The 111,558-nt window shown below is 69.1% G+C and carries 114 protein-coding genes, 1 tRNA gene and 1 pseudogene (2 of these 116 cut by a window edge); 70 read left to right on the forward strand and 46 right to left on the reverse strand.

Annotated features, from left to right (window positions below; genetic code table 11):
* Positions 1–386 carry the 3' portion of a LysR substrate-binding domain-containing protein gene (locus ACIBQ6_RS20915; protein WP_397213679.1) on the forward strand. The gene continues 277 nt to the left of window position 1, outside the view, so only the last 386 of its 663 coding nucleotides appear in the window; the start codon falls outside the window, past its left edge; it ends in the stop codon at positions 384–386.
* A 151-nt stretch (positions 387–537) separates the two neighbouring features.
* A complete protein-coding gene (locus ACIBQ6_RS20920) occupies positions 538–1,008 on the forward strand; it encodes a hypothetical protein (protein WP_358290195.1) in 471 nt (156 codons plus the stop codon).
* A 610-nt stretch (positions 1,009–1,618) separates the two neighbouring features.
* Here the strand turns inward: ACIBQ6_RS20920 and ACIBQ6_RS20925 are convergent.
* Together ACIBQ6_RS20925 and ACIBQ6_RS20930 are read right to left on the reverse strand one after the other, a co-directional pair.
* Complete coding sequence (locus tag ACIBQ6_RS20925) at positions 1,619–2,215, reverse strand: hypothetical protein (RefSeq protein WP_397213681.1); 597 nt, start codon at positions 2,213–2,215, stop codon at positions 1,619–1,621.
* Between the two features lie 73 nt (positions 2,216–2,288).
* Positions 2,289–2,831 carry a hypothetical protein gene (locus ACIBQ6_RS20930; protein ID WP_397213683.1) on the reverse strand — a complete coding sequence of 181 codons (543 nt, stop codon included), beginning with the start codon at positions 2,829–2,831 and terminating at the stop codon, positions 2,289–2,291.
* 329 nt (positions 2,832–3,160) lie between these two features.
* On the opposite strand from ACIBQ6_RS20930, the gene ACIBQ6_RS20935 reads away from it, so the two are divergent.
* The 4 genes from ACIBQ6_RS20935 to ACIBQ6_RS20950 all read left to right on the forward strand — a co-directional run bounded on the left by ACIBQ6_RS20935 (position 3,161) and on the right by ACIBQ6_RS20950 (position 5,507).
* Positions 3,161–3,637: a hypothetical protein gene (locus ACIBQ6_RS20935; RefSeq protein ID WP_364415945.1), complete on the forward strand. Its 477-nt coding sequence runs from the start codon at positions 3,161–3,163 to the stop codon at positions 3,635–3,637.
* A 310-nt stretch (positions 3,638–3,947) separates the two neighbouring features.
* Complete coding sequence (locus ACIBQ6_RS20940) at positions 3,948–4,247, forward strand: hypothetical protein (protein ID WP_364415947.1); 300 nt, start codon at positions 3,948–3,950, stop codon at positions 4,245–4,247.
* 326 nt (positions 4,248–4,573) lie between these two features.
* On the forward strand, positions 4,574–5,149 hold the full coding sequence (locus ACIBQ6_RS20945) for a GNAT family N-acetyltransferase (protein ID WP_397213686.1): 576 nt from the start codon (positions 4,574–4,576) through the stop codon (positions 5,147–5,149).
* Positions 5,150–5,186: 37 nt separating this feature from the next.
* On the forward strand, positions 5,187–5,507 hold the full coding sequence (locus ACIBQ6_RS20950) for a hypothetical protein (RefSeq protein ID WP_364415951.1): 321 nt from the start codon (positions 5,187–5,189) through the stop codon (positions 5,505–5,507).
* A gap of 20 nt (positions 5,508–5,527) precedes the next feature.
* On the opposite strand, the gene ACIBQ6_RS20955 is transcribed toward ACIBQ6_RS20950, so the two are convergent.
* Positions 5,528–5,950 (reverse strand): MarR family winged helix-turn-helix transcriptional regulator, encoded by a 423-nt coding sequence (locus ACIBQ6_RS20955; protein WP_387678124.1) that lies wholly within the window; start codon positions 5,948–5,950, stop codon positions 5,528–5,530.
* Between the two features lie 70 nt (positions 5,951–6,020).
* Here ACIBQ6_RS20955 and ACIBQ6_RS20960 point away from each other — a divergent pair, with 70 nt between their 5' ends.
* Positions 6,021–6,410, forward strand: coding sequence for a PPOX class F420-dependent oxidoreductase (locus tag ACIBQ6_RS20960; protein WP_358290172.1), 390 nt, complete (start codon positions 6,021–6,023; stop codon positions 6,408–6,410).
* A 10-nt stretch (positions 6,411–6,420) separates the two neighbouring features.
* Here the strand turns inward: ACIBQ6_RS20960 and ACIBQ6_RS20965 are convergent, their stop codons facing one another.
* Complete coding sequence (locus tag ACIBQ6_RS20965) at positions 6,421–7,014, reverse strand: helix-turn-helix domain-containing protein (protein WP_397213690.1); 594 nt, start codon at positions 7,012–7,014, stop codon at positions 6,421–6,423.
* Between the two features lie 93 nt (positions 7,015–7,107).
* Here ACIBQ6_RS20965 and ACIBQ6_RS20970 point away from each other — a divergent pair, with 93 nt between their 5' ends.
* The 3 genes from ACIBQ6_RS20970 to ACIBQ6_RS20980 are packed head-to-tail and all read left to right on the forward strand — an operon-like array spanning position 7,108 to position 9,638.
* Positions 7,108–8,061, forward strand: a complete 954-nt coding sequence (locus ACIBQ6_RS20970; RefSeq protein WP_397213692.1) for an NAD(P)/FAD-dependent oxidoreductase — start codon at positions 7,108–7,110, stop codon at positions 8,059–8,061.
* Positions 8,062–8,088: 27 nt separating this feature from the next.
* Positions 8,089–8,448, forward strand: a complete 360-nt coding sequence (locus ACIBQ6_RS20975) for a thioredoxin domain-containing protein (RefSeq protein WP_364415959.1) — start codon at positions 8,089–8,091, stop codon at positions 8,446–8,448.
* Complete coding sequence (locus ACIBQ6_RS20980; protein WP_397213694.1) at positions 8,445–9,638, forward strand: MFS transporter; 1,194 nt, start codon at positions 8,445–8,447, stop codon at positions 9,636–9,638. Before ACIBQ6_RS20975 ends, ACIBQ6_RS20980 begins: the two co-directional genes overlap by 4 nt.
* On the opposite strand, the gene ACIBQ6_RS20985 is transcribed toward ACIBQ6_RS20980, so the two are convergent.
* Positions 9,635–10,237: a hypothetical protein gene (locus ACIBQ6_RS20985; protein ID WP_397213696.1), complete on the reverse strand. Its 603-nt coding sequence runs from the start codon at positions 10,235–10,237 to the stop codon at positions 9,635–9,637. The genes ACIBQ6_RS20980 and ACIBQ6_RS20985 overlap by 4 nt on opposite strands.
* Positions 10,238–10,365: 128 nt before the next feature.
* Between ACIBQ6_RS20985 and ACIBQ6_RS20990 the strand changes: the two genes are divergently transcribed.
* From ACIBQ6_RS20990 to ACIBQ6_RS21000, 3 genes are all read left to right on the forward strand, one after another.
* Entirely contained in the window at positions 10,366–11,568 is a 1,203-nt protein-coding gene (locus ACIBQ6_RS20990) for an NAD(P)/FAD-dependent oxidoreductase (RefSeq protein WP_397213698.1), read from the forward strand.
* Positions 11,565–12,482: an RNA polymerase sigma-70 factor gene (locus ACIBQ6_RS20995; protein ID WP_397213700.1), complete on the forward strand. Its 918-nt coding sequence runs from the start codon at positions 11,565–11,567 to the stop codon at positions 12,480–12,482. The genes ACIBQ6_RS20990 and ACIBQ6_RS20995 overlap by 4 nt, the downstream gene beginning before the upstream one ends.
* A 145-nt stretch (positions 12,483–12,627) precedes the next feature.
* On the forward strand, positions 12,628–16,371 hold the full coding sequence (locus ACIBQ6_RS21000) for a S8 family serine peptidase (protein WP_397213702.1): 3,744 nt from the start codon (positions 12,628–12,630) through the stop codon (positions 16,369–16,371).
* 35 nt (positions 16,372–16,406) lie between these two features.
* Here the strand turns inward: ACIBQ6_RS21000 and ACIBQ6_RS21005 are convergent, their stop codons facing one another.
* From ACIBQ6_RS21005 to ACIBQ6_RS21015, 3 genes are read right to left on the reverse strand one after another with little or no spacing between them, the layout of a single operon-like run.
* Entirely contained in the window at positions 16,407–17,360 is a 954-nt protein-coding gene (locus tag ACIBQ6_RS21005; protein WP_358290138.1) for a helix-turn-helix domain-containing protein, read from the reverse strand.
* Positions 17,361–17,390: 30 nt separating this feature from the next.
* Positions 17,391–18,221, reverse strand: coding sequence for a hypothetical protein (locus ACIBQ6_RS21010; protein ID WP_397213704.1), 831 nt, complete (start codon positions 18,219–18,221; stop codon positions 17,391–17,393).
* 32 nt (positions 18,222–18,253) lie between these two features.
* On the reverse strand, positions 18,254–18,676 hold the full coding sequence (locus ACIBQ6_RS21015; protein ID WP_397213706.1) for a hypothetical protein: 423 nt from the start codon (positions 18,674–18,676) through the stop codon (positions 18,254–18,256).
* A 154-nt stretch (positions 18,677–18,830) separates the two neighbouring features.
* Here ACIBQ6_RS21015 and ACIBQ6_RS21020 point away from each other — a divergent pair, with 154 nt between their 5' ends.
* From ACIBQ6_RS21020 to ACIBQ6_RS21090, 15 genes are all read left to right on the forward strand, one after another.
* Positions 18,831–19,250 (forward strand): VOC family protein, encoded by a 420-nt coding sequence (locus ACIBQ6_RS21020; RefSeq protein ID WP_358290129.1) that lies wholly within the window; start codon positions 18,831–18,833, stop codon positions 19,248–19,250.
* A 40-nt stretch (positions 19,251–19,290) separates the two neighbouring features.
* Positions 19,291–19,650 (forward strand): MmcQ/YjbR family DNA-binding protein, encoded by a 360-nt coding sequence (locus ACIBQ6_RS21025; RefSeq protein WP_358290126.1) that lies wholly within the window; start codon positions 19,291–19,293, stop codon positions 19,648–19,650.
* A gap of 22 nt (positions 19,651–19,672) precedes the next feature.
* Positions 19,673–20,167, forward strand: a complete 495-nt coding sequence (locus ACIBQ6_RS21030) for a GNAT family N-acetyltransferase (protein ID WP_358290123.1) — start codon at positions 19,673–19,675, stop codon at positions 20,165–20,167.
* 170 nt (positions 20,168–20,337) lie between these two features.
* On the forward strand, positions 20,338–20,715 hold the full coding sequence (locus ACIBQ6_RS21035; RefSeq protein ID WP_358290119.1) for a hypothetical protein: 378 nt from the start codon (positions 20,338–20,340) through the stop codon (positions 20,713–20,715).
* An 18-nt stretch (positions 20,716–20,733) separates the two neighbouring features.
* Positions 20,734–21,666 carry a DMT family transporter gene (locus ACIBQ6_RS21040; protein ID WP_397213709.1) on the forward strand — a complete coding sequence of 311 codons (933 nt, stop codon included), beginning with the start codon at positions 20,734–20,736 and terminating at the stop codon, positions 21,664–21,666.
* A complete protein-coding gene (locus tag ACIBQ6_RS21045) occupies positions 21,666–22,295 on the forward strand; it encodes a GntR family transcriptional regulator (RefSeq protein ID WP_358290759.1) in 630 nt (209 codons plus the stop codon). Before ACIBQ6_RS21040 ends, ACIBQ6_RS21045 begins: the two co-directional genes overlap by 1 nt.
* A gap of 72 nt (positions 22,296–22,367) precedes the next feature.
* Positions 22,368–22,718 (forward strand): hypothetical protein, encoded by a 351-nt coding sequence (locus ACIBQ6_RS21050; RefSeq protein WP_397154515.1) that lies wholly within the window; start codon positions 22,368–22,370, stop codon positions 22,716–22,718.
* 270 nt (positions 22,719–22,988) lie between these two features.
* Positions 22,989–24,443 carry a sugar transferase gene (locus tag ACIBQ6_RS21055; RefSeq protein ID WP_397213712.1) on the forward strand — a complete coding sequence of 485 codons (1,455 nt, stop codon included), beginning with the start codon at positions 22,989–22,991 and terminating at the stop codon, positions 24,441–24,443.
* A 2-nt stretch (positions 24,444–24,445) separates the two neighbouring features.
* Entirely contained in the window at positions 24,446–25,513 is a 1,068-nt protein-coding gene (locus ACIBQ6_RS21060; RefSeq protein WP_397154511.1) for a glucose-1-phosphate thymidylyltransferase, read from the forward strand.
* Positions 25,510–26,439, forward strand: a complete 930-nt coding sequence (gene rfbB / locus ACIBQ6_RS21065; RefSeq protein ID WP_352364744.1) for a dTDP-glucose 4,6-dehydratase — start codon at positions 25,510–25,512, stop codon at positions 26,437–26,439. The genes ACIBQ6_RS21060 and rfbB overlap by 4 nt, the downstream gene beginning before the upstream one ends.
* A 13-nt stretch (positions 26,440–26,452) precedes the next feature.
* Positions 26,453–27,304 carry a dTDP-4-dehydrorhamnose reductase gene (rfbD, locus tag ACIBQ6_RS21070; protein ID WP_358290105.1) on the forward strand — a complete coding sequence of 284 codons (852 nt, stop codon included), beginning with the start codon at positions 26,453–26,455 and terminating at the stop codon, positions 27,302–27,304.
* Positions 27,289–28,248 (forward strand): endonuclease/exonuclease/phosphatase family protein, encoded by a 960-nt coding sequence (locus ACIBQ6_RS21075; protein WP_397154507.1) that lies wholly within the window; start codon positions 27,289–27,291, stop codon positions 28,246–28,248. Before rfbD ends, ACIBQ6_RS21075 begins: the two co-directional genes overlap by 16 nt.
* Before the next feature lie 52 nt (positions 28,249–28,300).
* Entirely contained in the window at positions 28,301–29,071 is a 771-nt protein-coding gene (locus tag ACIBQ6_RS21080) for a WecB/TagA/CpsF family glycosyltransferase (protein WP_364327159.1), read from the forward strand.
* The gene (locus ACIBQ6_RS21085; RefSeq protein WP_358290096.1) at positions 29,068–30,183 is read left to right on the forward strand and encodes a hypothetical protein; all 1,116 of its coding nucleotides are present in this window, start codon (positions 29,068–29,070) and stop codon (positions 30,181–30,183) included. The genes ACIBQ6_RS21080 and ACIBQ6_RS21085 overlap by 4 nt, the downstream gene beginning before the upstream one ends.
* A gap of 69 nt (positions 30,184–30,252) precedes the next feature.
* Positions 30,253–34,068 carry a LamG-like jellyroll fold domain-containing protein gene (locus ACIBQ6_RS21090; protein WP_358290093.1) on the forward strand — a complete coding sequence of 1,272 codons (3,816 nt, stop codon included), beginning with the start codon at positions 30,253–30,255 and terminating at the stop codon, positions 34,066–34,068.
* Here ACIBQ6_RS21090 and ACIBQ6_RS21095 read toward each other — a convergent pair.
* Positions 34,065–34,895, reverse strand: a complete 831-nt coding sequence (locus ACIBQ6_RS21095; protein ID WP_397213715.1) for a glycosyltransferase — start codon at positions 34,893–34,895, stop codon at positions 34,065–34,067. The two genes, ACIBQ6_RS21090 and ACIBQ6_RS21095, sit on opposite strands and share 4 nt — an antisense overlap.
* Positions 34,889–35,446 carry a dTDP-4-dehydrorhamnose 3,5-epimerase gene (rfbC, locus tag ACIBQ6_RS21100; RefSeq protein WP_358290087.1) on the reverse strand — a complete coding sequence of 186 codons (558 nt, stop codon included), beginning with the start codon at positions 35,444–35,446 and terminating at the stop codon, positions 34,889–34,891. The genes ACIBQ6_RS21095 and rfbC overlap by 7 nt, the downstream gene beginning before the upstream one ends.
* A 96-nt stretch (positions 35,447–35,542) precedes the next feature.
* On the opposite strand from rfbC, the gene ACIBQ6_RS21105 reads away from it, so the two are divergent.
* From ACIBQ6_RS21105 to ACIBQ6_RS21150, 10 genes are all read left to right on the forward strand, one after another.
* Complete coding sequence (locus ACIBQ6_RS21105; protein WP_397155887.1) at positions 35,543–36,748, forward strand: class I SAM-dependent methyltransferase; 1,206 nt, start codon at positions 35,543–35,545, stop codon at positions 36,746–36,748.
* The gene (locus ACIBQ6_RS21110; RefSeq protein ID WP_397213717.1) at positions 36,745–37,524 is read left to right on the forward strand and encodes a sugar phosphate nucleotidyltransferase; all 780 of its coding nucleotides are present in this window, start codon (positions 36,745–36,747) and stop codon (positions 37,522–37,524) included. The genes ACIBQ6_RS21105 and ACIBQ6_RS21110 overlap by 4 nt, the downstream gene beginning before the upstream one ends.
* On the forward strand, positions 37,521–38,168 hold the full coding sequence (locus tag ACIBQ6_RS21115; protein WP_397213719.1) for a PIG-L deacetylase family protein: 648 nt from the start codon (positions 37,521–37,523) through the stop codon (positions 38,166–38,168). The genes ACIBQ6_RS21110 and ACIBQ6_RS21115 overlap by 4 nt, the downstream gene beginning before the upstream one ends.
* Positions 38,168–39,184, forward strand: a complete 1,017-nt coding sequence (locus ACIBQ6_RS21120) for an NAD-dependent epimerase/dehydratase family protein (RefSeq protein WP_397213721.1) — start codon at positions 38,168–38,170, stop codon at positions 39,182–39,184. Before ACIBQ6_RS21115 ends, ACIBQ6_RS21120 begins: the two co-directional genes overlap by 1 nt.
* Positions 39,181–40,446 carry a DUF4910 domain-containing protein gene (locus tag ACIBQ6_RS21125; RefSeq protein ID WP_397213723.1) on the forward strand — a complete coding sequence of 422 codons (1,266 nt, stop codon included), beginning with the start codon at positions 39,181–39,183 and terminating at the stop codon, positions 40,444–40,446. The genes ACIBQ6_RS21120 and ACIBQ6_RS21125 overlap by 4 nt, the downstream gene beginning before the upstream one ends.
* Complete coding sequence (locus ACIBQ6_RS21130; RefSeq protein ID WP_397154490.1) at positions 40,434–41,423, forward strand: hypothetical protein; 990 nt, start codon at positions 40,434–40,436, stop codon at positions 41,421–41,423. Before ACIBQ6_RS21125 ends, ACIBQ6_RS21130 begins: the two co-directional genes overlap by 13 nt.
* A gap of 8 nt (positions 41,424–41,431) precedes the next feature.
* Positions 41,432–42,907: an oligosaccharide flippase family protein gene (locus tag ACIBQ6_RS21135; protein ID WP_397213725.1), complete on the forward strand. Its 1,476-nt coding sequence runs from the start codon at positions 41,432–41,434 to the stop codon at positions 42,905–42,907.
* 15 nt (positions 42,908–42,922) lie between these two features.
* Positions 42,923–43,801, forward strand: a complete 879-nt coding sequence (locus ACIBQ6_RS21140) for a glycosyltransferase family 2 protein (protein ID WP_358290065.1) — start codon at positions 42,923–42,925, stop codon at positions 43,799–43,801.
* Between the two features lie 7 nt (positions 43,802–43,808).
* A complete protein-coding gene (locus ACIBQ6_RS21145; RefSeq protein WP_397213727.1) occupies positions 43,809–44,630 on the forward strand; it encodes a hypothetical protein in 822 nt (273 codons plus the stop codon).
* Positions 44,631–44,751: 121 nt separating this feature from the next.
* Complete coding sequence (locus ACIBQ6_RS21150; RefSeq protein WP_397213729.1) at positions 44,752–45,597, forward strand: hypothetical protein; 846 nt, start codon at positions 44,752–44,754, stop codon at positions 45,595–45,597.
* 6 nt (positions 45,598–45,603) lie between these two features.
* Here the strand turns inward: ACIBQ6_RS21150 and ACIBQ6_RS21155 are convergent, their stop codons facing one another.
* Positions 45,604–46,731 carry an acyltransferase family protein gene (locus ACIBQ6_RS21155; RefSeq protein WP_397213731.1) on the reverse strand — a complete coding sequence of 376 codons (1,128 nt, stop codon included), beginning with the start codon at positions 46,729–46,731 and terminating at the stop codon, positions 45,604–45,606.
* 142 nt (positions 46,732–46,873) lie between these two features.
* Here ACIBQ6_RS21155 and ACIBQ6_RS21160 point away from each other — a divergent pair, with 142 nt between their 5' ends.
* Genes ACIBQ6_RS21160 through ACIBQ6_RS21170 form a run of 3 tightly spaced genes read left to right on the forward strand, consistent with a single transcriptional unit; the run spans position 46,874 to position 49,902 of the window.
* Positions 46,874–47,770, forward strand: coding sequence for a hypothetical protein (locus ACIBQ6_RS21160; RefSeq protein WP_397213733.1), 897 nt, complete (start codon positions 46,874–46,876; stop codon positions 47,768–47,770).
* A gap of 9 nt (positions 47,771–47,779) precedes the next feature.
* On the forward strand, positions 47,780–48,511 hold the full coding sequence (locus tag ACIBQ6_RS21165; RefSeq protein ID WP_397213735.1) for a hypothetical protein: 732 nt from the start codon (positions 47,780–47,782) through the stop codon (positions 48,509–48,511).
* Positions 48,508–49,902, forward strand: a complete 1,395-nt coding sequence (locus ACIBQ6_RS21170) for an O-antigen ligase family protein (protein WP_358290050.1) — start codon at positions 48,508–48,510, stop codon at positions 49,900–49,902. Before ACIBQ6_RS21165 ends, ACIBQ6_RS21170 begins: the two co-directional genes overlap by 4 nt.
* On the opposite strand, the gene ACIBQ6_RS21175 is transcribed toward ACIBQ6_RS21170, so the two are convergent.
* The gene (locus ACIBQ6_RS21175; RefSeq protein ID WP_358290047.1) at positions 49,791–50,339 is read right to left on the reverse strand and encodes a dTDP-4-dehydrorhamnose 3,5-epimerase; all 549 of its coding nucleotides are present in this window, start codon (positions 50,337–50,339) and stop codon (positions 49,791–49,793) included. The two genes, ACIBQ6_RS21170 and ACIBQ6_RS21175, sit on opposite strands and share 112 nt — an antisense overlap.
* A 73-nt stretch (positions 50,340–50,412) precedes the next feature.
* On the reverse strand, positions 50,413–51,336 hold the full coding sequence (locus tag ACIBQ6_RS21180) for a glycosyltransferase family 2 protein (protein ID WP_397213738.1): 924 nt from the start codon (positions 51,334–51,336) through the stop codon (positions 50,413–50,415).
* Positions 51,337–51,442: 106 nt separating this feature from the next.
* On the opposite strand from ACIBQ6_RS21180, the gene ACIBQ6_RS21185 reads away from it, so the two are divergent.
* From ACIBQ6_RS21185 to ACIBQ6_RS21195, 3 genes are all read left to right on the forward strand, one after another.
* A complete protein-coding gene (locus ACIBQ6_RS21185) occupies positions 51,443–52,258 on the forward strand; it encodes a 2OG-Fe(II) oxygenase (protein ID WP_397213740.1) in 816 nt (271 codons plus the stop codon).
* A complete protein-coding gene (locus ACIBQ6_RS21190; protein ID WP_397213742.1) occupies positions 52,255–53,175 on the forward strand; it encodes a hypothetical protein in 921 nt (306 codons plus the stop codon). Before ACIBQ6_RS21185 ends, ACIBQ6_RS21190 begins: the two co-directional genes overlap by 4 nt.
* Positions 53,176–53,338: 163 nt before the next feature.
* Positions 53,339–54,778 (forward strand): hypothetical protein, encoded by a 1,440-nt coding sequence (locus ACIBQ6_RS21195; RefSeq protein ID WP_397213744.1) that lies wholly within the window; start codon positions 53,339–53,341, stop codon positions 54,776–54,778.
* 18 nt (positions 54,779–54,796) lie between these two features.
* On the opposite strand, the gene ACIBQ6_RS21200 is transcribed toward ACIBQ6_RS21195, so the two are convergent.
* The 6 genes from ACIBQ6_RS21200 to ACIBQ6_RS21225 form a co-directional block, all read right to left on the reverse strand.
* Positions 54,797–55,453 (reverse strand): class I SAM-dependent methyltransferase, encoded by a 657-nt coding sequence (locus tag ACIBQ6_RS21200; protein WP_358290033.1) that lies wholly within the window; start codon positions 55,451–55,453, stop codon positions 54,797–54,799.
* Positions 55,454–55,513: 60 nt separating this feature from the next.
* The gene (locus ACIBQ6_RS21205) at positions 55,514–56,437 is read right to left on the reverse strand and encodes an NAD-dependent epimerase/dehydratase family protein (protein ID WP_397213746.1); all 924 of its coding nucleotides are present in this window, start codon (positions 56,435–56,437) and stop codon (positions 55,514–55,516) included.
* A 61-nt stretch (positions 56,438–56,498) separates the two neighbouring features.
* Positions 56,499–57,545: a 2-oxoacid:ferredoxin oxidoreductase subunit beta gene (locus ACIBQ6_RS21210; protein ID WP_358290028.1), complete on the reverse strand. Its 1,047-nt coding sequence runs from the start codon at positions 57,543–57,545 to the stop codon at positions 56,499–56,501.
* Complete coding sequence (locus tag ACIBQ6_RS21215; RefSeq protein ID WP_358290025.1) at positions 57,538–59,382, reverse strand: 2-oxoacid:acceptor oxidoreductase subunit alpha; 1,845 nt, start codon at positions 59,380–59,382, stop codon at positions 57,538–57,540. The genes ACIBQ6_RS21210 and ACIBQ6_RS21215 overlap by 8 nt, the downstream gene beginning before the upstream one ends.
* A gap of 120 nt (positions 59,383–59,502) precedes the next feature.
* Complete coding sequence (locus ACIBQ6_RS21220) at positions 59,503–59,592, reverse strand: putative leader peptide (RefSeq protein WP_352322479.1); 90 nt, start codon at positions 59,590–59,592, stop codon at positions 59,503–59,505.
* Between the two features lie 33 nt (positions 59,593–59,625).
* The gene (locus ACIBQ6_RS21225) at positions 59,626–61,113 is read right to left on the reverse strand and encodes a polysaccharide deacetylase family protein (RefSeq protein ID WP_397213749.1); all 1,488 of its coding nucleotides are present in this window, start codon (positions 61,111–61,113) and stop codon (positions 59,626–59,628) included.
* Positions 61,114–61,198: 85 nt separating this feature from the next.
* On the opposite strand from ACIBQ6_RS21225, the gene ACIBQ6_RS21230 reads away from it, so the two are divergent.
* The 6 genes from ACIBQ6_RS21230 (at position 61,199) to ACIBQ6_RS21255 (ending at position 65,859) form a co-directional block, all read left to right on the forward strand.
* Entirely contained in the window at positions 61,199–61,570 is a 372-nt protein-coding gene (locus ACIBQ6_RS21230; RefSeq protein ID WP_358290019.1) for an NADH-quinone oxidoreductase subunit A, read from the forward strand.
* Positions 61,571–61,614: 44 nt separating this feature from the next.
* Positions 61,615–62,760, forward strand: coding sequence for a M48 family metallopeptidase (locus ACIBQ6_RS21235; protein WP_397213751.1), 1,146 nt, complete (start codon positions 61,615–61,617; stop codon positions 62,758–62,760).
* 86 nt (positions 62,761–62,846) lie between these two features.
* Complete coding sequence (locus ACIBQ6_RS21240; RefSeq protein WP_387652039.1) at positions 62,847–63,362, forward strand: NADH-quinone oxidoreductase subunit B; 516 nt, start codon at positions 62,847–62,849, stop codon at positions 63,360–63,362.
* The gene (locus ACIBQ6_RS21245; RefSeq protein WP_397213753.1) at positions 63,359–63,901 is read left to right on the forward strand and encodes an NADH-quinone oxidoreductase subunit C; all 543 of its coding nucleotides are present in this window, start codon (positions 63,359–63,361) and stop codon (positions 63,899–63,901) included. Before ACIBQ6_RS21240 ends, ACIBQ6_RS21245 begins: the two co-directional genes overlap by 4 nt.
* A complete protein-coding gene (gene nuoH / locus ACIBQ6_RS21250; protein ID WP_358290014.1) occupies positions 63,894–64,835 on the forward strand; it encodes an NADH-quinone oxidoreductase subunit NuoH in 942 nt (313 codons plus the stop codon). Before ACIBQ6_RS21245 ends, nuoH begins: the two co-directional genes overlap by 8 nt.
* A 79-nt stretch (positions 64,836–64,914) precedes the next feature.
* Positions 64,915–65,859 (forward strand): hypothetical protein, encoded by a 945-nt coding sequence (locus tag ACIBQ6_RS21255; RefSeq protein ID WP_397213755.1) that lies wholly within the window; start codon positions 64,915–64,917, stop codon positions 65,857–65,859.
* Positions 65,860–66,211: 352 nt separating this feature from the next.
* Here the strand turns inward: ACIBQ6_RS21255 and ACIBQ6_RS21260 are convergent, their stop codons facing one another.
* Positions 66,212–67,447 (reverse strand): serine/threonine-protein kinase, encoded by a 1,236-nt coding sequence (locus ACIBQ6_RS21260; RefSeq protein WP_358290010.1) that lies wholly within the window; start codon positions 67,445–67,447, stop codon positions 66,212–66,214.
* A gap of 315 nt (positions 67,448–67,762) precedes the next feature.
* Here ACIBQ6_RS21260 and ACIBQ6_RS21265 point away from each other — a divergent pair, with 315 nt between their 5' ends.
* The 7 genes and pseudogenes from ACIBQ6_RS21265 (at position 67,763) to htpX (ending at position 76,373) form a co-directional block, all read left to right on the forward strand.
* Positions 67,763–69,190, forward strand: coding sequence for a 4Fe-4S binding protein (locus ACIBQ6_RS21265; protein ID WP_397214244.1), 1,428 nt, complete (start codon positions 67,763–67,765; stop codon positions 69,188–69,190).
* Positions 69,187–69,747, forward strand: a complete 561-nt coding sequence (locus ACIBQ6_RS21270) for an NADH-quinone oxidoreductase subunit J (RefSeq protein ID WP_352322488.1) — start codon at positions 69,187–69,189, stop codon at positions 69,745–69,747. Before ACIBQ6_RS21265 ends, ACIBQ6_RS21270 begins: the two co-directional genes overlap by 4 nt.
* Positions 69,747–70,049: pseudogene (gene nuoK, locus ACIBQ6_RS21275) on the forward strand (NADH-quinone oxidoreductase subunit NuoK); the annotation flags it as partial. The gene ACIBQ6_RS21270 and the pseudogene nuoK, both read left to right, overlap by 1 nt.
* A gap of 158 nt (positions 70,050–70,207) precedes the next feature.
* Positions 70,208–72,151 (forward strand): NADH-quinone oxidoreductase subunit L, encoded by a 1,944-nt coding sequence (locus ACIBQ6_RS21280; RefSeq protein ID WP_397213757.1) that lies wholly within the window; start codon positions 70,208–70,210, stop codon positions 72,149–72,151.
* Positions 72,148–73,791, forward strand: coding sequence for a NuoM family protein (locus tag ACIBQ6_RS21285; protein ID WP_397213759.1), 1,644 nt, complete (start codon positions 72,148–72,150; stop codon positions 73,789–73,791). The genes ACIBQ6_RS21280 and ACIBQ6_RS21285 overlap by 4 nt, the downstream gene beginning before the upstream one ends.
* On the forward strand, positions 73,788–75,347 hold the full coding sequence (locus ACIBQ6_RS21290; RefSeq protein ID WP_397213761.1) for an NADH-quinone oxidoreductase subunit N: 1,560 nt from the start codon (positions 73,788–73,790) through the stop codon (positions 75,345–75,347). Before ACIBQ6_RS21285 ends, ACIBQ6_RS21290 begins: the two co-directional genes overlap by 4 nt.
* 174 nt (positions 75,348–75,521) lie before the next feature.
* Entirely contained in the window at positions 75,522–76,373 is an 852-nt protein-coding gene (gene htpX / locus ACIBQ6_RS21295) for a zinc metalloprotease HtpX (protein ID WP_358289996.1), read from the forward strand.
* Positions 76,374–76,525: 152 nt separating this feature from the next.
* Here htpX and ACIBQ6_RS21300 read toward each other — a convergent pair whose 3' ends face one another.
* Together ACIBQ6_RS21300 and ACIBQ6_RS21305 are read right to left on the reverse strand one after the other, a co-directional pair.
* Entirely contained in the window at positions 76,526–76,996 is a 471-nt protein-coding gene (locus ACIBQ6_RS21300; RefSeq protein ID WP_397154442.1) for an NUDIX hydrolase, read from the reverse strand.
* Positions 76,997–77,098: 102 nt separating this feature from the next.
* Positions 77,099–77,596: a YajQ family cyclic di-GMP-binding protein gene (locus ACIBQ6_RS21305; protein ID WP_352322494.1), complete on the reverse strand. Its 498-nt coding sequence runs from the start codon at positions 77,594–77,596 to the stop codon at positions 77,099–77,101.
* Positions 77,597–77,815: 219 nt separating this feature from the next.
* On the opposite strand from ACIBQ6_RS21305, the gene ACIBQ6_RS21310 reads away from it, so the two are divergent.
* On the forward strand, positions 77,816–78,496 hold the full coding sequence (locus ACIBQ6_RS21310; protein WP_358289990.1) for a sulfotransferase family protein: 681 nt from the start codon (positions 77,816–77,818) through the stop codon (positions 78,494–78,496).
* An 87-nt stretch (positions 78,497–78,583) separates the two neighbouring features.
* Positions 78,584–78,665, forward strand: a tRNA-Tyr gene (locus tag ACIBQ6_RS21315).
* 211 nt (positions 78,666–78,876) lie between these two features.
* On the opposite strand, the gene ACIBQ6_RS21320 is transcribed toward ACIBQ6_RS21315, so the two are convergent.
* Genes ACIBQ6_RS21320 through ACIBQ6_RS21330 form a run of 3 tightly spaced genes read right to left on the reverse strand, consistent with a single transcriptional unit; the run spans position 78,877 to position 81,393 of the window.
* Positions 78,877–79,302, reverse strand: a complete 426-nt coding sequence (locus tag ACIBQ6_RS21320) for a hypothetical protein (RefSeq protein ID WP_397213763.1) — start codon at positions 79,300–79,302, stop codon at positions 78,877–78,879.
* On the reverse strand, positions 79,280–80,443 hold the full coding sequence (locus ACIBQ6_RS21325) for a cyclic GMP-AMP synthase DncV-like nucleotidyltransferase (RefSeq protein WP_397213765.1): 1,164 nt from the start codon (positions 80,441–80,443) through the stop codon (positions 79,280–79,282). The genes ACIBQ6_RS21320 and ACIBQ6_RS21325 overlap by 23 nt, the downstream gene beginning before the upstream one ends.
* Before the next feature lie 2 nt (positions 80,444–80,445).
* The gene (locus tag ACIBQ6_RS21330; protein WP_397213767.1) at positions 80,446–81,393 is read right to left on the reverse strand and encodes a CBASS cGAMP-activated phospholipase; all 948 of its coding nucleotides are present in this window, start codon (positions 81,391–81,393) and stop codon (positions 80,446–80,448) included.
* 192 nt (positions 81,394–81,585) lie between these two features.
* Between ACIBQ6_RS21330 and ACIBQ6_RS21335 the strand changes: the two genes are divergently transcribed.
* Positions 81,586–82,611, forward strand: a complete 1,026-nt coding sequence (locus ACIBQ6_RS21335; protein WP_397213770.1) for a helix-turn-helix domain-containing protein — start codon at positions 81,586–81,588, stop codon at positions 82,609–82,611.
* Positions 82,612–82,706: 95 nt separating this feature from the next.
* Here the strand turns inward: ACIBQ6_RS21335 and ACIBQ6_RS21340 are convergent, their stop codons facing one another.
* Positions 82,707–83,069 (reverse strand): hypothetical protein, encoded by a 363-nt coding sequence (locus ACIBQ6_RS21340; RefSeq protein WP_397213772.1) that lies wholly within the window; start codon positions 83,067–83,069, stop codon positions 82,707–82,709.
* A gap of 188 nt (positions 83,070–83,257) precedes the next feature.
* On the opposite strand from ACIBQ6_RS21340, the gene ACIBQ6_RS21345 reads away from it, so the two are divergent.
* A complete protein-coding gene (locus ACIBQ6_RS21345; RefSeq protein WP_397213774.1) occupies positions 83,258–83,596 on the forward strand; it encodes a hypothetical protein in 339 nt (112 codons plus the stop codon).
* A 67-nt stretch (positions 83,597–83,663) separates the two neighbouring features.
* Here ACIBQ6_RS21345 and ACIBQ6_RS21350 read toward each other — a convergent pair whose 3' ends face one another.
* The 12 genes from ACIBQ6_RS21350 to ACIBQ6_RS21405 all read right to left on the reverse strand — a co-directional run bounded on the left by ACIBQ6_RS21350 (position 83,664) and on the right by ACIBQ6_RS21405 (position 92,772).
* On the reverse strand, positions 83,664–85,049 hold the full coding sequence (locus tag ACIBQ6_RS21350; protein WP_397213776.1) for a tyrosine-type recombinase/integrase: 1,386 nt from the start codon (positions 85,047–85,049) through the stop codon (positions 83,664–83,666).
* Positions 85,049–85,246 (reverse strand): helix-turn-helix transcriptional regulator, encoded by a 198-nt coding sequence (locus ACIBQ6_RS21355; RefSeq protein ID WP_397213778.1) that lies wholly within the window; start codon positions 85,244–85,246, stop codon positions 85,049–85,051. Before ACIBQ6_RS21355 ends, ACIBQ6_RS21350 begins: the two co-directional genes overlap by 1 nt.
* A 13-nt stretch (positions 85,247–85,259) precedes the next feature.
* Positions 85,260–86,822: a YfjI family protein gene (locus ACIBQ6_RS21360; RefSeq protein ID WP_397213780.1), complete on the reverse strand. Its 1,563-nt coding sequence runs from the start codon at positions 86,820–86,822 to the stop codon at positions 85,260–85,262.
* On the reverse strand, positions 86,819–87,715 hold the full coding sequence (locus ACIBQ6_RS21365; protein WP_397213782.1) for a bifunctional DNA primase/polymerase: 897 nt from the start codon (positions 87,713–87,715) through the stop codon (positions 86,819–86,821). Before ACIBQ6_RS21365 ends, ACIBQ6_RS21360 begins: the two co-directional genes overlap by 4 nt.
* Positions 87,716–87,738: 23 nt before the next feature.
* Entirely contained in the window at positions 87,739–87,957 is a 219-nt protein-coding gene (locus ACIBQ6_RS21370; protein ID WP_397213784.1) for a hypothetical protein, read from the reverse strand.
* 140 nt (positions 87,958–88,097) lie between these two features.
* On the reverse strand, positions 88,098–90,353 hold the full coding sequence (locus ACIBQ6_RS21375) for a cell division protein FtsK (RefSeq protein WP_397213786.1): 2,256 nt from the start codon (positions 90,351–90,353) through the stop codon (positions 88,098–88,100).
* Entirely contained in the window at positions 90,350–90,715 is a 366-nt protein-coding gene (locus tag ACIBQ6_RS21380) for a hypothetical protein (RefSeq protein WP_397213788.1), read from the reverse strand. Before ACIBQ6_RS21380 ends, ACIBQ6_RS21375 begins: the two co-directional genes overlap by 4 nt.
* Positions 90,715–91,695 carry a DUF2637 domain-containing protein gene (locus tag ACIBQ6_RS21385; protein WP_397213790.1) on the reverse strand — a complete coding sequence of 327 codons (981 nt, stop codon included), beginning with the start codon at positions 91,693–91,695 and terminating at the stop codon, positions 90,715–90,717. The genes ACIBQ6_RS21380 and ACIBQ6_RS21385 overlap by 1 nt, the downstream gene beginning before the upstream one ends.
* Entirely contained in the window at positions 91,692–91,886 is a 195-nt protein-coding gene (locus ACIBQ6_RS21390) for a hypothetical protein (protein ID WP_397213792.1), read from the reverse strand. The genes ACIBQ6_RS21385 and ACIBQ6_RS21390 overlap by 4 nt, the downstream gene beginning before the upstream one ends.
* Complete coding sequence (locus tag ACIBQ6_RS21395; protein WP_397213794.1) at positions 91,883–92,257, reverse strand: RRQRL motif-containing zinc-binding protein; 375 nt, start codon at positions 92,255–92,257, stop codon at positions 91,883–91,885. The genes ACIBQ6_RS21390 and ACIBQ6_RS21395 overlap by 4 nt, the downstream gene beginning before the upstream one ends.
* On the reverse strand, positions 92,258–92,587 hold the full coding sequence (locus ACIBQ6_RS21400) for a WhiB family transcriptional regulator (protein ID WP_397213796.1): 330 nt from the start codon (positions 92,585–92,587) through the stop codon (positions 92,258–92,260).
* 17 nt (positions 92,588–92,604) lie between these two features.
* The gene (locus ACIBQ6_RS21405; RefSeq protein WP_357966596.1) at positions 92,605–92,772 is read right to left on the reverse strand and encodes a hypothetical protein; all 168 of its coding nucleotides are present in this window, start codon (positions 92,770–92,772) and stop codon (positions 92,605–92,607) included.
* A 450-nt stretch (positions 92,773–93,222) separates the two neighbouring features.
* On the opposite strand from ACIBQ6_RS21405, the gene ACIBQ6_RS21410 reads away from it, so the two are divergent.
* The gene (locus ACIBQ6_RS21410; protein WP_397213798.1) at positions 93,223–94,470 is read left to right on the forward strand and encodes a hypothetical protein; all 1,248 of its coding nucleotides are present in this window, start codon (positions 93,223–93,225) and stop codon (positions 94,468–94,470) included.
* Positions 94,471–94,515: 45 nt separating this feature from the next.
* On the opposite strand, the gene ACIBQ6_RS21415 is transcribed toward ACIBQ6_RS21410, so the two are convergent.
* From ACIBQ6_RS21415 to ACIBQ6_RS21435, 5 genes are all read right to left on the reverse strand, one after another.
* A complete protein-coding gene (locus ACIBQ6_RS21415) occupies positions 94,516–95,097 on the reverse strand; it encodes a DinB family protein (RefSeq protein ID WP_237104576.1) in 582 nt (193 codons plus the stop codon).
* Positions 95,098–95,139: 42 nt separating this feature from the next.
* A complete protein-coding gene (locus ACIBQ6_RS21420; protein WP_364326991.1) occupies positions 95,140–95,901 on the reverse strand; it encodes a hypothetical protein in 762 nt (253 codons plus the stop codon).
* Between the two features lie 217 nt (positions 95,902–96,118).
* Positions 96,119–97,027, reverse strand: a complete 909-nt coding sequence (locus ACIBQ6_RS21425; RefSeq protein WP_364326988.1) for an aminoglycoside phosphotransferase family protein — start codon at positions 97,025–97,027, stop codon at positions 96,119–96,121.
* Complete coding sequence (locus tag ACIBQ6_RS21430) at positions 97,024–97,713, reverse strand: GntR family transcriptional regulator (protein WP_397213801.1); 690 nt, start codon at positions 97,711–97,713, stop codon at positions 97,024–97,026. Before ACIBQ6_RS21430 ends, ACIBQ6_RS21425 begins: the two co-directional genes overlap by 4 nt.
* Before the next feature lie 881 nt (positions 97,714–98,594).
* On the reverse strand, positions 98,595–98,993 hold the full coding sequence (locus ACIBQ6_RS21435; RefSeq protein WP_397213803.1) for a hypothetical protein: 399 nt from the start codon (positions 98,991–98,993) through the stop codon (positions 98,595–98,597).
* Between the two features lie 101 nt (positions 98,994–99,094).
* On the opposite strand from ACIBQ6_RS21435, the gene ACIBQ6_RS21440 reads away from it, so the two are divergent.
* The 3 genes from ACIBQ6_RS21440 to ACIBQ6_RS21450 all read left to right on the forward strand — a co-directional run bounded on the left by ACIBQ6_RS21440 (position 99,095) and on the right by ACIBQ6_RS21450 (position 102,003).
* A complete protein-coding gene (locus ACIBQ6_RS21440; RefSeq protein ID WP_397213805.1) occupies positions 99,095–100,351 on the forward strand; it encodes a multiprotein-bridging factor 1 family protein in 1,257 nt (418 codons plus the stop codon).
* Positions 100,348–101,001: a 2'-5' RNA ligase family protein gene (locus ACIBQ6_RS21445; protein WP_397213807.1), complete on the forward strand. Its 654-nt coding sequence runs from the start codon at positions 100,348–100,350 to the stop codon at positions 100,999–101,001. Before ACIBQ6_RS21440 ends, ACIBQ6_RS21445 begins: the two co-directional genes overlap by 4 nt.
* 792 nt (positions 101,002–101,793) lie before the next feature.
* Positions 101,794–102,003, forward strand: a complete 210-nt coding sequence (locus ACIBQ6_RS21450; RefSeq protein ID WP_397213809.1) for a hypothetical protein — start codon at positions 101,794–101,796, stop codon at positions 102,001–102,003.
* Here ACIBQ6_RS21450 and ACIBQ6_RS21455 read toward each other — a convergent pair.
* Positions 101,970–102,533 (reverse strand): NUDIX hydrolase, encoded by a 564-nt coding sequence (locus ACIBQ6_RS21455; protein ID WP_397213811.1) that lies wholly within the window; start codon positions 102,531–102,533, stop codon positions 101,970–101,972. The two genes, ACIBQ6_RS21450 and ACIBQ6_RS21455, sit on opposite strands and share 34 nt — an antisense overlap.
* 109 nt (positions 102,534–102,642) lie before the next feature.
* Between ACIBQ6_RS21455 and ACIBQ6_RS21460 the strand changes: the two genes are divergently transcribed.
* Positions 102,643–103,926 carry a restriction endonuclease gene (locus ACIBQ6_RS21460; protein ID WP_397213813.1) on the forward strand — a complete coding sequence of 428 codons (1,284 nt, stop codon included), beginning with the start codon at positions 102,643–102,645 and terminating at the stop codon, positions 103,924–103,926.
* A 184-nt stretch (positions 103,927–104,110) separates the two neighbouring features.
* Here the strand turns inward: ACIBQ6_RS21460 and ACIBQ6_RS21465 are convergent, their stop codons facing one another.
* Entirely contained in the window at positions 104,111–105,007 is an 897-nt protein-coding gene (locus ACIBQ6_RS21465; RefSeq protein ID WP_397213815.1) for a hypothetical protein, read from the reverse strand.
* Between the two features lie 961 nt (positions 105,008–105,968).
* Between ACIBQ6_RS21465 and ACIBQ6_RS21470 the strand changes: the two genes are divergently transcribed.
* From ACIBQ6_RS21470 to ACIBQ6_RS21480, 3 genes are all read left to right on the forward strand, one after another.
* Positions 105,969–106,529, forward strand: a complete 561-nt coding sequence (locus ACIBQ6_RS21470; RefSeq protein ID WP_397213817.1) for a hypothetical protein — start codon at positions 105,969–105,971, stop codon at positions 106,527–106,529.
* Between the two features lie 520 nt (positions 106,530–107,049).
* Positions 107,050–107,298 (forward strand): hypothetical protein, encoded by a 249-nt coding sequence (locus ACIBQ6_RS21475; protein WP_397213819.1) that lies wholly within the window; start codon positions 107,050–107,052, stop codon positions 107,296–107,298.
* A gap of 437 nt (positions 107,299–107,735) precedes the next feature.
* A complete protein-coding gene (locus tag ACIBQ6_RS21480; RefSeq protein ID WP_397213821.1) occupies positions 107,736–108,917 on the forward strand; it encodes an esterase-like activity of phytase family protein in 1,182 nt (393 codons plus the stop codon).
* A gap of 1,480 nt (positions 108,918–110,397) precedes the next feature.
* Here ACIBQ6_RS21480 and ACIBQ6_RS21485 read toward each other — a convergent pair.
* Positions 110,398–110,859 carry an NUDIX hydrolase gene (locus ACIBQ6_RS21485; protein ID WP_397213823.1) on the reverse strand — a complete coding sequence of 154 codons (462 nt, stop codon included), beginning with the start codon at positions 110,857–110,859 and terminating at the stop codon, positions 110,398–110,400.
* A gap of 73 nt (positions 110,860–110,932) precedes the next feature.
* Between ACIBQ6_RS21485 and ACIBQ6_RS21490 the strand changes: the two genes are divergently transcribed.
* Positions 110,933–111,558, forward strand: partial view of a GntR family transcriptional regulator gene (locus ACIBQ6_RS21490; protein WP_397213826.1) — the 5' portion only. 163 nt of this gene lie beyond the right edge of the window; 626 of the gene's 789 nt are visible here — the first part of the coding sequence; the start codon lies at positions 110,933–110,935; the stop codon falls past the right edge of the window.

Here is a 111,558-nt window from a genome sequence, read left to right on the forward strand (position 1 = left end):
CCGATCACGAACTCACCCGGCACGCCACCGGCCTGGTGGAGATGCTCGCCGATTTCCCGCACGTGGACACTCCGTCCAGGCCCGACTACTGGGCGGACGGCTTCCTCCCGACCCGGACTCCTGTGAGCCATCGAATCGAGCGCGGCCCCCTGGCGCTCAACACCGAGGAGATCCTTTCCCTGGTCACCACCGGGGAGACCGTCAGTCTCGTCGCCCACCACATGAGGCGGTACTACCTCCGGCCCGACATCACGTACCTGCCGCTCCGGGACGACGATCCGCTGAAGTTCGCACTGGTGTGGTCGACCGAAGCGGAGAACGCTCTGATTCGCGCCCTCGCTCAGACCGTCCGCGACCTCGGCCCCCTCGACCTGCTCACCCTCTGACCGGTCGGGCGCCGAAACTCATCCGCGGGGCCGCCGCGGACGGCTGGCTGACTCCTCCGCGACGATGTACGCCAGGACTGCTCGGCAGGGGGCGGCGTACATTCGGGACTGACGACGGACATCAGATTGTGTTCTGACATAGACTGCGGGAGTGAGCACTAGTCATGCCGACGCAGTGACCTTCTCTGATCTGTCGAGGAATCCGCGAGCGGTCGCGGAACGGGCCGCACGTCTTGGACGGGTACGTGTCACGCATCGAGACGCTCCGGACTTCTACCTCACCGCAGCTGATCGTGAGGAAGAGCGGGAACGGACGCTGGCCACCGCCTCGCGCTTGTTCCTTGCGTTGATCAAGCACGATCCCACCGCGCGCGCCCTGGTCATCGCCATGCCAGAGGTCTTCCCGTGGGTTCGCCACCTGTCGTCCACCGAACTGCGTGCCTTCACGCTGGAATTGGTCGAGGCGCTCTCCGACGCGGCTGAACTGGATGTCGACGCCACCAGCCAAGAGGTCATAGCGGGCTGGCGAGCCACTGCGAGGATCAAGGCGGATCCTGCCCACTATGCCGAGGCTCGTAAGGCCACGAGCGGCGACTTCGGGCCGGTGCAGGTTTCCGTTTGAGCCCGAAGCGGGGTGACAGGGTTACGGTCCCGCCCCCTGACGATGAATGGGATGTCCGGTTCGGCACCGGCGAGGCGGTCCGCGGCTGGGAGGAACTGTGCCGCCATGCGTTGGCCAATACCCGTCGATGCTTCGAGATCCTGCGCCTTGATCCGCGCACGGGTGCCAGTCGTTATCGACAACATCGTCTACGTGGCGATCTCGCATCCCATCGTCACAACGGCAGGATTTGGAGCAGTGGGAGTTCGAGATCACCAGCGGTGGGCGTGTGCGGTACGTCATCGATGACACCACTCGTACCGTCTGGGTGATCTACGCATCACCTCGACACCCGAAGGACACCGAGTAGGTAGTCATTGCTTCGTGAAGTTGGGCGCCTACCAGTAGGTCAGGGCGAAGGTACGGCGCGCCGCCGCACCCCGTCCTCCGGCCGAACGCTGCGGCTGGGCTGGTCGCCGTGGGGCGACGGTCCGAGGCTTCGTTCCTCAGCCCCGGCTGATCGAAGGCTGTGAGGCCTTCTGGGGCGTGTCAGATCTGTGCCAGGACGGGCGGGGGCGCGGTCACTCCCGGCTGCTGGCGTCGTCACCCGGTTCAGCGCTTGTGGCTGGGGTCAGAACTTGCCTGACTGTACCTCTATGCGGTGTCCCAGTTGCTTGCTCAACTCCGTGTGGAAGCTGACGCTGAGAGGTGGCCATCCCCAGAAGTCGAATGCGAGCGCCCCGAGGTCGAAACCGGACCCGAACTGCCACTCGGTGACCGGAACGGAGGCGCCGCATGAGGAGCAGGTGACATTCCCTTCACCGGTCTCCTTCCAGGTGTCGATGCCGTCGCTGAACGGCTGCCAAGCCGCCTGGTCGGCCTCCCACGCGTTCGGGTAGTCGATGATCACAGTCGTCGCGTCACATCGTGGGCAGGTCGCGGAGTCCGCCTCGCTCATCCCCTGCCCTCCGACGTGGTGATCCCGCCCGACGATGACCGCCACCGGGCCCGGTATCCACGTCGGGTCCGAGGAATCAGCCACTGCTCGTTGCCAGTTGGGGCCGGGCTCGTAGCCGTCGTCCACTTGCAGGCTGTACATGCCGTCGCTGGACCTTTCGCGCGTGATCAGCCCTTCGGCAACCATCCAGTCGACCACCCGCTCTGCGAGCGACTCAGCCTCTTGGCCGGTCACCTCGACATCGACGATCCGCTCGAAGTGGTCACCCATCGTCTTTCAACTCCTTCTCGATAGCTGATGCCCACTGTGCCACTCTCCTGAGAGAGTGGCGCCGTTCTCTCACTCACCCCGCGGCCCTGTCGGCTTTCAGCATGTGCTGGAAGGGGATACTCGTGGTTTTCAGTACGGCCGGATCGTGCTGTGCCGCAGGCCATATCTGAAGGTAGTGGTCATCAACGGAGCAGCGCTCTTCGGCCATTCCTCGGACGTGATATCGCAGACGGTATGTGCCGGGACCGGAAAGCAACGGGGAAAGGTCGTGCGCCTTTTCGTCGTCCCAATCCATGAGCCATCCGGCCAAGAAAACCTGGCCCGACGGGGAGTCGAAACTGATCTCCACGATGTCCTCATAGCCGTCAAGGTCAGCGCCCGGATCCTGGTCGGCGACCGTCACGGTGAAGGGGATCAGCCCCCAAAGTGTGGCGATGTTCAGGCTGGCGAAGCCTCTTCCCTCTGCTGTGACGAGGCCGACCGAGTGGGCCGGCGAGTCCTCTGGCCTGCCGTTGGGCTCGTGGTCTCCCTCGTCCAGGAGATAGACCTGACCGCAGTCTGCGACCTCCACATCAATCCGCTTCGTGTGCGTGACGGGAGACTCTTCTCTGGTCATGGGCGCGAAGCGTAGAGTCCGGCACCGACAATCTCGGTCGGCCGGTGCCGGACCTGTTTCTGCTGAGCCGCGGCGGATCGTCTCGCATAGCATCGTGAACATGGACGAGGCCACCACCGTAAGGCTCCCGCACGGGCAGAACCTCAGGTGCGACACATGCCAGAGCGAGATCTTCGAGTCCCGTCAGTGGAAGCTGCAGACGACCGGAATGAGTTTCATGGGCCTGGACTGGGCCAACCGAGACGCGACCTGCTTCGTCTGTACCACTTGTCGGCGGATTCACTGGTTCCACCTGTAAGGGAACCGGCTGCCGGCGCCCGGAGGTGATCATGGTGCGCGTCGCTGTGTCGGGGCACAGGGGCTTGCCGGGAGAGACCGCTGTACTGGTCGATCGGGCGATACGTGAGGCTCTTGTGGAGTGCCTTCCCGACCTCGGTGGGTTGTCCTGTCTGGCGGACGGGGCCGACCAGATCTTCGCTCGTGCGGTACTCGATCTCGGCGGTGTGCTGGAGGTCGTGATCCCGGCCGAGCGGTATCGGGACGGGCTGCCGGACGAGTGCCGTGCCGCGTACGACGAGTTGCTGGGCCGGGCGGGCCGGGCTCACCGGCTGGAGTTCGCGGAGTCCACCGCGGAGGCCCACATGGCGGCCAGTGAGCGGATGCTGGATGACGCCGATGTGTTGTTCGCCGTCTGGGACGGGCAGCCGGCCCGAGGTCATGGCGGCACGGCTGACGTGGTGGCCGAGGCTCGGCGGCGGGGGATGTCCGTCCGGGTGATCTGGCCCGAAGGGGCTCGGCGAGGTTGAGGGACTCTGGCCGGGGCGGGCCCGAGACGTGAGGGGGGCGTGGCCCGGGCGGGCGGTGGGCGTCGGTGACGGGCGCGAGCCGGCTGTAGATCCGTGTGCCTGTCTGCTTATCCCGCTTTCCGGCTGTTCGGCGGTGTTTGTGGTCGGGGGGCTGGTGAGAAACCGCATCCCCGGGAGGAAAGACGCGTGGTGGTGGGAGAAAGAAGCACACCTCGTGTCGGACCGTGGCTCGGCTTCTTTGCCTTCCATCTGTCACTGTGCTCCCGTCAGAGCACGCGCCGGGCCACCGGTGCGGCATCTTCTTCCCTGCGTGGAACAGGCAGGAGCCGTGAACCTAGAGGCGCAGATCCTTGAGGTGATGCTACGGGTCAAGGCGCTCGAGACGAGCACCCGCACCGCGGACGACCTCACCATGATCAGCATTGTTCTGATGATGACCGAACTCGTCACCTTCCAGGCTGAGCTGAGACAAGACTACGAGGCCCTGGTGGACGAGATCACCGGGCTGCGGCACCACATCAACGCCCATGACGCCGTTCCGCAGTGTGGCCTGCCGCGTTGCGGCCTCCTGCGCCGCCCCGGCCCTCGGCAGCGCCCAGAGAGCAACTAGATGGTTGGTACCAGGCCTTAGCTGTGGCGAAGGTGCGGTTCACGAGGGCGTTCATGCTCGATGGGAGAGCTGGGCGCCTTCGCGACCGCACCTCGGTATCGCGGGTCTCACTCATTGGCATCAACCATCCCGCGAGCCGGAGTCGTCGTAACTCCGTGGACGTCGGCTGCTCGTACAGCCGATCATGGAGTGTGGTGTGGGAATCGGCGGGGCGGTTGTGGGCCGGGTTGGCTGGGGTGCCTGGCGTGTTTCCTGGGCGTGGCGAGGTTGCGGTGGTGGTCTCCGCCAGGTCGGGGTTGTGTCCGCCTGGGTGGACGGGGATCGTCGTGCTGGACGGCGGGGCGCTCGTCACGGTGCCTGATGCCGGGTTGGTCGAGCCGTTGCGTCGGGCCCTGCGCGGCGGTCTCGGTAGGGACGGCGTCGATCTTCCGCGGCTTTCCGAGCGGCTGGAGGTGCGCGAGGTCTTGGGGCCGGCGACGCTCGCGTACGTCGATGCCGACGCGTTCGTTCCCTGCCATGTCGGGGCGGATGTCGAACCGCTGACGCTGGGGGACCCGGAGGTCGGCGGGCTGCTGGCGGCGGTGAGCGAGCAGGATGCCGACGAGAGCGGGCTGGCGGAGGTCGGTTCGGCGGTCTGGGTGGTTCGTGCGGGTGGGGAGGTGGTCGCCGCCGCCGGGTATCGGACGTGGTTGGACACGGCGGCGCATCTGTCCGTACTGACTGCCGAGGGGTTTCGGGGGCGGGGGCTGGCTCGGGCGGTGGCGTCGGCGGCGGTGGCCGACGCGCTCGGTGCGGGGTTGCTGCCGCAGTGGCGGGCGCGTCCGGAGGCGTCGCGGCGGGTGGCCCGAGCTCTCGGGTTCCGCGAGCTCGGGTCACAGGTGAGCCTTCGCGTAGAGCGGTGACCGTGCCTCTGTGGAGCCGTGACCGTATCTTTGGCGGGTGGGCAAAGTGTCGTCGGCGGTGTTCGAAGAGGTGTCCGTGCTTTGGGAAGAGCATCGGCACATTCCGTTTCCCGGGCTGGCTGATCGGGACCTGTTCGCGGACCTGGTCCTGGCGGACGACGGAGTCGCGGGTGTCATGTTCTGGTACGTCCGCAATGAGGGTAAGCCGCTCACCGACCAGCTGCGCGAGCAGCTCGTCAGCAGCGCCCGCGACCTGCGCTGGATCCGGCGGCGAGCGCGTGGCCGGGAGGCGAGGACGTACGTGGACCGGCTGCTGCGGATGGCCGACCTGATCCTCGGTGGCTCCCCGGCCGGATGAGGAGCCTGCCTGGCGGCCGGTCAGATCGCGTCGGTGAAGCGGGTGAGAAGGGTGCGGAGGGTGGCGCGTTCCTCGGGGGTGAAGGCGGCGGAGATGCGGCGTTCGATGATCACGGCTGCCTGGTCCGCCACCCGCAGCGCCTCGCGGCCGGCGTCCGTGAGGTGGGTTTCCAGCATGGTGCGGTGCCACTGATGGGGGGAACGCTCGATCAGGCCGTGTTCGAGCAGGTTCTTCAGTACGACGTTCATGGCCTGCGGCGTGACCAGGCATTCCCTGGCCAGGGCGGCGGCGGAGATGCCCGGGTTGGCGTGGAGGGCGAGCAGGGCGGCGTACTGGGGCACGGTCAGTCCGGCGGTCTTGACCGCGGCGTGCTTGGCCGCCATGAGTCGCTGCTCGGCACGCTTGACGTCGAGGCCGAGCCGCTCCTCCGGGGGCATGTCCATGCCAGGAGCCTACAAGTCGGCAGGGACTCAAAGCTCTTATGGTCATAAAAGCTTTGATAGTGTTCCGGGCATGTCCGTTATTCCGGAGAGCCATCTCGACCTGTTGACCCGTCCCCTGTACGTCCATCTGGCGACGTTGATGCCCGACGGCACCCCGCAGGTGACGCCCGTGTGGACCATCTGGGACGGCGAGTTCCTGCGCTTCACCACCACGAACGACCGGCAGAAGGGACGCAACGCCGGCGCCCGCCCGCACGTGGCGATCTCGGTCAACGATCCGGAGCAGCCGTACCGCTACCTAGAGGTGCGGGGCACGGTGGAGCGGGTCGAACCCGACCCCCAGGGCGACTTCTTCGACGTGCTGGCCAGGCGGTACGGCCTCGACTACGCGCGGCCCGTCGGCGACGCCGAGCGCAGGGTGGTCATCGTGGTGCGGCCCACCCGCTGCACCAGCCAGTGACCGGACACCTCTAGGACGGCTGCCGGGGGCGGGGCTGGGCGCGCATGTGCATGCGTTCGCCCTGCCGTCCGAACAGGTTGAGCACCTCCACCGGATGATCGCCCGCGGGGCCGAACCAGTGGGGCAGGTGGGTGTCGAACTCGGCGGCCTCGCCGGGCCCCATGACCAGGTCGTGGTCGCCCACGATCAGGCGGACGCGTCCCGAGAGCACGTACATCCACTCATAGCCCTCGTGCGTGACGGGCTGCGGCTGGTTCTGGTCGGCGGGGATGACCGACTTCCACGCCTGCAGCGGGCCGGGCTGGGCGGTCAGGGGCAGCACGGTCCGGCCGTTGCGGACCACCGGCTTGAGCCGGACGCGCGGGTCGCCGACCTCCGGCGCGCCGACCAGCTCGTCCAGCGGCACCTGGTGCGCCTCCGCGATCGGCAGCAGCAGCTCCAGGCTGGGCCGGCGCTGCCCCGACTCCAGGCGCGAAAGCGTGCTCTTGGAGATGCCGGTGGCCTCGGCCAGGGCCGACAGGGTCACGCCGCGCTGGGTGCGGAGGTGTCTGAGCCGGGCGCCGACCTGGGCCAGCGTGGCGTCGATCCGCGATTGCCGCTCCATGAGGCCCATTCCACCTCCGATTTCCCAGAAATGGCAACAGAAGTTGTCATCCCCGCGTGCCGGGTCGCACCATCGGGGCCGGAGGTGATCGCCATGACTACGGCGATGAACAGCAAGGACACCGAGTACGACGTAGTGGTGGTCGGCGCGGGGGCGGCCGGACTGAGCGCGGCCCTGCTCCTCGGGCGCGCGCGCCGCAAGGTGGTCGTGGTCGACGCGGGCGCGCCGCGCAACGCCCCGGCCGCGCACATGCACGGCTTCCTGTCCCGCGACGGCCTGCCGCCCGCGACCCTGCTGGAGCTCGGCCGGGCCGAGATCGAGCGGTACGGCGTGCGGTTCGTCCGGGGTCGTGTGGAGGAGGTCGAACCGGGCTTCGCGGTGCGGCTGGAGGGCGGTCCGGTGCTCGGCGCCCGCCGCCTGCTGGTCGCCACCGGCCTGTACGACGAGCTGCCCGCCATCCCCGGCGTGCGGGAGCGGTGGGGCAAGGACGTCCTGCACTGCCCCTACTGCCACGGCCACGAGGTCGGCGACCAGCCGCTGGGGGTGCTCGGCACGCATCCGGGGGCGGTCCACCAGGCCCTGCTGCTGCGCCAGTGGAGCGACGACGTCGTCCTCCTCACCCACACCCTCGACCTGACGCCGGAGGACCGCGATCGGCTGGAGGCCCGCGGCGTGCGCATCGTCGAGGGCCCGATCGACCACCTCGTCGTCGAGGACGGACGGCTGCGCGGCGTCGAGCTCACCGACGGGCGGGTGCTGCCGCGCGCCGCCGTGTTCCTGTTCCCGCGCATGGTGCCGCAGGACCAGGTGCTCACCCGTCTGGGCTGCGACAAGGACGACGCCGGCTGGGTCGTCACCGACCGGACGGGACGGACCAGCGTGCCCGGGGTCTGGGCGGCGGGCAACGTCGTCGACCCGCGCGCGCAGGTCGTCACGGCGGCGGGGACGGGGGCGGCCGCCGCGTCCGCCGTCAACGCCGACCTGGTGGACGAAGAGGTGCGGGACGCCGTCGAGCGGCGCCGCGCGACGTCCGTCCTGGCTCGTTAGCCCCCCCGCACGCAAGGAGACTTCGTCATGCCCGCGCATGTTCCCGGCTCGGTGCGCAGCGTCACCGAGCAGAACTTCACCGAACGCGTCCTCCAGGCGGGACGTCCGGTCCTGATCCAGTTCTGGGCGGCCTGGTGCCGTCCGTGCCAGATGGTCACCCCGATCGTGGAGAGCCTGGCGGCCGACCGCGCGGGCGAGGTGGACGTCGTCCGGGCCGACCTGGACGACCAGCCCGGCCTGGCCGCCCGGCACGGCATCACCGCCGTCCCCGCCTTCGTGGTGTACGCCGGCGGCCGGCCCGCCGGTTCCTGGACGGGAGCCGCTCCCCGGCACGTCCTGGACGAATACCTCACCTCGGCCCTGCGCGCGGCGGGGGCGGACCGATGAGCGCCACGGCCACCGGACGGGCGGCGGTCGCCCGCGGCAGGTTACCGCTGGGGGTCTACCTGCTGTCCTTCAGCCTGTTCTCGATGGGCAGCGCGGAGTTCCTGCTCGCCGGGGTGCTGCCAGCGGTCGCCGCGGACCTGCGGATCACGCTGGCCTCGGCCGGCGGGCTGATCTCGGCGTTCGCGGCGGGGGTCGTGATCGGCGGGCCGCCGCTGGCCATCATGACCCTCCGCTGGCCGCGCCGGACGACGCTGGTGGTCGCCCAGGCGGCCTTCGCCGCCTGCGTGGCGATCGGCATCCTCACCGACAGCCATCCGGTGCTGCTGGTCACGCGCTTTCTCTCCGGTCTGGCGTACGCGGGGTTCTGGGCGGTGGCGGCGGTCACCGCGATCGGGCTGGTCCCGGCGGACCGCACCGCCCGCGCGTCCGGGGTGGTCGTCAGCGGGCTGAGCCTGGCGATGATCGCCGGCGGGCCGGCCGGGGCGATGATCAGCTACTTCACCGGGTGGCGCGGCGGGTTCTGGGCCGTGACCGCGCTCACCGTCGCCGGCGCCGTCCTGACGCTCGTGGCGCTGCCCGCCACCGGCGGGCACGGGCAGGCGAGCGTCCGCGGCGAGCTCCGCACGATGCGCCGGCCGCAGCTGTGGATCGTGTACGCCGTCACCCTGCTGAGCACCGCGGCCTACATGATCTCCTACAACTACCTGGCGGCGTTCCTGACGCAGGTCACGGGCGTGCCCGGGGTCTGGGTGCCGGTGATCCTGACGCTGTTCGGCGTGGGGGCCTTCGCCGGGCTGTCGGTCGGGGGCCGCATCGCCGACCGGCTGCCCACCCACGCGCTCCTGGCGGGGGCGCTCGGGATCGCGGCCTGCTCCGTGCTGCTGGCCCTGCTCGGGCGGCACGTCGCGGCCGTCGTGCCGCTGGTGCTGCTGCTCGGCGTCGCCGGGTTCGTGCTGAACCCGGCCGTCTACGGGCGGGTGTTCGCCATCGCGTCGGGGGCGCCGGCGCTCGCCGGGGCCACCACGGTCTCGGCCTTCCAGCTGGGCATCAGCCTGGTGCCGGTGCCGGCCGCCGTCGTGCTGGACGCGGGGGCGGGGGTCGCCGCCGTCCCGTGGATCGGCGCGGGGCTGGCCGCGCTCACGGTCGTCCCCGTCCTGCTGGACCGGTTGGCCTCGCGCCGGACGGGCTAGCAGACGCCGGGCAGGCCGCAGACCTTGACGGCCATCTTCCTGGCGTTCTTGGTGAGCCGGCCGGGGTCGTAGTCGCCCTCGTCGGTCCGGTAGATGATCAGTGCGCTGCCCCGGCGCGCGACGACCCCCGTGACCGTCTGGTCCACATTGCCGTCCTGCCGGGTCCGGTAGCCCATGCCCACGGCCTCGTCCCCCGCCTTCACCTTGGTCGTCCGCCACTGGATCTTGAGCGTGGGCGCCGACGGGTCGCCCTTGCGCGCGCACCGCGCGGCCTCGGCGCGCAGGCCCGTGAGCGCGGCGTGGGCGGCCCGGGGGCTCCTGTAGAGGACGAGCTGCTCGGCCGACTCGCTGGGCCCGGTGGTCCAGTGGCTGATCGTGCGGGCGGCCGTCCGGCCGCGGTCGACGGCACGCCGGTGCCCGCACGGGTTCAGCTCGAAGGGCGCGGTGAGCCTGTCGCTGATCTTGTATCCCTGCTCGGCGGCGTCGTCCGGGCTCAGCGGCACGCGCGCCTCGCGCTCGGTGAACAGGAAGTTCTTCGGAATCTCGGTCACGGCCGCCGGAGACAGGGCCAGCAGCAGGGAGAGCGTCACGCCGATCATGAACAGTTGGATGCCGCCGGGACCGGCTTGGTTCTTGGTGTGTGGCGCGGATCACAGGGGCGTCGTGTCACGGATGGGGCGGGGTCTTGCATCACGTGGTCAGACGCACCGTAGGAAAGGGCACGGCGATGACCACACAGCGCGAGAACGGCAAGGCTCCGCACCACGTCCTGGTGCTGGGGGCGGGGTACGCGGGGATGGCGGCGGCGATCCAGCTCGCGGCGCGGACCAAGGGCCGGACGGACGTCCGGGTGACCCTGGTCAATCCGCGGGAGCGGTTCACCGAGCGGTTGCGGATGCACGTCGTGGCGAGCGGGCAGCAGGTCGCCGAGATGCGCATCCCTGAGCTGCTGGAGGGCACCGGGGCCCGGTTCGTGCGCGGCTGGGTGACCGCCGTGGACGTGCGGGCCAGGAGCGTGCGGATCGACGACAACCAGGTCCTGCACTACGACACCCTCGTGTACGGGCTGGGCAGCGTGGCCGACACGGTGACGGTGCCGGGGGTGGAGGAGCACGCGTACACGCTGGACAGCGTGCCGGACGCCGAGGCGCTGTCCGCCCGGCTGGGCCGCCTGGGCAGGGGCACGGTGGCCGTCTGCGGCAGTGGGCTGACCGGCGTCGAGTCGGCCGCCGAGATCGCCGAGCGCCACCCCGAGCTGGACGTCGTGCTGCTCGGCAGGCAGGAGCCGGGCGCGGCCATGGCGGCCGGGCCGAGGGAGTACGTCAGGAAGGCGCTGGCCCGGCTGGGCGTCCGGGTGCGCAGCGGCGTCGAGGTCACGAAGGTGCTGCCGGACTCGGTCGAGATGGCGGGCGGGGAGAGCGTCCCGGCCGACGTCGTGCTGTGGACGAGCGGCACGCGGGTCTCGCCGCTGGCGGCGGCCGCCGGGCTCACCGTGGACGACCGCGGCCGGATCGTCACCGACGCCTTCCTGCGCTCGGTCTCGCACCCGGACGTGTACGCCCTCGGCGACGCCGCCGCGATCCGCCAGGGTTACGGCGTCATGCACGGCACCTGCCAGAGCGGCATGCCGACCGGCGTGCACGCCGCGGTGTCGATCCTGCGCGCCCTGGACGGCCGGCGGCTCAAGCCGTTCCGCTTCGGCTACTACCACACCCCGGTGAGCCTCGGCCGCAACGACGGGGTCGTGCAGTTCACCCACCCAGACGACAGCCCGCGCCGGGTGTATCTCACCGGTCGCACGGCCGCACGGTATAAGGAGACGGTGACTGCAGCACCCTGGCCGACGTACGTCCGCATGAAGAAGATGCCGGTCTCCGGCGCGCTCTGGCCGCGTGGCGGCCGGTTCACCCGGATCGGCGCCGGGCGATGAGCCGCGCGTACCCGGAGCAGGACCAGCAGGTCTTCGACGAGCATCGCAAGCTGCTGTTCTCGGTGGCCTACCGCGTGCTCGGCTCGGCGGCCGACGCCGAGGACGCGGTCCAGGACGCCTGGATCAGGTGGTCGGCCGATGACCGTTCGCAGGTGGCGGATCCGAAGGCGTACCTGGCGCGGATCGTGTCGAACGTGGCCCTGCAGCGGCTGCGGTCCACGCAGTACCAGCGCGAGATGTACGTGGGGCCGTGGTTGCCGGAGCCGATCCTGACCAGCGGCGACACCGCCGACGACGTCGCGGGCGCCGATTCGGTCTCGACGGCGATGCTGGTGGTCCTGGAGACCCTGAGCCCGCTCGAACGCGCGGTGTTCGTGCTCAAGGAGGTCTTCGGCTTCAGCCACGCCGAGATCGCCGAGGCGGTGGAGCGTTCCGAGGCGGCGGTGCGCCAGGTCGCGCATCGGGCGCGGGAGCACGTACAGGCCCGGCGGCCGCGCTTCACGGCGGACCGGACGCGGCAGCGGGACGTCACGCGGCGCTTCCTGGCCGCCGCGACCGGCGGCGACATCAACACGCTCATGGAACTGCTGTCCCCTGACGTCACCCTGTGGACCGACGGGGGCGGGAAGGTGCGCCAGGCGCTGCGTCCGGTCGTGGGCGCGAAGACGGTGGCCGCGTGGTTCGCCGCGATCGGCACGGTCTCCTACCAGGGCGTCGAGCCGGGCGACATGCGGGCCGAGCTCGCCGAGATCAACGGCGGCCCCGGCGTGGTGTTCAGCGGTCAGGGCCGGGTCGTCGCCACCGTGACCTTCGACTTCGACGCCGACGGGCACATCACCGCCGTCCACAACGTCGCCAACCCCGACAAGCTGGGGGCGGTCGCGGCCGGGACCGCCCGCGACCTCACGCCTTGACAACCGTCGCTGACCTGGACGGTGGCGACGACCTGACATGTCGGTTGTCCGCCATGCCCTAGTCATGGTGTGTACGTCCCTTTCTGGCAAAACTTTCTTCTGCCGGTTGCGCAACCCCCCAACCGGTAGAAAGAGAGCCACCGCCATGCCATTCAGTCGTAGAGCGGCGCTGCTCAGCGCCGCCCTCGCCGCCACGCTCGTCGCGGCAGGCACCGGAAGCGCCCACGGTGACGCGACGGCCCCCGCCGCCGGAGTCACCGGCGTCCCGGCGTCGTCGGTCACCACCGCGCGGGTCACCCTCATCACCGGGGACGAGGTCACCGTGGCCAGCCAGGCCGGCCGTCCCGTCTCGGTCACCGTCACCCCCGGCGAACGGTCGGCCGGCGCCCTGCGCACCTACACGGTCGGCGGCGACGTGTACGTGCTGCCGAACGAGGCCGCGCCGCTGGTCGCCTCGGGCCAGGTGGACAAGCGGCTGTTCAACGTCACCCAGCTCATCGCCCAGGGGTACGACGACGCCCACAGCGAGTCGATCCCCACCATCGTCCGCTACTCCGGCAAGGGCCTGGCCAAGGCCGCTCCGCCCGACGGCGGCCGGCTCACCCGATCCCTGCCCGGCATCCGGGGAGCGGCCGTCGCCGCGGACAAGAAGCGCGGCGGCGCGTTCTGGGAGGCCGTGGACGACGACACCGCCAAGGCGGGCACGCCCAAGGCCCGGCTCTCCGGCGGCATCGAGAAGCTCTGGCTGGACGGCAAGGTCAAGACGCTGCTCGACAAGAGCGTGCCGCAGATCGGCGCCCCCGAGGCATGGGCCGCCGGTTACGACGGAACCGGCGTCAAGGTCGCCGTCCTGGACACCGGCGTGGACGCCGAGCACCCCGACCTGGCCGACCGGATCGCCGAGAGCCGCAGCTTCGTCCCCGGCGAGACGGCGCAGGACGGCCACGGGCACGGCACGCACGTCGCCTCCACGATCGCGGGCAGCGGCGCGGGCTCGGGCGGCAAGTACAAGGGCGTGGCGCCCGGGGCCCGGCTGCTCGTGGGCAAGGTGCTGGCCGACGAGGGCGCCGGCATGGAGTCGTGGATCCTCGACGGGATGAACTGGGCGGCCCACTCGGGCGCGAAGGTCGTCTCGATGAGCCTGGGCGGCCAGGAGGGCGCCGACGGCACCGATCCGATGGCCGTGGCGGTCAACGAGCTGACCGCCGAGACGGGCGTGCTGTTCACCATCGCCGCGGGCAACAGCGGCCCGGGGGCGACCACGGTGGGCTCGCCCGGCGCGGCCGAGGCGGCGCTCACCGTCGGCGCGGTCGACTCGGCCGACGCGGTCACCGACTTCTCCAGCAGGGGTCCCCGCGGCGGCGACGGGGCGCTCAAGCCGGAGATCACCGCTCCCGGCTTCAAGATCGTGGCCGCCCGCGCCGCGGGCACCTCGATGGGCACGCCCGTGGACGGCACGTACACCACGGCGAGCGGCACGTCGATGGCCACGCCGCACGTGGCGGGCGCCGCCGCCATCCTCGCGCAGCGGCACCCCGACTGGACCGCCGCGAGGCTGAAGAACCAGCTCGTCAGCACGGCGCGGACGACGGCCGGCACCCCCGTGCACAGCCAGGGCGCCGGCCGCGTGGACGTGAGCCGCGCCGTACGCCAGCCCGTCTCTGGCTCCGGCGTGATCGACTTCAGGCTCGCCGACTGGGACGCCGGAGAGCCGGCCACCAAGCAGATCGAGTACGTCAACGACGGCGACCAGCCCGTCACCCTGACGCTGGCCGCCAAGGGCGCGGGCGAGGACCTGCCGGCCGCGGCGCTGACCCTGGGCGCCCAGACGGTGACCGTGCCGGCGCACGGCACCGCGTCGGCGGCCGTCACCGTCGACACCTCGGCCGTGCCGGCGGGGGCGCACGGCGCGCACGTCACCGCGACCACCGCCGACGGCCAGACGGCCGTGACCACGGTCGTCGGCTTCGTCCGGGACGTGGAGCGCTTCGACGTCACCCTCAAGGTGCTCGACCGGGACGGCAGGCCGACCACAGGCGCCGCCGTCGTGCACGACATCAACCTCGACAGGCTGGCCCTTCCGGACAGCTACCTGATCGGCGCGGACGGCACCGCCAAGGTCCGGCTGCCCCGGGGCGAGCACGCCTTCATGGCGGAGATCTTCCACTACGCCGCCGACGGGAACCGGGTCTGGGAGTACACCTACGGCGCCGAACCGGGCGCGGTCATCGACTCCGACCGGACCATCACCTTCGACGGCGCCAAGGCCGGACCGGTCACCATGGACACCCCGAAGCCGAACCAGACGGACAGGGTCCGGCTCGGCCTGTCGGTCCAGAGCGCGGCCGGCACCAGCGCCTACGGCCTCGAACAGTGGATGAACGGCGAGACGAAGGTGTACTCCGTCCCGTCCCAGGGCACGAGCAGCCGCTTCGAGTCCCGGGTCGCCTGGTCGCTCACCGCGCCGGAGCTGAAGGCCCAGGTCCTCGGCGCCGGGGCCGAGCCGATCGAGCCGGCCTACTTCCGGGGCCGGGCCGGCTCCGCGCGCATCGACGGCGCCCAGGTCCTGCGGGCCGCGGACGCCGGGAGCGGGCGTCCCGAGGACTACGCGGGGCAGCCGGTCCGGGGACGGCTCGCGCTGGTCAAGCGCAGCGCCGAGCTCACGCCGCAGCAGCAGGTCGACAACGCGGCCGCCGCGGGTGCGGGCGCGGTCATCATCTACAACGACAAGCCCGACAACTGGGGCGCCGACAACTGGAGCACGTCGCCGTCCAGGATCCCGGCGATGACGCTCGCGGGTGAGCAGGGCGCCCGGCTGGCCGCGGCGGCGGCCAAGGGCAGGCTCCAGGTCCGGCTCTCGGGCACGGCGGTGAGCCCGTACGCCTACGAGCTGGTCAAGTACCGCAACGGCGGCGTCCCGGCGGACCAGCGGTACAAGGTGCGCGACGGCGAGCTGGCCACCGTGCGGTCGTCGTTCCACGCCTCGGCGCCGGCCACGGAGGCCGGGTACGCCCGGTCGCTGGTCTCGCCGATGCAGGGCACGGCCTACGCGGTCTTCACCCGGATGATCACGCCGCGGCCCCTCACCGAGTACGTCACGGCCGACCTGCGGACCTTCGAGTCGATGCAGGTGGGCTCGGTCTGGGAGGGCGGCCAGGCGTGGCAGCAGACCGCGCCGTCCGTGCTCAAGGCCGGTCAGCGGGTGTCGCGCGACTGGAACAAGGCGGTGGTCCGCACGGCGCTGCCGGCCGCGGCGGACAAGTCGGCGGTCCGCGAGGGCGCGATCGGCGTGCTCTTCGCGGGCGGGCTGTTCGACACCGCGCCCGGCCAGACGTACCTGTTCCGCGCCTCCGCCGACAAGGAGCAGTCGACGGTCTACCGCGACGGCGAGCTGCTGGGCTCCGCGCCGTCGGCGGCCGTCGCCTTCCCGGTGGTGCCGGAGCGCGCCCAGTACCGCGTGGTGACCGACGTGCAGCGGAACGCACCTTTCTGGACGACCTCCACCAAGGTGCGCACCGACTGGACGTTCCACTCGCAGCAGGTGGCCGCCCAGGACCTGCTGCCGGTCCTGTCGATCGACTACGACCTCGACGTGGACGAGACCAACAGCGCCCACGCGAACGCCCCCACCCGCGTCGGCCTCGGCCTGCGCTACCCGAAGGGCCTGGCGGGGCCGCGCATCACCCGGGCCGCCCTGTGGACCTCCGCCGACGACGGCGCCACCTGGCAGCCGGTACGGCTCGCCGGGGCCGGTGAGCGGGCCTTCACCGGCACGATCAGGAACCCGGCCAAGCCCGGCGGGTTCGTGTCGCTGCGCGTGCAGGCCACCGACGCCGACGGCGGCACCGTCGAGCAGATCGTGACCCGCGCGTACCAGCTACGCCGATAGTTCCAGGTGAGGGGCGTCCCCGGCGGGGGCGCCCCTCACAGCGGGATCATGCCGGACCGGGCCGCGTACCAGGCCAGCTGCATGCGGCTGTCGGTCCCGGCCAGCTTCATCAGCCGCCGGATCCGGCGCTGGACGGTGCGCTCGCTGGTGCCGAGCCGGCTGGCGACCGTCTTGTCCGGCATCCCGGACAGCAGGTACGTCATCAGCGCGACATCGGTGTCGTCCCAGGCCGCGACCCCTTCGGTCACGCTCGTGGCGGTGAGCCGCAGCGGGGTCGCCGCCTGCCACACCCGCTCGAACAACTCCACCAGAAGATGGACCAGGGACTGCCCCCTGACCAGGAGGAAGCCCGGCTCCACGCTCGTCTGGTCGGGCAGGACGGGCAGGAGCACGACCTCGCGGTCCACGATGATCATCTTGCTGGGCAGCTCGGCGGCGATCCTGATCTCGTAGCCGCCCTTCAGGAACCTGGCGATCTCGGCCGGGGCCCTGGGGTCGTCCAGCGCGGCGCGTTCGTACACGTAGCGGTAGGTGGCCAGGGCGTTGGTGGAGTCGTCGAGGTTGACGTCGAGCACGTACGGAGGCCGGAAGAAGGCCAGCACCTCCCGGCGGGCGCCGCGTTCCAGGTTGCCGAGCCAGGTGGCGAGCTGTTCCGGCGTGGTGAGCGCCTCGATCTCGCCCGCGGGCGAGGCCGCGCCCGTGCGGTAGACCTCCACCAGCTCGGCCAGCCTGCCCTGCACCTGCTGCAACGCGGCCTGGCGCTCGGCGATCAGCGTGCCGAGGCCCACGTCGGGGGGCACGGCCATGTACAACCCGGTGTTGTCGCGGCTGGCCAGGCCAAGCGCGACGAGCCGCGTCACGGCCGCCGTCACGGCCGTCACCGGCAGGTCCAGCGCCTCGCCCACGTCGGGGATCGTCACCCGGCGGCGGCGCAGGAGCTCCAGGTAGACGACCTCCTCCTCATCGCTGAACCCCAGCCTATCCAGCATCTTTCATCACTTTCCGGCTGCCTGGCAGCATCACGGTCGCTCGTACGCGGGCGCGGCCAGCTCCCAGAGGCCGACGGGCCGCAGGGCGCGCGCGGCGGCGAGCAGCTGCTTCTCGGGCACGGTCCCGCTGGAGAGCCGCACCAGGGTGTTCCCGTGGGCGGTGAACACGGCCCTGCCGTAGTCGTCGCTCAGCACCCAGATGTTCTTCGCCGCCTCCGTGCAGGTCATCTGCCGTGGGATGGCGATCGCCTCCTCGCACGCGTGCTCGGGAGGCACGGTCTCCGGCAGCACATCGACCACGACGGTGGCGGCGTCGGCGCGCTCGTACGTGAGGCTGAGGTCCGGGTGGTGGTTCTCCACCTCGGTCAGCCGGAAACCGGGCAGGTCGGGCACGACGTTCGTGGCGTTCCGGGCGGCCATGGCCTGCGCCTGCGCGGCGAGCGTGGTCACGTCGTGGTTCGACCAGGCCGCCAGGAACAGGGACGCGGCCACGCCGACCGCCGAGAGGCGCAAGGGCGTGGCGACGGGCAGGGCGATCCCCGCTCCCAGCGCGTAGCCGCACGCTCCGGCGGCCATGGTGATCAGGCCGACGCGCCAGGCGCCGAAGGCGAGGAGCGCGGAGAAGGGCGCGGTCATGGTCAGGCCGACGTACAGCGCGACCAGGGCGAACTGCCCCAGCAGCGCCACGAGCCACCAGTTCCGCAACATGGCGTACCAGGACAGCAACATCCCGGCCGGAAGGGGCGCGAACAACATCAGCAGCAGGTTGCCCGCGGCGTCCTCAGGGCCGTGGAAGGCGATGACGGCCTGTGCCAGGCCCACGACGGCCCCCACGAGGGCCGCCCGGATCAACGCGTTCATGCCCGATCATGGACGATCTTCGCCCATTCCTGTCAAGAGGGGGCATCCGTCCGCTTCCGCTGCGAGAACCAGCGCCAGGACGGCGGCAGGAGCAGCAGGACGACGACGGGCACCGGCCCGAGGGCGTTCGCGACGAGCAGTCGCACCGGGTCGAGGCCGCCGGAGTCCATCAGTCGCAGCACCACGTAATCGGTGACGACGAGCACCTCCAGGGCGACGACCGCCCAGCGCACCCACATGGCGCGCCTGCCGAACCGGCCCAACAGCCAGCCGGTCAGCCCGAGGATCGCCGCCTCCCACGCGACCAGCAGGAGCGGGCCGGGCGCGAGGACGGACAACGCCGCGGCGCCCAGGGAGACGACTGCCACCAGTCCGAACGCCACCTGGAGCGTCATGAGGAACCTGGCGGCCTGTACGACGAAGGGCATCGGCTCGGTCCGCACGGTCACCGTCATAGGACAGATCATGACGGATCGGCCCCCGCCGGGACAGGGGAACCCCGCGTGAATCCCGTCTTTCGATCAGGGGACGATCGTCCGTCCCGGGAGCCCTCAATTGGACAGCGGCATGCGCGCAACGGATATTGGACGGGAATGGAGGATCTATTACATGGATGCGCGTCTGGATCATCTCGTTCTCTGGGTCTCCGACCAGCTTGCCGCCCTGCGTTTCTACGAGCAGGTGGTGGGCCTGCCCGGGGTCCGGGGGGAGGAGTTCCGCGAGGGCGAAGCGGGGTTCCCGAGCGTACGGATCGCCGAGGGGACGATCATCGACCTGATGGCGCACGACGTGTCGAAGGGCGTGGAGGAGGGCACGGGGGTGACGGGCAGCGCCGGGCACCAGATCAACCACTTCTGCCTGTCGGTGAGCAGGGAGGACTTCGAGGCGCTCAAGGTCCGGCTGAAGGACCACGGGGTCGAGGTCACCGGCACCGGCTCCAACTCCTTCGGCGCCCAGGGCATCGCCCCCGAGACCATCTTCTTCCCCGACCCGGACCGCAACGTCATCGAGGTCCGCTACTACCGCTGAGCCGGCGGAGTTGTCGGTCGGGTTTGGTAGACAGGTCGGCATGGGTGTGAGCGTCGACGAGTTCCTCGATCTGGTGCGCGGGCTGCCGGAGGTGACCGAGCATCCCAGCGCGGAGTGGGTCGGTTTCAAGGTCCACGGCAAGGGCTTCGGCTACCTGTGGGAGAAGACCGAGACCGTCGGGGTCAAGGCCACGATCGAGGAGCAGCTCGCGCTGGTGGCCGAGCGGCCCGAGGTGTTCGAGGTGCAGTTCACCGCCGGGCGCTTCGGGTGGGTCGTGGTCCACCTCGACAAGATCGACATCGACGAGCTGTTCGAGCTGATGGCCGAGGCGTGGTGCCTGACCGCGCCCCGGCCGCTGGTCAGCGCGTTCGAGGCGGAGCACCAGATCGCGCCCTCGTGAGCCGGCGGTAGTCTCGGGCAGCGTGACCCCCGTCGACATCCGGCTTCGCGAGTGGCGCGAGGACGACGCCCCGGCCGTGCTGCGCGCGTTCCGTACGCCCGATCTGCGCCGCCAGTCGTCCTTCCCCGTCGTCACGCTCAAGGACGCGGTGGGCTGGATAACGTCCTGGACGGGCGTCGGGCACGCGTTCGCGGTGACCGTCGAGGGCGGCGCGGTGGTCGGCAACGTGGCCGTGGCCGGGATCGACGCCCACGACAACGGGTGGGTGTCCTACTGGGTCCTGCCCGCGCACCGGGGGCTCGGGATCGCGACCGCGGCCACCCAGGAGCTGGCCCGGTGGGCGTTCGGCGAGCGCGGGCTCTTCCGGCTGGAGCTGGGGCACCGCACCGACAACCCCGCGTCGTGCCGGGTGGCGACCAAGGCGGGGTTCCGGGCGGAGGGCATCGAGCGCGGCAAGCTCCGCCACGAGGGCGTGCGCCTCGACGTCGAGCGCCACGCCCGCCTCGCCACCGACTGACCCGCCCGGCCTGCTCCCGCCGCGGAGGGCCCGGGGCGACGCTCGCATCGGGGAGGGGCTTGGTGACCGGCTGATCCCACTGCTGAGGGCCCGGCGGCCGGAGGGCCCGGGAGGGCCGGGTGATCGGGTGCGCTGGTCACGTGGTGGCGGGGTGAACTACCCTTTTTCGGGTGGACAGCGAGAGCCGGGCCGCGGCCGGGCTGCTGGCGGCCCTGAGCAGGGCGGCCGAGATCCTCGCCGGCTTACGCCACCCCTTCGTGCGCAGCCGTCCCTTCTCCTGCTTCGTCCCGCCCTCGGGGGTGCGCACCGGAGCCGACTTCGTCCTCCCCGACGGCCGCGAGGTGCGCTTCGAGGTGTCCCTCACCGTCTCCGGCGACGCCTTCCACGTGGCGGGCGGGATCACCGCGGAGGGCGAACCGCTGCTGGAACTGCCGCGCCGAAGCCTGCCGAACGTGCACGACGCGCTCGCCGTCCTGGACGACTACGCGGGCGACGTCGCCGCCCCCGCTGACCGCATGCTGGACGGCCTGCTGGACGAAATTGTCTAATTGTCTGACAATAGCAGCATGAAGAACGGACCTCTCGCCGTCGTGGGCGCCTCCGCGCTCTGGGGCACCGCGGGCACCGCGGGGCTGCTGGTCTCGGCCGACTCGGTCGCCCTGGCCGCGGCTCGGCTGGTCATCGGCGGCGCCGCGCTCGGCCTGCTCGCGCGGGCCGGCGTCCGGCGGGCGTTCCGGCCGGTGCTGGTGCCGGCGGCCCTGGCGGTGGCGGCGTACCAGCTGTGCTTCTTCGCGGCGGTCGGCCGCACGGGCGTGGCCGTCGGCACGGTGGTCGCGATCGGCAGCGGGCCCGTGTTCACGGGCCTGCTGTCCTGGGTGCTGCACGGCCGGCGGCCGAGCGGGCGGTGGGCGCTGGCTACCACGGCGGCGGTCTGCGGGTGCGCGGCGCTGATCGGCGGCGGCGGCGCGCAGGCGGGCGGGCAGATGGTGTCGGGGGTGCTGTTCGCGCTGCTCGGCGGCCTGCTCTACGCCTTCTACGCGGTCTCCGCGGCCAGGGCCATCGAGAAGGGGGCCGAGTCGGACGCCGTGATGGGCGTGCTGTTCGGCGGCGCCGCCCTGGTCATGCTGCCGGTGCTGCTGGTCAACGGCGTCGGCTGGCTGGGGGAGCCGCGCGGGCTGCTCGCCGTGCTCTACCTGGGCCTCGGCACCACCGCGCTGTCCTACATCCTGTACGGGCGCGGCCTGCGCACCACGCCGGTCGCCACGGCCTCGACGCTGGCGCTGGCCGAGCCGGCCGTCGCCGCGCTGCTGGGCCTGCTGGTCCTGGGCGAGCGGCTGGCCCCGCTGTCGATCGCCGGGCTGGTGATGCTGGTGCTCGGGCTGGTGGCGGTGGCCGTGCCGGAACGCGGCGGAGCCCGGGGCGGGGAGCAGGGCAGCGAGCAGGGCAGCGAGCAGGGCAGCGAGCAGGGCAGGGAAACGGCACTAGCATCACAGCCGTGATGTTGCCCCTCAAACCCGTCTCCACGGTCGGCGCGCTCGCCGACGCCCTGCGCACCCGTGTGCTCTCCGGCGAGATCGCGCCGGGCACGCCGCTGCCCGAGCAGGAGATCGCCGCGTCGTACGGCGTGGCCAGGCCGACCGTGCGCGAGGCGCTGGCCGGCCTGGTGCACGAGGGACTGCTCAGGCGGGAGCGCAACCGCAGCGCTTATGTCCCCGAGGTGACGATCTCGGACCTCCAGGACCTCATGTACGTGCGCCGCCCCCTGGAGGACCTGATGGCCCAGGCCGTGGCCGGCCGCCGGGTGCCCGACGCCGAGGCCGCGCTGCTCAGGTGGGCGGAGCTGCCGGCCGACGCGCCCTGGTCGGCGACCGTCGCCGAGCACATGGCCCTGCACGAGGCGCTGATCGAGGCGGCCGGCAGCCGGCGGCTCGAACGTCTCTACGCCACGCTCGCCGCCGAGACCAGGCTCGGCATGGTGCGCCTGCGCCAGGTCTACCGCGACCGGGACGTCCTGATCCGCGAGCACCGCGAGCTCCTCGACGCCATCGCGGCGGGCCCGGTGGAGGCGGCGCGGGCGGCCGTCGCGGCGCATCTCAGCCACAACTGGGGCAGTCCCGAGCTTCCTTGAACGGGTGGCTCATGTGCGTCATTGAGCGCGAACCCTTGCGGGACGGCCCCGGAACTCGCAAGAATCGCGGCCATGCACGGCAACCCGATGCCGGACTCCTACGTATATGTCACCGAAGAGGGCGTCACCCGCCACTACGCCGACGGCAGCGTCGAAGCCCTCGCGTGGGAGGACGTGGTGGAGGTCCGTGTCGCCACCGAATCCGGGGAAGACGTCCACTACATCCTGCTCGACCGGGACGGCGAAGGCTGCGTGGTGCCGCGTTCCGCGACCGATGCCACCTTTGTCGCCCGGCTACGCTACTTGCCCGATTTCGATCTCGACCGGCTGAACCTGGCCGCCGATTCCGTGCGTGACGGAGTTGTGGTCGTGTGGCGCAGCCCTGATCCGCCGTCCGCATTGCCGGACCTGGAGTACGACTAGCGGCTCCGCCCCCCGGTCACCTGGCGAAATGTCGCCATAAACCTCACATTTTCTCGCTTCGATGCTGCACTTTTGGATCGTTCCGTCAACCCCCGAAACCCCTAGATCGACGTCCGATTGTGGACATTTCCCGTTATTCCCCAGGTTGGAATCGATCTTTACTCTTTAGTGGGGGCCGCCGCCCTTGATAACGCATGGGTCATTGTCAACCTATGCGGCACAAGGAACGTCCTGTTATCGCGGTGAAAGCAGTTATCACAGGGTGGTGCTATGAGGGTGGGGACTGGGGAGTCCACTGCTGTGCTCCTCGAGGCCGCGCCACGCCTTGAGTCCAACATCTGGACCCGGGCGTATCTGCGGCTCCTGTTAGGCGGGGACACGGCGTGCGCGCTGCTGGCGTGCGCGTGCGTGCTGGGCGTACGCCTGGCCTCCGGCGTGTACGTGCCGATCGCCGAGTACGTGCTCGGGCTCGGCCTGCTCGTCGTCTGGCCGGTCGCGCTCATGATGGCGGGCGCGTACCGTCAGCGCGCCAACGGCGAGGGCACCGAGGAGTTCAAGGCCGTCTTCACCGGCGGCATCGGGCTGATGGCCACCACGGCCATCCTGGCCTACGCCACGCAGACGGCCATCGCGCGCAGCTTCGTCATGGCGATGCTGCCGTTGGTGCTGCTGGCCACGCTCTACTTCCGTTACCGCATGCGCAAGCGGCTTCACCGCAGGAGGGCGATCGGCGAGTACATGCGGCAGGTGATCGCGGTCGGGCACCGGGAGTCGATCCTCGACCTCGTCGTGCAGTTCCGCCGCCAGCCGCACCACGGCATGCAGGTGGTGGGCGCCTGCCTGCCGCACGACACGCTCGACGTCGACCTCGACGGCATCCCGGTGATGGGCTCCTTCGGCGACGTCGCCGAGGTCGTGGCCCATTCGCGGGCCGACGCGGTGGCCGTCCTGGCCTGTCCCGAGCTGGACGGCGCGGCGCTGCGCCGGCTGGCCTGGAGCCTGGAGACCGCGCGCACCGACCTGTTCGTCGCGCCCGCCCTCCTGGACGTCGCCGGCCCGCGCATCAGCATCAGGCCGGTGGCCGGGATGCCGCTGCTGCACGTCGAGCACCCGGAGTTCGACGGCACCCGGCAGCTCGTGAAGGCGGCCTTCGACCGGCTGGTGGCCGGGGCGGCCCTGCTCGTGCTCGCGCTGCCGCTGCTGACGCTCGCCCTGGTGATCAGGCTCACCAGCCGGGGGCCCGCGCTGTTCCACCAGACCAGGGTGGGCCGGGGCGGCCGGGAGTTCCGGGTGGTGAAGTTCCGCACGATGGTGGTGGACGCCGAACGGCTCAAGCACCAGCTTCTCGCGGCGAACGAGTTCGACGGCGTGCTGTTCAAGATAAGGAACGATCCAAGGATCACCCGCGTCGGCGCGTTCCTGCGCCGCTACTCGCTGGACGAGCTGCCGCAGCTGCTCAACGTCATCCGTGGTGAGATGTCCCTCGTCGGCCCCCGGCCGCCGCTGCCGGAGGAGGTCGCCAGGTACGGCGCCGACGTGCGCCGCCGTCTGGTGGTCAAGCCGGGCATGACCGGCCTCTGGCAGGTCAGCGGGCGCTCCGATCTGACGTGGGAGGAATCCGTCCGGCTCGACCTGCGCTACGTGGAGAACTGGTCGCTCCTGCTCGACCTGCAGATCCTGTGGAAGACCTGGTCCGTCGTCACCCGTGGAGAAGGGGCTTACTAGCAGTGAAGGCACTCGTGCTCGCCGGGGGGTCGGGCACACGGCTCCGGCCCATCACGCACACCTCGGCCAAGCAGCTGGTCCCCGTCGCCAACAAGCCGGTCCTGTTCTACGGGCTGGAGGCCATCGCGGCGGCCGGGATCCGGGAGCTCGGCCTGGTGGTCGGGGACACGCAGGCGGAGATCGAGACGGCCGTGGGGGACGGCTCGGCTTTCGGGCTGCAGGTCACCTACCTCCGCCAGGAGGCGCCGCTCGGGCTGGCCCACGGCGTGCTGATCGCCCGCGAGTTCCTGGGCGACGACGACTTCGTCATGTACCTGGGCGACAACTTCGTCGTCGGCGGCATCAACGACCTGGTGGACCGGTTCGCCAGGGAACGGCCCGCCGCGCAGATCATGCTGACCAGGGTCGGCGACCCCGGCCAGTTCGGGGTCGCCGAGCTGGACGCGAAGGGCCGGGTGGTCGGCCTGGAGGAGAAGCCGGCCCGGCCCAAGAGCGACCTGGCGCTGGTCGGCGTGTACCTGTTCAGCCCGGCGATCCACGCCGCCGTCGCCGAGCTCAAGCCGTCGTGGCGGGGCGAGCTGGAGATCACCGACGCCATCCAGTGGCTGATCGAGGCCGGTCTGCGCGTGGAGTCGTCGGTGATCTCGGGATACTGGAAGGACACCGGCAACGTCACCGACATGCTGGAGGTCAACCGGCTGGTCCTGGAGTCGGTCGAGCCCGGCGTGCGCGGGCGGGTCGACGAGGCCAGCGAGCTGATCGGCCGGGTCGTGGTCGAGCCGGACGCGGTGGTCGAGCGCTCCCGCGTGGTCGGCCCGGCGATCATCGGCCGGGGGGCGCGCGTCCAGGACAGCTACGTCGGGCCGTTCACCTCGGTCGGCGCGTCGTGCGTGGTCACCGGCAGCGAGATCGAATACTCGATCCTGCTGCCCCGGGCGTCCATCGACGGCGTCGGCCGGATCGAGGCGTCACTGATCGGCCACGACGTCGAGGTCACCCGAGCGCCCAACACGCCCAGAGCCCACCGTCTCGTGCTGGGCGATCACAGCAAGGTACAGATCACTACATGACAAGAATTCTGGTGACCGGCGGCGCGGGATTCATCGGCTCCCACTTCGTCCGGGGGCTGCACGACGCGTACGTCACGGTCCTCGACAAGCTCACCTACGCGGGGAACCGGGCCAACCTCGAAGGGGTGCGGCACGAGTTCGTCCACGGCGACATCTGCGACGCCGAGCTGCTGCGCGAGGTCGTCCCCGGGCACGACCTGGTGGTGAACTTCGCCGCCGAGTCCCACGTCGACCGGTCGATCGAGGGCGCCGCCGCCGAGTTCATGCGGACCAACGTGCTCGGCACCCAGACGCTGCTGCAGGCGTGCCTGGAGGCGGGCACGCCGAAGGTCGTCCAGGTCTCGACGGACGAGGTCTACGGGTCGATCGACATCGGCTCCTGGGACGAGTCCGCGCCGGTGCGCCCGCGGTCGCCGTACGCGGCCAGCAAGGCGGGCGGCGACCTGATCGCCCGCTCGTACGCGATCACCTACGGCCTGAACGTGTCGATCACCCGCTGCGGCAACAACTACGGCCCCCGGCAGTACCCGGAGAAGCTGATCCCGCTGTTCGTCACGAACCTGCTGCGCGGCCGCCCGGTCCCGCTGTACGGCGACGGCGGGAACGTGCGCGACTGGATCCACGCCGAGGACCACTGCGCCGGCATCCGCCTGGTCGCCGAGAAGGGCGAACCCGGCGAGATCTACCACATCGCCGGCACCGCCGAGCTGACGAACAAGGAGCTGACCGCCCGCCTGCTCGAAGCCTGCGGCCGTGACTGGGACTCGGTGCGCCACGTCGAGGACCGCAAGGGCCACGACCGCCGGTACTCCCTGGACGACAGCAAGCTGCGCAAGCTCGGCTACCGCCCGGAGATCCCGTTCGACCAGGGGTTGAAGGACACGATCCGCTGGTACGCCGAGCACCGCGACTGGTGGCCCGCGTGACCGGGCGCCTGCCATGAGGTGGCTCGTCACGGGCGGCGGCGGGATGCTGGCCGCCGACGTCCTGGAACGGGCCGCGCTGACCGGCGAGCCGGTGCTCGCGCTCGCCCGGTCCGAGCTCGACCTGTGCGACCGGCGCGCGGTGCGCGACTTCGTCGCCGCCTACCGGCCGGGCGTGGTGGTCAACTGCGCCGCCTGGACCGCCGTGGACGACGCCGAGACCCACGAGGCCGAGGCGCTGGAGATCAACGGGCACGCGGTGGGCTGGCTGGCCGAGAGCTGCGCGCGGGCCGGGGCGCGGCTCGTGCACGTCTCCACCGACTACGTCTTCGACGGCACCGCGCCGGGCCCGTACCCGGAGGACGCGCCGACCGCGCCGGTGAACGCGTACGGCAGGACCAAGCTCGCCGGCGAGCGGGCGGCGCTGGAGCACGGGCACCACGTGGTGCGCAGCGCCTGGCTGTACGGCGCGGCCGGCCCCAACTTCGTCCGGACCATGATCAGGCTGGCGGCCGAGCGCGACACCGTGGACGTGGTGGACGACCAGCACGGCCAGCCGACGTGGACCGCCGACCTGGCCGACTACCTGGTACGGCTGGCGCGCTCCGAGCTGCCGCCGGGCGTCTACCACGGCACCAGCTCCGGGGAGACGACATGGTGCGGCCTGGCCAAGGAGATCTTCACGCTGCTCGGCCTGGACCCGGACCGGGTGCGCCCGGTGAGCTCGGCGGGCTTTCCCCGGCCGGCCCGGCGTCCGGCCAACAGCGTGCTCGCGCACACGAAGGGAGAGCCGATCCGGCACTGGCACCAGGCGCTGCGCGCGGCCTGGCCGGTGCTGACCCGCGGGCGCCGGTGCGGCGTCGCGTAGGCGGCGCGGTGCTGTGGATCATGGTGGCGGGCCTCGCGGGCTGGGCGGGGCTGCGGCTGCTCGGGTGGGAGCCGAAGTTCCTGTGGTCGCAGCTCGTGTCGTTCACGCCGTACGCGGCGGCGCTGTCGGTGGTGCCGCTGGCGTTCGCGCTCTACCTGCGCGCCGGGGCGCTGATCGCCGCCGCGCTCGCCGTGACCTGCGCGTTCGCGGTGGCCGTCGTGCCGCGCGCGGTGCCCGAGGGCAACCCGCCGGCCGCCGGGCCGGTGCTGCGGGTGCTGGCGGTCAACCTGCTGCACTCCTCCGTGCTGCCGCCGGTGCTGGTGGAGACGGTCGAGCGCGAGCGGCCCGACGTGCTGCACCTGCTGGAGTTCACCGGCCTGATGCGGGAGCGGGTGGAGGAGCTGGGGCTGACGCGGCTGCTGCCGTACCGGATCGTGCTGCCGGGGGAGGACTCGTCGGGGGCGGCGATCTACTCGCGGTACCCGTTGCGGGCCGCGGACTCGCCGATCGCGGCGCCGCCCTTCGAGGAGAGCCCGCGCCACCTGCCCGCCGTCGTCACGCTGCCGGGCGGGCGGGAGGCCGAGATCGTCGCCGTGCACGCGTGCGCGCCCTCGGAGGGCTGGCGCACGGCCTGCTGGGCGTCGAGCATCCGGGCGCTGCCGCCCGCCGGCGGCCGCCTGCGGATCCTGGCCGGGGACTTCAACTCCACGCTCGACCACGCGGTGCTGCGCGACCTGATCGCCACCGGCTACCGGGACGCCGCCGACGTCACCGGAAAGGGGCTCTCCATGACCTGGCCCTACTACGAGCAGCCGCGGCTGTTCCCGAAGGTGGCCATCGACCACGTGCTGGCCGACCGGCGGATCGCGGTCCGGAGCTTCCAGACCCTGCGGGTGCCGCGGACCGACCACCGGGCCACGCTCACCGAACTGGTCCTTCCTTGATGTGACGTTTCCGGAGCTGAGACCGATATGTCATGGACACCCAGGGGGACGGATGACGAGGTTGCCGGAGCGGAAGACGGTGTTCGGCACCGTGCTGGACGCCCTCACCATGAACCAGGTGATCGCCCGCTGCGTGGCGGCCGTCGCGGAGGGCGGCAGGCTGACCATCGGCGTGGTGAACGCCGCCAAGGTCGTCAACATGCGCGCGGACGCCGCCCTGCGCCAGTCGGTGCTGGACAGCGACCTCGTGCTGGCCGACGGGCAGGCGGTGGTCTGGGCGGCGCGGGCGCTCGGTCACCGGATCCCCGAGCGGGTGGCGGGCATCGACCTGTTCACCGAGCTGATGGCCGAGGGCGGCCGGCGCGGCTACCGGGCGTACTTCCTCGGCGCGACCGGTGAGGTGCTGGCCGGGGTGCTGGACGAGGTGCGCGCCCGCTACCCGGGGCTGGCCGTCGCCGGCTCCCGCGACGGCTACTTCGCGCCGGAGGAGTCGGCCGAGGTCGCCGCCGAGATCGCCGCCTCGCGGGCCGACCTGCTGTTCCTGGGCATCACCTCGCCGAAGAAGGAGATCTTCATCCGCGAGTGGGGCGAGCGCACCGGGGCGCGGATCATCCACGGCGTGGGCGGCTCGTTCGACGTGCTGGCCGGACGTACCCGCAGGGCGCCGGTGCGCTGGCAGCGATCAGGGCTGGAATGGCTCTACCGCATGCTCCAGGAGCCGCTGCGGCTCGGGCCGCGCTACGTGCGCACCAACGGCAGTTTCCTGCTCCTGGTGGTCAGGGAGTGGGCCGGTGTCAGACGCAGGATCGAGGAGACGACGTGACGGATCACCGGATCGCTCTGCTGAGCTCCGGCCACCAGGACTTCGTGCGGGGCATGCTGGACCTGTCGGTACGCGGCCTGCCCCCCGGCTACGGCGACGGCGGCTTCGTCTTCACCCGCCGGGGCCGGCGACAGCCCGACGGCACGTGGACGGCCGTGCCCGAGGGGCGCAGCATCCGCTACTCCGCGATCGTCGCGCTCGGCGTGGCCACTCTGGAGGAGGCGCGGCAGCGGGCGGCGCTGGCCGGCGACGACGTCCTCGACCTGGTGGGGAACCTGGTCAAGCGGCTTCCCGAGGTGAGCGGCGCCGGCGACGCGGCGCTGATCTGCTGGGCGGCGGCCGAGGCCGGGCACGCGGACCTCGATCTGGCCCTGAGCCGCCTGGCCGAGCTGGACGCGGGTGGGCAGATCCACACCGTCGAGGCGGCGTGGGTGCTGGCCGCCCTGGTCGCGGCCGGGGTGCGCGACGGCCGGGCCGAACGCGCCCGCGAGCGGCTGCTCGGCGGGCTGGCCGGCAACCGGCTCTACCCGCACGCGCTCGGCCGGGGCGCGCTGGTGCCGCGCTACCGCGCCCACGTGGGCTGCTTCGCCGACCAGGTCTACCCGCTGCAGGCGCTGGCCCGGCTGCACGCCGCCACCGGGGACGCCGAGGCGCTGCGGGCCGCCGAGCAGGTGGCCGCGGGCATCTGCCGGGCGCAGGGGCCGGAGGGGGAGTGGTGGTGGCACTACGACGCCCGTACCGGCTCGGTGGTGGAGGGGTATCCGGTGTACAGCGTGCACCAGCTCTCCATGGGGCCGATGGCGCTGCTGGACCTGGCCGACGCGGGCGGCACGGCGTACGTGGCGGAGATCTCCAAGGGGCTCGACTGGATGATCGCTCGGCCCTCGTTCGTGCTCGACGACCTGGCGCTGACCTGGCGGAAGGAGGCCAGGGCCGATCCGCGCAAGCTGGTGCGCGGGCTGCGGGCGATGGCGACGGGGGTGCACAAGGAGATGCGGCTCGGCGTCCTGGACCGGGTCTACCCGCCGGTCGCCGTGGACCGGGAGTGCCGGCCGTACGAGCTGGGGTGGTTGCTGTACGCGTGGCTGGCCAGATGCGGACAAAGCGCGTGACTTAGCCCTGAATCGGTGCGATAGATCGATCCAGGGCTCGGGGGATTTTTCCGTTTCAAGGGGGTTCCCGTGTTACGGCGGCTTCGCCATGCGCTTTTTTCCGTCCTGCTGATCACGACCGGGCTGGCGATCGTCGCGCCGCCGCCCGCGCAGGCACTGCCGGGCAGCTTCCAGAGACAGGTGGTCTTCAGCGGGCTGACCAATCCGACCAACATCGAGTTCGCCTCGGACGGCCGGGTGTTCGTCGCCGAGAAGAGCGGCCTGATCAAGGTCTTCGACTCACTCACCGACACCACGCCGGCGATCTACGCCGACCTGCGCACGCAGGTGCACAACTTCTGGGACCGCGGGCTCCTCGGCCTGGCCCTGCACCCGGACTTCCCGGCCGACCCGCGCATCTACGTGCTGTACTCCTACGACGCGGTGCCCGGCGGCGGCGCGCCGCGCTGGGGCACCGCGGGCGTGAGCGCCGACCCGTGCCCGACCCCGCCCGGCGCGACCGGTGACGGCTGCCTGATCACCGGGCGGTTGTCCGTGCTGGCGCCCTCGGGCGGCTCGGTCGCCGAGACGCCGCTGATCACCGGCTGGTGCCAGCAGCACCCCAGCCACTCCGTCGGCGACCTGGCGTTCGGCCCCGACGGCATGCTCTACGCCAGCGGCGGCGACGGCGCCAGCTTCAACTTCGCCGACTACGGCCAGGACAACGTGACCAGCTCCGACGTCACCCCGGACAACCCCTGCGGCGACCCGCCCTCGCCCGTGGGCACCGCGCTCAGCCCGCCGGCCGCCGAGGGCGGCGCGCTGCGCTCGCAGGACCTGCGCACCGGCGGCGACCCGGCGGGCCTGAACGGCAGCATCATCAGGGTCGATCCGGACACCGGCGCGGCCGCCCCCGGCAACCCGAACGCGGGCAGCAGCGACCCCAACGCGGCCAGGATCATCGCCTACGGCCAGCGCAACCCGTTCCGCATCACCGTACGGCCCGGCACGAACGAGATCTGGGCGGGCGAGGTCGGCTGGAACACCTACGAGGAGATCAACCGGATCGCCTCGCCCACCGGCCCGGTCAGCAACTTCGGCTGGCCCTGCTACGAGGGCCCGGCCCGGCAGGGCGGCTACGACAACCTGAACCTGACGCTCTGCGAGAACCTGTACGCGGCGGGCCCGTCGGCGGTGACGCAGCCGTACTTCGCCTGGAACCACGCCTCCAAGCCCGCGCCGAACGACCCGTGCCCGTCAGGCGGATCGTCCTCCAGCGGCGTCGCGTTCTACGAGGGCGGCTCCTACCCGCACGCCTACGACGGCGCGCTGTTCTTCTCCGACTTCAGCAGGTCGTGCGTCTGGGTCATGACCAAGGGCGCGAACGGCCTGCCCGACCCGGCCACGGTGACCACGTTCGACTCCGGGATGCCCGCCGTGGAGGTGCAGACCGGCCCCGGCGGCGACCTGTTCGCGGTCGACTACACCAACGGGCAGATCGTCCGCTACATCTACGCCAACCACCCGCCGTCCGCCGTCATCAGGGCGAGCGCCACCGCCGGCGTCGAACCCCTCACGGTGAACTTCACCGCCGCCGACTCCAGCGACGCCGACGGCGACCCGCTGACCTTCCAGTGGGACCTGGACGGCGACGGCGAGCTCGACGACTCCACCGCGACCGCGCCGTCCTTCACCTACAGCCAGCGCGGCTCCTACGTCGTGCGGCTGCGGGCGAGCGACGGCCACGGCGGGCAGGGGGACGCCACCGTCACGATCAACGTGGGCAACACCTCGCCGCAGGCGACGATCAACACGCCGTCCACCGGGCTCACCTGGGCGGTCGGCGACACGATTGCCTACTCGGGCTCCGCCACCGACGCCCAGGAGGGCACCATCCCCGGCTCGCGGATGGTGTGGAAGCTGAGCCTGATGCACTGCCCGCTCACCTGCCACGAGCACGAGATCACCTCGACCACCGGCACCAGCGGCACGTTCGTCGCGCCCGACCACGAATACCCCTCCTACCTGAAGCTCTCCCTGACCGCGACGGACGCGCAGGGCCTCACCGACATCAAGAGCGTGGTGCTGCAGCCGAAGACGGTGAACGTCGGGTTCGAGACCTCGCCCTCCGGCCTGCAGATCGGCTTCAACAGCGAGCAGTCCGTGACCCCCTTCACCAGGACGGTGATCGTGGGCTCGCACAACTCGATCTCCGCGCCGTCGCCGCAGAGCGCGGACGGCTTCACCCACACCTTCGCCTCCTGGTCCGACGGCGGCGCGGTCAGCCACGACATCACCGCCCCGGCCACCGGCGTGACCTACACGGCCACCTTCGAGCGGGCCCAGGGGCCCGACGGGCTGGTGGCCGCGTACGGGATGAACGAGGGCGCGGGCACGGCGGTCGCCGACTCCTCCGGCAAGGGCAACGCCGGGACGGCGGCGAGCACCACGTGGAGCACGAGCGGCAGGTTCGGCAAGGCGTTGTCGTTCGACGGCACGTCGAGCTGGGTGACCGTGGCAGACTCGGCCTCGCTGCACCTGACCGGCGGCATGACGCTGGAGGCGTGGGTGCGCCCGACCAGCGTGACGGGCTGGCGGACGGTGCTGATGAAGGAGTTCGGCGCCGACCTGGACTGGGCGCTCATGGCCAGCGGCGGCAGCGGCCCGGCGGCGTTCGTCCACACCTTCGCGGGCACGAACGCGCAGGCGCCGGGCAACCTGCCGCTGAACACGTGGAGCCACGTGGCGGCGACCTACGAGGGCAGCCGGCTGCGGCTGTACGTGAACGGCAGCGAGGTGGGCGGCACCTCGATGTACGGCAACCTGCGCACCGGGACGGGCCCGCTGCGGATCGGCGGGAACAGCGGCTCCGGCGAGCACTTCAGCGGCCTGATCGACGAGGTGCGCGTCTACGACCGGGCGCTCACCCCGGCGCAGATCACCACCGACATGAACACCCCCGTCGGCCCCCAGGGACCGCCCGACACCACGCCGCCGACCGCGCCCGGCCCGCTGACCGCGACCGGCGGGCCGGGCAGCGCGCAGCTCGTCTGGACGCCCGCGACCGACAACGTCGGGGTGACCGGGTACACCGTCCACCGCTCCTCGACCGCGGGGTTCACCCCGTCGGGGGCCAACCAGGTGGGCTCGACCGGCGGGCCGGCGTTCGTCGACTCGGGGGTCGCGCCGGGCACGTACTACTACCGGGTGGTGGCCTTCGACGCCGCCAGCAACACCGGGCCGCCGTCCAACGAGGTGTCGGCGGTCGTGACCCAGCCGCCCGCCGTCAGCGGCCTGGTGGCCGCGTACGGCATGAACGCGAGCAGCGGCACGGCCGTCGCCGACTCCTCCGGCGCCGGCAACAACGGCACCGCCACCGCGGCGACCTGGGTGGCCGGCAAGTACGGCCAGGCGTTGTCGTTCAACGGCACGTCGAGCTGGGTGACCGTGGCCGACTCCGCCTCGCTGCACCTGACCGACGCCATGACGCTGGAGGCGTGGGTGCGCCCGTCCAGCATGGACGGCTGGCGGACGGTGCTGATGAAGGAGTTCGGCGCGGACCTCGCCTGGGCGATCATGAGCAGCGGCAGCAACGGCAGCCCGTCGGCCTTCATCCACACCTCCTCGGGGGTGAACGCGCAGGCGCCGAACTACCTGACGTTGAACGCCTGGAGCCACGTGGCCGCCACCTACGACGGCTCCACGCTGCGGTTCTACGTCAACGGAGTGGAGGTGGCCACCAACCCCACGGGCGGCGACCTGCGCATCGGTACGAGCCCGCTGCGGATCGGCGGGAACAGCGGTTCGGGTGACTACTTCAGCGGCCTGATCGACGAGGTGCGGATCTACAACAAGGTGCTCACCCGGGCCCAGATCGGCACCGACATGAACACGCCGGTCAGCTAGCTCCGGCTGCTCTCGTCGCGCAGCCAGGTGGTGTAGTCGCCCGCGCGGATCGCGCGGGCGGCCCGCCGCCTGGCCAGCACGGCCATCGCGGCGAAGACCACCGCCGCGCCCGCCAGGCGCGGCTCCTTCGCCACGATGGCCGCCAGGTCGCGCGGCCCGGTGCGCTCGCCCGCGCCGGTCGAGGTCCGCTCCAGCTCGGTGACGCTGGTCATGGCGCGGACCCGGCGGCGCAGCAGGTCGGCGACCGTGCGCGGCGGATGGATCACCGCGCGGGCGGCGCCGACGATCACGCGTTCGCCGGGCGTGAACGCCAGCGAGGCGGTCAGGTCGTCGGCCATCACCGGCGGCAGCGCGCGCAGCCGCTCGTTGCCTGCGTCGTTCACCGCGATCACGCCCCGGGCGAACAGCCCGGCGCGGACGTGCGGCAGCCGCGTCCAGATCGCGTAGTAGGCGCGCACCGGCCACGGGCGGTCGGCCAGCGTCAGGTCCCGCTCCGGCGCGGCGGCGAGCGGCCCGTCCGGCGCGGCCAGCACGGCCGCCAGCGCGCGCGCCGAGGCCGTGCTGAGCTCGATGTCGGCGTCCACGTACAGGCGGGGGTAGCCGCGGGCGGCCGCGTCGCCCAGGCGCAGCGCCGCGCTCTTGGACGGGACGGGCGTGGTCAGCACCCGGACGTCGTACGGCCGGGCCACCTCCGCCGTGCCGTCGGTGCAGCCGTTGGCCACGACCACCACGTCGAACTCGCCGGGCGCCGCCTCGCCGAGCAGGCCGTCCAGCAGCCGGCCGAGCACCTTGGCCTCGTTGTGGGCCGGGATCACGACGCTCACCACGACGGGAGGATCCCCGCGTCGCGGGCCTGCTTGAGCGTGGGGGCGGCGGCGTCCTTCGCCGACAGGACCGGCTCCACGTCGAACGGCCACTCGATGGCGAGGTCGGGGTCGAGCGGGTGGATGCCGTGCTCGTGGGCCGGGTCGTACGGGGAGGAGCAGAGGTAGACGACCGTGGCCGACTCGCTGAGGGCCATGAAGCCATGACCTAACCCCTCGGTCAGGAAGATGCCCTGGCGCGAGACGTCGTCCAGCCGCACCGCCTCCCACCGCCCGTACGTCGGCGAGCCCACGCGGACGTCCACCACGACGTCCATGGCCTCGCCCGCCACGCACATGACGTATTTGGCCTGGCCGGGCGGCACGTCGGCGAAGTGGATGCCGCGCAGCACGCCCCGGCCGGAGACCGAGCAGTTGACCTGGGCCAGCTCGATCGAGCGCCCCGTCGCCTCCCGCAGGTCGGCGGCGCGGAAGCTTTCCAGGAAAACGCCCCGGGGATCGCTGAGGATGCGGGGGGTGTAGAGCAATGCTCCATCGATGCTCAGGCGTTTCATGAAGACACTTGTAACACTCATTGCCGCTCACCCGAAGTATGGCTGTGGGTTTCCAAAGGGGGAAATCTTGTCATTTCTGGGTGGGGCCCTTTGTTGATGACATCGTGCCGGTTGTGCGGCTCGACGGACCTGGTCGGCGTGGTGGATCTAGGGGCGACACCGCCCTGTGAGCTCTTCCTCACGGCGGAACAACTCGATCAGCCCGAGCTCACCTATCCCCTTCATCTGCGGGTTTGCACGGGCTGCTGGCTGGCCCAGATCCCGCCGTTGATCACACCGGAAGAGACATTCACCGAATACGCCTACTTCGCGTCATTTTCCGCCTCCTGGGTGGAGCACGCGCGACGGTTCGTCGACACGGCCGTGGAACGGTTGAAGCCGTCGTTCGTGGTCGAGGTGGCCAGCAACGACGGCTACCTGCTGCAGCACGTGGTCGGACGCGGCATCCGGTGCCTCGGCATCGAGCCGTCGGCCAACGTGGGGCAGGCGGCCAAGGACAAGGGCGTGCCGACGCTCACCGCGTTCCTCACCCCGGAGACGGGCGCGTCGGTGCGGGACGGGAACGGTCCGGCCGACCTGGTGGTGGCCAACAACGTCTACGCGCACATCCCCGACGTCATCGGCTTCACCAAAGGGCTGCGCGCCCTGGTGGCCGACGACGGATGGGTCTCGATCGAGGTCCAGCACCTGCTCACGCTCGTGGAGCTGAACCAGTACGACACGATCTACCACGAGCACTTCCAGTACTACACGGTGGCCTCCGCGCAGCGGGCGCTGGCGAGCGGCGGCCTGACCCTGGTCGACGTCGAGCTGCTGCCCACCCACGGCGGGTCGATCCGGCTGTGGGCGCGGCCCTCGGGCAGCCCGTCCGGCCGGGTGCTGGACGTGCTCGCCAGGGAGAAGGCCGCCGGGCTGCACGACCTCTCCGGTTACGCGGGGTTCGCGGAGCGGGTCGCCCGCGTCCGCCGCGACCTGCTCCGATTCCTGATCACCGCCGCCGAGGAGGGCAAGACGGTCGCCGGGTACGGCGCGCCGGGCAAGGGCAACACGCTGCTCAACCACTGTGGCGTCCGGCCGGATCTGCTGGCCTACACCGTGGATCGCAATCCGTACAAACACGGCAGGTTCACGCCGGGCACCAGGATCCCGATCGCTCCGCCGGAGCGCATCGCCCAGGACCGTCCGGACTATGTGCTGGTCCTGCCGTGGAACCTGCGCGAAGAGCTCACCGCTCAGCTCTCCTATGTGCACGAATGGGGAGGCCGGCTGGTCTTCCCGATCCCACACCTGGAGGTCGTGTGAAGGTTGTCCTGTTCTGCGGAGGTTTCGGCACCCGGATGCGGACCGGTGTGCCGGGCGAGGTGCCCAAACCGATGGCGCTCGTCGGTCCGCGACCGCTGCTCTGGCACGTGATGCGCTACTACGCCCACTTCGGACACAAGGAGTTCATCCTGTGCCTGGGGTACGGCGCCCACCACATCAAGGACTTCTTCCTCGGCTACCAGGAGGCCACCTCCAACGACTTCGTGCTGCGCGGCGGCAAGGTCGAGCTGCTGTCGAGCGACATCTCCGACTGGTCCATCTCGTTCGTGCAGACCGGGACGGACTCCCCGATCGGGGAGCGGTTACGCCGGGTCCGCAGCCATCTGGGCGACGACAAGGTGTTCCTCGCCAACTACGCCGACGTGCTCACCGACGCGCCGCTGCCCGAGATCATCGACCGGTTCGCCGAGTCCGGCGCGGCCGCCTCGATGATGGTGGTGCCGCCGTCCCAGACCTTCCACTGCGTGGACGTCGGCGAGAACGGGCTGGTCGGCGGCATCTCGCCGGTCAGTGAGATGCCGGTGTGGGTCAACGGCGGCTACTTCGTGCTGACCCAGGAGATCTTCGAGCACATCCCGGAGAACGGCGACCTGGTCGCCGACGGCTGCGCCGAGCTGGCCAAGCGCGGACGCCTGCTGGCCTACCCCCACCGCGGCTACTGGCGGCCCACCGACACCGTCAACCAGCGCATGGAGCTGGACGAGGCGTACTCGCGCGGCGTGCGTCCGTGGGCTCTGTGGGAACGGTCCCGGTGATCGGACTGCGTCCCGGGGGCGTGACCTCCGTCGTGGCGCTCGCCGCGCACTGCGACGACCTGGCGATCGGAGCCGGCGGCAGCCTGCTGACGATCTGCGCCGCCCGTCCAGGCGTGCGCGTGGACGCGCTGGTGCTGTCCGGCGGCGGGACCGAGCGGGAGGAGGAGGAGCGCGCCGCGCTGGCCGACTTCTGCCCCGGCGCGGACCTGCGGGTGAGCGTGCTCAAGCTGCCCGACGGCTACCTGCCGGCCCGCTGGGAGGAGGCCAAGGCCGCGGTCGAGGAGCTGCGCGCCCGCACCGAGCCCGGCCTGATCCTGGCGCCCTGGCGCGGCGACGCCCACCAGGACCACCGGGGACTGGCCGAGCTGGTGCCCACCGCCTTCCGCGACCACCTGACGCTCGGCTACGAGATCGTCAAGTGGGACGGCGACCTGGCCGCCCCCGCCGTCTACCAGCCGCTCACGCCGGAGGTGGCCGAGCGCAAGGCGGACCTGCTCCAGCGCCACTACGCCTCGCAGCGGCACCGCCCCTGGTACGACCGCGAGGCGTTCCTGGGGCTGGCCCGCATCCGGGGCATCGAATGCCACACGCGGTACGCCGAGGCGTTCCACGTGTCCAAGCTGACCGTCGATCTGGAGAACTGATGCGGGTACTTCTCACCGGCCACCAGGGCTACCTGGGCAGCGTGATGGCCCCCGTCCTGGCCGAGGCCGGGCACCAGGTCGTCGGCCTGGACTCCGGCCTGTTCGCCGACTGCGTGCTGGGGCCCGAGCCCGAGCCGGTCGAGGCGCACGCCGTGGACCTGCGCGACGCCGGCCCCGAGCACGTCGCCGGGTTCGACGCGGTGATCCACCTGGCTGCCCTGTCCAACGACCCGCTCGGCGCGCTCGCGCCCGACCTGACCTACGACATCAACCACCACGCCTCCGTACGACTGGCCAGGCTGGCCAAGGACGCGGGCGTGCGCCGCTTCCTGTACGCCTCCACCTGCTCGGTCTACGGCGCCTCCGGCGGCGCGGACCTGCTGGACGAGGAGGCCCCGCTGCGCCCGGTCACGCCGTACGCCGAGTCGAAGGTGCGGGTCGAGGACGACCTGACCGCGCTGGCCGACGACGACTTCACCCCGGTGTTCCTGCGCAACGCCACCGCCTTCGGGTTCTCGCCGAGGCTGCGCGCCGACATCGTGCTGAACAACCTGGTGGGCCACGCGCACCTGACCGGCGAGGTCCGGGTGTTGTCCGACGGCACCCCGTGGCGTCCGCTGGTGCACGCCAGGGACATCGCCGACGCGTTCGCCGCCGCCCTGACCGCGCCGCGCGAGGCCGTGCACGCCACGGCCTTCAACGTGGGCACCGAGGCCAACAACGTGACCGTGGCCGAGATCGCGGCCGAGGTGGTCGCGGCCGTCCCCGGCTCGACGCTGACGATCACCGGCGAGACGGGCGCCGACCCGCGCTCCTACCGCGTCGACTTCTCCCGGATCAGGTCCGCCCTGGGCTACGAGGCCCGCTGGACGGTCAAGGCGGGCGCCGTCGAGCTCATCGACGCCTACCGCGAGCACGGCCTGACCCGGCACGACTTCGACCGCCGCTTCACCAGGCTGGCCCGGCTCGCCGACCGGCGCGAGGCCGGCACCGTCGACGCCACCCTGCGGCCATGACCGGCCCGGAGATGCACGACCTGATACGGCGGCTCTACCCGTTGTGCCGCAGCATCACCGGCGACGGCCTGCGCCGCACCCTGGAGATCATCGGCGGCTCGATCCCGCTGGAGATCACCGAGGTGCCGACGGGCACGCAGGTGCTCGACTGGACGATCCCCCGCGAGTGGAACATCCGCGACGCCTACGTCAAGGACGCCGCCGGGAACCGGGTCGTCGACTTCCGGCGGAGCAACCTGCACGTCGTCGGCTACAGCGCGCCGGTCGAGGCCACCATGTCACTGGCCGAGCTGCGCGGACGCCTGCACACGCTGCCCGGCCAGCCGGACCTGGTGCCGTACCGGACCAGCTACTACGCCGAGACCTGGGGCTTCTGCCTGAGCCAGAACACCCTGGACGGGCTGGCGGACGGGCCGTACGAGGTCAGGATCGACTCCACGCTCGCCGACGGCCACCTGACCTACGGCGAGCACGTGATCCGGGGCCGCAGCTCGGAGGAGGTGCTGATCTCCTGCCACGTGTGCCATCCCTCGCTGGCCAACGACAACCTGGCCGGGGTGGCGGTGGCGGTGTCGCTGGCCCAGCGGCTCCTCGACCCCTGGTACACCTACCGGTTCGTGTTCGCGCCCGGCACCATCGGCGCGATCACCTGGCTGGCGCTCAACCGCGAGCGCGTGGACCGGATCAGGCACGGCCTCACCCTGGCCTGCGCCGGGGACGCCGGGACGATCACCTACAAGCGCAGCAGGCGCGGCGACGCCGAGATCGACCAGGTCTTCGCGCACGTGCTCAAGGACCGGCCGCACACCCTCCTGGACTTCTCGCCCTACGGCTACGACGAGCGGCAGTACTGCTCGCCGGGTTTCGACCTGCCCGTGGGCTCGCTGACCAGGACGCCCTACGGGGGCTACCCGGAGTACCACACCTCGGCCGACGATCCGGACTTCGTGCGGCCCGAGGCCATGGAGGACACCCTGGAGACGCTGTGGAGCGCCGTGCGGGTCCTGGAGGGCAACCGCCGCTACCAGAACCTCAGCCCGTACGGCGAGCCCCAGCTCGGGGCGCGCGGCCTGTACGGCTCGCTGGGCGGCCGCAGTGACACGAAACAGGCCCAGATGGCGATGTTGTGGGTGCTCAACCTTTCCGACGGGCGGCACAGCCTGCTCGACATCGCGGAACGGTCGAACCTGCCGTTCCAGGCATTGGCGGACGCGGCGAACGCCCTGCAGAACGCGGGCCTGCTGAAGGAGTGGGTGGATTGAGCCTGGCGCTGAAAGTCGGCGACGTGGTCGAGGTTCTCAGTGCTGAAGAGATCCTGGCGACCCTCGATGAGCGCGGAGAGCTGGACAGCCTTCCGTTCATGCCGGAGATGCTGCGGTTCTGCGGGCAACGGCTGACCGTCCACAAGGTGGCCAACAAGCTCTGCGACACGATGACCAGGACCGGGATGCGGAAGATGGAGGACGCCGTCCACCTGACCGGCTCCCGTTGCGACGGCACGGCCCACGGCGGCTGCCAGACGGCCTGCCTGCTCTACTGGAAGACGTCCTGGCTGCGGAAGGTCGACGGGCCGCCCACGGCCGAGGAGCGGGTCCGTCCCGAGCGGCCGCTGCTGCCGCTGCTGGAGGTCAACACCCGCAAGGAGCCCGCGCCGGACGGCGAGGAACGGTTCCGCTGCCAGGCGACCGAGCTGCTGCGGGCCGCCCCCGAGCTGCTTCCGTTCCGCGACCTGGGCCAGTACGTCACGGACGTCCGGGTGGGCAACGCCGGGATCGCCTCGACCGTCCGGACGTTGTTCTTCGGCCTGTTCAACCGCTACCAGCGGCTGTCCAGGAGGTTCCCCCGGGCGCTGCGCTTCAGGGGCGGCCTGGACTGGGGGTTCGTGCAGCCCGGCCCGCACACCGGCCCGGCCCCCACCGGGACGACCGACCTCCAGCCGGGCGAGCTGGTCCGCGTCAAGTCCAAGGACGAGATCGTCGCCACGCTCACCACCAAGGGGTTCAACCGGGGGCTGGGCTTCGAGGAGGACATGGCCCGGTCGTGCGGCAAGGTCGCCCGGGTCACCGCGCGGGTCGAGCGCTGCATCGACGAGAAGACCGGAAAGCTGCTTGAGATGAAAAACCCGTGCATCGCCTTGGACGGAATCATCTGCGACGGTGTGTACAAGTCCAACTGCCCCCGCGCGTTCATCCCGTTCTGGCGGGAGATCTGGCTGGAGCGGGTCAACGAGCAAAAGTAGGGCACAGCATGGTGGATCAGGCGAGCCCGGACATCAGTGACATTGGGCGCAAGGCGGGTCGAGGGGCGGTGTGGAGCCTGCTCGGCACGCTCGTCACCCGTGCGGGCTCGTTCATCCTCGGGCTGATCCTGGCCCGGCTCCTCGCACCCGCGGACTTCGGCACGTACGCCGTCGCGCTCGCGGCCACCCAGTTCGTCATGGTGGTCAAGGACGTCGGCGTCATGTCGGCCGTCGTGCAGTGGCGCGGCCGGTTGGAGGACATCGCGCCCACGGCCACGACGCTCACGATGATCTCCGCGCTCGGCCTGTACGGGCTCTTCTGGGTCGGGGCGCCGTACTTCTCGGCGCTGGCCGGCAGCGCGGAGGCCACCTCCGTGGTGCGCATCCTCACCGCGGTCATCCTGGTCGAGGCGGTCACGGCGGTGCGCAGCGCGGCCCTGCTGCGCTGGTTCCGCACCGGCAAGAACGCCAAGGCGGTGCTCGCGGGCTTCCTGGTCAACGCGCCGGTGGCCATCGTGCTCGCGGTCAACGGCGCCGGGGCCTACAGCTTCGCCTGGGGGCAGCTGGCCGGGGCCGTGGTCACCGGCGTCTTCATGCTGATCTACGCGCGGCTGCCCTACCGGCTGGGGTTCGACCGGAACGTCGCGGGCCGGCTGCTGAGGTTCGGGATCCCCTCGGCGGCCGGGATCGCCCTGGAGGTCCTGCTGCTCAACGTGGGCTACATCATCGTCGGCAACATCATGGGCGATGCGTGGCTCGGGTTCTACCTGATGGCGTTCAACGTGTCGAGCTGGGTGCCCGGCATCATCGGCAGCGCCATCCGCATGGTGTCGATCGCCGGCTTCTCCCGGCTGGCCGAGCGGGACGAGGAGTCGTTGTCGATCGGCGTCCAGCGCAGCGTGCCGCTGCTCGTCGCCATGGTGCTGCCGCTGGCGGTGTTCATGGCGGTGCTGGCGCACTCGCTGATCATCTTCATCTACGGCCCGCAGTGGGAGCAGTCCGCCGGGGTGCTGCGCTTCCTGGCGGTCCTGATGGTGGTGCGCATGCTCACCGCCTTCGCGCTCGACATCTTGAACGGCCAGGGCGCCACCCGCTCGACCGTCTGGATGAACCTCGGCCACGCCGCGGCGATGATCCCGGCGGTCATCGCGGGCACGCACCTCGACGGCATCCGGGGCGCCGCGATCGGCCAGGCCGCCGCCGCCGTGCTGGTCGCGCTGCCGCTGGCGATGATCGCCGTGCAGCGGGCGGGGGTCCGGCTCGGGCCGGTGCTGCCCGGTCTCGTACGCCCGGCGGTCGGGGCGGTGGTCTGCGCCGCCGTCATGCTCGGCCTGGCGAGCCTGACCCACGGCAGCCCGTTCGTCCAGCTCGCCCTGGCCGGCGGCGGCGGGCTGCTGGCGTACGTGCTGGTCGTGGTGACCCGCGACCAGTTCCACCTAGTGAGCGCCCGTCTGGTGCGGCTGCTGCCCGCCCGCGCGCGCTGACCCCGAGGAGAGACGATGCTGGTGTCCATCGGAATCCCGGTACGCAACGGCGCGGACCGGCTGGAGACGGCCGTGCGCTCCGCGCTCGCCCAGGATCACGCCGAGCTGGAGGTCGTGATCTCGGACAACGCCTCCACCGACGGCACGCAGGAGCTCTGCCGCGAACTGGCCCGCCAGGACGACCGCATCGCCTACCACCGCCAGCCCCACGACCTGCACGTGGTCGGGAACTTCGTGGAGGTGCTGCGCCGCGCGCGCGGCGAGTTCTTCCGCTGGATGGGCGACGACGACCTGCTCGAACCCGACTACGTCTCGCGCACGCTGGAGCCGTTCCTGGCCGACGAGCGGCTCATCCTGGTCACCTCCGACGTCCGGTACACCGGCGCGGACGGGACCGTCCACGAGCCGCGCTACCGCGGCACCCGGATGCTCTCCGACGACCCGGTCGACCGCCTCGACGAGCTGTGGGACGTGGTCACGACCCAGCACCACGGCCTCGACCCCCTCTACGGGCTGATGCGGCGCGAGCGGGTGGCCGCCGTGCCCAGACCGCTGATGATCCGCGAGGACGAGGTCTACGCCACCATGCTCGCGCTGACCGCGCCCTGGGGGCACGTCCCGCGGGTGCTGGCCCATCGCAACCTGCGCGAACGCCGTCTGTCCGGGATCGCCGCGGCGCTCGGCGTGCCCGCCTGGACCGCCCATTTCGCCACCACGCTGCAGTTCCGGGCCATGCACCGGGCCCTCGGCGGCACGGAACTGTCGGCGGAGCAACGCGCCCGCGCGCGGGCCGTGCTGCTGCGCACGTACTGGCGGCGTCAGCAGCAGATGCTGACGCACCGCAGCCGCAAGATCGCCGGGTTGGCCGCCCGACTCGTCTCCTCGAAAGGGTGAAAGCCTCGTGCTGATTCGCATCGTGCGGCTGCTCATGCAGCCGGGCCGCATCCTGCTGGCCGTCCTGCGGCGCCTGCCGTTCGGCTCCCACGAGCTGCGCTGCGCGCTCGACCTCTATCCGCGGCCGCACTACGCGTACGGCGTCCAGCAGGCGGCCGAGCTGGCCAGGCGGCTCGGCGTCGGCCGGATCAGCGTGGTCGAGTTCGGCGTCGCCGGCGGCGCGGGCATGGTCGAGCTCAACCGCATGGCGGCGCTGGCGACGGCGGCGACCGGCGTCAAGATCGACGTGTACGGCTTCGACACCGGCGCCGGCCTGCCCAAGCCCACCGACTACCGCGACCTGCCCTACATCTGGCGCGAGGGCGACTTCGTCATGGACGTCGAGGCCCTGCGCGCCCGCCTGGGAGCGGCGCAGCTGATCCTGGGCAACATCGAGGACACCGTCGGGGAGTTCCTGGACGGCGAGCACCCCGCGCCCATCGGCTTCGTCTCGATCGACGTGGACTTCTACTCCTCGACGGCGGCGGCGCTGCGGCTGTTCGCCGGCGACCACCGCTACTTCCTGCCCCGCGTGTTCGTCTACCTGGACGACACCGTCGGCGACGACGACCAGGTCATCCACAACGACTACGTCGGCGAGCTGAGCGCGATCCGCGAGTTCAACGAGGACAACAAGGCGATGAAGCTGGCCCCGATCCACGGCCTGCGGCACAAGCGCCCGGTCCCCGCCCCCTGGAACGACAACATCCAGGCGCTGCACCGGTTCGATCACCCCGACTACTCGACCTATGTCGCCCGGCCGGACACCGAGACACAATTGCCGCTGTAATCCCCTGTAACGAAGAAGCGGGCACCGGCGAGAGAAAGGAAAAGAACGACGCGAGGGGGTAAATCTCGCTATGTCCGTTATATTAACCAATAGCCGAATTCGGGATGATGTTCGGCGCCAAATGATCTTTAAAGGGGACGTGTTCCTCTACTCCGCCACCCCCGCCTCGACCAAGCTGATCGAGTTCGCCCGCGAGCTGATCGAGGAGGCGTTCGGAGCACGCGACCCGCAGACCGCCCAGCACGAGATGCCGGTGGAGGACTTCGCCGCGCTGCTCGCCGAGCTCAAGCCCCGCTTCATCCATCATCCCACCAGCAAGAAGCTGATCCGCGCCCTGCTGGCGGAGCTCGGCATGGCGCTGGACGAGACGTACTTCGACGTGCCGCGGCTGCGCACCTCGACCGCCGACCACTACCTCGACTCGGGCATCTCCTACGCCTATCACGCGCATAGAGACTGCTGGTACTCCGCGCCGTTCTGCCAGGTCAACTGGTGGATGCCCATCTACGAGGTGGTCCCGGAGAACGTCTTCGCCCTGCACCCGCAGTACTTCGACCGTCCCGTGCTCAACGGCAGCGGGCGCTACGACTACGCGGAATGGACCGCGGTGAGCCGGCCCACCGCCGCGCAGCACGTCCACAGCGACACCAGGGAGCAGCCCAAGCCGGAGGAGGCGCTCGACCTCGACCCCGAGCTGCGGCTCGTCCCGGAGCCGGGCGGCATGATGCTGTTCTCCGGTGCGCACCTGCACTCCACCGTCGCCAACACCTCCGGCAGGACCCGGTTCAGCATCGACTTCCGCACCGTCCACATCGACGACGTCCGCTCGCGCGCCGCCGCCCCCAACGTGGACGCCGCCTGCCGCGGCACCACTCTGCGCGACTTCCACCGGGCCGACGACCTGTCGCGCATCCCCGAGGAGCTCGCGGCGGCCTACGAGGCCGAGGCGCTGGCGAAGATCACCTGATCCGGGTCACCTGAACCGCGCCCGCGCGGCCTCGCGCAGCCTCCGCCAGCCTCTGTGCCGCTGGAAGGGCAGCTCGAAGACGGACGCGAACAACCACGCCACTCCCACGCTCGCCGGCACGGCCAGGGCGAGCGTGAGGAGGAAGGCGGGCATCCCCGGCGGCACGCGCGGCGCGACCACCAGCCGGTTGACCATGACGACCAACGGCGCGTGGATCAGGTAGAGGCTGTAGGAGAACGAGCCGAGCCGCCGTACCGGACGGGTGTCGAGCAGCCGGACGAGCCAGGAGGGCCGGCCCGTCGCCACGCCGGCCAGCAGCAGGCCGGCGGCGGGCCCGACCGCGAGGTCCACCCAGAAGAAGTGCCCGACCACCCACTCAGGACCGGCCACCACGACCAGCGCGAGCACCGGCAGCGCGGCCGCCGCGGCCAGCCAGTGCCAGGGCGGCCGCCCGGAACGTTCCGAGGCCCGCACCACCCCGGCGCACACCGCGCCCACGGCGAACAGCGCGGCGAACTGCGGGGTCAGCCGCATCAGCAGCTCCACGGCCGGGACGTACGGCGCCAGCGCCCCCACGGCCACCACGACCAGCGTCACCGCGCCCAGCATCACCGCCGCCCCCCACCGGCGCAGCACCAGCACCATCAGCGGGAACACCAGGTAGAGCTGCGCCTCGACGGCGATCGACCACATGGCGCCGTTGGGGCTGGGGGAGCCGAAGACGTCCTGGAGCAGCAGGCCGTAGATGAGCACCGACTGCCCGGTGGGCGCCTGCTGGCCCGGCTGCGGGATGACCGTCCAGGCGATCACCAGGCTGAACAGCAGCGCCGCCCAGTACGGCGGCAGGATGCGCCAGGCCCGCCGGTTGAAGAACGTGGGGATGCTGCCCAGCCGCCAGCCGGACCGGGCGGGCGAGACCGCGAGGGAGAACCCGGACAGCACGATGAACACCACGACCGCGAAGTGCCCGTAGAGCAGCCACCCCGTCCACCAGGGCGCGTCGTTGACCGGGAACCCGGGGAACGACAGCAGCCAGCAGTGGTGCAGGACCACGAACAGCGCGGCCAGCCCCCGTAACCCGTCGAGCCCGGCGAGCCTGCTCCGTGTCGCCGGACGCTCAGTTGTCAGCCCCACCGAAAGCCCCCGTCGCCGTAGTCGTAGGTCTATCGCGGCGATCACGTCCGATGTAACCGATCTGGGGGGATGTAACGTCTGCCAGTGATTGGGCGATGGTCCGCTATAGGGCAAGTTCGCTGATGCGGGGGAACGTACCAAAATGGAGTTCTGGAAGGCGATTCTTGGTCTTCTCCGACGAATTCTGATAGGCCCGCCGCTGATCCTCCTGTCGATCCTGGTGGGCGGCGTGGTGTACCTCGTCCTCCCGGCCCACTACACGACCGACGTCTCCCTCGTCCTCGCGACCCCGGTGAACGGCGGCACGGTCAACAGCGACAAGACCAAGCAAGGGCTGACCAACCCCTTCCTCTCCTTCAACGACGCGCTCAAGACCGGCGCCAGCATCGTCATCCTCGCGATGAACACCCAGGACGTCTGGACCGAGCTCGGCGCCCCCAAGGACGGCCCGACCGAGATCACCATCGACGACGGGCGCACCAACCCCAACGTCCTGGACATCAACGGGCCCTACATCTACATCAGGGTGGACAGCGAGTCCCCGAGGCAGGCCACGACCGTGCTCATGGCGGCCCGCGAGCGCGTGGCGAGCGAGCTGTTCAAGTGGCAGAAGACGCTCGGCGCGCCGCCGAACACCTTCATCACCTCCACCGACATCGTGCCGCCGTCCAAGCCCGAGGCCGACCACAGCGTGAGCTGGCAGGGGGCGATCGGCGGCGCGCTGCTCACCCTGTTCCTGGGCCTCGGCATCGCCTACGGCGTGGTGGTCCGGCGCGAGCCCCGGCAGCCCCGGCAGCCCGAGCCCGCCGCCCCGGCCGCGCCTCCCGTCGCCGCTCCCGTTCCGGCTCCGGCTCCGGTGCCGGTTCCCGTTCCGGTTCCGGCGCCCGAGCCGGTCGAGGCCCAGGCGGCCGAGCCCGTCGAGCTCCCGGTCCTCGACGAGGACAGCTCGGCCACCATGGAGTTCCCCGCCTACCGGGCCGGCCCGCTGTCGCCCGTCCCGGGGCCGAGGAAGGCGAACCAGGACGACGGCGAGAAGTGAGGGCCCGCCATGGACTTCTGGGCGACGGCGAAGATCCTGTTCAAGCGCTGGTACGTGACGGTCCCCGCGTTCCTGCTCACGGTCGTGACGGCCCTCGGCGTCTTCGCCGTCGCGCCCAAGACCTTCATCTCCAGCTCGGCGCTCGTGCTGACCCTGCCGGTGACCGGCGGCAGCGTGCCCAGCGACCCCAAGTTCCCCAATCCGCGCACCAACCCCCTGGTCTCCTTCGACCAGGGGCTCAGCATGACCTCCTCGATCCTCATCCAGGCGCTCAACACGCCCCAGACGGCCGCCGCGCTCGGCGCGCCCATCGGCGGCGACGTCACCCTCAAGATCACCAGCGGTGGCACCAACCCCGAGCTGATGCCCGCCACCCCGTTCATCGTGATCATCTGTGAGGCGCCGACCGCCGAGCTGGCCCACGGCATCGTCGTGAAGGTCACCGCCCTGGCCCAGAAGGAGCTGCGGGCCCGGCAGCAGCAGGTCAAGGCGCCGCCCACCACGTACGTGACCGCCACCGTCGTGGTGCCGCCGACCGCGCCCGACGAGAAGAAGGGCAGCCGCATGCGCAGCGCCGTCATCACCGGCGCGCTGGCGTTCTTCATGAGCCTGTTCGCCGCCTTCGCCGTCGAGAGCTTCGCCCGGCACAGCCGTTCACGCCGCCGGGCCGGGGGCGGTCCCGTGCGGTTCGAGCCCGCGCTCGCCAACGGCGCCAGGACGCCTGCGGGACACGAAGGATGACCGGCACCGTCCTGCCGCGGCGCGCCGACGGCGCCACTTTGGCCTGCCTGTTCGTGCTGTTCCTGCTGATCCTGCCGGCCCGCCTGGCGGTCGCCGGGCTGCCGCTCTCGCTCACCCCCGCCGAGATCATGGCCCTGTTCATGGGCGTGGTGTGGGTGTGCGCCCAGATGGTCGGCACGACCGGCGTCGCCAAGGGCGGCAACCCCGTCCGCACCTCGATCTTCGTCTACGGCATGCTCCTGCTGGCCGTCTACGGTTACACGACCTACCGCTACCTGCCCTCCGACGAGCTCAACCTCGCCGACCACACGCTGGTGCTGTACCTGGGGTACGCGAGCCTGCTGCTGGTGATGTGCGACGGGATCGGCAGCCGCGAGCGCCTCGACTTCGTGCTCAAGGCGGTCGTCATCGGCGGCACGTTCGCCGCGATCGTCGCGTTGCTGCAGTTCCGGCTGGACTTCGACCTGACCGAGTACATGCGCGTCCCGGGCCTGCGCCACTCCTCGGTCGAGGAGGTGCCGACCGTGATCTCCCGGTCGGACCTGCGCAGGGTCGCCGGCACGCTCGGCCACCCGATCGAGTTCGGCGCGCTGTCGGCGATGCTGCTGCCGCTGGCCGCCCACCTCGGCTTCCAGGCGCGCAGCCGGGGCCAGGCCGCGACCCGCTGGTGGATCTGCGCGGCCGTCATCGCGGCCGGCCTGATGTTCTCGGTCTCCAGGACGGCCGTGCTCGGCCTGGCCGGGGCCGGGCTGATCCTGCTGCTCGGCTGGTCCAACCGGCGGCGGATCGTCACCATCGGCGCGTTCGTGGTGTTCCTGGGCTTCATGAAGGTGCTGGCGCCGGGCCTGATCGGCACGTTCTACAACCTGTTCGCCGGCGCAGGCGAGGACAGCAGCGTCATCTACCGCACCCACGACTATCCCTTCGCGATGCGGGAGTTCGCCAAGAGCCCGTTCTTCGGCCGCGGCCTCGGCACCTGGTACCCCTTCAAGCACCAGGTGTTCGACAACCAGTACCTGCTGTCCCTGGTGGAGACCGGGGTGGTCGGCGTGCTCGGGTTCGTCGGCGTGATCGGGTGCGGGATCGTCGTCGCCCTGCGGGTGCGCCGGATGAGCACCGACCCGAACGTGCGCAACCTCGGCCTGACCATCGCCGCCTGCCTGGTGATCCCGCTGCTCGGCGCGGCCACCTTCGACCTGCTGTCCTTCCCCGGCATCACCAGCGTGCTGTTCCTGCTCGTCGGCGCGGCCGGGGCGCTGATGCGGTTCGAACGCCGCGATCAGGCGGCCAGGACGGCCCTGAGCTCCTTCCACGAGCCCGCCGACCTGTCGCGCTCGCTGATCGCGGTCACCGGCAACGGCCACGGCAGCGCGAGGTCGGGGTCGTCGTAGCGGACGGCCAGGTCCTCGGCCGGGTCGTGCTCCCTGTCGATGCGGTAGCAGACGTCGGCCTGCTCGGTCAGCGCCTGGTAGCCGTGCAGCACGCCCGGCGGCACGTACAGGTTGGCGAAGGTCACGTCGTCGAGCCGGACGGCGACGTGCGAGCCGAACGTCGGCGACCCGGGCCGCGCGTCCACCAGGACGTCCAGCACCGCGCCGCGGGCCGCGCGCACCAGCTTGGCCTCGCCGCGCCCCGACCGGCCGTGCATGCCCCTGATCGTGCCGAGCCGCGAGCGCGACTGGCTGTCCTGGACGAACGCCGTGTGGTCCAGCCCGTGCTCGGCGGCGATCACGGCGTCGAAGGTCCTGGTGAACAGGCCGCGGTCGTCGTGGCTCGGCGTCGGCACGAACAGCAGCGCGCCTTCGAGCCCCAGTCGCTCGACTCTCATCGTGTTCCTCTCCTGTGGAAGGGCCCGCGGCTCCTGTGCGAGGGCCCGCGGCTCCTGTGCGAGGGCCCGCGGTTCAGCCCGGCAGGGCCCGCAGGCGGCGGGACGGCCTGAGCAGGGCCACGACCGAGGCCCTGGCCGTACGCCGCCCGGCCGCCGCCCGCATCGCCTCGCCGAGCAGCACCGCCAGGTAGAAGCCCGCGGTCGCGACCCGGCCCCGGCGCCGCCGGAACAGCCGGACGCGGTTGACGGTGAGCAGCGCGGCCAGCATCGGGCTGGTCTTGGCCTCGCCGCCGATGTGCTCGACCACGGCGGCCGGCTCGTACCAGAGGGTCCAGCCGGCGTCCGCGGCGCGCAGCGCGTACTCGGTCTCCTCGCTGTAGAGCAGGAAGGACTCGTCCCAGGGGCCGAGCCGGGCCAGCGCCGTGGCCGAGACGAGCATGGCGGCGCCGGTGGCCCAGTCGGCCGGCCCGGGACGTTCGTAACGGGCCGGATCGACGACCATCTCGCCCAGCGTGCCGATCCGGCCCGCCAATCGGCCGCCGACCAGCGACTCGGCCAGCGCGCGGCGTACCGCGGGCGTGCGGCGCAGCGAGTGGTGGAGCACCCCCTCGGTGCTGACCAGCCGGGGGACCGTGATGCCGATGCCGGGCCGGTCGAGGGCCGCGGCCAGCACGGCCAGCGCGCCGGGACGCAGGCGGCAGTCCGGGTTCAGGACGAGCACCGCGTCGAGGTCGTCCAGGTCGAGCGAGGCGACCCCGGCGTTGATCGCCGCGGCGTACCCGGCGTTCCGGCCCACCTGAAGGGGCCGTACGGGCAGGCCGGCGGCCTGTTCGGCGATGGCGAGCGAGTCGTCCTTGGAGGCGTTGTCGGCCACGACGACGTCGGTGAGCCGGACCCCCTTCGCGCCCTCGGGCAGGGAGGCCAGGCAACCGCCGAGGACCGGCGCGCTGTTGTAGGTCACGATCACGATCGCGACTCGGGGAGAGCCGGGCGTCACATGTCGCCATCGGCGGCCGGGAATGGATCGTTACAGGTAACAGAAGGCACTGATGAGGCGATGAGGAGGTAGGGGCCGGGTGTCGTAGGAGACGGAGACACATTCCATGCAGGATCTGCAGGCTTTCACCTTCCACCGGGACGAGCTGTTCCCGCTGGCGGACAAGTACTCCGAGCAGTTCCGTACCGCCTCGCCGTTCCGTCACGTCGTCATCGACGACTTCCTGCCGCCCGAGGTGCTGGAGCCCGTCCTGGACGAGTTCCCCGAGCCGCGCGACGCCACCTGGCAGCGGTTCGACAGCGCGCGCGAGGTGAAGCTGGCGCTGGCCGACACCGAGCGCATGGGGCCGGCCACCCGGCGCCTGCTGGCCGAGTTCAACAGCGGCGTGTTCGTCGAGTTCCTGGAGCGGCTGACCGGCATCACGCAACTGGTCTCCGACCCGCACTTCGAGGGCGGCGGCCTGCACCAGATCCGGCCCGGCGGCTTCCTGAAGGTGCACGCCGACTTCAACCGCAGCTGCCGGCTCAACCTCGACCGCCGGCTCAACGGCCTGCTCTACCTCAACAAGGACTGGCAGGAGAGCTACGGCGGCCACCTGCAGCTGTGGAACAAGGACATGACCGAGTGCGAGGGCAAGATCCTCCCGGTCTTCAACCGCTTCGTGCTGTTCGCCACGACCGACGACGCCAACCACGGCCACCCCGACCCGCTCACCTGCCCGGACGACCGGGCCCGCCGCTCGATGGCGCTCTACTACTACTCCAACGGCAGACCCGACGACGAGGTCACCGACGACCACACCACGCTGTTCAAGCAGCGGCCGGGCGAGGCGTGGAAGAGCAACCTGCGCCAGGTCGCCAAACGCTGGACGCCGCCCGCGCTGGCCGACCTCGTCGGCGGCCGGAGGACCAAGGGCGAGTGAGGCCGTACGTCCGAGGGGCCTGGTGCCTCGTCGCGGTCCTGGTCGTGTCGCTGGGCGGCTGCACCGGGTCCCCCGGCGGGCCCGAGGTCACCCGGTCGCCCGCCGCGGCCACGTCCAGGCCGGGCACGCCGCCGCCGTCGAAGCCGGCCGAGCAGGGCTGGCCGGGCGCGCACAACACCGGCGTGCCCGAGGGGATGGCGCTGCGCAAATCAGGATCGATCCGGGTGACCAGGAACGGCACGGTGATCGACGGCGTCGAGGTGACCGGCTACATCACGGTCGAGGCCGACGACGTGGTCATCCGCAACACGCGGGTGCGCGGCACCAAGGGCTGGTGGGGCATCCTCCAGCGCGAGGGACGCACCGGCCTGACGGTCGAGGACACCGAGATCTTCGGCAACGGCAGGGCGCGCACCCAGTTCGGCATCCTCAACCAGGGCAAACTGATCACGATCCGCCGGGTGGACGTCCACACCATCTCCAACGGCATCCTGACCCAGCAGGGCCTGGTCGAGGACTCCTACGTGCACGACCCGAAGTACTACTCCGGCGACCACACCGACATGATCATGTCCACCGGGCCGCCCGCGCCCGGCACCGAGCTGGTCATCCGGCGCAACACGGTGATCAACACGCTCGACCAGACCGGCGCCATCGCCCTCTTCCAGGACTTCGGCGTGGTCAAGGACGTGACGGTCGAGGGCAACCTGCTGGCCGGCGGCGGCTGGTCGCTGTACGCCGGGGCCGGGGTGAAGGGGAAGTCGTCCAACATCAAGGTGATCGGGAACGTCTTCAGCCGCCGCGTCTGGCCCAAGGGCGGAGCGGCGGGGCCGGTTTCATATTGGGATAAGGACGGGCCCGGAAATCGGTGGCAGGGGAACACCTGGGAAAACGGCGGCACGGTGACGCCGGGATGACGCCTCTCTGTCGGATTTGCCGCGATAGATGAGAAACATGAGCTTGTTGTGAATTTGGAGGATAACGAGTTTATTTCGGTAAAAGGCACCACTTCTTCTTTCGGCATGGCTACTCTCTCCCCTTGGGGGACTCGGACTCGGCCACGATCGGAAGGAGTCGCCTGTGTCGCGGCATCGAAGAGGGAAGAGACGTACCGGCTGGTTATCCCTGGCCGGGGTCTCCGTGGTGGCGGTGCTGGCCGGCGGGTACGGCCTCGTCGTCTCCGATGTACTGGACCCCCGGGCCGTCCTGACGGAGGCCAGTGGGGCGAGCAGCGCGGCCTCGCCGCAGGCCGCCGCCGGCCGGCGGGCCCAGCCGCGTCCCACCACCCACAAGCCCCGGCCCACCAGGACCCGAAGCCAGGAGCCCAGGTGGTGGCCCAGGCGGCCCACGAGGAAGCCGACCGCGCGCCCGACGCGCCGTCCCACCCACCGGCCGACGCACCGCCCGACGCCGACCGGCACCCTGCCCGGCACCCCACCGGGCACCCCGCCCGGGACGCCCACGACGACGCCCACGACGACGCCCACGGTGAGCCCTCCCGCCACGCCGACCGTCACGGCCACCCGCACCCCGACCCCGACCCCCACGGGCACGCCGCCCAGCGAGTCGCCGACCCCGACGCCCACCAAGACGCCCACCGGCACTCCGACGGCGACCCATACGGCGACCCCCACGGCCACCAAGACCCCGCCCCAGACCCCGCCCCAGACGCCGCCCCAGACGCCGCCACAGACGCCGCCACAGACCCCCACCAAAACCCCCACCTCCACCCCGCCCCCCGGCGGCGGCGGCTGGCCCGGGGCGGGCAACACCGGCGTCCCCGACGGCACCGACCTGGTCAAGAAGACCGGCTCGATCGTCATCAAGGAGGACGGCAAGGTCATCGACGGCTGGGACGTCACCGGTGACATCACCGTCGAGGCCGACAACGTGACCATCCGCAACACCCGCGTCCGCGGCCAGAGCGACTACTGGGGCATCCTCCAGCGCGAGGGCTTCTCCGGCCTGACGGTCGAGGACAGCGAGATCTTCGGCAACGGCAAGGTGCGCACCCAGTTCGGCATCCTCAACCAGGGCAAGCTGGTCACGATCCGCCGGGTGGACATCCACACGATCTCCAACGGCATCCTCACCGACCAGGGGCTGGTCGAGGACTCCTACGTGCACGACCCGAAGTACTACTCCGGCGACCACACCGACATGATCATGTCCACCGGCACCGCCGCCCCCGGCACCGAGCTGGTCATCCGGCACAACACGGTGATCAACACGCTCGACCAGACCGGCGCCATCGCCCTCTTCCAGGACTTCGGCGTCACCAGGAACGTCACCGTCCAGGGCAACTTCCTGGCCGGCGGCGGCTGGTCGCTGTACGCGGGCGCCGGACGGAAGGGCCTGTCGTCCAACATCAAGGTGATCGACAACGTCTTCAGCCGCAAGGTCTGGCCGAAGGGCGGCTACGCCGGCCCGGTGTCGTACTGGGACGCGAACGGGCCGGGCAACGTCTGGAAGGGCAACTCCTGGGAGGGCGGCGGCGCGACCATCATGGGCACGGACTGACCCCGGCGAGCCTGGGCCTCAGCTGCGGACCGCGATGACCGACTTCACCAGCCCGGCCAGCCGCTCGAAGCGCAGCCGCGACTTGGGGAAGTAGTGCCGCATCTCGGTCACGCTCAGCAGCTCGACCTCCATGGCGATCATCCGGGCGGCGTCCCGGTCGGAGGTCGGCGTGTGGACGAGCGGCCAGCGGCGCAGGATCGTCGTCCGCGCGGCGAGCGGCAGGAACTGGAAGCCGGGGAACAGGAAGTGCGGTTCGACCGGGAAGTACCGGTAGGGCGTCTGCACCCAGTGGCGATCGGCCATCTCGTGCACGGTGTCGGCGAACCGCTGCCGGCGCTGATGTCCGCCGACGTGCTCGATGACGGCGTTGGAGAAGACCAGGTCGTAGCGGCTGCCGCGGATCGCGGGCGGCAGGTCGCAGGCGTCGGCGACGTCGGCCCGCAGCCAGGACGGCAGGTCGGCGGGCGGCTGTTCGAGGTTGACGATGTGCACGTGCGCGGGCCTGACCGGGGCGCGCATCCAGGCCCCGGCCGTGCCGCCGAGGTCGAGGACGTTCATCCGGTCGAGGTCGGGGAAACGGGCGGCGAACCATTGCCACCTGCGTGCCCGCGCCTTGGCTCCCAGCGAGTCGGGAGCGTCCACGAAACGACTGCGCAGGGCGTTCAGGCGGCTCATAAAGGCAACTCCTCCGGCCGGAATAAGTAGCCCCATGCTCGCAGAATTTCGCCCGTCCGGCTAAGAGGGCCTTTCTTCGTGACATTCTTGGGATGCATACCAATTGACCGTCCGGCGCAACCCTTCGTCCAATTCCGTGGCAGGGCGCCAGCCGAGCCGGTCCGCCGCCGGGACGATGTCGGCGACCTGCGTGATGTCGTGCGGACGGTCGGGCGCGGCGCCGAACTCGGGCCGCGTGTCCGCGCCCGTGATGCGGTAGAGCCGCTCGACGACCTCGTGGGCGGCGGTCCGTACGCCGGTGCCGACGTCGAGCGTGTGGCCGACCGCCTTGTCGGACTCGCCCGCCAGCACGAACGCGTCGACGACGTCGTCCACGTAGATCCAGTCGGCGAGCTTGGCGCCCCTGGTCAGCCGGGGACGTTCGCCGCGCAGCAGGCTGAGCGTCACGTACGGCACGAGCTTGGTGGTGTCGGGCTGGGCCGGGCCGTAGACCATGCTGGGACGCAGCACGGTGACGGGAAGGTCCCAGAGCCGGTGGTAGAGCCGCGCGTAGCCGGTGGCGGCCCACTTGGACATCGCGTACGCCGACGAGGGCGGCGCATGGTCGTTGCCCGGCCGCGGCTCCTCGATCGAGCCGGTGAACACGGTCCGGACGCCGTGCTCGCGCGCGGCCGACAACACGTTGACCGCGCCCACGACGTTGCTCTCCAGCGTGGCCCGGACGACCTCGTCGCCGCGCGACCCGGTGACCTCGCCGGCGAGGTGGAACAGCAGGTTCGGGCGTACCGACCGGAACAGCCGCGCGGTGTCGCCGGCGTCGTCGAGCCGGGCCTGGTGCCAGATCTCCCCGTGGCGGGCCTGCTGTGGCCGCCGGCTGACCGCGTGCACCTGCGCGCCGAGCACGCGCAGACGCGCGGCCAGGTGCGATCCGATGAACCCGGCCGCACCCGTCACCAGCACCACGGCCTCAGGCCAATACGACATCGTGGATTGACCTCCGTGGAAGATGGAGCCGTCAGGCCGACGGCTCCATCTAATACACGAACTAGCCGATGCGCCAGGTGTCTCCACCCATGAGCAGCTCGCTCAGGTCGCCGGGGCCCTTCTGCGCCACGGCCTCCTCCAGTTGGTCGGCCATGAGCACGTCGTAGGCCGGGCGGTCGACCTGGCGGAAGATGCCGATCGGCACGTGCTCGAAGGCCGGCTCGTCGAGCCTGCTGAGGGCGAAGGCCACCGACGGGTCGGGGTTGTGGGCGTCGTGCACGAGGATCTGCTCCTCGCTCACGCCGTCCCTGGCGACGACCTCGATGCCGCCGTTCGCGCCGCGCACGACGGCCTTGGACGCGCTCACGATCGGCTGGCCGTGCTCCAGGCGCAGCGTGATGTCGTCGCGCACCGCCGGGTCCTTGAGCTGCTCGAAGGCGTTGTCGTTGAAGATGTTGCAGTTCTGGTAGATCTCCACCAGCGACGTGCCGCGGTGGGCCGTGGCCTCGCGCAGCACCGACTGCAGGTGCTTGCGGTCGGAGTCGATCGTGCGGGCCACGAACGACGCCTCGGCGCCGATGGCCAGCGAGATCGGGTTGAACGGCTTGTCCAGCGAGCCCATCGGGGTCGACTTGGTGATCTTGCCGACCTCGGAGGTGGGCGAGTACTGGCCCTTGGTCAGACCGTAGATCCTGTTGTTGAACAGCAGGATGTTCAGGTTGACGTTGCGGCGCAGCGCGTGGATCAGGTGGTTGCCGCCGATGGACAGCGCGTCGCCGTCACCGGTGATCACCCACACCGACAGGTCGGGCCGCGAGGCGGCCAGGCCGGTCGCGATCGCGGGCGCGCGGCCGTGGATCGAGTGGAAGCCGTAGGTGTTGAGGTAGTACGGGAAGCGCGAGGAGCAGCCGATGCCGGAGACGAACACGATGTTCTCGCGCCGCAGCCCCAGCTCGGGCAGGAAGCTCTGCACGGCCGCCAGGATCGCGTAGTCGCCGCAACCCGGGCACCAGCGCACCTCCTGGTCGGACTTGAAGTCCTTCAGCCCCTGCTTGACGTCGGTCTTGGGAACCAGGCTCAGGCCCTTCCCGTTCACCAGCTCAGTCACTGTCGATCACGTCCTGAATGACTCCGGCCAGCTCCTCGGCCTTGAACGGGAGCCCGCGCACGCGGTTGTAGCTGATCACGTCGACGAGGTAGCGGGCCCGCAGCAGCAGCGCGAGCTGGCCGAGGTTGATCTCGGGCAGCAGCACCTTGTCGTAGCTCTTGAGCACCTCGCCGGTGTTGGCCGGCAGCGGGTTGAGGTGGCGCAGGTGCGCCTGGGCGACCTTGCCGCCCTCGCGCCTGATGCGCCGCACGGCCGCCGCGATCGGCCCGTACGTCGAGCCCCAGCCGATGACCAGGACCTTGGCGTCGCCGTCGGGGTCGTCGACCGCGAGGTCGGGCACGTCGATCCCGGCGATCTTGGAGGCCCGGGTGCGGACCATCAGGTCGTGGTTGTCCGGGTCGTAGGAGATGTTGCCGGTGCCGTCGGCCTTCTCGATGCCGCCGATGCGGTGTTCGAGGCCGGGGGTGCCGGGGATGGCCCAGGGGCGGGCCAGCGTCTCGGTGTCACGCTTGAACGGCAGGAACTCGCCGCCCTCACCGTTGGGCTCGGTCGTGAATTCCTGCGAAATGTCGGGCAAGTCGGAAACTTCGGGCAGGCGCCACGGCTCCGAGCCGTTGGCCAGGTAGCCGTCCGAGAGCAACATGACCGGCGTGCGGTACTTGACCGCGATGCGGGCCGCCTCGACGGCCGCGTCGAAGCAGTCGCTCGGCGAGAGCGGCGCGACGATCGGCACCGGCGACTCGCCGTTGCGGCCGAACATGGCCATCAGCAGGTCGGTCTGCTCGGTCTTGGTCGGCATGCCCGTGCTGGGACCGGCGCGCTGGACGTCAACGATGATCAACGGCAGCTCGGTGGTGACCGCGAGGCCGACCGTCTCCGCCTTCAGCGCCACGCCGGGGCCGGAGGTGGTGGTCACGCCCAGCGCCCCGCCGAACGCGGCCCCCAGCGCCGCGCCGACGCCCGCGATCTCGTCCTCCGCCTGGAAGGTGCGGATGCCGAACCGCTTGTGCTTGGACAACTCGTGCAGGATGTCGCTGGCCGGCGTGATCGGGTACGAGCCCAGGAACAGCGGCAGCTTCGACTGCACGCTGGCCGCGATCAGCCCGTAGGCGAGGGCCTGGTTCCCGGAGATGTTGCGATAGACGCCGGGAGCCAGCCTGGCCGGCTTGACCTCGTAGGAGACCGAGAACGACTCGGTCGTCTCGCCGTAGTTCCAGCCCGCCTGGAAGGCCGCAATGTTCGCCTTGGCGATGTCGGGCTTCTTGGCGAACTTCTGCTGCAGGAACGAGATCGTCTGCTCGGTCGGCCGGTGGTAGAGCCACGACAGCAGGCCGAGGGCGAACATGTTCTTGGCGCGCTCGGCGTCCTTCTTCGAGATCTCGAAGCCTTCGAGCGCCTTGACCGTCAGCGAGGTCAACGGCACCGCGTGCACGCGCCACTCGCTCAGGGAGTCGTCCTCCAGCGGGTTGGCCGCGTAGCCGACCTTCTGCAGGTTGCGCTTGGAGAACTCGTCGGTGTTGGCGATGATGTCCGCGCCGCGCGGCAGGTCGCCGAGGTTGGCCTTCAGCGCCGCCGGGTTCATGGCCACGAGCACGTTGGGCGCGTCGCCGGGCGTCAGGATGTCGTGGTCGGCGAAGTGGAGCTGGAAGCTCGACACGCCGGGCAGGGTTCCTGCGGGGGCGCGGATCTCGGCGGGGAAGTTGGGCAGCGTCGACAGGTCGTTGCCGAACTCCGCCGTCCCCGCGGTGAAGCGGTCGCCGGTGAGCTGCATGCCGTCGCCGGAGTCGCCGGCGAACCTGATGATCACGCGGTCGAGTTGCTGGACCTGCTTCGTCACAGCTCAGTCCTCCTCGACGCGCCAAGGCGCGGTTGCGTTGGGCGCGTTCTCTGTTTCCATGCTAGATCCTCGGAAGGTCACGCGTTTGCCAGCCGCGAAAGCGGGTAACGCGGTCGGAAGTCAGGGTGAGGCGGGAGAACGACGACACAGCCCTGACGCGAGCCTGCAGAGGTCTACATGCAGGCGTGCGAAGAGGACGGTTCGGGTCACGAGCGCCAATGATACGTCCCCCCAACACGTGTGCTACGTCAGGGGCTGCTTACGCGACTGCTGGTTCCCCGACTCGTACAGGCGTCCGGCGCGCATCGCTGCGGAGCCGTACAACTCTGGAACGGTCACGAAGGTGTAACCCTTCCCGCTGAGTTCTTTCAGGATGCCCGGAATCGCGTCGATCGACTCGGGGTTGGTGTCGTGCATCAGGATGATCGCGCCCGGATGGGCCTTGCGCACGACGCGCTCGGTGATCTCCGACGCCGTCGCGCCGGGCTCGTCCCTGGAGTTCACGTCCCAGCCGACCAGCGACAGTCCCAGGTCGCGGGCGACGTCGCGCACGTCCTTGCTGATCGCGCCGTACGGCGGGCGGGCCAGCGTGGGCTCCTGCGCGATCGCCGCCCGGACGGCGTCGTCGGTACGCCGGAAGGAGTCGGCGATCTTGCTGGTCGCCTGCTTCGACAGGTCCCGGTGCGACCAGGAGTGGTTGCCGACCAGGTGGCCTTCCGCGCTCATCCGGCGCAGCAGGCCCGGCTGCGCGACGGCGTTCGTCCCGACGGTGAAGAAGGTGGCCCGCGCCTTGCCGGCGGCCAGCAGGTCGAGCAGCCGCCCGGTCCGCGGCCCCGGCCCGTCGTCGAACGTCAGCGCCACGCACTTGGTCCTGGCGCAGTTCACGCTCCCGGCCCGGTTGCTGGACGCCTCGGGGCTCGCCGCCGGCGCAGTCTTCGGCGTCGTCGCCGGCCCGGCCGGAGGGGCGCTGCGGGCGGCCTCCCGCACGCTCTCCTGGGCCCGGCGTCCCAGCTCGGACAGCAGCGGCGCGACCCGTCCCGCCTGGACGGCCACCGCGACCCGGCCGAGCGAGCACGGCCCGATCTGGCAGTCGTCGAACTCGACCACCAGGTCGCCGCTCCGGTTGAAGGCCATGGAGTCGAACTGGCCGGGGTCGGCCCGCACGCCGTCCCGCTCGACCTGCGGCCCGCGTCCCTTGAGCTGCTCCTTGACCAGCACCGCGAGCCGGTCCAGCGCCTGCGGCCCGCCCAGCAGCGCCGTGGACCCGCCCGCCTTGCCGGTACGCGGGTCGAACCAGAAGGTACGGGTGGAGTTGCCCCAGCTCGCGCCCAGGAACTCGCCGGTGCGCAGCCGAACCGCGACGGCCTCCGGGGAACGGGCGGCGAGCTGCCAGTCCACGTTCAGCTCGGGACGCGGGTAGTCGCCGTTGACGCTCTTGGCGGCCCGGAAGTCCCGCAGCTGCCGCTCGGCGTCCGCGCGCAGCGCGCGGTTCAGGCCCGGCGCGTCGGTCAGTTCGGGGTAGCTGATGTGCACGTATCTGCTGTGGTCGTCGTCCTCGTTGATGATGGTCGCGGTGGACAGGCCGACGACTGTCGCGGGGTCGACGAAGTCGATCGCGGTCGGCTCTGCCGGGACCAGCACGTCCCGCTCGGGTGCGGCGGCGGCCAGCCCGCAGCCCCCGGCCGAGAGGGCCAGCAGAGCGATTCCAGCAAAGAATCGCGTTTGGTGCATGTCTGTCAGGGTATGTGGGGGATCTTACCTTTTGCCCCGTCTTGGGGTTATGGGGTCTGAGGTTTGACTGGGTTACGATCACGTCATGGAGGGCTACTTCGGGTCCTACGTGCTGGTCGCCGCGCTGTTCGCGATCGGTGTCGCCATCGTCGCCGGGGCTCTCATGGCCAACCGGCTCCTGCGGCCCACCAGGCCGACCCCCGAGAAGCTGACCACTTACGAATGCGGCGTCGACCCCGTCGGCGACGGCTGGGCGCAGTCGCAGGTCCGCTACTACGTCTTCACCTACCTCTACGTCGTCTTCGCCGTCGACGCCGTCTTCCTCTTCCCGTGGGCCACGATCTTCGACGCGCCCGGCTACGGGGTGACGACGCTGGTGGAGATGTTCGTGTTCCTCGGCTTCATCGCCCTCGGCATCCTGTACGCCTGGCGCAAACGCGTCCTCAGCTGGACGTAGATCACTCTTGACGTTCTTGTGCCGCCTCGGCACATTTGTCTGCCGTGTCGAGCACCGGCAAGGGATGGGTGGCACGCCGGCAGGCGGCCGTCGTCCACGGCCTCCACCGTGACGTGATGCGAGCCGCCCGCGAGAATGACGCCGCCCGGGCGGGCGGATCGGCCGGGGCCGCGCGGGCGGCCGGTTACGCGCTCGCCGCGCTGGTCCATCTGCTCCCGTTCGCCTTCCTCGCGCTCGGCGGCTACCTGGTGACCAGGTTCACCATCCTCAGCGTGCCGTTCGGGGTGATCGCGCTCGACGTCGCCTGGTTGCTGCGTCCCCGCGTCATGCGCGTCCCGGGAGGAGCCGAGACCCTCACCCGGCAGAACGCCCCCCGCCTGTACGAGCTGATCGACCGGATCGGCGCGGAGGTCGGCGCGCCGCGCACCGACCTCGTCGTGCTCAGCGGCGCCGCCAACGCCGCGTTCACCACGTACGGCTGGCGCCGACGCCGCCTGGTGGAGATCGGTTACCCCCTCTGGATGCTGCTGACCCCGGCAGAACGCGTGTCGGTGATCGCCCACGAGATGGCCCACTCGCGCAACGGCGACGCCAGGCACGGGCTCGCCGTGGGCGGCGCGCTGTACTCGCTGAGCGAGCTGCGGGAGGTGACCCGGTTCTGCTGGCAGCCGGGCGACGGCCTGTCCCGGCTGGCCGCCGAATGCCTGCTCGCGGTCGTCGGGCTGCCGGTGCGAGGGCTCATCGTCGTCCTGGAGCTGCTGGTCCACCGGTCGTCGCAGCGGGCCGAGTACCGGGCCGACGCCATCCAGGCCCGCGTGGGGGGGACCGAGGCGGCGCTCTCCTTGATGGACGCCCTGAGCACCCGGGTGGTGCCCGCCGACCATTTCCTGATGACGCAGACCCTTGCGGTGGGCCGGCAGGACCTGTGGGCGGAACTGCGGGACCACGTCGCCGGCCTTTCGGAGGCGGAGATCGAACGCCTGCGCGTGGCGGCCGGGCTGGACGAACTACGGGTGGACAGGACGCACCCGCCCACGCACCTGCGGAAGGAGCATCTGGCGGCGCTGCCGTACGCGGAGGCGCGGGTGCGGGCGGCGGCCATGGAGGAGATCGAGGAGGAGCTGGCGCTGCCGGCCGAACGCGTGGCGCGCGGCCTCAAGGAAGACGCCCAGTCGGCTCTGTACCACTGAGGAAGCCGCCGGGCGCCGCGGGCGTGTCCTTTGCCTGACCTGCGATTCGCGCAAGAATGGGCGACATGGCAGCAACGGATCTCCCGATGCCCACCGTCGGACCTGTCTCCAGGCTCGCGCCCAAACCCATGCGGTTCGTGCTCAACTGGGGGCGGCGCTATTCGCTGTGGGTGTTCAACTTCGGGCTGGCCTGCTGCGCCATCGAGTTCATCGCGACCTCCATGAGCAGGCACGACTTCATCCGGTTCGGGGTCATCCCGTTCGCCAACGGCCCCCGTCAGGCCGACCTGATGATCGTCTCCGGCACGGTCACCGACAAGATGGCCCCCGCCGTGAAGCGCCTCTACGAGCAGATGCCCGATCCCAAGTACGTGATCTCGTTCGGCGCCTGCTCCAACACCGGCGGTCCCTACTGGGACTCCTACTGCGTCACCAACGGCGTCGACCAGATCATCCCCGTCGACGTCTACGTGCCCGGCTGCCCTCCCCGTCCCGAGGCGCTGCTCTACGGGATCATGAAGCTCCAGGAGAAGATCGCGGGGGAGAAGCTGAGCGACCGCTACGTCTGGTCCCGCTCCCACGGCTCCGAGGACCAGGCGTGAACGCCGCCGTCGCCGCCCGTTTCGGCGAGCGCGCCCAGATCAGCGAGTCCTACGGCGAGACCACGGTCGACGTCGCCCCCGCCGACTGGATCGAGCTGCTGACCTTCGCGCGCGACGACCTCGGCCACGCCTTCTTCGACTGGCTGACCGGCGTGGACGAGCCGCCCGACGCCTTCGTCGTCGTCGCCCACGTCTACAACCTGGACGCCCGCGAGCGGCTGCTGCTGCGCACCCGGGTGCCGCGCGCCGACCCGCGCCTGCCGTCCGCCGTCGGCGTCTACCGGGGGGCGAACTGGTACGAGCGCGAGACGTACGAGATGTTCGGGGTGATCTTCGAGGAGCACCCGTACCTGGTGCCGCTGCTCCTGCCCGACGGCTTCGAGGGCCATCCGCTGCGCAAGGACTTCGTGCTGGCCGCCCGCGTGGCCAAGCCGTGGCCGGGCGCCAAGGAGCCGGGCGAGTCAGGGCACGGCGCCCCGAGCCGCCGCAAGACGCTTCCGCCCGGAGTACCGGCCGATTGGGGTCCGCCTGATGCTTGAAGTGGTGCTGAGCTTCGTCGTCATCCTCGTCGTGTTCCTGGTGCTGCCGCTGATCGTCGGCCAGACCGAGCACAAGGTCATGGCCCACATGCAGTCGAGGCTCGGCCCCATGTACGCCGGCGGCTTCCACGGCTGGGCGCAGCTCATCGCCGACGGCGTGAAGTTCATGCAGAAGGAGGACGTCATCCCGGCCGCGGCCGACCGCCGCGTCTTCATGATCGCGCCGGGCGTGGCGCTGGTCCCGTACCTGGTCGTCCTGATCGTCATTCCGCTCGATCGCGGCCTGGTCGCCGTCGACCTCGATCTCGGGCTGTTCTTCGTGCTCGCCGTCATGGGCGTCGGGGTGCTCGGCGCGATCATGGCGGGGTGGGCGTCGGCCAACAAGTATTCGGTGCTCGGCGGCATGCGGGCGGCCGCCCAGCTCATGTCGTACGAGCTGCCGCTGGTGCTGGCGGCCTCGTCCGTGGCGATGGCGGCGGGCACGCTGTCGATGCCCGGCATCGTCGAGGCGTGGCAGTGGTGGTGGCTGCCCTGGCAGGCGATCGGCGGAGTGGTGTTCTTCGTGGCGGGGCTGGCCGAGCTGCGCCGTCCGCCGTTCGACATGCCGATCGCCGAGTCCGAGATCATCATGGGCCCGATGACCGAGTACACCGGCATGCGGTTCGCCCTGTTCATGCTCTCCGAGTACGCCGGGATCGTCGTCCTGTCCCTTCTGACCACCGTGCTCTTCCTGGGCGGCTGGCACGGGCCGTTCCTGCCCGGCTGGATCTGGACCCTGATCAAGGTCTTCGCGCTGGCGTTCGTGGTGATCTGGCTGCGCGTCACCTATCCGCGGCTGCGTGAGGACCAGCTCCAGAAGCTCGCCTGGGCCGGACTGGTGCCGCTGGCGCTCGTGCAGCTCGCGCTCACCGGAGTGGTGAAGGTCCTCATCTGAGTTTCGCGCCGGCGGAAACTTTATGACGCCCTTATCCGTCGTACCCGGCATAGGGGGCCCCGGATGAAGGGGACAATTCGTGAACGCGCAAATCCTGCCCGTCGCGGGCGCGATGAAAGGCGCCCGCTGCCCGAAAGTCAGTCTCACCTCCGACGGCCGCACCTTGACCGTCACCGACGTAGCCAGGGGCCGTTCCACGACCCTGTCGCCCGCGTCGCTCTATCGTTACGACTATTCGACAGACGGTTCCGGGAAGAGGTCGCGGTTCCTGAAAGGGGTCGCCGCCCTCGACCCCGACGGGCTCGTCCTGCTGGACCTGCCTGGCGGCTGGCACCCACCCCAGCTGCGGGACTTCGCCGCCAAGGCCGGCATCCCGCTCCGGGACGGCCGGGACGACAGCTCCGAGCGGGCGCGCCGGATCCTGGCCGCCCGCGCCCCCGGCTGGGAACGCATCCGCGGAGTCCCGGCGCCGCGGACGGCCCGATGGAACCTGGCGCTGGGGGTGTGCGCGGGAATCGCCGGGCTGGCGTTGATGGTGTATCTGGGGGTCACCGGAATGTGGGTCGCCTGGCGCGGCTTCTCGGCCTTCGGACGTTTTCTGATGGAACTGATCGAGGCCAAATGGCTGATGGTGGCTTTCAGTCCCGCGTTGCTCGTCGTACGGCCCGTGCTGGGCGGGGTGCACCGGTGGCAGGAGAGGCGTGGTCTTGTCGTGGGGCCGCCCGGAGGGCCGTGTCTGCGGATGAAGTCGTCCCGGACGTTGTCGGTGTACCGCCGTTCGGGGGTCATCACCGAACTTCCGGTCGAACCGGGCAGCAGTCTCCTCCGATACCGTCACGACGACCTGTGCGGCGTCTTCCTCCTCGACCCCGCGGGGAACCCCCTGCTCCACCTGCCCGGCCGCTGGCCCCCGGCCTCTCTCCACCGCTTCACCGAACGCCACGGGCTGGGGCTGGCGATGCACCGGGTCTCCCGCGAGGAATACCTGACCCTCACCACCCGCTCCCGCCAAGCCTTCCCCTGACCCTCACCACCCGCTCCCGCCAAGCCTTCCCCTGACCCTCACCACCCGCTCCCGCCAAGCCTTCCCCTGACCCCCTCCTCATCGGGCCGCCCTCCACGAACCCCTCGACCGGATCGTGAGGGGTGCCCTACTCCATCTCCCGTCCTGTCCCCTTGGGTAGGGGGTGCCCGCTTTCGTCGTACGGCGCTTGGTGGTGGGGCGACTCGCTTCGGGCCCTCCCGATCCGGCTGGCACGGACCGCCCACGGACGGTCACCGGTGGACGAAGCGGTAAGCGGTGGGCGAAGCGGTAAGCGGTGGTCATCCGCCTGCGGTCGGTTGTTCGGTGGTCGCGGCATATGCCGGGGCGGTGGTCAGTGGACGATCGCGACCATCACGTCCGAAGCCGACGGGCGTTCCTGGGGGCGCTTGTTCAGGCATGCCCCCACCACGCCGCGCAAGGCGGGCGGCAACGGCGACAGGTCCGGGTGGACCGTGAGCACCCGGTTGAAGACGGCCGGCACGGTGTCCTCGCCGAACGCCGGACGCCCGGTGGCCGCGAACATCATCGTCACCGCCCAGCTGAACACGTCGGACGCCGGCCCCACAGGCTCCCCGGTCAGCTGCTCAGGCGACATGTACGGCGGCGTCCCCACCATCTTCCCGGACGTCATGGTCATCCGGTCGAGCGCCCGGGCGATCCCGAAGTCGATCACCCGCGGCCCGTCGTGCCCGATCAGGACGTTGCTCGGCTTGAAGTCACGATGCACCACCCCGGCCTTGTGGATGGCCGCCAGCGCTCCGGCTGTGGATAACGCGAGCCGCGTCAGGCCGTCCTCGTCGCGGGGCCCGTGGCGCCGTACGAGTTGCTCCAGCGACGGCCCCTCCACGTATTCCGAGACGATGTACGCGTGCTGTCCGTTGATGTTCACATCGAGCACCCGGGCTGTGGAGAACGTGGCGACCCGCCGAGCCGCGTCCACCTCCCGCGCGAACCGGGTGCGGGCGGTCTCGTCGACCAGGTCGTGCAGCACCTTGACCGCCACCCGCGCCCCGTTGGGCGCCATGGCCAGGTAGACGGCACCCTGCCCGCCGCGCCCGAGCTGGTGCAGCACCCGGTAGTGCCCGATCCACTCCGGCTGCCCGCGATGCTGCTGATGGGTGGGGGCCGTGGTCCGTTGATGCAGGTCGGCGGGCCGATGCCGCGGCGTGGGCGTCTGGGCGGGCGCGTGCATGGGCGCCTGCGTGCGCACGGGGGCCTGCGCGTGCACCGGCGGCCGGTGCCGCGCCCGCGCCATCGCCGGCACCAGGACGGCCGAATGGGCGATCCCGCCGATCCAGGCGATCACGAACCCGAACGAGATCAGAGTGGACATCGGCTCGGGGATGTTGTCGAAGTCGTCGTACAGCATGATGGCGATGACGAACGAGCCGATCAGGACCAGGTAGACGCAGGCCCCGATGGCCTGCCAGGTGCTCCGCAGCCAGAATGCCGCGAACCCGATCGTGAACGGGGTCGCCAGCCCGCACGAGATCAGGGCCAGGCTGGCCCACCCGATGGCGGCCGCCCACGCCCCGCTGCTGGGACGGACCGGATGGCTGTACGGCATGGCCGAGAGACTATCGCCATGCAGTCGTTCATATCGGACAGTCACCCAGCCTGTGGATAACTTCCACCGAACCTGTGGATGGCTGTGGAAAAACTGGGGACAACGGTCTTGGCTCATTCACCTCCGCCGCCAAGTACGTCATGATGTTGAACCATGGCGCGGATACCGGGAGTCGGACTGGCGAAAGGGCTGTCCATCACTCTTCGCCACATGCTGCGCAAATCCGTCACCCAGCAGTATCCCGAGGTCAAGCCGGCTCTTCCGCCGCGCAGTCGAGGCGTTATCGCCCTCGTTGAGGAAAATTGCACCTCTTGCATGCTCTGTGCCCGAGAGTGCCCCGACTGGTGCATCTACATCGACTCCCACAAGGAGACGATCCCGGCACCGGAGGGCGGGCGTCCCCGTCAGCGCAACGTGCTCGACCGGTTCGCCATCGACTTCGCGCTGTGCATGTACTGCGGCATCTGCATCGAGGTCTGTCCCTTCGACGCGCTCTTCTGGTCTCCGGAGTTCGAGTACGCCGAGGGTGACATCCGGAACCTTCTTCACGAGAAGGACAAGCTGGCGTCCTGGACCCAGACCGTCCCGCCGCCGCCCGCCCACGATCCCGGCGCCGAACCGCCCAAGGAGCTCACGGCGGCCCCTCGCCGTCCCGCGGCCCGTACCGGAACCACCCGCCCCGGAGCAGCGCCTGAAGCACCCGGCCCCGCCGGAGCCGCCCGCCGTGCCCCGCGAGAGCGGGAGGGCGCCGCGGGCGAAGCAGCGTCAACGACCCCCCAGGGAACGGGCGCAGCGCGACCGGGCCCCGACTCCGAGGCCGGCGCCACATCCCCGCCCGGCCCCGACTCCGCCGTGAGCGCAGCCCCTGACGCCGGCTCCGCCGTGAGCGCAGCCCCTGACGCCGGCTCCGCCGTGAGCGCAACCCCCGGCGCCGAAGCAGCGCGCCGTCCCGAAGGCGGGGAAGCCGTCCCTGGCCCCGAGGGGGCCGCAGCAGGTGACGCCGGACAGGCCGGCGCAACTCCGCCTGCTGGGCGCACCGACGCGGGCCCGTCGGCGGGAGGCGTCGAAGCGCGCGCCGGTGCCGCCCGGGAAGAGCGAGCAGGTGAGAAGGCCGGCTCCGCGGAAGCTCCTGAAGCCGCGCCCGGCGAAGGCCCTGCCACGCCTCCGCCCCCTGCGGGCCGCCGCGAGCGTACGCGCAGGCCCATGTCCAACGTACGAGGCATCCGTCCTCCGGGCGCTCTCCCGCCAAGCCCGCAAGCGGCCGAACCGTCCGCCGATGCACAGGACAAAGAGCCGGAAGACACTCGCCCGTCCGACACAACAACCCCGAAACCGTCAACAGCGGCAAGCCCGTCAGACGTGACGGAAGGCGACGTTCGCCCCGCGGGGGAGGGCGACGTTCCCCCCGCGGCGGAGGGCGAAGTTCCCCCCGCGGCGGAGGGCGACGCGCCGCGCGCCCATGACGGCGACGCCGCAGCTCCGGCGGGCGAGGAGCCGAACCGCCCGCCCGACCAGGACGCCCCGGCCTCGGACGAGCACCCGCCGCGAACGCCTTCATCCACAGGCGAGCCGCCCTCGAACGGGTTTTCCACAGGCGCGGGTGAACCGTCTCCGGAACCCGGTCCGGACGAGCAGACTTCTTCCGCGAGCCCCCGCAGGCGCCGGATGGCGGACCCGAGGTCCATCCGACCGCCGGGGCGGCTCGGCCCTGACGACACAGAGGAGTCCGAGGAGGAGTCGTGACCGAGGCGGTGCCCTCCTACCTGTCACCCACCGGGCAAGAGATCGTCTTCTTGCTGCTGGGAGCGGTAGCGGTTGGATCGGCGCTGCTCGTCGTCACGACCCGGCAACTCGTCCACGCCGCCCTGTGGCTCGTGGTCTCCTTCGGCGCGCTCGCGGGCGGTTACCTGGTGCTGACCGCCGAGTTCGTGGCCTGGGTCCAGGTGCTCATCTACGTGGGCGCGGTGGTGGTCCTGATGCTGTTCGGCATCATGCTCACCCGTGCCCCGATCGGCCGTTCCGCCGACCTCGACAGCGGCAACCGGCCGGTGGCCGCCCTGGTGGCGGTGGCGACCGCCGCGGTCCTGGTCACGGTCGTGATCGACGGATTCCGCACGGCGTACACCCCGCTCACACCGGGCCAGGGGGCGGCGAAGGAGCTGGGCGCCAGCGTCTTCGCCACCTGGGTGCTGCCGTTCGAGGCGCTGTCCGTGCTGCTGCTCGCCGCATTGATCGGAGCCATCGTGCTGTCCCGTACGGACATTCCCGGCTCGCCGCCCGATCAGACCGGGGGTCACTAGTGCACATCGTCTACCCGGCGGTCGTCTCCGCGCTGTTGTTCTCCGTGGGCGTCTACGGCGTGCTCGCCAGGCGCAACACGATCCTCGTGCTCATGTCGGTCGAGCTGATGCTCAACGCCGTCAACCTCAACCTGGTGGCGTTCGACGTGTGGCTGCGCGACCGGCTGCACAGCGGTCAGGTGCTCACCCTCTTCGTCATCGTCATCGCCGCCGCCGAGGTCGGCCTCGGCCTGGCGATCGTCCTGGCCCTCTACCGCAACCGCCGGACCGTCGACCTCGACCACCTCCGCGACCTGTCCGAGCCTCCCGACGAACGCCCTGACCTGGTCCCGGCCGCCACCCCCTCCGGCCACGCCGCCGACACCACCCCGCCCTCTCTCAACGACCACCATCCGGCCTCGCCGACCGGCCCAGGCCAGCCCCACCCGGACGACCGCCGCGCCCGGCGAGGGGGCGAGCTGTGACGACGTTCCCGCTGCTGGCCGTGTTGCTGCCCGCCATCGCCGCCGCCACCGGCCTGCTGCTCTCCCGCTGGCCGCACGCCCGCCCCGCTGCCCAGGAACAGCCACCGGCCGGAGCGCGGCTCGCGGCGGCCGAGAAGACCGCCGGCGAACGCGCCAACCGCCGAGCCGCCTGGATCGCCGTCGTCCCGACCGCGGTGTCGGCCGTGCTGGCTCTCTGGCTGGCCTGGGGGCCGGGCTTCACGTTCCTCGAAGGCGGCGCCCCCTCGGCGCCCGTGGGCCGCGCGTACGGCTCGATCGTCACCGGCGGCGTCCCGATCTCGCTGACCCTGCTGGCCGACGACCTGTCGGCCCTCCTCGGCGTCCTGGTGACGCTGGTGGCGCTGGCCGTGCAGATCTACTCGGTCGGCTACCTCAAAGACGATCCCCGCTACCCCTCCTACAGCGCGTTCATCAGCCTGTTCACCAGTGCCATGCTCCTGGTGGTCTACGCGGGCGACCTCCTGGTCCTCTACGTGGGCTGGGAGATCATGGGCCTGTGCTCCTACCTTCTCATCGGCCACTGGTGGGAAGACCGGGGCAATTCGCGCGCGGCGGTCAAGGCGTTCCTCGTCACCCGGCTCGGCGACGTCGGCTTCCTGTTCGGCATCTTCGTCCTCGGCACGGCGGCGGGCAGCTTCCGCGTCGCCGACGTGCTGGCGAAGGTGCCCGACATGTCCGCGGCCACCCTGACGACGGCCACCATGCTGCTGCTGTGCGGCGTCGCAGGCAAGAGCGCCCAGGTGCCGCTGCACACCTGGCTCCCGGACGCCATGGCCGGCCCGACCCCGATCAGCGCGCTGATCCACGCCGCCACCATGGTCGCCGCCGGCATCTTCATCGTGGCCAGGCTCTTTCCCGCCTTCCTCGCCGCCCGTCCCACGCTCGACGTCCTGGCCGTCATCGCCGCGATCGGCATGCTGGGCGCCGCACTGGCCGCGTTCGCCCAGGACGACCTGAAACGGGTGCTCGCCTACTCCACGGTCAGCCAGCTCGCCTACATGGCCGGCGGCCTAGCCGCGGGCTCCGATCGGGCGGCGATCTTCCACCTGGTGACCCACGGGGCGTTCAAGGCGCTGCTGTTCCTGTGCGCGGGAGTGGTGATCCACCACGTCGGCTCCAACCTGATGGCCCAGATGGGCGGGTTGCGCCGCGAGCTGCCGGTCACGTTCGTGACGATGACGGTGGGGTTCGCCGCTCTGATGGGCCTGCCACCGGCCAGCGGCTTCTTCAGCAAGGACGGCGTCCTGGCGGCCATGGACGGCGCTCTGGCCGGCGGCGGCCTGACGGACGCCGCCGCCCTGCTCCTGTACGGCTGCGCCCTCGCGACCGTCGCCGTCACCGGCGCGTACGCCACCAGAGCCTGGCTCCGCACGTTCTTCGGGCCACCGCGCGTGGTGGCGCTCCCCGAGCCCGAGCCCGGCACGGCCCACGTCGTCGACGTCACCGAGGCCCCCAAGACCATGCTCGTGCCCGTGGTGCTCCTCGCGGTCCCCGCTCTGCTGCTGGGCTTCGCGGGGCAGCCGCACGTCGAGCTGGCGGTGGCCGTGATCAGCATCGTGCTCGCGCTGCTCGGCGCGGGCGTCGTCTACGCCGTCTGGCGCGGCGATCCTGTCACCGACCCGGCCCGCCTGCTGGGCCCGCTACGGGTGCCCTGCGAGCGCGCCTTCTACGTCGACGACGTCTACGCGGCGCTGTTCGTCCGCCCGATCACGGCCCTGGCCCGGCTGGTCGTCAGAACGGACGACGTGGTCGTCGACGGCGCGGTCCGTGGGTCGGGCCGCACCGCCCGCGGCCTGTCCGGATGGCTGCGCCTGGCCCAGAACGGCAACGTGCAGCTCTATGTCAGCGGCGTTCTCGCCGGCGTGATCCTGATCGCGGTGGGGGCGGTGATGCTCACATGACGGGCTGGCTGTCGGTCGCACTGCTCGCCGTGCCCCTGCTCGGCGCGCTCGTGCTCCTCCTCGCCCCCGGCGCGCTCCGCCCGGTCCTGCGCACGTACGGCCTGATCCTCTCGGGGGTCACGCTGGCACTGGCCCTGGTCATGGCGGCCACGTTCGACCATGGGCGGCCGACGAGCCTGCAGTTCGCGGTCGACCAGCCGTGGATCCCCGGCCTGGGGCTCCGCTTCCATCTGGGCGTCGACGGCATCTCCCTGCCGCTGATCGTGCTCACCGCGCTGCTGACGTTCCTCTGCTTCGGCTACCTGTCCTGGGGCCGGCCCCGCACGCCGAGCCGGTTCCTGGGGAACAGGCCGAGGGCGCTGGTGTTCACGCTGCTGGTGCTCGAAGTCGGCATGATCGGCACGTTCCTCGCCCTCGACCTGCTGCTCTTCTTCGTCTTCTTCGAGATCGTGCTGATCCCGATGTACTTCCTGATCGGCATCTGGGGCGGCGCCGGGCGCCGGGCGGCGTCGGTCAAGTTCATCCTGTACACGCTGCTCGGCTCGGTCGTGATGCTCCTCGGCCTGCTGCTCGTCTGGGCGCGGACCGGCACGCTCGACATTGCCGAGCTGGCCGCCGCTCACGGCGCAGGAATGTCCAGGTCCGTGCAGATCCTGGCGTTCGTGGCGATCGGTGTGGGCCTGGCCGTCAAGACGCCGATGTGGCCCCTGCACACCTGGCTGCCCGACGCCCACACCGAGGCCCCGACCGTCGGCTCGGTGCTGCTGGCCGGAGTGCTGCTGAAGATGGGCACGTACGGTTTCGCCAGGATCGCCATCCCCGTCCTCCCCGAGGGGGCAGCCGCCGTGGCGCCGTGGCTGGGGGCGTTCGCCGTGGCCGGCATCGTCTACGGCGCCCTGGCCTGCCTGGCCCAGCGTGACCTCAAACGCATGATCGCCTACTCGTCCGTGGGCCACATGGGCTTCGTCCTGCTCGGCTTCGCCACCCTGACCCCGGTCGGCGTCAACGGCGCCCTGTTCGCGAACGTCGCCCATGGCCTGATCACCGGCCTGCTGTTCTTCCTCGCCGGTGGGATCAAGGACCGCTACCACACGGCCGACATGCCGAGCCTCGGCGGCGGCCTGCTGGCCACGATGCCGCGACTGGGATCGGTGCTCACGTTCGCCGCGATCGCCTCGCTCGGGCTGCCCGGCCTGGCCGGGTTCTGGGGGGAGATGCTGGCGCTGCTGGGGTCGTTCCAGCCGGCGAGCGGCCTGCCACGTGCGCTCTTCCGCACGTACATGGTGATCGGCGGCCTGGGAGCGGTCCTGACGGCCGCGTACTTCGTGCTCATGCTGTCCCGCGTCACCCACGGCCGTCCGTCGGGAGCCGCGCGGCGGCGGCAGACCCCACCGGAGGGGGAGACTCCGGACGAACGTCCCGTTGTGCCTCTCGGCTCGGAGGAGACGCTCGCGGGGCAACCGGCGACCGCGACCCTCGAAGTCGGCCACGCCACGCAGCGCATCGACGACCTCCGGTCCTACGAAGTGGCCGCGTGGACCCCGCTGGTGGTCCTGATCGTGCTCTTCGGGCTCTGGCCAGGTCTCCTGCTCTCACTCACCACGCCGGTGGCGCAGACCCTGCTGGGAGCCCTGCCATGACTCAGCAGATCGACTACTTCGTGATCGCGCCGCCGCTGGCGTTGGCGGTGGTGGCCGGGCTCGTGCTGCTGCTCGACGTGTTCCTGCCCGCCTCGACGCGTACCCGCACCGCGCTCGGGCTGGTGACCCTGGCGGGGGTCGTCGTGGCCCTCGGGTTCGTGATCGCGCAGGCCGCAGGCGGCACGTCCCGGGCGACGTTCTGCGTGCCGCCGGACCTAGCGACCGGGGGAGCGGGCACGCTCTGCTCGTTCGTCGCCGACCGGTTCACGACGGTCTTCGCCGGGCTGGTGCTCGTCGCGGCCCTGGTGGTCGTGCTGATGTCGATGACGGAGCTGGCCGGGGGCGGCATCCCGGCCGGTGAGTGGTACTTCCTGCTGCTGTGCACCCTCGTCGGCGCGGTCACCCTGCCCGCCTCCCGCGACCTGATCATGCTCGTGGTGGCGCTCGAACTGGTCTCGCTGCCGGTGTTCGCCCTCACCGCGCTCAAACGCTACGACGGCCGCGCCTCCGAGGCCGCGGTCAAGCTCTTCGTCGTGTCGGTCGTGTCCACGGCCGTCATGCTGTTCGGCGTCTCCCTTCTGTACGGCGTCTCCGGGGCGGTCCACCTGTCCCGCGTGGCGGCCGTCCTGGGCGGCCGGATCCCGGCGCCGGGGGCGGCGGGCACGCACTCCACGGCCCTGGAGACGGCCCACGGGCTGCCCGCGGTCGTCACGGTGGGCGTCGTCCTCGTGGCGGCCGGGTTCGCGTTCAAGATCGCCGCCGTGCCGTTCCACTCCTGGGCGGCGGACGTCTACCAGGGCGCGCCCGTCCCGGTGGCGGCCCTGCTCTCGGTCATCTCCAAGGCGGCCGGGTTCGCGGGGCTCATCCTGGTCCTGGTCGCCGGGCTGGCCGGCCAGTCGTCCACCTGGGGGCCGGTGATCGCGGTCATCTCGGCGCTGACCATGACCGTGGGCAACCTGCTCGCCATGCGTCAGCGGTCGGCCGTCCGCATGCTGGCCTGGTCCTCGGTCGCCCAGTCCGGCTACATCCTGGCCCCGTTGGCGATCGCCGCCACGGCGGCCCCGTCCCAGGCTCCGTCCCAGGCCGCGACCGGCACATCCGTCGCGTACCTGGTCATCTACGCGGCCATGAACCTCGGGGCCTTCGCCGTCGTCATGCTCGTCTCCAGGGCCGCCCCGCGCAACGAGCTCGACGACTATCGCGGCCTGGTCCTCCGCAGCCCGGCGGCCGGCATCGCGCTGGCCTTCTGCCTGGTCTGCCTGGCAGGGCTGCCGCCAGGGCTGGCCGGCCTCTTCGCCAAGGTCTTCGTGTTCCGGACGATCGTCGAGGGCGGCCTCGGCTGGCTCGCGCTGGTCATGGCCGTCAACACCGTGATCGGCCTCTATTACTACGCCGCCTGGGCGGCCCGGCTCTTCGCCCCTCCCGGGGAGACGCGCCTGCGTGGCTCGTCCCCATCGGCGTGGCTCGCTGTCGCCCTGGCCCTGGCCGTGGCGATCCTCTTCTCGGTCGCTCCGCAGCTCGTGCTGGACATGACGTCCTTATCGGCCACGAGCTGACCGTAGGCCGGTCATGACACCGGTTGTCATGCGGGCAGCCGGCCGCACCCCGCTCTCTTCCCCGGCGGACACGGGGTAAGTCGCGCTCCGCCCGCAGCTGAGCACGCCGGGGAACGATAGACCGGGTCGTCGTCGTTGGACGAGGTGAAACCCGGACCACGAAGGGGGGAGACCTTGCACCACAACGGTCTGCGTACCGCCATCCTCCTGGGAGGTCTGTCCGCGTTCATCATCGTGATGGGCGCGTGGCTGGGGGGTGGCACCGGCCTGCAGATCGCGCTCGTGCTGGCCCTGCTGAGCAACGGCGTCGCCTACTTCTTCTCCGACCGCATCGCGCTGTCGGCCATGCGGGCCAGGCCGGTCAGCGAGGTGGAGCACCCCACGCTCTACCGGATCGTCCGCGAGCTCTCCACCGAGGCGCGCCAGCCGATGCCGCGGCTGTACATCTCCCCGACGGTCCAGCCCAACGCCTTCGCGACCGGCCGCAGCCCGCGGAAGGCCGCCGTGTGCGTCACGTACGGCCTGACCCAGCTGCTCGACGAGTCCGAGCTGCGCGGCGTGATCGGGCACGAGCTGTCCCACGTGTACAACCGGGACATCCTCGTCTCCTCCGTGGCCGGTGCGCTGGCCACGATGATCACCTGGCTCAGCTACGTCGCCGTCTTCTTCGGCGGTTCCGACGACGACGAGGGGCCCGGGTTCGTGGGCGCGCTGCTGATGATGATCCTCGGGCCCGTGGCGGCCGGGATGGTCCAGATGGCGATCTCCCGCACCAGAGAGTTCCAGGCCGACGAGTCGGGCGCGCGGCTCACGGGCGACCCGCTGGCCCTGGCCTCGGCCCTTCGCAAGATCGAGATGGGTGCGCGCAGGCTGCCGCTTCCCGAGAACAGCCGCCTCACGTCGGCGTCCCACATGATGATCGCGAACCCGTTCAGCGGATCCGGCTTCGGCCGCCTCTTCTCGACGCATCCGCCCACGTCGGAGCGGGTGGCGAGGCTGGAGCGCATGGCCGGCTACCGCCGCTGACTTTCCGGCCAGGACGAAGTGCGGGGGACGCGTCCGTGGCGAATGCGCCAGGACCTCCGAAATCGATCGAGAGCCCCGAACGGGGCTCACCCGTCATCTTGCCCTTCGGGCGGTCCTGCTGCAGCGATCAGGGCCTTCCGGCGACGTCAGGGCTACCCCGGCTCTCCGGCCGCAGCGATCCTCCTCAGGATGGCCGGCAGGTCCTCCGGGAAGAAGGTCTCCTCGGTGTTCTCGAGCTCCTCCGCGCTCCACCACCGATGCCCCGTCGTCGTCTCCTTCTCGATCTGCTCCATGTGCTCGAACGACACGGCGGTGTCGTGCACCCGGATCGCGAAGAAGGTCTGGTCCTGCGTGATCGCATAATCGGACCAGCAGAACTCGATCGTGCTCGTCCCGTACGGCCCGGTGAACTCCGCCACCTCCCGCCGGATCCCGACCTCCTCGTACAGCTCGCGCGCGGCGGCCTGCCGAAGCTCCTCCCCGGCCTCCGCCGCGCCCCCGATGGTGAACCAGAACGGCTTGTCCGGCAGTTGCGGATCAAAGCCGTGCAGCAGCAGCACTCGGTCTTTCGCATCAAGGGGCAGGACGCGTGCCGTGAAGCGGCGCAGGGGGATCTTCGTCACGATTGTCGAGCCTACGATGCCGGATTCGCCCGTTCCACCGTGAATGCAGGCCCGAGGCACAAGAAGGCGCGTACGCCGCCATGTGCCCCGGATGCCGACCTGTTAGCGGTAGTTCACGAATTGCAGAGCGATGTCGAGATCCTTGCCCTTGAGCAGAGAAATGACGTCCTGCAGATCGTCCTTCTTCTTCGAGCTAACCCGCAGCTCCTCGCCCTGGATCTGCGCCTTGATGCCCTTGGGCCCCTCGTCGCGGATCAGCTTGGAGATCTTCTTGGCGTTCTCCTGGTCGATGCCCTCCTTGAGGGTGACCAGCATGCGGTATTCCTTGCCCGACAGCCTGGGCTCGCCCGCGTCGAGGATCTTCAGCGAGAGCCCGCGCTTGACCACCTTGTCCTTGAACGCGTCGAGTGCGGCATTGGCGCGCTCCTCGCTGTTCGCCTTGATCTCGATGTTGTCACCGGTCCAGCTGATGCTCGCCCCGGTGCCCTTGAAGTCGAAGCGGTGCCCGATCTCCTTGGCCGTCTGGTTCAGCGCGTTGTCGACCTCCTGGCGGTCGATCTTGCTGACGATATCGAAAGATGAATCGGCCAAAACACCCATCCTCTCGGCTGTGAAAGCGTTATTAGGGATCCCGCCTCTCCGCCGTACGCGAAACCGCTCCGTCGTACGCCGAATGCGCGGACCCAGCGAACGAGCCTAGCCAGCATCGGCGCGCCGTGCAGTCCACGTGGGCGCGAGGCGGCTTGATGCCGGGCTCTTGGCGACGGATCATGCCTGTGGACCCACATTTCGCAGTTTCCGATCGTATTGGTAGGGATCATGCGAGTCATCGGAGCCGGCTTCGGCCGTACCGGAACCTTGTCCACGAAGACCGCGCTGGAACGTCTGGGCTTCGGCCCATGTCACCACATGACGGAGGTGCTCCAGAATCCCGTCCACATCCGACGCTGGCTGGACCTCGCCGAAGGCCGTCCGGTCACCTGGGAAACCCTCATGTCGGGGTACGACTCCTGCGTCGACTGGCCGGCCGCCGCGTACTGGCGCGAACTCGCCCACCACTACACCGACGCCAAGGTCATCCTCACCGTCCGCGACCCGGAACGCTGGCTGGCCAGCATGAACGCCACCATCTTCAAACAGTCGGCCCGCGCCCGCACCTGGTCGGGCCGGACGATGGCCACGCTCTCCCGCCTCCTCGACACGGACTTCGCGGCATTCATCCGGATGACCCGGCTGGTCGTGAGCGAGCGCGTCTTCGGCGGCGGCACCCCCGACACCGAACTCGCCCTCAAGATCTTCACCGAACACGTGGAGGAGGTCAAAGCCACCATCCCCCAGGATCGCCTGCTGGTGTTCGAAGTCGCCCAGGGCTGGCAGCCGCTGTGCGACTTCCTCGGCGTGCCCGTCCCGGACGAACCCTTCCCCAGAACCAACGACGCGGCAGGCTTCGACCAGCACGCACGCGGGATGGGACGCCTGCTGTTCCGGCGCAGCCGGTGACCACGATCCGGCTGGGGACAAACTGGTGTCACGTACACCTCGGAAGTCCGCTATTCTTCTGTCTGTCGCCGCGAGAGCGGATGGCACGGCAGGTTGCCCGAGTGGCCAAAGGGAGCGGTCTGTAAAACCGTCGGCTCAGCCTACGCAAGTTCGAACCTTGCACCTGCCACACCAGCGGGAAGAGGCCCGTCACCAGCGGAAACGCGGTGACGGGCCTCTCGCGTTGTGTCCGGCCGTCCACGGCTGACACCGGCGCTCTACGGTTGATCGTTCCCTATACGTTCCCTAACGATCAAAGTCGGCAGGACATGATCGAGCTTGAGCGGCAGGCTGCTCGTCCGACGAAAAAGAGGCCGGCATCCCTCAGCGCTCGGAGGCTCTCAAGTGCCTGGCGACGGCAAGGCTTCGGTAGCGTCGGCATGGCCACCTCCAGCCCAGCGCCCTGTAATCAGCCACAGTTCGTAGTGGTTCAGCCATTCAGCAGTCCACGGCAGGATTGTCTTGGCCAGCAGCATGTCGTGGCTCCACTGCCCCGGGTAGTACAGGCACAATTCGTCCTTGGGGTAGACGTGAGGCAGCGCCCTTGCGTCGGGGTGGAGCGCAAGTGGGGGATCCACCACGGTGACGCACGGCCTGCGACCGTGCCGATACACCAACCGAATTGTGTAGGTGCGGCTGGCTGGCGTCGGCTGTAGCTGGACGATGCAACTGAGTTCGCCGCGATGAACGCTGCCGCGAGCGTCAGGAAGCACGGCCACGATCCCGGCAAGCTGTTGGGCGAGGTTAATCGCGCGAATCGGCGGCATGCTGGCCGAAGAATCCATGGCCGCGCACACGGGGGCCGGCGGCGGCCGTCGTAAGTCGGCCGGTCGGGGCCATGTGCAGGTTACCGGCCTCCCGTAGCTCGCGCTGCCGCTCGCCCATGCGTTCAAAGGACCGCATGATGGGCTCGGGGGCGAAGCCCTCCGACATCCGCTTGGCCACGATGTCCAAGCCCTTGTTCTCCATGCGGATGAGGTCGTGCAGCACGGACGAGATGTCACTGTGCCATCGGAAGAAAGCCTCGCGCCGCTCGGGGTACTCGTTCCACTTGTCCGTGAAGTTTTCCTTCTTGTGCGCGGGATTGGGCACCCACCACTCGCCGTCACGGTTCTCGATGGAGTCCCGCATGCGGCTGAGGACGTTTGAGGTGGCGGTGAACAGATCGCGTTCGCCCTCGTATGCCTGGGCGGCAAGCGTGGTGATCAGGATAGACGGGGGACGGTTGTCCGGGTTGTTGGCGAAGCGCAGCATGGTGTGCCACTTGAGGATCTGGACGACGCGCTGGAGCGGGGTGCGGATCTCCCACTCGGGAACGTCGGCCACGTTCACGTGTCGCTTCGTGGCGGCCTCGATGCGATAGGACGTTAGCTCCGAACGGTCCTTGAACCACTCGGCGTAACCAATCGGATTGCTGCGCTGCCACTGGGGGAGCACCTTGTCAGTGAGCAAGATGCCAGTGGGCGGGCGTTCGACGTCGGGAATGGTCGGCAGGACGTCCAGATGGAAGCCTTCGCCGGAGTAGTCGAGGGTCCAGCAGCGGCGGCGTTCATCGATGCCCTTCGGCCCGTCCGCCGCGCCCTGCTGCTTCTTCCACTGCATGAACGCGAACAGTTCGTCACCGATGAGCTCCTTGAGCTTGGCCTGGGTGGTGCTCTCCTTGGCGACCGGCAATCGGCACACCAGGTCGATGTCGTACTCGCCACGTGGGGTGTGTGGCCGCACGACGGTGCCGAGAAGGAACGAGCCCTGCGGGTAGATCCGCCAATCTGACTTGCCGCGCTCAGCTAGCCAGGTACCCACATCCTCGTAGCACCTCACGGCGAGCCGGTAGAGGTAGGGAGCGATGTCGAGGGTCTCGACGGCGCCATCGAGCAGGTCCGACAGCATCTCCTCCAAGGTGTCCAAGATCAGTCCTTCCGCGCTGGGTAGTAGGGGACGAACGGCTCCGCGTCGTGGTCGGCGAAACAGCGGGTGAAGCTCGGGGAGGCGCTGCGGCTCTCATGGCCGGCTAGCCCGATCAGGGCGTCAGCGTCTACCTTGTCCAGGGCGATGGCGCCGGTGGGGACCGTGGGGTTGAGCCGTAGGACGTGCTCTTTGCCGATGAAATGTCGCAGTTGTTTGGTCGCGCTCTCACTCTGCGCGCGCATCAGCACCTCCACGGCATCGCTGGCCCACGGCAGCAGGCCGCCGCGGTCTAGACGACGGCTTCGGTTGCGCATGTCCGTGGTGGTGCCGAGGCTGAACACCCGGATGGCGCTCAAGGGGAGGCCGAGCGGACCGATCGCCTCCGTGAGAGCAACCATGGAGGGGTTGTTCGCCCAGATGCCGCCATCGACCAGGCGGGCACCGTCCAACGGCATGCCAGGTAGGTAGGTCGGGGCGGCCGAGGTGGCCAGGGCGACATCGACAGCGCGCTCGCGCCAGTCGCGTTTCAATGTGGGCAGGTGCGGGGTGCGGAACAGGTAGACGTCGTTGGCCCCGATGTTGTACGAGGTGATCACCAGACGCTTGGTGCTCTCGCCGAAGGTGCGGTCGCCGAACACATCGGTGAGCGCGGCACGCAGCGGGGCCACGGGGTACTTAGCGCGCACGAGGTGCCGTAGGCCCCGAAGATGAGTGCGATCGCGAAAGATGCGGGGCCCGTGCTGGGTGTAGAACTCGAGCACCTGGCGCGGCGACAGTCCCAGCCCCAGGCCGAGGGCGATGATGCCGCCGGTGGAGGTGCCGGCGATCAAGTCGAAGTGGTCGACGATGTGGACGTCGAGATCTTCTTCGAGTCGCGCCAGGACTGCGGCGGAGAACATTCCCCGCAGGCCTCCGCCGTCCAGGGACAGGATCTGAAATCGATCAGGCACCTACCACCGCCCAACGACGCGCGACCATGGACCGCTCCCTTCGATGCACCCGAACTGTTGATCGTACTTAATATCACAACACAAGTTTCCGTGTGGGTTTCTACACTGAAGGGGTAACGATGTGTCGCGCCTTCGCGGAGCACTACACCCTGTCAGCCAAAATGTGGAGGGCAAGATCGGGCTAGGAGGATCATGAGTACGTTGGCGTTCGAACGAACGCGTCTTCGAGTCGCCCGAGAGTTGGCCAGGCTCAGCCAGGCACAGTTGGCCGCTGAAGTGGGTCTCTCCCCGGCGGCGATCAGCCAGTTCGAGAGTGGCGCTGCCCGGCCGAGCCCAGAAACGATCACTGCCTTCAGTGTGGCCTTGACTGTGCCGATCGGCTTCCTCCATCAACCGATCTCTGAAACCCACGAGGGATTTTTTCGATCATTGCGCCGTACAGCAGTGGCGGACCGCCGCCGCGCCAGAGCCATCGCGCACGTCGCACACGACGTGGCTGGCCATGCTGCTGCAGCGGGGAGATTCGCGCTAGCTGATGTGCCAGAGATGCGAACCTCTGGACTCAGCGCTGCCGTCGATGAGATAGAGAAGATCGCGGGACTGGTTCGCTCCCAGTGGGGCCTGGGGTCTGGGCCTGTCAACAATGTTGTTGAGCTCCTTGAAGATCACGGTGTGGCCATCATCCGCCTCCCGCTCGACAGTGCCGACGTTGACGCCTTCTCGCTGCCATTCCCGGATCACCCCGTCGTGGTGCTCAGTACGGACAAGAACGATCGTGCTAGATCGCGTTTCGACGCCGCTCACGAACTTGCGCACTTGGTTCTCCACGGTGAGCAAATCTGGGGGATCAAGGAGGTCGAAACCCAAGCACACCAATTTGCGGCCGCATTTCTCATGCCAGCAGATGAGATACGCCACCACTTGCCGACCAAGGTCGATTGGCCTCGGCTGTTTGAACTGAAGCGCTATTGGCAAGTCTCCCTGGCCGCTCTTCTTATGCGGGCACGCACGCTCGGTCGCATGAGCGAGAACACCTATCTCACCGCAATCAAGGCGGCCTCGGCGCGAGGGTGGCGGCGGATCGAACCCGTACCGCTCGGCATGCCTGAGCAGCCGCGGCGCCTTCTAGATTTTTTGGCATCGCCAGCGAGTCACTCTGTTCGGAGCCTTCTGCCTCACGATACGTTGGCCAACATTACAGTGGCGACAGGTGTTTGACTCTCAGCGATGGCCTTGATGGACGCTCAAAAGCGGAGTTTGTTAGCTCGTTGAGTGAGAGGCAGAGAACCTTTGCGTTGTGCGGATGTAGGTCTCTATCGACCTTGGACGTTCATCTGATCGAGGCCTGTTTTAGCTGCAGCCACGAGCTCAGCTGTGAAACATGAGGGGTTGTCGTTGATCAAATGAAAGATCACCCCCATTCCGACATCGTCAGACGGGTGGGTCTTCGCAGTCAGCTTGTCTGCGATTTTGCGTACATCGTCACAAGGGTTCGCTGTCGGGATGGCCTCAGCCCCGAAATCGATGTCAGCGGTAGCGCGGCCTATAAAGAAGGCCAGCATTAGAAGAAACGCCATCAGAAGAACCCAGTGGAAGTTGGAAACCAGCCAGGCGTCCTTGCCTGCATCTGGTGGATGCGCCTCGGGACTGGGAGGAACTTCCGTCTCTTCCGCCACGACTCTATGACGTCGCTGGTGGACGACAGGTCTACACGGTGTCCGGATGTGGACACCAGGACCCCAGACGGCGAAACAGAGCGTCACTGAATCCAGAGACGTGTGGCCTTGCCATGAGGTACGGTCGATCTCATAGGCGGCGACCTATTCGGAGGGTCATGGAGCCGCCCGTCCTACTAGGAGGGACAGTGATGGCGTTAAGCCGTCTTGCCCGCGAGTTCGCGGCAGAGATCAGCAATCATGACTGGAGAGATGCTCCCTATCGCCTTGACCGGGCAGGTCATCAGTGGGAGCTAGATTCTCCTGGCAAGCGAAGTGACACGCTGCTGAGCCAGCGAGAAGCTCGATTCGTGAAGACCAACGTGATGTGGGTCGCAGCGCAAGTCCTGGGGCACGAGGACCCGAACTTCGACATCAAGGAGTTCGCGGAGGCCTGTGGCCTTACCGGCATGTCGGAGTCCACGCTCTACTACGGGACACGGCGAAACTCTGAAGGCCGCTACAGTAAGCCTGGCTCATACGAATAGTGCTCCAATCCCGCTCTTCTCAGCCTACGGCAGGAAGAGCGGGACTCTCTTCAGTCGACCGGTGATCTCACCGAGTGGCCTTGAAGATGCGGCGCATGGCTTCGTCTTGCTGTCCATAGATACATTTGGCGTAGACACGTAGCAGAACATCAACACTATGGCCTGCCCATTCGGCCACCTGTGGCGCTGGCACGCCAGCGTTGAGCCATGTGGAAACAGCGGCATGGCGGAGGGCGTAGGGAACCTCCATCAGGGGCGACTTAGCTTCAGACGGTGTGAATCCTTGTGCCCTGGCTTCGTGGAAGACTTTGAGGTAGGCGCGGTCGGTCATCAGGCCGCCGCGGGGGCCGATGAAGACTCGTCCGCCGGGGCCGGCCCCGAATTCCTTAAGGTGCTCGATCAGCATGTTGGACAGCTCGGGATGGATGGGCACTCTCCGTGTCTCGCCTACGGCTCGGTGTTTGAGTTCCCGACGTTCCCGGACCTTGCCGCTGTTTGTCCAGCGACTGCCTGAGCGCGGCTCGGCGTTGGTCAGTCGCATCTCTCCCCAGTCGTCCACCGGAAGGCTGACGAGGTGTTCCTCCCGTAGGTCCACGACCTCTTCGGGCCGGAGCGCGGCGAAGTACATGCATCCGAAGAACGCCTTCATACGCTTGCCTCGCCCGCTGTGATTCTCCACCGCCTCGAGGAAGCGGCGAGCCTGGCTGATGTTGATGACGACGCGCGGGTCCACTGTCGTAGGGGTGCGCTGCTTGGCCCACTTCACGGCCTTGAGGGGGTTGGACGACAGTTCGCCGATCTCCTGGGCGTACTCCATGGCGTTGTTCAGGACCATGCGCTTGCGGTTGGAGGTGTTCGCGGCGGCGGGGTTTCCTTGTTTGGTCTGGCTGATGCGGGCCAGCACGTGGCGCGTCAGCACGGCTCCTGACCCGTGCTCGGTCAGGGCGACGAGCGGTTTGGTGTGGCTCTCCAGCCAGCGCACTACGTCCACGTATTCAGGTAGCGGTTCGGTGGTGTCCCTGACGCGGTTGCTGTACGACCAGCGAAGGGCGGCGCGTACGGCCTCTCGCGAGAACGGGTGCACATCGGTGAGCAGAGCTTCGGTGGCGTCGGTCAGGGCTTCGGCGATGCCCCGGCGGTGGTTCGGGGAGGCGTAAGGCCATTTGGCCTCTGCGTACCGGAGGGTGAAGGCGTACCACCGCATTGGTTCCGGCTGCTCGATCTTGCGCTGCCAGGAGGCCGGCCGGCCGGTGGAGATGGAGAACGGCTCCCCGCGACGGGCTGCCGTCATGAGTTCGGAGCGGAAGGCGTCTGCCTGTGCTGCTGTCTTGAAGGTCTCCTTCCATACCTCGCCGTCGACGTTCCACGAAAGCCGGTAGGAGATGATCGCGCCCTGGGCGTTTTTGCGCTTCTCTATGCTGCGGATGCGCACGTCGTACGTGATCTCCTGCATCAGGCGGCGTCCTCTCGTTCGTTGAGCCAGCGGTCGAGTTCGGAGCGGCGGATGCGTAGTTCGCGGTTGGCGAGAGTGATGCAGCGTGGTCCCTGCTTCTTGACGCGCCAGTCGTAGAAGGTGGAGCGGGCGATCTTGAGTTCGGCGCAGACCTCGGCGACGGTGAGCTTTTCGTCGGTGCGGGTTGTTGTCTTCAAGGGCGGTTCCTTCTCAAGCTGCTTGCTGGTGGAGGCTTGGGTGGACGGCGTAGGCCGGTGATGGGCGGCGGCCGGGGCCGGTGCGGGGTGGTTCGGGCTCGCGGCGGATCCAGCCGAGCTGCTCCAGCAGGTCGAGGGCGGGTTCTAGCTCGGTGACCTTGCGAAAGCGGTTGCGTGGCAAGGCGGTGAAGGCTTCGCGGACGGTGAAGCGCTGCGTGCCGGTGCGCTGCAGCCAGGCGTGTACGACGCGGGCGGCTTCGAGGTCGGGGTCGGCGCCCATGGCGTCGAAGGTGGCCAGGGCGTGGGCGATGAAGTACTGGCCGATGGTGATGGCGGCGTTGACGGTGTCGGCGGTGATCGGGTGGCGCCAGCCGTCTTCGACGCGGCCGGCCAGGTGGATGAGGCCGGCGATGCGCATGACGGCACCGTCGAACTTGCCGGCCCAGTCAGTGATGTGGCCGAGGTCGCCGGAGTCTGGGCGCAGGCGGCGTTCGGTGCTTCGGCGGTGTTCGGTGAAGATCTCGGCGGCGTCGGGTGACAGGACGAGCTGGGCGGGATCGTGCCAGTCGTGCATGTCGATGGTCAGGCGTTGCAGGTTGGCGTCGTAGCGGGTGGCGATGTGGTCCGGGACGGTGGGTGCGTCGACGTTGCGGTAGCCAACGTTGCTTTTCGGGAGGCTGTAGAGGATGCGGCCGAGCAGGCCCTTGCCGCGGAAGCCGGGCATGGTGGCGATGTCGGAAACGATCTCGGGCTGGACGGCCAGGCCCATGGTCAGGACGGCTTGGTCGACGCGTTCGCTGCGGCCTCGGCGGTCGATGATTAGTGGGTCTCCAGCGTGGCCTTTGAGGAACAGGTCCAGGTTGGGTGTGCCGGAGTAGCGGCCGGCGAGGGTGGCGAAGATGCCGCCCTCGGCGGACAGGACGGCGAGACGGCCTCCTTGCTCCACGAGGATGGTGGAGGCGGATTCGGGCGTGACGTCGTCGGCCATCAGCCGTGGCTTGACCGGGACCTTGATCTCTTCCACGGCCAGGGCGGCGCTTTGGGCCTCGGCGATTGCCTCGGCAGCGGACTCGCCGCGTGCCGAGCTGGCCGCGCGAGCGGCCTTCTCGGCGAGGTCCTCAGCCAGGCGGCGCGAGACTTCGGCCTCGGTGATCTGCGGACCGATGCGGCTGAGCAGGGCACGTTCGGCGTGGATGAGCGGGTTGGTCATGGCGCGGAACACGGCGGACTTGCGTGACCCGGGTGGCATGGCGACCAGGATGAACAGGTTCACCGGCTCGACCCATGAGCCGCGAACGTTGACCACTGCCCGTCCGCCGGCTGCGGTGGACAGTGCGGCCAGGGCGACGCAGCCTGCCAGGTCGAGTGGTGTCTGTGTCTCCTCTGCTACGGCGCTGACGTGGTCGGCGACCCAGCCGGGAAGGGCGTGGACCGGGAAGGGCGGGAGTTCGCCCCGCTGACCAAGGGGGGCCGGTGCGTCCCATGGTGCGGGTGCGTTGTGCAGGTCGGTGAGCTGCTTTGCGGCACCGAGGTTGCTCAGGATGGTTTCGGCGGTGGGGCGTCCGTTGGTGGTCAAGCGGCTGCCCTCCTTGGTCGGCGTAGGCCGCTGTCGAGCCCGGAGCGGATGGTGTTGAACGCCTCGCGGAAGTCGAGCCCGACAGCCTCGGCTGCGTTGTGCAGGCACGCCTCGGTGAGGTTGCGTGGGAGCAGGCTGGACGCGATGAGCTGGCCCAGGGCGAAGGCGGCGAGGTTGAGGGTGTCGTTGCGGGTGCCGGGGACGGCGTCCAGCACTCGTTCGACCTCGCCACGCAGTGCCGCCAGGGCGTACCCGGCTGCCCGGTCCCCGCCGCAGGCGGCCAGCACCGCCCCCGCAGCCGTGCTGGGCGTGGGCGGCGGGGGAGAGCTGAGACGCTCGGTCAGCCAGGCTGGAAGCGTGGCCGGAGTCGGCTCGTGCAGGACGTCGTAGGAGCCGCTGCCGTCCCGCTGGGTGACGTGGCTGCCGGGGCCGACGACGTAGCCGCCGTTAGCGCGGGTGTCGATCTTCCAGCCGAGTCTGCTGGCGGTGTTCCGGAGGTCGGTGTCGGCCGGGGTGGTGAAGTAGAGGTGGGTGCCGCCGCGTCGGGTGCGGACTGTGAAGGTCTCCAGTGGCAGCGGTTGGCCGGCCTGTTCGCAGAGCGAGGCCAGGACGTCCGCGCCGTCGTTGATGCCGGGCCGCGCCCAGTCGGGCGGCGGGTGCTCGTCGGGCTTTGGTACGTCCAGGTCGAGCACCACCAGGCCGGACGGGCCGCAGGCGATGCCGATGTTGAACGGGGCGCGGGCCCACATGTGGCGGATGAGGGCGGTGTCGGTGGTGGCGTGCTGCTCCCAGGCGGTGAAGCCGGGTAGCGGGCGCTTGTCGTACGGGGTGAGCGGGAAGACGTGCCAGCCGCGGGCGGCGGCGGCCAGGGCGTAGCGGGTGAGGTTGCGCATGTGGGTCTCCTGAGAGGGCGGCATCAGTGGTTGCCATCGCGGTGGAGGCGGCGGGCGTAGAAGTAGAGCTGCCAGCCGAGGCGCGGGCGCTTGCCGGTGCCCTCGCAGGCGCGGCAGGTGCGGTTCTTGCCGCCGGGACGGCATCGGGTGCAGCGGCCCCAGGGCGATGCCAGACACACGACGATGTAGCTGAGAGTGACGAACGGTAGGCAGGCTGCTAGAAGGGCGATGACGCTGGACATGAGGGCCTCCGGGGCCGATTTCAGGGTTTCCGCAGGTCAGGCTCTAGACGCTAGAGCCCAGATAGAACACGGTTTCGGGCTCTAGGGGAGCCTCTAGACCTAGAGGGATGCGCCTCTAGGTCTAGAGGCGATCGGGTGAGCTACGACGCCTTGCCCTTGTCACGCAGGGTGATGGCCGTGGTGAGGTCGTCGCGGGCGATGCCGATGCGGTTGGCGCCCTTGCCGCCGCCTTCCGGGGTGCCCCATACCTGCATGGTGCGGACGCCGTACGGCTTGAGCGCGGTGGTGAGCTGGGCGGTCTTCGCCCCGCCTTCCAGTGCCGCCCATGCGCCGTAGACGTCGGGTCGGAGTTGGGCCAGGCGGTCCACGATGACCTCGTTCCAGACCTTGGCCTCGGACGGCGGGACGACGGCCAGGATGTCGGCCAGCAGGTCGAAGGTCGGCGCGGACTGCTCGGGCGTCTCGCCGAGGGCGTAGCCGGTGAGCGTGCCCGCCGTCTTGCGGAGTGCGTAGGCGCGGTCGGCGATGAGCTGGGTTTCCGGGGTATTCAGGTAGGCGGCCTTGACGACCTTGGGCATCGGTGTCGCGCCGACCAGGTAGCCGGTGCCAGCGTCCTTCTCCGGGACGAACACCGTGGCGCGGATGCCGTTCTTGTACGCCGAGGTGCCGAGGATCATGTCGTTCTCAAGCTGGCCGGCGACCCGCAGGCAGAAGCGGATGGCGACGTTCGCGGAGATGCCGGTGGGCAGGCTGTCGCGGTCCGGGCGCTGGGTGGCCAGGATCAGGACGACGCCCAGGGCGCGGCCGAGCTTGATGATGAACTCGGCGTCGTCGCCTGCCTTGTCGCCGTACTCGGGATGGGCGAACAGGTTCTGGCACTCGTCGATGATGCAGACCTGCGGATGCAGGCCCAGCGAGCGCTTGTCGGCGATCTGCCGGGTGACGCGCTTGTCCGGGCACAGGTCCGCGGGCAGGGCCTTGAGTGCGGCGGAGCGGCGCATGACCTCCTTGCGCAGCAGGGTCAGGGAGTCGGCGGCGTAGGCGATGGCCTCGTCCTCGATGCCGGAGACGTAGCGGTGACAGACCTTGTCGTACGGGTCCAGGTCGCCGGTGCCCTTGAGCTCGTGGAACCACGCCTCGACCGTGGGATCGAGCACGATTCCGGCGGCCAGCTCGCGGATGGACGAGGTCTTGCCCTGGCCGGGCTGGGAGCCGATCAACACGTTGTGCTGGATGAGCGGCACGGTGACCAGGCGTCCACGCGGGTCGTTGCCGAACGGGATGCCCTTAAACACGTCGTGCGAGCCGGCCCGCTTGAGCGGGGATCGCACGATGGTCTTGGACAGATCCTTGTCGCCCACCCACAGGATCAGCCGTCCCTCGTGGACGGACGGGTCGCCCTCCGGCCAGATGCAGCCGAGCGGGCGGCGTAGCGCGCCGGACAGTTGCTTCCGCCTGTCCAGCACGTCGGCCACGGTCACGCCGTACGGCAGGTCGATGTCGGCGCGCCAGCCGGGGCCGTCGCGGGTGATCGGGGCGACGAAACGGATGGCGTCCTTGGGGTTCTTGGACAGGGCCTGCGTGATGCCGGCGATGCCGAGCACGCTCAGCGCGCGGACCACGATGTCACTGGTCAGCTTCTCCACCTCGGACGCCATGACGGCCCGGTTGATGAGCGGCCGGTCGGCGGGCTTGCCGAGGAGGCCCAGCACGGCCATGGCCACGGCGAGCGCTCCCCAGCGGGCGGTGGACGGCTCGTTGGCCGCGACGATGGCCAGGACCAGCAGCGCGATCAGGATCGTCCCGGTGATCCAGACACGCAGCCGCACACGTGAGTCTCGTTGCCTGCTCAGCTTCAGGTACCCCTCGTAGTCGGATTTGCGGACGGCCGCCACGCGTGCGGGTTCGCCTTCCAGGTCGAACGTCCACCGCGCCATGCCGTTCACCAGGCGGACGAAGCCGCGCGGGGCGCGGGCGGTCAGCCGTCCGGCGTAGAGCGGGGCGCGGAGGGTCTGGTAGCAGGCGACGTGCAGGTAGTGGAGGCTCGCCCAGCGGATGGTCTCGACGGCCTCGGAGCGGGAGCGCAGCCACAGCGGGATGATCGGCTGTCGGGTGGTCGCCTTCCGTTCCAGGCTCGCCCGCCAGTCCGTCCGGGTCGGACCGGGCTGGTCCACTCGGACGATCTCGCCGTCGAGGACCGGTCCGTCCGCGTCGTTCTGCGCGGGCTTCTTCGGCTCCGATTGGGAGTGGTCGGAGTGGCGTCCGGACCGGGCGGCGTCGAGGTCGACGATGTCCGCGCCCTTGCCGTCCTGGCGGTCCGGGGTCGGTTGGTCGGACCGGTCTGGAGTGTCGTCCTCGTTCGGGTGGTGGTTGGGGTCGTCCGGTCGGTGAGTCATGATGAAGGCACCTCTGCTGCCTGATGGGTGGTGGGGTCCTGGGGCGCGGTCGTTGTCTTGGCGGATGAGGCCGCGCCCCACGTGACGGTCAGGGACGATGTGCGGTCGGACCGCGATTCGTCCGGGCGGGTGGCGGGTCTGTGGTCAGCGGTCGGCGAGTGCGGTCCGTCCGCTTGGGCGATGTCGGCTTCGGTCGGCAGGGTCAGGGCGAGCAGTTCGGCCAGGAGCATGGCGGTGGTGGCCTGGTCGCGGTCGAAGAGACGTCCGGGGTAGCCGGTGACGGTCCATCCGCCCGCGCCGAGTTCGGCGACGTTCAGGCACCGGTTGGAGCTGATCCGGGTGTCCGTGATGGTCAGGCTCATCAGGCGGCCTCACCCTTGGGCACGGGGCCTTCCGCCTTGAGCTGGGCCAGGAGCGCGCCGGCGCGGTCGGTCGAGATGCTCTGGCCGCGGTTGCGGATGGCGTCGCGGAGGCGGTCACGGGTGAGGGGCTCGCCCTGTGAGAGCAGGTCGGCGGCGATATGCCGTCCCAGTGGCAAGAGGTCTCCTACGTTCCGCGACGTCGGGTTCTGGGGCCGCTTGGGTCCACGGCCATGCCGCCTTGGAGCAGCCGGCGGTAGAGCGGCGCTGGGTGCCTCCAGTTCCGGGAATGTCGCGACCGGCAGTTGCATGTGCCTGGGCGTGAGTTCGCCGAGGCGGTACAGGGCTCGCTCGCGACGGGTGGCCTTCCACCGCCACAGCAGGCCGTACCGGTCCTGAAGCTCCGTTCGGGCCAGGATGCGTTCGCGCTCCCTGCCGAGAGCCTCCGGGTAGCTGCGGATCTCCCAGAGCACCATGCGGCGCCAGAGGGAGACCGTCGCCAGCGGGGCGAGCAGCCAGCGTGAGCGGCGGATGCCGTCCATGTGGTCCGGCCTGGCCAGCTCGGCATGCTTGCGGACGACGTGGGCGCCGACCTCGATGGCGATGACCCATAGGAGCGGCAGCAGGGCGTGGGCGACGACGGCGAACCAGTCCGTCCGTCCTGGCACGGTGAGGTAGGCGGCCACGTTGAGGTAGACCGTCGCGGCGGTTAGAGCCCATGGGATGAAGCGGAGCCAGCCCAGGCGCATGCCGAGGCGGGCAAGGACGATGTCGAGCGCCGAGAACGCCGCGATCCCCAGGTCGATGCCGAGTGGAACGGTCCAGGCGAACCATCCGAACGAGGGCTCGGCCGCCGTGGCGACGCGCTCGAAGCTGTTGACGAAGCCCAGGAGCCCGAGGGCGCCGGTGACGGCTGCGGTGGTGGAGATGGCGGTACGTTCGCCCTCGGTCAACGGGCGAGGCGTGGCCTCGTAGGCGGTCATCGTGTGTCCTTCCTTTGGGTGGATCGTGGGCGGCGTTCGCGGGTGGGGCGTCCGCTGCGGCTCATGCCGCGCTTGCGGTCGGCCTCCAGCCATCCGTCGCGTCCGGCTTCCGGCTGGTAGAGGCTCGGGAGCTTCTCGCCGTGGACGGTGACGCCGGGACGCCCGGAGGTGTCGAGGGTGCGGCGGCTCACGCGGCCACCTCCTCGGTGCAGTCGAGGCACACGCCGAGGTGGCGCGGCAGCACGTAGCCGACGTCGATCAGGCACTCGGGGCACGTCCGGCTGATCTTGAAGATGTCGGTACGGCGGCGAGGGCTCGGGGTGCGCTTCGGCAGGGCGAACCGCACGTCGTACAGGGAAACGGCCCGAACGCGAGGCGGGCCGGGACGCCGGCCGCGCCACAGGGCCTGGGCCTGTGCGCCTTGAGGGCCAGGACGCAGTCCCCGGGCGGCGAGCTGGTGGAGCGTGAGCAGGTGCGCCGGGACCAGGTGCCGTGGGTAGGTGGGAATGCCGTACCGGGCGCCGGACGGGTCCCAGAAGCGGGTGAGGATGCGGCTGGCCATTCAGGCCACCTCCATGTCTGCCAGGTCGGTGGTGTAGGTGGTCAGGGCGGCGGCCGGCAGGCCGGCCCAGATGCCCGAGGTCGGGTGGGTGCGCCTCGCGTACTGCTCGCACAGCGACAGGGCGGGGCAGGTAGCACAGACCTCGCGGGCGACGGCCTCGCGGGCGGCGCGCTCCTCGGTGCTCTCGATGGTGAGCCGCGGTCCGGTGTGCAGCTCGGGGTCGTACGTGCACTCGGGGAGCGGCGTCCCGCCGTCGGCCTGCCAGGTGGCTTCGATGTCGGCGAGCGACATACGAGCCGGGTGGATGGGGCGGTTCGGGTTGTGAGTCACGGCGTCTCTTTCTGCGATCACTTGTTGACGGTGTGGACGAAGCGAGCGAAGGACTCCGAAGCGCTCATGACCAGGTGGGCAGCGGCCTTGACGATGGTCGCCGCGCCCTCCGGGTCCTTCAGGGCGTAGAGCGCGGCGCAGATCGTCAGGACGGTCGGGAGCACTTTGCGCGGACGGATGAGCATGACGAGACCTCTCGGTTCGAGGACCTGTCGTGCAGGTCCTAAGAGACATAGAACATGTATAGCTACGGAGAGTCAAGTGTGAGGGACTGGTTGTGTTGGAGTCCCGCGATGCTTGGCTCGCCCGCTCTTGCTGACTCAAGCCTTCCTCGCCGGGCGCCGCCCCAACACTGTGCTCGTGATCGGGACTGAATGCACAGGGGGTGCTTTTTGGGGGTGATTCAAGCCCTGAGCAGGAGAAACGCGGGCCGGTATTTCTCGGGAAAGCGGGCGTTTAAGGTCGTGTTCGCGCCATGATTGCCGAGGCGTGCACATGTGGAGGTGAAGATGTCTCGAATGCCCAATGTGGGGCTTGCTGATGCGATGCGGCGTGCCGATTGTTCTAATTCGGGGCTTGCTTCACGAGTGCGACAAATTGCGCAAGAAGAAGGCGTAACCCTGAGCTGTACGCACGTGGACGTCAAACGCTGGCTCGACGGAGTGAAGCCGCGGCGTGCCACCGCGCGCTTCATCGCGGAAGCACTCAGCAGGAAGGCCGGCGCCACCTTCACGCTGGACGACATCGGGTTCGCCAGCGTCGTGACTCCGGAGACGCTGGAACGCACGCTGGCTCATGGCGGCGGCATCTCCGACGTGGGGAGTCGGCTGCTGGGCCTGACGCGGCGCGACCTCGCAGACGATCCGGTGGCGCTTCAGTCGGTGGTCGTCCCGGATGCCTGGAACGAGTCCCTCATCGCGTGGCTGCTGTCGCGGCCGGAGCCGGTGCTGGTACGGGAGCACGCGCGGCAGTCTGTCGGCCCGTGGGACGTGCAGACCATTCGCGCCACCACAGAGCTATTCGCCAGTATGGGTTTTCAATTCGGGGGCGGACATGCACGTTCCGCGCTCGTCCAGTATTACCACCGAGAAGTCGTTCCCATGCTCGACGGGAAATTCGAGGAGTCGGTAGGGCGGGCGTTGTACGCGGCGGCGGCCGAAATCACGGAGTTGGTCGCGTGGACGGCGTACGACCTCGGCCGACACGGGCTCGCGCAACGCTATTTCCTGCAAGGACTGCGCCTCGCCCAGGTGTCCGGAGATCGCATGCTGGGTGGTCTGATCCTGGCCGACATGAGCCACCAGGCCAATTATCTGGGCCGATACGACCAGGCCATTCAACTCGCGCGTGCGGCGCAGGAGGGCTGCCGTAACGCGTCCACCGCGACGCCCATGGCCTTGTTCTTCGCCATGGAGGCCCGCGCGCACGCCGGGAACGGCGACGAGGCCGCCTGTGCGCGAGCCCTGCTTGAGGCGGAGAAATGGTTCGCCAAGCGCAACGTGGACGATGACCCCTCGTGGGTCGGGTACTTCGACGCCGCCGAACTGGCCAGCGAGGGCGCGCATTGTTACCGCGACCTTCGCAAGCCGTCCCGGGCGATGGAGTTCGTCGGCCAGGCGGTCGGGCTCTGCGACCCGATGTACGTGCGGACCCTCGCCTTCGACCGGTTGGTCCAGGCGGCAAGCTACGTGCACATGGGCGACCCGTCGCAGGCCGCGGCCGTCGCACTGGAGGCCATCGAACTCGCCGGGCCGCTCAAGTCGGAGCGCTATCTCCGGTACATCCGAGACCTGCAAGCAGACCTGAAGGCGTACGCGGACGATGGTTTGGTGGCGGAGTTCAACGCCGTCGTCGCCCGGAAGTATTCGTCGGAGAGCGATTAGTGCGGTGACCGCTAACGTTCACCGGGTTCAGCGACCTGCGGCCGGTCAGTCGTCGTTGACCAGCCACTGCCGTCCGTCGATCAGCTCCCGGACCGCGTCGAGCTGTCCGGCGTGCGTCGCAGTGTCGACGATCACGTGCATCAGCACTTCGCGCAAAGACCCCAGCCGCCATGACCCCGAACCGAACATCTTCGTCGGCCACCAGGCCGGCACGGCATCGATCGCCGTCGCCCCGATGACCATGTTCGACTGCTCGATCGTCCGTCGATACCGCGCGAGCACGTCCGCACCGGAGAACTCCTCGGGGACCTTCCAACCGAACTCGCCGACCACGAGCGTGTCGATGACCTGGCGATCGGCGGTCATCGCGCCGCGAAACCAAAGCGCCTCGGACCAGGTCAAATGGTGCACCAGGTCGCGGGGCGACCAACCGGACGGCAGCACCACCTGGCGTAGTTGCTCCTCGCCAAGGCCGTCCAGGATGCCCAGGACGTGCTTGCGCTGCGAGTCCAGGTAACCGACCAGTGTTTCGCGCTCCACGGCCTTGCCCTCCCCGCGATATTTGCCGACGTCAGACCATACAACAACGAGATCGGCAACCGCGTGGATCAACGTGAGCGCGGTCAAGCCGGTGCGTTGTCCACCCGGTGAACGTTCATGGTCACCGCATTAGCTGTCGTACCCGTGGCGACGTGGCCCGCCGTATCTCCACAGGAGGTAACCGAGCGGCAGCACGAGCACCAGCAGCCGAGCAGGGGCATCGCGGAGGCCGTCGAACTGGAGTTGGTACAGCAGGCCGGCGCGCAGGGATTCGTCCCCGGTGAGGAGAGGGGCGAGGCCCACCAGCCCGTACACCACCAGGGCGTCCATGACGGTCGTCAACGCGCGCCGCCCAGAGATCGGCAGCGCGGGGGAGTTCGATGCGAGCAGCACCAGCAGGGCAGCCGCCAGCAGGCACAACTCCCAGAGTCCCCAGCCGCCGAACAGAGCCTCGAACCAGTCCGGGGTGAACATGGGCAGTGAGCCCGAGCAGATGCCGTCCCCCTGGTAGTCGGCCGAGAGCGGCCGAGCGAGCGCGATCAGCGCCAGCACCCAGGCAGCACGCGGTCCCGCCGTCGCCGAATGCCGCCGCATCAGGGCGACCAGCACGGCCAGCAGGGGCACGGCCCAGGTCGTCGCGAGTTCGGTGAGGGTGGCGAGGTCGTCGCGCAGCGGTAGGAACGGCGAGTGGTCTACCGCGTCGTACGGACGTACGCAGCTCAGAACGCCCTCGGTGAAGCCCTCGAAGTGCATTTGCGCGAGGTACTGCTCGGGCACGTCGGCGGCCGTGAACAGGGAGGACCAGTCGAACCTGGTCTTCCAGGTATCCCAGGTGGGGTAGGCCGCAGCGGCGAGGGCCGCCATCCAGGCTAACGGGGCGGAAGGTGACACGTCAGAGGCTCCTTTTGCTTCTGGCGCACCCTATCGGTGATCTTGAGCGACGAGAGCTGTGGCTGTTGGAGAGGGGCATTCCGTCCCTGCGACTGACAGCCGTCACAACATGTCGGATACGGCACGTGAGCCGCAGACACCGACCTTAACTTTCGAGCAGGTGGCACCCGTACTGTGCTCCTGCAGGGCGGTCATCTCCCGGCCCAGGACATCGACCTTAGAAAGCACGCCAGCGGCGAGGTGCGTCGGGCTTCCGCAGCGAGTTCATGCGATTGCGGAACTCCCGGGCTATGGCCGCGTCTTCGTCGACGTTCTGCATGAGCCACGTCGTCATTTTCAGCTCATTGATGTCTCTGAGCACCGGGTAGCCTTCCCAGGCCAGAACATCGAATCCGTACCGCTCCGCGAACCGGTCATAGTCGATGCGCGTTCCCCAGCCGACCGTGTGCTCGATGGCGGTGACTGCGAGGTCCGTCTCCGGGGGGCCGAATGCGAAGCGCTCGAAGTCGATGAGCAGGACCCTTCCGTCGACGGTCCTGATGAGATTCTCGTTGTGCGCGTCCCCATGAACTGCGCACGGCGTGAGAGGGAAGGCCAGTTCGTCGTACGCGCTTTGCAGCTCGCGTCGGCGCGTCAGCAGGAAGTCTCGATCCTCGTCGGTGAGGACGGACGCCGCGTTGATGCGTTCGGAGACGCGGCTGAGGATGTCCATCGCCGGCAACTCCAGGTCGGCGGGGACGGCCAGGCCGTGGAGTTCGCGCAGGACGCCGGCCAGGTCGTCGAGGGTCGCGGACGAGCCGCTGTCGGGGATGAGGTGCCAGAGCGTTACCGGGTGGCCTCTGACGATGAGCGGTTGGTTGTGCGCCGTCGTTCTCGCCGCCGGTATCCCGGAGTCGTTTAGCCAGGCCGAGACGGCTACTTCCTTGTGTACGTCGTCCAGCACCTCGACGCTGCGCGCGATCCTCACGACCACCTGTTCGGCGGGGAGTGCGAACAGAGCGTTCTCACCGAGGCGGATCAGGCGGGCGTCCTGGCTGGCCAGTCCTGTGCTCTCACAGGTCTCGTGCAGGGTCGCCAGCGCTTCGGTGGTGGTGAAGGGGATCGAGGGCGTCTGAGATACGGTCACGTGTCACCTTCGGCTCGTGATTTGACGACGCGGCCCATGCCGGGCCTTTTCTCGATGACTCCTTCCGCTTCCAGCAGCGCGAAGGCGCGCCTGATGGTGATGCGGCCGACGCCGCGTTCCTGGGCGAGCGCGTTCTCTCCGGGCAGGACGGACCCCACAGTGAGCTTGCCGGTGGAGATGTCCTGCCGGAACTCGGCGGCGACCGCGTCGGCTCGGGTTCGCGCGTGCTCGGGGCCGCCGACGAACCAGCCCTTGCCGTGGACGGCTGTGATGAGCCGTTCGCCGGCCAGGAGTTGCAGCGCCTGGCGGGTCGTGCCCTTCGACACCCCGAATTCCTCCGCTGTTGCGGCCTCTCCGGGCAATTGCTGGCCAGGCACTAGGTCGCCGTTCTTGATGCGCGTTCGGAGGGTCTCGGCAATCGACTCGTACTGTGTTGTTGCTGCCCGCGGGGCTGTGGGGTCCTCGCTCTTCACGCGCCGGCCACGGCCGGCCTCGCTGGCCACCAGCCCCGAGCGTTCCAGCTCGGCGACCGCCTGACGTACGGTCCCTCTCGCCACGCCGTACGTGCTGGCGAGGGTGGCTTCGGAGGGCAGCATGGCACCGGCCGGCAGATCGCCCTGAAGGATACGAGCGCGGATGTCCTCTGCAATTCGGACGTAGATACGGGCGTCCTTCGCCTTGTTCATCGCGCTCCCTCGCCGAGGCACAGTGTCTCTAGGGTAGGGCGGGGGACATGGCCACTGGCGAAGCTTCGCAGACCATGTCTCCCCTTGGTCTTCCCCTACGCGCGGCGAGGGGACGCCGTACAGAACCAGCTTGTTCACGCTGGTGGGCAGGCGTCGATCTTGTCGGGCTTGCCGCGCAATCCGCAGAACCCTCCATCCAGCATCCAAGCCCATGACCTCTCGCTGGCCTTCGCGGCCACGGCGCTCGCACTTTGCCGCGGAACACCGCAGATTGGATCAGCTCTCTTTTTCAAGGGGGTTGCTCTGGTGGCGGTTCACGTGGTCTTCCCCGGAAGTGCCCGGCCACGCTGCTTGGGACGAGCAGCCATCCGAGCCCGAGCCTTCCGCTTGTGCTCGTCCTCGTGAAGGATGAGCAGCGCCTCCCAGACGGACCGCGCATGCCGGTACAGCCCTCTGGCCGTCTCCTCATATTGGCCTGTAGAGGTGCGCCGGAGGATCAGGAACTGTCCGCCCTGGCAGGCCCACTCAAGGGCACCGCAGCATGAGGTCTCCGTGATCCGGATGCGGTCCCTCGGAGGACGCAGATACGGCTCCCACTCAGGTACGGGCTCGTCAGGAGGCTGGGTCATGCTCCGGTTCCCCTGCGCCGTACTGCCTCACGTACCGGTAGACCTTGCGACGGCTCCGCTGCCAGGTGCACCTGTAGGCGAGTTGCAGGGGCGAGTCGGCGACCAGCTCCCGCTGGACGCCGTAAGCGACTTCGCCGGCCGTCAGCTTGGGCAGCGGCCTTGCATGCCATAGGCCCGCGACGTCGCACCAGACGTAGAAGCGCCTGAACGCACCGCGCAGATCAAGCTCACATGCCTGTTCAAGCGTCGACGTCATGCCGGCCGCCCCTGCAGTTGGCGAGCCGGATGGATGTGCGGAGGTCCTGCAGCGTTCTCGACGTTGCCGATCAGAGTCGACTGCCAGGCCAAGGCCGTCGCGAGCGCGATCGCGTCCTCGCACCTGATGATGCGCATGACCCCCTCCGCCACCAGCTCGACGGTCAGAGACCGGTTCGGCACGGCGGTCCACCACAGCCTCTCCGTGGAGTCGAGCTCCAGGGCGATGTCCCAGGCCGGATACGTGCCGCGCAGTACGGAGAGCTGGCGGTCCCGCAAGTCCTGTATGAGCGCCGCCAGTGCGGAGGCTTGGCGAACGCTCTGAGCCGTGGCCTTCAGCAGCTCGTCCAGCCCGGCTTTGGTGTCGGCGTCTAGGTGATTCGTGTCCCAGTACACGAATCCATCACAACGCTGAGTAACGACGCGTAGACAGATGTGATTGGGGGACACTGGGGGCGGCGACCGTGTCCCCCAACTCGGTGGTGAGGTGCGACGGCATGCTGGAACAGCCCAGAACTCCCCGGTGGGCCGAACGCATTCGCGATGAGCGACGTCAGCGCGGCTGGTCACAGAAGCAACTGGCCAGACACCTGTTCCAGGCGGCGGGCGAGGAGATCGCCTTGCCCGAGTTCGAGTCGGTGGTCCGCAGAATCAAAGACCACGAGGCAGGCAACAGCCGCCCGAAGGACCCATACCCCTTGCTGTACTGCCGCGTGTTCGGCATGGACGAGGCCGTCCTCTTCGACCATGACGGCGAGCTGGTGGGGACGCTGCCGACGAGCGGTGACCTGATCGAGCACACAGCCTGGATCGAGCAGACCAACGTCGGCAACAGCACCATCGCCATGATTGACGAGACCCATTACCACCTGACGCAGCGCCACACCCAGACTGCACCCGCGCCGCTGCTCGCCGATGTGCTCCGCTTGCACCGGCGAGTGCTGGCGCTCCTGCGGGGTGGCAAGCAGCGGCTTCATCAGACGCGTGAGCTGTTCCGGATCGACGCCGAACTCCTCGCCCACGCCTGCATCCTGCTGGGCGACCTGTACGACGACGAATCGGCCATCGTCCACGGCAGGGCCGCCCTCCTGTCCGCTCAAGAGGCCGGCGCGAGCGAGGCCGCGGCGCTGAGTGCCCAGGCCAAGACCGAGCGTTGGCGATGCCGGTACGCCGTCTCTGCTGACGCGGCCAGACGCGGCTACGAATGCAGCCCGCCCACACCCCTGCGGGTACTCCTCGCCAGCCAGGAAGCGAACGCCGCAAGCCTGCTCGGCGACTTCGACCGAGCCCGGGAAGCCCTTCACCGAGCGGACGAGGCAGCCGGTTCCGTGGCCAGCGACTCCGGCGTGACGCCCTGGTCGTGCCCGGCGCCAAGGCGGGCACTGTACGCCCTGTCGGTGGCACTCCAAGCGAGCGACCATGCCGCAGCCCTGCAGGCGGCAGCGGCGGCCGACGACGCATGGGCCAACGGCGCTCCCTGGGTGGCCGGCACCTGGGCACAAGTCCGCTTCGGCGCCGGAATCGCGTACGTGATGATGGAGGACCTGGACGCCGCTGCCGAACAGGTGACACCCGCCCTGTCCCTGCCACCCGAACACCGCCTGTCCACGATCACCAACTACCTGGTGCGAATGGATGCACGATTGGCCGCCCCCCGGTTCCGCGGCTCGGATATGGTGACCACGCTGCGCGAGCAGATCAAGACGTTCAACTCCGCTCGGGCTCTGCCCGCCCCTGTCGAGGAGGATGCGTGAGCCCGTTGCCAACGCGGATGGTGAACCGCTGGGAGAAGCGACGAGCGCTCATGCTGCCGCCAGGCCAGGGCCAGCTCTACTGGCATGTCCTCCTGGGAGAGGACCCTGAAGCACGGGCCATCGTCCAAGAGGCTCACGACCGCCTGGCCGGCCTGTCCGGCCTCGATCTGGTGCCGCAGAAGTTCATCCACCTCACCACGTTGGTCGCCGGCTACTCACAGGAGATCACTGATCATCAGGTGAACGTCATGGCACAGGAGGCTACGGCTCAACTCGCGCGGATCGCACCTATCACCGTGACGCTCGGGCGTGTGCTCTACCACCCTGAGGCGATTGTGTTGGAGGCACGGCCCGCGGACCGCCTGCGTCCCCTGCTCGAAGCGGCGAAGTTCGCCACGCGAGCGGCCACCGGCCGTGAGGGCGCCCTCGCTCATACAGTGTGGATCCCGCACGTCACTGTGGCCTACAGCAGTGCTGATGGCCCGGCGGCTCCCATCATTGGGGCGCTGGGCAAGCAACTCCCCGAACGTGACGTCACCATCCGTAGCATCCACATCGTCAACCAGGACGGACCGGAAACGGTTTGGGACTGGCGTCCGTTGGCACAAGTGCGACTCGGGCCCCATGAGGGCGTCACCGTCACCGCGTGACTGCTGAGACCTTCTTTTCAGCCACATGATCCATCAAGCAACTCGCCGCTCATTTCCTGTCTGATTCTTCTAGAAGCCCCGAGGATCAGTTGTCGCAGCGCTCTCCACGCCGATCTCTGTGCCATTAGGTCGCGACTGCGATCCACCACGACACCACGACCAACCATCGCGGAACGGACTCCGGCAACAGGCAGAGGGCGTGCTTGTACGCCGGGCCATCTTGGCTCCGTGAAGGCATTACAAGATTACGTGTTGACCGCCGAGAGGTCGGTTTGAGGGGCCGGCGGTCAGCGGCGTGATCCGCGCCAGGCGGTGGTTGTGCGGAAAACTGCGGCATTCTGCTTTACCGCCGCAACTTGTTGTGCGACTAGCCTAAACTCTGTCCAAACTGCTAGGGCGCCCGCTGACCTCTATTCTGCGGAATCTGCGGATGGCGATCCGAGTCAGTGCTGGACAGCACTCGGAGGCGCGGCTCAGGCGACATCTGCGCACGTCATGTTGTCATGCCGGAGGTGGGCAACTAGCTCTGAGTGGAGCTGCCGCTGGAGCGAGCCTTTGCTGGTCATCACCCCAAGAAGCAGATTGATGGTTGCATCGGCCAGCCCAGGGCGCGGAAGTCGCTGATCACCCTGGAGGGATCGCAACAACCAGCGTATTCGGCGTGCTGGCCGGTCACGGGTCACTCATCACCTGTCCAGCAATGCCCACCACGTAGCCCGTTGGCGCGGCAACTGCCTCGTCCGCTTCGGCGACCCCGACACCGCCGACGACCTCCGTTCAGCTCTGGCAGGCATGGACGGCACGTACAACAGAGCCGAATCCGGCGTCCGCTGCGACCTCGGCCACGCCCTCCTGGCCGCTGGCGACCCCGAAGCCGCCCAACCCCACATCCAACGCGCACAGCGACTGGCCACCATGACCGGCAGCAGCCGCCAACGCCCGCCGCATCGACGAACTGACGAAGGCCGTCAGCCGCGCCCTCGGCCGTTGAGCCACACCTGAGCCTGGAGCAATCCGATCAAGGTGCCCGACGTCCAGATGTCCCCGCGGGCAATCATGCCCGGGATCTGGCTCATCGGGACCCATTCAAGCCGGTCGGCCTCCACCTCACCCGTAGGCTTGCCCACCAGTTCGGCCCCGCGCCCCACAAAAAGGATGTGCTCGGAATCGACCATCCCGGCCATCGGCCGATATGAGACCAAATGCTCAAGGCCTGTCGGCCGATACCCGGTCTCCTCCTCCACCTCCCGCATAGCCGTGATCATCGGATTCTCACCGGCCTCGATCAGCCCGCCGGGAAGTTCCCACCCCCATCGATCGAACACGAACCGATGTCGCCACATCAGCAAGATTCGATCCTGCTCATCGAGCACCACGGCGATCGCGGCCCGATCCAGATGCACCACATGGTGGTCGAACCGCTCCCCACCTGCGATCTCCACATCAGCCAGCCCCAACCGGATCCACCGGTTGTCATAGACCAGCCGCTCTCCATGCACAACCCAGCGCGTCAGCTCAGCCTCATTACCCACACAACGAAGCTACCGTCCAGCGCTGCAGACGTACATGACTTTCCACGGATAGTTACCGCTGTTGCTGGCGGATCCTCCACTAGGATTGCTAGATTGCAAGGAACGCCCCTTGTCAATCACCTTCCCGTCATCTGGTAGGACATGTCATGCGCGACAATATCCCGTGGGATCTGCTAAAGGTGCGCTTCTCGAAGAGCTTCTCTTCGCTCTCCTGTCCGCGATGGGAGCGAGCGATATCGTCTGGAGAACTGGGGGGACCGGCGGAGGAGCTGCCGACGGCGGCAGGGACCTCGAAGTGAAATTCCCTCGCACTACTCCTGAAGGAGATTTTGAGCTAGAAAAATGGTGGATCGAATCTAAGGGCAGAGCTGGCACTGTAGAGCCTGACGCAGTCAAATCGGCGATACTCAATGCTAGTGGGCGTCAGGATGTGGATGTTCTAGTGATAGCCACAAACACGCAATATAGTAATCCCACTAGAGATTGGGTGGAGGGGTGGGCTCGATCCCAGCCGCGACCAAAAATACGCCTCTGGGATCGTGCGTCATTGCCTAACCTAATCGAAAAGCATCCTGTTGCAGCTTCCAGAATAGTACCTTCCATACTGAAGGATGACGAGCGGCTAGAAGCGCTAACGAAGCATTTTTGGCAAGTCGGGCGCCCGCCTTTTCTGGAGGATGCTAAATATTTCTGGGAGAAGCGTGCTGCTGTGCAGTCACTAGAGGCGATAACAAGCATGGTCGCCGCGGAGGTAATCTATGGAGACCTTGGCGATCGCCCATGGGGGCTACTGGTCACCGAAGAAAACGCAACACAGGCGGCAATATTTGCACTCGGTGTCTTCCCGTTAGAGTTTATGCGGCTACAGACATTGCCCGATGAGAAGATGGCTCAGGTTTCTGCTTACCTTCTTCAATCCGCGCTTCGTGTGGGCGAACCAGAGGCGATTTTCGATGTAATCAAGCAGCCGCTTCTCTACGTCGACGGAGGGAAAATTGAGGCCTTTAGGGCTGCTGCTGACGGTTATCAGCAGTATATCACTCTCCCTCTCCGGGAAGTCGCAGTTGGACAGTTGAGAGACGCATGCATCAAAGATTGTGGCCGCTTGATGGGCGATACAGGGCACCTTGGCCCTGACCCGGCATCCGAGATATTTTGGCGGAGGTTCAATAAGGACTTGCCTGGTCATTCGGATCGTATCTTCACGATGATAAATAGACGAGAGCCATGCGTCATCGGATTGCCGCTCTCCGAAGATCGGGAATGCCCTTTCTTTGATCCAGAATCCATCTCTTTGAACATGGTCGAAGACATCAAATATGTCATCCGGACGCGAATGGTTCGGCCAACTGACCAATGGAACCCTAGAAGCAATCGATCGTTCGAAGAGTGACTTTTTGCTGCTGGGGCGCTATTTCGCGAGATCGATAGACTCGGGAGCATGTTGTCCTAGATTCGTTATCACGAGGTCTGGCCACCTGATCCCCAGCGCTTCCTGATCTACAACCATTCGGATGCCTGGAAGGCGATTGGCGCACAGAGCCGGATAGCATAAATTCCGGGTAAGCCTTATCTGCTTATTCTGTCGAGCGTAGATGCTCCCATATGTATTGCTTGCTGTTCGCTATCCATGTGTGGTGATGATCTGGACGATATATGATGATCAATTGAATCAGCTCCTTCGCCTCCTCCCTATTTGTTTCGTGAATGTCTTCGAGGAAACCGGCATGCCATCCGGGAGGCATGTGGAGCGCAATGATGTGCAGGAGCGAGCTGGCCTGGAGCGGCTTTCCATCTTTCTTGATTAGGTCCAGCAAGCTGGCGACTTCGAAGGTGGGACGAGTGCATGCATATTTAAGGACCACGCCTACGTATGGCTCTGAAATCCGTCCATGGAGAGCCTTCAGAAGGTGAAGTAGTTTAGGAATGGATCGATACTTGCCGATGGCTTCGATGATGTACTGAAAGCTGCTCGAATCTTCTTCTCTGAGAGACTCTATGGTCGCTACTAACTCATCGATGCCCATCATAATCGCAGCCTTGCGTAGTTCGATTTTTTGATTTTGCTCCAGTGATTTTTGTTCTTTTGCGGCTACGAGCCTGTTTTTGGGAACGTCGCTTTTTGGCCGCTCGACTGATTCCGGCCCGTTCTCTGATGGGCGTTTATCAGTTACTTCAAGCGCCTCGCTACTCTCAGATCTGACTGACCCTAGATGCTCTTCGGCGCGCAACCAAAGAGTACGAAAGCGTTCGGCCTCGTGATCTGGATCTCGGGTGGGACTGGATATTTTAGCAAGCGTGCGCACGAGGGTCTCTACCGTTAGCCAGCGGGGGAATCCGCGGTGCCCGGATAGAATTTGACGGATTCGCTCGTGGCTGACGGAATCCGGCAGGTCTGACTCTTTGATAAGTCTGCTGATGCGTTCGAAGGAATACCCCGGAGCCGCGTGGTAGAGCTCTTGAAGGGCGATCACGAGATCGCGATATGGCCCAGGGGATAGTTGATCTTCATTCGGAACTCTCAACCGTGCCAATGTCTCACCTCGGCGCTAGCAACTTGCGTCAACGATCGGCAACTACCGTCAACACCATCGTGGCATCTCGGACCAACTTACGTAGGTGTTTTGGCACCTTTCGTCTTGCAGGCGTGGGTGTGTACCAGCCTTGAGATAGCGAGACCTTCGCGATGATGAGCAGCCAGCTCCATTGCTTCACCCGCTTCCTGGTCGGGGAACCATAGAGCTGGCCCGTCCCTTGAGGAGGGGGTAGGTGAAGGAGTCGACGACCAAAGACCCACACCGCCACACGCTTGAGCTGATCGCCTTCGTAGCGATTCTGGCGGCTGGTGTGATCTTGATATGCGTAGCCCATGTTGGCGCGACGGAGTTCGCTGCCTACACGGCAGCAGTGGGTACTCTATGGACCGCCTGGGTGAGGTCGGGTGCCAAGAAAAGTTGATGCAGGACGGCAAGACCCGTACTGCCCGCAGTCTTGAAGGTGGGCTCTCTACTTGCCGAATTGCGCTGGTAGGTATCAAGCGGCGGCGCGGCGCGCCGCCGTACCTCCGGCCCTCCGCCCGCCCGCCGTCCGGGCGTGCGGCCTGGGGGCCGGTCCCGGACGGCGGCGGGACACCGGGCCGGGCACCGCACGCCGGCCCCGCCGCACGGTCCGATCGCTTCGTCGAGGGTTGCCGCGCCGCCGCACAGATGCAGCCCTTCGATCGCCACGGCGTGGTTGGTCACTGTGCGCGGCTGGGGGCGATCGAAGGTCCAGGGTTCGTTCCTCACCCTGGCCCACCGCGCTAACGTGGCTGATCGCTATGGAGGAAGGCGGCCGTACTGCCGGAGAAGTAGCGCTCGATGAGGGGGCGTACTGGCCACGCCGATAGGGTGACCAGCTCATCCCACAGACGGAGCTGGAAGGAGTTGCCGGGACATGCTGCACAACCTGTGGACGGCGGTAGGCGAATCCGATCGAGCGCAGTGGGACTACACACCACTTGAACGAGTTGGCCCTCTGTGCTTCGGTATGAGCCTGCAGGAATCGATCACCGCGATGGAGGCACAGGGATACATCTCCGAGGCCGTCTTCCAAGTCGGTGAGGTGGGCCCCTTCGAGCAGTTGTGTACGCGATTCCACGCTGTGGACGCCCCCACGTACCGAGCGGACACCGTGGGGTACTACGTCGGCCCTTTGGGATTGACCTGCATTAGTGTCGACGCCTTGTCCGGACCACAGGTCTCGTTCGATGGGATCCGGCTGGTAGGTCGGCCGCCCTCGGAGCTCTCAGCTGAGCTCAGCGGCTACCTGGAGAAGACCGGCAGGGAAGTAAGGTTCACCCTAGAAGGGGACGTCGGCTCAGAAGAGCTGGGGATATACCCGCGCGCGCAGCGAGCCGGCGACGTTCTGCTCACCCGGTTGATCTTTGGCAGGCCCAACGACTGGGCCAACACCATGTTCGACTGCATTCCGGCCGAGGAGTGGCGCATCCACTGATCCGCTTGTGTGAGGCGACCGTTCACCACGCTCCATCTCATGATCCGGAGTATGCCCGGATTGATCTTCGAGGCACGTGGCATTGGATACTGCCCCACCGCAGGTGGGTGGGCAAGTGGAACCGGAACGTGTGACGCCCTGTAAAACCGTCGGCTCAGCCTACGCAAGTTCGAACCTCGCGCCTGCCACACCAGCGGGAAGAGGCCCGTCACCGGCGGAAACGCGGTGACGGGCCTCTCGCGTTGTGTCCGGCTGTCTACGGCTGGCGCCGACGAACTACGGTTGATCGTTCCCTATACGTTCCCAGACGATCAAAGCCGGCGGAGGCGCCCCTCGGGCCGCGTGTGCTTCCGCTTCGGGGCTCAGTCGCGGGTGGAAACGCGGACCCGTCCATCCCGCGTGCCGTTGCCGGAGGCGGCCGCCCATCCGGAAGGTCTACCTTGTCGCACGAGGCAAGACATTCGGGGCGTTGTCGAGCAATCACATGGTGCGATCTTGCTCACTGGCCGATGATGCTGACATGCGCAGACGGGTACCGGTATGGGGTGGGGCCGGGGGCGCGGTGGCGGCTCTGGCCGGGTTGGGCGTCTACTTCGCGAAGGTCGGGCTGGATCGGGCCGACAAACTGGCCAGCGTGATCGGGGTGTTCGTCGCCCTGGTCGGACTGGGGGCGGCGGTATACGGGCTGGTCGCTGAGCGGCGAAGCGGCGCCTGTCCAGAAGTTCTGCGCGTAACAGGGCGTGAGATCGCCGGGACAGACAGGCATTGACAGGGGCCTCGCCGGGGGGTGGATCGAGGTTGCTCAGACCGTCTCTCCGCTCCGGCGAGGTCGACGATGGAGCTGTCGGTGGCCGCGCAAGATAACGAGGCGGTCGCGCTCGGCCTGAGCACCGTACCCGGCGGCCCGGCCGTGCTCCGCAGGAGCTGGGCTAACGCACGCGAAGACCCGCTCCTCGACGAGACCACGTGGACGGCGACGGTCCAGGGCGGGTGGGTGGTCAGGCTCCCGCGGGGACGGAGGCGGACGGCGCGACCAGCGGATGTCATCGGCATTTCGCCATCGCTACGGGCTGCCGCCATCAAGTCCGTAACCGCAGTTAACGGTCGACCGATTTGATCCGACTCGCCCATGCCCCATCATTAGTCCGCTCCTCAGGAGAAAATGTGCGACGTCGCCCTCTCGTTCTTTTGGCCACCGCGGCGCTCATGCTGGTCGGTACCCCCGCCTTCGCGGCCGGCCAGGCGGCCCCGCCCGCAGATGACCCCGCTCGCGCGACCCTGCTCGCCCGCGCCACGCTGCCCGCCTACACGCCGGCCCCCGGCCCGCCCACCGGCTCCTTCAGCGACCCCAACAACGGCATGACGCCTCCCTACCCCAGCCAGTTGGTGCTCGGCATCTCGTCCATGCTTCCCGACGGTAAGGGCTCGTTCTGGGCCATGCCCGACAACGGTTTCGGGACTAAGGGCAACTCGGTGGACTACCTGTTGCGGCTCTACCACTTCACGCCACAGTGGGAGACGGCCCGCGGCGGAGCCGGGACCATCGACGTGGGCCGGTTCCTCTCACTCGCCGACCCGGACCACAAGATCCCATTCAAGATCGTCAACGAGAACACCGCGGACCGCCTGCTCACCGGCGGCGACTTCGACCCGGAGTCGGTTGCCCGGACCTCCGACGGGTCGATGTGGGTCGGCGAGGAGTTCGGGCCGTTCCTCCTGCACTTCGACAGCACCGGCAAGCTGCTGCAGGCCCCGATCGCCCACCCCTCGCTCACATCCCCGAACAACCCGACGTTGGCGAACGGCGAGCCCACGACGGTGCAGGGCAGCCGCGGCTTCGAAGCTCTCGCCTCCTCCCCCGACGGACGCTTCCTGTACCCCGCGGTGGAAGGCCGGCTGACCAACGACGCCAACCCGTTCCGGCGCTACATCTACGAGTTCGACACCCAGAAGAACCAATACACCGATCGTTCCTGGCAGTACCGGACGGACGGCGAAGACTACCGCATCGCCGACATGCAGTCCCTCGACGCCAACCGGGCCATCCTGATCGAGCGTGAGGACGACGAGGGGCCCAAGGCCACCTTCAAGCGCATCTACCTGATCGACCGGCGCAAGACCGACGCCGACGGCTACCTCGTCAAGACCGAGGTCGCCGACCTGCTGAACCTGCGCAACCCTGCCCACATCGGCTCGGACAACCCCGCCGGGGGTTACGGTCTCGGCGACCCCTTCAAGTTCCCCCTGCAGTCCGTGGAAGCACTGCTCCCTCTGCCGGGCAACAGGATCGCCGTCATGCAGGACAACAACTTCCCGGACAGCGCCGGCCGCGTCCTGGGCAAGACGGACGCCACCGAGATGATCGTGATCGGATTCCCGAAGCGGTAGTACCGAAAGGCCCCGGAAGGGTCTGTCCCTGGAGCCGCCATGCCCAGGCGACGACCAGCCTCAGAAGCATCGAACAGGCCAGTGTCGCCTGCCTGGACGGCTGACGATCCGTGGGACCGCTCGCGGCAAGCAGAAGGTCCCAATGGCTACCTCGATCCAACCCCCGGTGAGGTCCCTGTCAACGCTTGTCTGCCCCGGCGATCCCAGATCCGGTTACGTGCAGAACTTCTGGATAGGCGCTTAAGCAAGTCAACGCTGGCTGCGGCCAATACACGGCTAGTTTGGCGTCGTGCACAAAGAACTGCCAGTTCGAGCCCTGGTTGAGACAGGACTGTAAAACCGTCGGCTCAGCCTACGCAAGTTCGAACCTTGCACCTGCCACACCAGCGGGCAGAGGCCCCTGACCAGGATGTAAGCCGGGTCGGGGGCCTTTCTCATGCCTGTCCGCATCTCCCCGCGATTCCCCCTGATTCACCGTGGTTCGGGGCACGGGTAGGGCGCGTGATCAAGACGCACGGCAGCCTGTGATCGCCTTTACGTCTCTCCCCTGCCTGATCTTCCCGTCTGCCTCGTCCACCCGAAGGGCAAGCGGATCAAGGCCATGGGGTCAAGGCTGGAGCTCCCCACTGGAAGAACGACCTTGGCCCCATGGCCTTGATCTGCTGGGCTCTGCCGGGACGTGGCGGGCGGGAAGATCAGGCTCACCTCAGCCACTGACCACCCGATCGGGCCGGCAATCGTCGATCATCCCGGAGCGGAGTCCCCGCCGGAGGCATGGTTTGACGTATTCTGATCGCACGCTTACTTCACGGCTGATCCATGCGGTAGAACCCCGGTGTGCCGAGCGCTTCAGCGTCGCTCAACTTGATCTCGGGGAACTACGCCTCTCGAAAGGTGTAGTTCATGCTGCCCGGATTGCTGGGTCAAGTAGCTGAGTACTGGTGGGTTCCTCTTGTAGCCACGGCGAGCCCCCTTGTTGCCGCGAAGGCGGCTCAGCTCATTCTCGGAGTGCTGGCGCTGAAACGAGCCGACTCGAAGGACGTTCCTGCGGTCGTTCGAGCGCTGGCTTCGTGGGGCAAGAAGTGATCCGCTGACCCGATCCCCGCGCGGCTCCCGCGCGAGACCGGCCCCCAGGCCGCACGCTCGCGCGGGGATGGCCGCGCGGGTGCGGCGGCTGCGCCGCCGCCTTGATCCTCACAATGGCAATTCGGCAGCGATTCCCCCAGAAACGGCGTATCCTGATCATTAGGCGGTGCTGGGCTGAACTCGACTCCCGAGCTGATGACAATCTTCGTAGCGATCCTCTGCATGGCCTTCCCGGAAATCTCGTACACGCGGAAGAACGTCAGTTCGCGAGACAAGAAGGGCAAGGTGGTGCGTGATGAACGAACGAACGACCTTCGGGTCTCGATCGGCGGCCGGAAAGTGGCGGCACCTCTCGTGACAGTGGTCTGTGCATCCCTGCTGGGGTGGGCGCAGATTAGCGGGGGGTCGGGTTGAGCTGAGCAACGCTGTTGATCAAATGCGTTCCGTCGTGCTGCCGTACGGCCGGCGCGTGGCCGTGCTGCAGGGCGTCAAGAACGCGGATGGCGAACGCCTCGGATGCCAGTTCTCGAACATCGTTCGCTGAGACCCAGCGGAAGGCGCGGGTCTCGTCGGTCTCAGTGAGCCGACCTCCAATGATCTTGCATCGGAAGACCAGGGCGACAATGCCTCTGGCCATGTTCTTGTAGACACCAGTCAGGGCGATGGGCTCGACCTGGAGGCCGGTCTCTTCCTTGACCTCCCGGAGAAGTCCGGTCGTGATGTCCTCGTCCGGCTCCAGCACCCCACCCGGCGCTTCCCAGTGGCCGTTGTCCCGGCGCTGGGTGAGGAGCGCGCGTCCCTGGTCATCAATGATCACACCCGCGACACTGACAGAGTGGCTGTTTGGGTGGGTCATAGGAGTGTCCTCCGCACCAGTAGACGGTAATCTCGACTGTAGTACACGTATGTACGAGTTGAGGAGTTGGCCGGTGGCCGAATCGCTGACTTTGCCGGACCTGGACCCGATCAGCGACCGGGCCGTCTTCCGTCAGATCGCCGATCACCTGCGAGAGGCGATCGAGCGCGGTCAACTCGCTGAAGGTGACAAGGTGCCCTCAGAAGCCCGACTCATGCGACACTACGGCGTCGCGCGTATGACCATCCGCAACGCGCTCCAAGTGCTTCAGAGCGAGGGTCTGACGGTAGCCGAGCATGGGCGCGGCGTTTTCGTCCGCTCACATCCTCCCGTGCGCCGACTGGCTTCCGACCGATTCGCCCGCCGTCACCGAGAGCAAGGCAAGGCGGCGTTCATTGCTGAGACGGAGGGCGCAGGCGGCAAGCCGTCGGTGGATTCCATAGAGATCACGGAAGTGAAGCCTTCGCCGGATGTAGCTGAACGCTTGAAGCTCGGTGCCAAGGATCGAGTAGTCCGACGATCTCGCCGCTACTTGATCAACGGGCAACCGGTAGAGACAGCGATCTCGTACATCCCTGCGGAGATCGCCAAGGGCACCCAGATCATGCACCCGGACAGTGGGCCGGGCGGGATCTATGCGCGGATCGAGGAGAAGGGCTACCGGCTCGATCGCTTCGTAGAGGACATCAAGTCGCGGAT

Source organism: Nonomuraea sp. NPDC049655 (assembly GCF_044465465.1).
In the GTDB taxonomy this organism is placed as follows: domain Bacteria; phylum Actinomycetota; class Actinomycetes; order Streptosporangiales; family Streptosporangiaceae; genus Nonomuraea.

Coding starts and splice junctions, on each gene's coding strand:
- ACIBQ6_RS20925 (WP_397213681.1), bottom strand. CDS start 2,215: ATGGGTGACCACTTCGAGCGGATCGTCGATGTCGAGGTGACCGGCCAA.
- ACIBQ6_RS20930 (WP_397213683.1), bottom strand. CDS start 2,831: ATGACCAGAGAAGAGTCTCCCGTCACGCACACGAAGCGGATTGATGTG.
- ACIBQ6_RS20935 (WP_364415945.1), top strand. CDS start 3,161: ATGGTGCGCGTCGCTGTGTCGGGGCACAGGGGCTTGCCGGGAGAGACC.
- ACIBQ6_RS20955 (WP_387678124.1), bottom strand. CDS start 5,950: ATGGACATGCCCCCGGAGGAGCGGCTCGGCCTCGACGTCAAGCGTGCC.
- ACIBQ6_RS20960 (WP_358290172.1), top strand. CDS start 6,021: ATGTCCGTTATTCCGGAGAGCCATCTCGACCTGTTGACCCGTCCCCTG.
- ACIBQ6_RS20965 (WP_397213690.1), bottom strand. CDS start 7,014: ATGGAGCGGCAATCGCGGATCGACGCCACGCTGGCCCAGGTCGGCGCC.
- ACIBQ6_RS20970 (WP_397213692.1), top strand. CDS start 7,108: ATGACTACGGCGATGAACAGCAAGGACACCGAGTACGACGTAGTGGTG.
- ACIBQ6_RS20975 (WP_364415959.1), top strand. CDS start 8,089: ATGCCCGCGCATGTTCCCGGCTCGGTGCGCAGCGTCACCGAGCAGAAC.
- ACIBQ6_RS20980 (WP_397213694.1), top strand. CDS start 8,445: ATGAGCGCCACGGCCACCGGACGGGCGGCGGTCGCCCGCGGCAGGTTA.
- ACIBQ6_RS20985 (WP_397213696.1), bottom strand. CDS start 10,237: ATGATCGGCGTGACGCTCTCCCTGCTGCTGGCCCTGTCTCCGGCGGCC.
- ACIBQ6_RS20990 (WP_397213698.1), top strand. CDS start 10,366: ATGACCACACAGCGCGAGAACGGCAAGGCTCCGCACCACGTCCTGGTG.
- ACIBQ6_RS20995 (WP_397213700.1), top strand. CDS start 11,565: ATGAGCCGCGCGTACCCGGAGCAGGACCAGCAGGTCTTCGACGAGCAT.
- ACIBQ6_RS21000 (WP_397213702.1), top strand. CDS start 12,628: ATGCCATTCAGTCGTAGAGCGGCGCTGCTCAGCGCCGCCCTCGCCGCC.
- ACIBQ6_RS21005 (WP_358290138.1), bottom strand. CDS start 17,360: ATGCTGGATAGGCTGGGGTTCAGCGATGAGGAGGAGGTCGTCTACCTG.
- ACIBQ6_RS21010 (WP_397213704.1), bottom strand. CDS start 18,221: ATGAACGCGTTGATCCGGGCGGCCCTCGTGGGGGCCGTCGTGGGCCTG.
- ACIBQ6_RS21015 (WP_397213706.1), bottom strand. CDS start 18,676: ATGACGGTGACCGTGCGGACCGAGCCGATGCCCTTCGTCGTACAGGCC.
- ACIBQ6_RS21020 (WP_358290129.1), top strand. CDS start 18,831: ATGGATGCGCGTCTGGATCATCTCGTTCTCTGGGTCTCCGACCAGCTT.
- ACIBQ6_RS21025 (WP_358290126.1), top strand. CDS start 19,291: ATGGGTGTGAGCGTCGACGAGTTCCTCGATCTGGTGCGCGGGCTGCCG.
- ACIBQ6_RS21040 (WP_397213709.1), top strand. CDS start 20,734: ATGAAGAACGGACCTCTCGCCGTCGTGGGCGCCTCCGCGCTCTGGGGC.
- ACIBQ6_RS21045 (WP_358290759.1), top strand. CDS start 21,666: ATGTTGCCCCTCAAACCCGTCTCCACGGTCGGCGCGCTCGCCGACGCC.
- ACIBQ6_RS21050 (WP_397154515.1), top strand. CDS start 22,368: ATGCACGGCAACCCGATGCCGGACTCCTACGTATATGTCACCGAAGAG.
- ACIBQ6_RS21055 (WP_397213712.1), top strand. CDS start 22,989: ATGAGGGTGGGGACTGGGGAGTCCACTGCTGTGCTCCTCGAGGCCGCG.
- rfbB (WP_352364744.1), top strand. CDS start 25,510: ATGACAAGAATTCTGGTGACCGGCGGCGCGGGATTCATCGGCTCCCAC.
- rfbD (WP_358290105.1), top strand. CDS start 26,453: ATGAGGTGGCTCGTCACGGGCGGCGGCGGGATGCTGGCCGCCGACGTC.
- ACIBQ6_RS21080 (WP_364327159.1), top strand. CDS start 28,301: ATGACGAGGTTGCCGGAGCGGAAGACGGTGTTCGGCACCGTGCTGGAC.
- rfbC (WP_358290087.1), bottom strand. CDS start 35,446: ATGAAACGCCTGAGCATCGATGGAGCATTGCTCTACACCCCCCGCATC.
- ACIBQ6_RS21105 (WP_397155887.1), top strand. CDS start 35,543: ATGACATCGTGCCGGTTGTGCGGCTCGACGGACCTGGTCGGCGTGGTG.
- ACIBQ6_RS21120 (WP_397213721.1), top strand. CDS start 38,168: ATGCGGGTACTTCTCACCGGCCACCAGGGCTACCTGGGCAGCGTGATG.
- ACIBQ6_RS21125 (WP_397213723.1), top strand. CDS start 39,181: ATGACCGGCCCGGAGATGCACGACCTGATACGGCGGCTCTACCCGTTG.
- ACIBQ6_RS21135 (WP_397213725.1), top strand. CDS start 41,432: ATGGTGGATCAGGCGAGCCCGGACATCAGTGACATTGGGCGCAAGGCG.
- ACIBQ6_RS21140 (WP_358290065.1), top strand. CDS start 42,923: ATGCTGGTGTCCATCGGAATCCCGGTACGCAACGGCGCGGACCGGCTG.
- ACIBQ6_RS21150 (WP_397213729.1), top strand. CDS start 44,752: ATGATCTTTAAAGGGGACGTGTTCCTCTACTCCGCCACCCCCGCCTCG.
- ACIBQ6_RS21160 (WP_397213733.1), top strand. CDS start 46,874: ATGGAGTTCTGGAAGGCGATTCTTGGTCTTCTCCGACGAATTCTGATA.
- ACIBQ6_RS21165 (WP_397213735.1), top strand. CDS start 47,780: ATGGACTTCTGGGCGACGGCGAAGATCCTGTTCAAGCGCTGGTACGTG.
- ACIBQ6_RS21170 (WP_358290050.1), top strand. CDS start 48,508: ATGACCGGCACCGTCCTGCCGCGGCGCGCCGACGGCGCCACTTTGGCC.
- ACIBQ6_RS21175 (WP_358290047.1), bottom strand. CDS start 50,339: ATGAGAGTCGAGCGACTGGGGCTCGAAGGCGCGCTGCTGTTCGTGCCG.
- ACIBQ6_RS21185 (WP_397213740.1), top strand. CDS start 51,443: ATGCAGGATCTGCAGGCTTTCACCTTCCACCGGGACGAGCTGTTCCCG.
- ACIBQ6_RS21200 (WP_358290033.1), bottom strand. CDS start 55,453: ATGAGCCGCCTGAACGCCCTGCGCAGTCGTTTCGTGGACGCTCCCGAC.
- ACIBQ6_RS21205 (WP_397213746.1), bottom strand. CDS start 56,437: ATGTCGTATTGGCCTGAGGCCGTGGTGCTGGTGACGGGTGCGGCCGGG.
- ACIBQ6_RS21225 (WP_397213749.1), bottom strand. CDS start 61,113: ATGCACCAAACGCGATTCTTTGCTGGAATCGCTCTGCTGGCCCTCTCG.
- ACIBQ6_RS21230 (WP_358290019.1), top strand. CDS start 61,199: ATGGAGGGCTACTTCGGGTCCTACGTGCTGGTCGCCGCGCTGTTCGCG.
- ACIBQ6_RS21240 (WP_387652039.1), top strand. CDS start 62,847: ATGCCCACCGTCGGACCTGTCTCCAGGCTCGCGCCCAAACCCATGCGG.
- nuoH (WP_358290014.1), top strand. CDS start 63,894: ATGCTTGAAGTGGTGCTGAGCTTCGTCGTCATCCTCGTCGTGTTCCTG.
- ACIBQ6_RS21260 (WP_358290010.1), bottom strand. CDS start 67,447: ATGCCGTACAGCCATCCGGTCCGTCCCAGCAGCGGGGCGTGGGCGGCC.
- ACIBQ6_RS21265 (WP_397214244.1), top strand. CDS start 67,763: ATGCTCTGTGCCCGAGAGTGCCCCGACTGGTGCATCTACATCGACTCC.
- ACIBQ6_RS21285 (WP_397213759.1), top strand. CDS start 72,148: ATGACGGGCTGGCTGTCGGTCGCACTGCTCGCCGTGCCCCTGCTCGGC.
- ACIBQ6_RS21290 (WP_397213761.1), top strand. CDS start 73,788: ATGACTCAGCAGATCGACTACTTCGTGATCGCGCCGCCGCTGGCGTTG.
- ACIBQ6_RS21305 (WP_352322494.1), bottom strand. CDS start 77,596: ATGGGTGTTTTGGCCGATTCATCTTTCGATATCGTCAGCAAGATCGAC.
- ACIBQ6_RS21310 (WP_358289990.1), top strand. CDS start 77,816: ATGCGAGTCATCGGAGCCGGCTTCGGCCGTACCGGAACCTTGTCCACG.
- ACIBQ6_RS21320 (WP_397213763.1), bottom strand. CDS start 79,302: ATGCCGCCGATTCGCGCGATTAACCTCGCCCAACAGCTTGCCGGGATC.
- ACIBQ6_RS21335 (WP_397213770.1), top strand. CDS start 81,586: ATGAGTACGTTGGCGTTCGAACGAACGCGTCTTCGAGTCGCCCGAGAG.
- ACIBQ6_RS21350 (WP_397213776.1), bottom strand. CDS start 85,049: ATGCAGGAGATCACGTACGACGTGCGCATCCGCAGCATAGAGAAGCGC.
- ACIBQ6_RS21365 (WP_397213782.1), bottom strand. CDS start 87,715: ATGCGCAACCTCACCCGCTACGCCCTGGCCGCCGCCGCCCGCGGCTGG.
- ACIBQ6_RS21370 (WP_397213784.1), bottom strand. CDS start 87,957: ATGTCCAGCGTCATCGCCCTTCTAGCAGCCTGCCTACCGTTCGTCACT.
- ACIBQ6_RS21375 (WP_397213786.1), bottom strand. CDS start 90,353: ATGACTCACCGACCGGACGACCCCAACCACCACCCGAACGAGGACGAC.
- ACIBQ6_RS21380 (WP_397213788.1), bottom strand. CDS start 90,715: ATGAGCCTGACCATCACGGACACCCGGATCAGCTCCAACCGGTGCCTG.
- ACIBQ6_RS21385 (WP_397213790.1), bottom strand. CDS start 91,695: ATGACCGCCTACGAGGCCACGCCTCGCCCGTTGACCGAGGGCGAACGT.
- ACIBQ6_RS21395 (WP_397213794.1), bottom strand. CDS start 92,257: ATGGCCAGCCGCATCCTCACCCGCTTCTGGGACCCGTCCGGCGCCCGG.
- ACIBQ6_RS21405 (WP_357966596.1), bottom strand. CDS start 92,772: ATGCTCATCCGTCCGCGCAAAGTGCTCCCGACCGTCCTGACGATCTGC.
- ACIBQ6_RS21430 (WP_397213801.1), bottom strand. CDS start 97,713: ATGAACAAGGCGAAGGACGCCCGTATCTACGTCCGAATTGCAGAGGAC.
- ACIBQ6_RS21440 (WP_397213805.1), top strand. CDS start 99,095: ATGCTGGAACAGCCCAGAACTCCCCGGTGGGCCGAACGCATTCGCGAT.
- ACIBQ6_RS21450 (WP_397213809.1), top strand. CDS start 101,794: ATGGACGGCACGTACAACAGAGCCGAATCCGGCGTCCGCTGCGACCTC.
- ACIBQ6_RS21470 (WP_397213817.1), top strand. CDS start 105,969: ATGCTGCACAACCTGTGGACGGCGGTAGGCGAATCCGATCGAGCGCAG.
- ACIBQ6_RS21475 (WP_397213819.1), top strand. CDS start 107,050: ATGCGCAGACGGGTACCGGTATGGGGTGGGGCCGGGGGCGCGGTGGCG.
- ACIBQ6_RS21480 (WP_397213821.1), top strand. CDS start 107,736: ATGCTGGTCGGTACCCCCGCCTTCGCGGCCGGCCAGGCGGCCCCGCCC.
- ACIBQ6_RS21485 (WP_397213823.1), bottom strand. CDS start 110,859: ATGACCCACCCAAACAGCCACTCTGTCAGTGTCGCGGGTGTGATCATT.